This window comes from Pseudomonas sp. B19125 (assembly GCF_044218855.1).
Classification (GTDB): Bacteria; Pseudomonadota; Gammaproteobacteria; order Pseudomonadales; family Pseudomonadaceae; genus Aquipseudomonas; species Aquipseudomonas edaphica.
Genome location: NZ_CP162589.1, coordinates 1,849,373 through 1,960,243 on the forward strand (window position 1 = coordinate 1,849,373; position 110,871 = coordinate 1,960,243).

The 110,871-nt window shown below is 58.9% G+C and carries 111 protein-coding genes, 4 tRNA genes, 3 pseudogenes and 1 riboswitch (1 of these 119 running past the window's edge); of the genes and pseudogenes, 63 read left to right on the forward strand and 55 right to left on the reverse strand.

Features of this window, described 5'->3' with window-relative positions:
• The first annotated feature begins 51 nt into the window (after window positions 1-51).
• Window positions 52-519, forward strand: coding sequence for a PA2169 family four-helix-bundle protein (locus tag AB4P96_RS08435; RefSeq protein ID WP_017139192.1), 468 nt, complete (start codon window positions 52-54; stop codon window positions 517-519).
• A 165-nt stretch (window positions 520-684) separates the two neighbouring features.
• On the opposite strand, the gene AB4P96_RS08440 is transcribed toward AB4P96_RS08435, so the two are convergent.
• Window positions 685-1,155, reverse strand: a complete 471-nt coding sequence (locus AB4P96_RS08440) for a MaoC family dehydratase (RefSeq protein WP_003175719.1) — start codon at window positions 1,153-1,155, stop codon at window positions 685-687.
• Window positions 1,156-1,213: 58 nt separating this feature from the next.
• On the reverse strand, window positions 1,214-2,158 hold the full coding sequence (locus AB4P96_RS08445; RefSeq protein ID WP_099550453.1) for an alpha/beta hydrolase: 945 nt from the start codon (window positions 2,156-2,158) through the stop codon (window positions 1,214-1,216).
• Window positions 2,159-2,368: 210 nt separating this feature from the next.
• On the opposite strand from AB4P96_RS08445, the gene fadD2 reads away from it, so the two are divergent.
• Complete coding sequence (fadD2, locus tag AB4P96_RS08450; RefSeq protein ID WP_017139194.1) at window positions 2,369-4,057, forward strand: long-chain-fatty-acid--CoA ligase FadD2; 1,689 nt, start codon at window positions 2,369-2,371, stop codon at window positions 4,055-4,057.
• A 383-nt stretch (window positions 4,058-4,440) separates the two neighbouring features.
• The gene (gene fadD1 / locus AB4P96_RS08455; RefSeq protein WP_170039766.1) at window positions 4,441-6,132 is read left to right on the forward strand and encodes a long-chain-fatty-acid--CoA ligase FadD1; all 1,692 of its coding nucleotides are present in this window, start codon (window positions 4,441-4,443) and stop codon (window positions 6,130-6,132) included.
• Window positions 6,133-6,296: 164 nt separating this feature from the next.
• On the opposite strand, the gene AB4P96_RS08460 is transcribed toward fadD1, so the two are convergent.
• On the reverse strand, window positions 6,297-6,674 hold the full coding sequence (locus tag AB4P96_RS08460) for a hypothetical protein (protein ID WP_017139196.1): 378 nt from the start codon (window positions 6,672-6,674) through the stop codon (window positions 6,297-6,299).
• 199 nt (window positions 6,675-6,873) lie between these two features.
• On the opposite strand from AB4P96_RS08460, the gene AB4P96_RS08465 reads away from it, so the two are divergent.
• The 3 genes from AB4P96_RS08465 to def all read left to right on the forward strand — a co-directional run bounded on the left by AB4P96_RS08465 (window position 6,874) and on the right by def (window position 8,732).
• Window positions 6,874-7,059, forward strand: a complete 186-nt coding sequence (locus AB4P96_RS08465; RefSeq protein ID WP_017139197.1) for a CsbD family protein — start codon at window positions 6,874-6,876, stop codon at window positions 7,057-7,059.
• A 179-nt stretch (window positions 7,060-7,238) separates the two neighbouring features.
• Window positions 7,239-8,189 carry a YihY/virulence factor BrkB family protein gene (locus AB4P96_RS08470; protein ID WP_017139198.1) on the forward strand — a complete coding sequence of 317 codons (951 nt, stop codon included), beginning with the start codon at window positions 7,239-7,241 and terminating at the stop codon, window positions 8,187-8,189.
• Between the two features lie 3 nt (window positions 8,190-8,192).
• The gene (gene def / locus AB4P96_RS08475) at window positions 8,193-8,732 is read left to right on the forward strand and encodes a peptide deformylase (protein ID WP_017139199.1); all 540 of its coding nucleotides are present in this window, start codon (window positions 8,193-8,195) and stop codon (window positions 8,730-8,732) included.
• 167 nt (window positions 8,733-8,899) lie between these two features.
• On the opposite strand, the gene AB4P96_RS08480 is transcribed toward def, so the two are convergent.
• Together AB4P96_RS08480 and AB4P96_RS08485 are read right to left on the reverse strand one after the other, a co-directional pair.
• Entirely contained in the window at window positions 8,900-9,718 is an 819-nt protein-coding gene (locus AB4P96_RS08480; RefSeq protein ID WP_017139200.1) for a class I SAM-dependent methyltransferase, read from the reverse strand.
• 59 nt (window positions 9,719-9,777) lie between these two features.
• A complete protein-coding gene (locus AB4P96_RS08485) occupies window positions 9,778-10,215 on the reverse strand; it encodes a GNAT family N-acetyltransferase (protein WP_017139201.1) in 438 nt (145 codons plus the stop codon).
• Window positions 10,216-10,516: 301 nt separating this feature from the next.
• Between AB4P96_RS08485 and AB4P96_RS08490 the strand changes: the two genes are divergently transcribed.
• The 5 genes from AB4P96_RS08490 (at window position 10,517) to AB4P96_RS08510 (ending at window position 15,126) form a co-directional block, all read left to right on the forward strand.
• Entirely contained in the window at window positions 10,517-11,446 is a 930-nt protein-coding gene (locus AB4P96_RS08490; RefSeq protein ID WP_395600670.1) for a fatty acid desaturase, read from the forward strand.
• Between the two features lie 9 nt (window positions 11,447-11,455).
• The gene (locus tag AB4P96_RS08495; RefSeq protein ID WP_395600671.1) at window positions 11,456-12,247 is read left to right on the forward strand and encodes a phosphate/phosphite/phosphonate ABC transporter substrate-binding protein; all 792 of its coding nucleotides are present in this window, start codon (window positions 11,456-11,458) and stop codon (window positions 12,245-12,247) included.
• Between the two features lie 122 nt (window positions 12,248-12,369).
• Window positions 12,370-12,915 carry a sigma-70 family RNA polymerase sigma factor gene (locus AB4P96_RS08500; RefSeq protein ID WP_017139205.1) on the forward strand — a complete coding sequence of 182 codons (546 nt, stop codon included), beginning with the start codon at window positions 12,370-12,372 and terminating at the stop codon, window positions 12,913-12,915.
• A gap of 133 nt (window positions 12,916-13,048) precedes the next feature.
• Entirely contained in the window at window positions 13,049-14,062 is a 1,014-nt protein-coding gene (locus AB4P96_RS08505; RefSeq protein WP_395600672.1) for an ABC transporter substrate-binding protein, read from the forward strand.
• A 128-nt stretch (window positions 14,063-14,190) separates the two neighbouring features.
• Window positions 14,191-15,126, forward strand: coding sequence for an aliphatic sulfonate ABC transporter substrate-binding protein (locus AB4P96_RS08510; RefSeq protein ID WP_017139207.1), 936 nt, complete (start codon window positions 14,191-14,193; stop codon window positions 15,124-15,126).
• A 114-nt stretch (window positions 15,127-15,240) separates the two neighbouring features.
• Here AB4P96_RS08510 and gstA read toward each other — a convergent pair whose 3' ends face one another.
• Complete coding sequence (gstA, locus tag AB4P96_RS08515) at window positions 15,241-15,843, reverse strand: glutathione transferase GstA (RefSeq protein ID WP_017139208.1); 603 nt, start codon at window positions 15,841-15,843, stop codon at window positions 15,241-15,243.
• Between the two features lie 96 nt (window positions 15,844-15,939).
• Here gstA and AB4P96_RS08520 point away from each other — a divergent pair, with 96 nt between their 5' ends.
• The 3 genes and pseudogenes from AB4P96_RS08520 to AB4P96_RS08530 form a co-directional block, all read left to right on the forward strand.
• Window positions 15,940-16,809 (forward strand): LysR family transcriptional regulator, encoded by an 870-nt coding sequence (locus AB4P96_RS08520; RefSeq protein WP_395600673.1) that lies wholly within the window; start codon window positions 15,940-15,942, stop codon window positions 16,807-16,809.
• Between the two features lie 272 nt (window positions 16,810-17,081).
• Window positions 17,082-17,705 (forward strand): annotated as a pseudogene (locus AB4P96_RS08525) (PAS domain-containing protein); the annotation flags it as partial.
• 171 nt (window positions 17,706-17,876) lie between these two features.
• A pseudogene (locus AB4P96_RS08530) lies at window positions 17,877-18,296 on the forward strand (methyl-accepting chemotaxis protein); the annotation flags it as partial.
• A 134-nt stretch (window positions 18,297-18,430) separates the two neighbouring features.
• Here AB4P96_RS08530 and AB4P96_RS08535 read toward each other — a convergent pair.
• The 6 genes from AB4P96_RS08535 to AB4P96_RS08560 all read right to left on the reverse strand — a co-directional run bounded on the left by AB4P96_RS08535 (window position 18,431) and on the right by AB4P96_RS08560 (window position 23,788).
• Window positions 18,431-18,940 carry a hypothetical protein gene (locus AB4P96_RS08535; protein ID WP_017139210.1) on the reverse strand — a complete coding sequence of 170 codons (510 nt, stop codon included), beginning with the start codon at window positions 18,938-18,940 and terminating at the stop codon, window positions 18,431-18,433.
• A 133-nt stretch (window positions 18,941-19,073) separates the two neighbouring features.
• Window positions 19,074-20,483, reverse strand: coding sequence for an MFS transporter (locus AB4P96_RS08540; RefSeq protein WP_017139211.1), 1,410 nt, complete (start codon window positions 20,481-20,483; stop codon window positions 19,074-19,076).
• A 9-nt stretch (window positions 20,484-20,492) separates the two neighbouring features.
• Window positions 20,493-21,230 carry an NAD(P)-dependent oxidoreductase gene (locus tag AB4P96_RS08545; RefSeq protein ID WP_017139212.1) on the reverse strand — a complete coding sequence of 246 codons (738 nt, stop codon included), beginning with the start codon at window positions 21,228-21,230 and terminating at the stop codon, window positions 20,493-20,495.
• 14 nt (window positions 21,231-21,244) lie between these two features.
• A complete protein-coding gene (locus AB4P96_RS08550) occupies window positions 21,245-21,877 on the reverse strand; it encodes a glutathione S-transferase family protein (protein WP_017139213.1) in 633 nt (210 codons plus the stop codon).
• 189 nt (window positions 21,878-22,066) lie between these two features.
• Complete coding sequence (locus AB4P96_RS08555) at window positions 22,067-22,300, reverse strand: DUF6124 family protein (RefSeq protein WP_017139214.1); 234 nt, start codon at window positions 22,298-22,300, stop codon at window positions 22,067-22,069.
• Window positions 22,301-22,756: 456 nt separating this feature from the next.
• Window positions 22,757-23,788: a LacI family DNA-binding transcriptional regulator gene (locus AB4P96_RS08560; protein WP_026013854.1), complete on the reverse strand. Its 1,032-nt coding sequence runs from the start codon at window positions 23,786-23,788 to the stop codon at window positions 22,757-22,759.
• A 211-nt stretch (window positions 23,789-23,999) separates the two neighbouring features.
• Here AB4P96_RS08560 and AB4P96_RS08565 point away from each other — a divergent pair, with 211 nt between their 5' ends.
• A complete protein-coding gene (locus tag AB4P96_RS08565) occupies window positions 24,000-24,533 on the forward strand; it encodes a gluconokinase (protein ID WP_169985094.1) in 534 nt (177 codons plus the stop codon).
• An 84-nt stretch (window positions 24,534-24,617) separates the two neighbouring features.
• The gene (locus tag AB4P96_RS08570) at window positions 24,618-25,970 is read left to right on the forward strand and encodes a GntP family permease (protein WP_056859617.1); all 1,353 of its coding nucleotides are present in this window, start codon (window positions 24,618-24,620) and stop codon (window positions 25,968-25,970) included.
• A 139-nt stretch (window positions 25,971-26,109) separates the two neighbouring features.
• On the opposite strand, the gene alaC is transcribed toward AB4P96_RS08570, so the two are convergent.
• Entirely contained in the window at window positions 26,110-27,309 is a 1,200-nt protein-coding gene (gene alaC / locus AB4P96_RS08575) for an alanine transaminase (protein WP_017135427.1), read from the reverse strand.
• A gap of 195 nt (window positions 27,310-27,504) precedes the next feature.
• On the opposite strand from alaC, the gene AB4P96_RS08580 reads away from it, so the two are divergent.
• Entirely contained in the window at window positions 27,505-27,987 is a 483-nt protein-coding gene (locus tag AB4P96_RS08580; protein ID WP_017135428.1) for a GyrI-like domain-containing protein, read from the forward strand.
• 43 nt (window positions 27,988-28,030) lie between these two features.
• Here the strand turns inward: AB4P96_RS08580 and AB4P96_RS08585 are convergent, their stop codons facing one another.
• From AB4P96_RS08585 to AB4P96_RS08600, 4 genes are read right to left on the reverse strand one after another with little or no spacing between them, the layout of a single operon-like run.
• Window positions 28,031-28,636 (reverse strand): pyridoxamine 5'-phosphate oxidase family protein, encoded by a 606-nt coding sequence (locus AB4P96_RS08585; protein ID WP_017135429.1) that lies wholly within the window; start codon window positions 28,634-28,636, stop codon window positions 28,031-28,033.
• 36 nt (window positions 28,637-28,672) lie between these two features.
• Complete coding sequence (locus tag AB4P96_RS08590) at window positions 28,673-29,881, reverse strand: type II toxin-antitoxin system HipA family toxin (protein ID WP_026013559.1); 1,209 nt, start codon at window positions 29,879-29,881, stop codon at window positions 28,673-28,675.
• Entirely contained in the window at window positions 29,874-30,128 is a 255-nt protein-coding gene (locus AB4P96_RS08595; RefSeq protein ID WP_017135431.1) for a helix-turn-helix domain-containing protein, read from the reverse strand. The genes AB4P96_RS08590 and AB4P96_RS08595 overlap by 8 nt, the downstream gene beginning before the upstream one ends.
• Window positions 30,129-30,170: 42 nt before the next feature.
• Window positions 30,171-30,689 carry a GNAT family N-acetyltransferase gene (locus AB4P96_RS08600; protein ID WP_395600674.1) on the reverse strand — a complete coding sequence of 173 codons (519 nt, stop codon included), beginning with the start codon at window positions 30,687-30,689 and terminating at the stop codon, window positions 30,171-30,173.
• Between the two features lie 148 nt (window positions 30,690-30,837).
• On the opposite strand from AB4P96_RS08600, the gene AB4P96_RS08605 reads away from it, so the two are divergent.
• From AB4P96_RS08605 to AB4P96_RS08620, 4 genes are read left to right on the forward strand one after another with little or no spacing between them, the layout of a single operon-like run.
• Window positions 30,838-31,257 carry a nuclear transport factor 2 family protein gene (locus tag AB4P96_RS08605; RefSeq protein WP_099550465.1) on the forward strand — a complete coding sequence of 140 codons (420 nt, stop codon included), beginning with the start codon at window positions 30,838-30,840 and terminating at the stop codon, window positions 31,255-31,257.
• A 42-nt stretch (window positions 31,258-31,299) separates the two neighbouring features.
• Window positions 31,300-31,644, forward strand: a complete 345-nt coding sequence (locus AB4P96_RS08610) for a YciI family protein (protein WP_017135434.1) — start codon at window positions 31,300-31,302, stop codon at window positions 31,642-31,644.
• A gap of 36 nt (window positions 31,645-31,680) precedes the next feature.
• Window positions 31,681-32,157: an SRPBCC family protein gene (locus AB4P96_RS08615; protein WP_395600675.1), complete on the forward strand. Its 477-nt coding sequence runs from the start codon at window positions 31,681-31,683 to the stop codon at window positions 32,155-32,157.
• Window positions 32,154-33,377 (forward strand): RNA polymerase sigma factor, encoded by a 1,224-nt coding sequence (locus tag AB4P96_RS08620; protein WP_395600676.1) that lies wholly within the window; start codon window positions 32,154-32,156, stop codon window positions 33,375-33,377. Before AB4P96_RS08615 ends, AB4P96_RS08620 begins: the two co-directional genes overlap by 4 nt.
• 36 nt (window positions 33,378-33,413) lie before the next feature.
• Here AB4P96_RS08620 and AB4P96_RS08625 read toward each other — a convergent pair whose 3' ends face one another.
• Window positions 33,414-34,268 (reverse strand): LysR family transcriptional regulator, encoded by an 855-nt coding sequence (locus AB4P96_RS08625; protein ID WP_099550467.1) that lies wholly within the window; start codon window positions 34,266-34,268, stop codon window positions 33,414-33,416.
• 88 nt (window positions 34,269-34,356) lie between these two features.
• Between AB4P96_RS08625 and AB4P96_RS08630 the strand changes: the two genes are divergently transcribed.
• On the forward strand, window positions 34,357-34,797 hold the full coding sequence (locus AB4P96_RS08630; RefSeq protein ID WP_017137890.1) for a multidrug/biocide efflux PACE transporter: 441 nt from the start codon (window positions 34,357-34,359) through the stop codon (window positions 34,795-34,797).
• Here AB4P96_RS08630 and AB4P96_RS08635 read toward each other — a convergent pair.
• Both AB4P96_RS08635 and AB4P96_RS08640 read right to left on the reverse strand, forming a co-directional pair.
• Window positions 34,784-35,689, reverse strand: a complete 906-nt coding sequence (locus AB4P96_RS08635; protein WP_395600677.1) for a LysR family transcriptional regulator — start codon at window positions 35,687-35,689, stop codon at window positions 34,784-34,786. The genes AB4P96_RS08630 and AB4P96_RS08635 overlap by 14 nt on opposite strands.
• Before the next feature lie 50 nt (window positions 35,690-35,739).
• Window positions 35,740-36,498 carry an SDR family NAD(P)-dependent oxidoreductase gene (locus AB4P96_RS08640; protein WP_170039784.1) on the reverse strand — a complete coding sequence of 253 codons (759 nt, stop codon included), beginning with the start codon at window positions 36,496-36,498 and terminating at the stop codon, window positions 35,740-35,742.
• A gap of 106 nt (window positions 36,499-36,604) precedes the next feature.
• On the opposite strand from AB4P96_RS08640, the gene AB4P96_RS08645 reads away from it, so the two are divergent.
• Window positions 36,605-37,501, forward strand: coding sequence for a LysR family transcriptional regulator (locus tag AB4P96_RS08645; protein WP_017137887.1), 897 nt, complete (start codon window positions 36,605-36,607; stop codon window positions 37,499-37,501).
• Here AB4P96_RS08645 and AB4P96_RS08650 read toward each other — a convergent pair.
• Window positions 37,498-38,415, reverse strand: a complete 918-nt coding sequence (locus AB4P96_RS08650; protein ID WP_017137886.1) for a LysR family transcriptional regulator — start codon at window positions 38,413-38,415, stop codon at window positions 37,498-37,500. The two genes, AB4P96_RS08645 and AB4P96_RS08650, sit on opposite strands and share 4 nt — an antisense overlap.
• Window positions 38,416-38,757: 342 nt before the next feature.
• On the opposite strand from AB4P96_RS08650, the gene AB4P96_RS08655 reads away from it, so the two are divergent.
• The 3 genes from AB4P96_RS08655 (at window position 38,758) to AB4P96_RS08665 (ending at window position 41,436) form a co-directional block, all read left to right on the forward strand.
• Window positions 38,758-39,516 carry a 5-oxoprolinase subunit PxpA gene (locus AB4P96_RS08655; protein WP_017137885.1) on the forward strand — a complete coding sequence of 253 codons (759 nt, stop codon included), beginning with the start codon at window positions 38,758-38,760 and terminating at the stop codon, window positions 39,514-39,516.
• 70 nt (window positions 39,517-39,586) lie between these two features.
• On the forward strand, window positions 39,587-40,465 hold the full coding sequence (locus AB4P96_RS08660; RefSeq protein ID WP_017137884.1) for an allophanate hydrolase subunit 1: 879 nt from the start codon (window positions 39,587-39,589) through the stop codon (window positions 40,463-40,465).
• The gene (locus AB4P96_RS08665; protein ID WP_017137883.1) at window positions 40,462-41,436 is read left to right on the forward strand and encodes a biotin-dependent carboxyltransferase family protein; all 975 of its coding nucleotides are present in this window, start codon (window positions 40,462-40,464) and stop codon (window positions 41,434-41,436) included. Before AB4P96_RS08660 ends, AB4P96_RS08665 begins: the two co-directional genes overlap by 4 nt.
• 123 nt (window positions 41,437-41,559) lie before the next feature.
• Here AB4P96_RS08665 and AB4P96_RS08670 read toward each other — a convergent pair whose 3' ends face one another.
• The 4 genes from AB4P96_RS08670 to AB4P96_RS08685 all read right to left on the reverse strand — a co-directional run bounded on the left by AB4P96_RS08670 (window position 41,560) and on the right by AB4P96_RS08685 (window position 46,426).
• Entirely contained in the window at window positions 41,560-43,176 is a 1,617-nt protein-coding gene (locus tag AB4P96_RS08670) for an inorganic phosphate transporter (protein ID WP_017137882.1), read from the reverse strand.
• Window positions 43,177-43,645: 469 nt separating this feature from the next.
• Window positions 43,646-44,668 carry a transporter gene (locus AB4P96_RS08675; protein ID WP_017137881.1) on the reverse strand — a complete coding sequence of 341 codons (1,023 nt, stop codon included), beginning with the start codon at window positions 44,666-44,668 and terminating at the stop codon, window positions 43,646-43,648.
• 228 nt (window positions 44,669-44,896) lie between these two features.
• Window positions 44,897-45,202, reverse strand: a complete 306-nt coding sequence (locus tag AB4P96_RS08680; RefSeq protein WP_017137880.1) for a PepSY domain-containing protein — start codon at window positions 45,200-45,202, stop codon at window positions 44,897-44,899.
• 96 nt (window positions 45,203-45,298) lie between these two features.
• Window positions 45,299-46,426, reverse strand: coding sequence for a glycerophosphodiester phosphodiesterase (locus AB4P96_RS08685; protein ID WP_017137879.1), 1,128 nt, complete (start codon window positions 46,424-46,426; stop codon window positions 45,299-45,301).
• Window positions 46,427-46,658: 232 nt separating this feature from the next.
• On the opposite strand from AB4P96_RS08685, the gene AB4P96_RS08690 reads away from it, so the two are divergent.
• A complete protein-coding gene (locus AB4P96_RS08690; protein ID WP_176991469.1) occupies window positions 46,659-47,024 on the forward strand; it encodes a DUF2025 family protein in 366 nt (121 codons plus the stop codon).
• Window positions 47,025-47,188: 164 nt separating this feature from the next.
• On the opposite strand, the gene AB4P96_RS08695 is transcribed toward AB4P96_RS08690, so the two are convergent.
• Both AB4P96_RS08695 and AB4P96_RS08700 read right to left on the reverse strand, forming a co-directional pair.
• Window positions 47,189-47,509 (reverse strand): antibiotic biosynthesis monooxygenase family protein, encoded by a 321-nt coding sequence (locus tag AB4P96_RS08695; protein ID WP_395600678.1) that lies wholly within the window; start codon window positions 47,507-47,509, stop codon window positions 47,189-47,191.
• A complete protein-coding gene (locus AB4P96_RS08700; RefSeq protein ID WP_395600679.1) occupies window positions 47,506-48,213 on the reverse strand; it encodes a CTP synthase in 708 nt (235 codons plus the stop codon). The genes AB4P96_RS08695 and AB4P96_RS08700 overlap by 4 nt, the downstream gene beginning before the upstream one ends.
• 80 nt (window positions 48,214-48,293) lie before the next feature.
• Between AB4P96_RS08700 and AB4P96_RS08705 the strand changes: the two genes are divergently transcribed.
• A complete protein-coding gene (locus AB4P96_RS08705) occupies window positions 48,294-49,172 on the forward strand; it encodes a LysR family transcriptional regulator (protein WP_017137875.1) in 879 nt (292 codons plus the stop codon).
• Between the two features lie 204 nt (window positions 49,173-49,376).
• Here the strand turns inward: AB4P96_RS08705 and AB4P96_RS08710 are convergent, their stop codons facing one another.
• The 5 genes and pseudogenes from AB4P96_RS08710 to AB4P96_RS08730 all read right to left on the reverse strand — a co-directional run bounded on the left by AB4P96_RS08710 (window position 49,377) and on the right by AB4P96_RS08730 (window position 53,432).
• Window positions 49,377-49,895, reverse strand: coding sequence for a DUF1003 domain-containing protein (locus AB4P96_RS08710; RefSeq protein WP_099550475.1), 519 nt, complete (start codon window positions 49,893-49,895; stop codon window positions 49,377-49,379).
• 78 nt (window positions 49,896-49,973) lie between these two features.
• Entirely contained in the window at window positions 49,974-50,408 is a 435-nt protein-coding gene (locus AB4P96_RS08715; RefSeq protein ID WP_395600972.1) for a methyl-accepting chemotaxis protein, read from the reverse strand.
• Between the two features lie 114 nt (window positions 50,409-50,522).
• Window positions 50,523-51,332 (reverse strand): annotated as a pseudogene (locus AB4P96_RS08720) (PAS domain-containing protein); the annotation flags it as partial.
• Between the two features lie 224 nt (window positions 51,333-51,556).
• Window positions 51,557-52,615 (reverse strand): diguanylate cyclase, encoded by a 1,059-nt coding sequence (locus AB4P96_RS08725; RefSeq protein ID WP_017137872.1) that lies wholly within the window; start codon window positions 52,613-52,615, stop codon window positions 51,557-51,559.
• 190 nt (window positions 52,616-52,805) lie between these two features.
• Complete coding sequence (locus tag AB4P96_RS08730; protein ID WP_017137871.1) at window positions 52,806-53,432, reverse strand: TetR/AcrR family transcriptional regulator; 627 nt, start codon at window positions 53,430-53,432, stop codon at window positions 52,806-52,808.
• A 140-nt stretch (window positions 53,433-53,572) separates the two neighbouring features.
• Between AB4P96_RS08730 and AB4P96_RS08735 the strand changes: the two genes are divergently transcribed.
• The 4 genes from AB4P96_RS08735 (at window position 53,573) to AB4P96_RS08750 (ending at window position 57,735) form a co-directional block, all read left to right on the forward strand.
• Window positions 53,573-54,631 (forward strand): MBL fold metallo-hydrolase, encoded by a 1,059-nt coding sequence (locus AB4P96_RS08735; RefSeq protein ID WP_017137870.1) that lies wholly within the window; start codon window positions 53,573-53,575, stop codon window positions 54,629-54,631.
• A 194-nt stretch (window positions 54,632-54,825) separates the two neighbouring features.
• On the forward strand, window positions 54,826-55,479 hold the full coding sequence (locus AB4P96_RS08740; protein ID WP_240792738.1) for a hypothetical protein: 654 nt from the start codon (window positions 54,826-54,828) through the stop codon (window positions 55,477-55,479).
• 125 nt (window positions 55,480-55,604) lie between these two features.
• The gene (locus AB4P96_RS08745; RefSeq protein ID WP_170039802.1) at window positions 55,605-57,119 is read left to right on the forward strand and encodes an amidase family protein; all 1,515 of its coding nucleotides are present in this window, start codon (window positions 55,605-55,607) and stop codon (window positions 57,117-57,119) included.
• A 58-nt stretch (window positions 57,120-57,177) separates the two neighbouring features.
• A complete protein-coding gene (locus tag AB4P96_RS08750; RefSeq protein ID WP_099550481.1) occupies window positions 57,178-57,735 on the forward strand; it encodes an AAA family ATPase in 558 nt (185 codons plus the stop codon).
• Here the strand turns inward: AB4P96_RS08750 and AB4P96_RS08755 are convergent.
• Window positions 57,665-58,045 (reverse strand): hypothetical protein, encoded by a 381-nt coding sequence (locus tag AB4P96_RS08755; RefSeq protein ID WP_017137866.1) that lies wholly within the window; start codon window positions 58,043-58,045, stop codon window positions 57,665-57,667. The genes AB4P96_RS08750 and AB4P96_RS08755 overlap by 71 nt on opposite strands.
• Window positions 58,046-58,234: 189 nt before the next feature.
• Here AB4P96_RS08755 and AB4P96_RS08760 point away from each other — a divergent pair, with 189 nt between their 5' ends.
• A complete protein-coding gene (locus tag AB4P96_RS08760; RefSeq protein ID WP_017137865.1) occupies window positions 58,235-58,597 on the forward strand; it encodes a hypothetical protein in 363 nt (120 codons plus the stop codon).
• 43 nt (window positions 58,598-58,640) lie between these two features.
• Window positions 58,641-59,306: a DUF6933 domain-containing protein gene (locus AB4P96_RS08765; RefSeq protein WP_099550482.1), complete on the forward strand. Its 666-nt coding sequence runs from the start codon at window positions 58,641-58,643 to the stop codon at window positions 59,304-59,306.
• Here AB4P96_RS08765 and AB4P96_RS08770 read toward each other — a convergent pair.
• The 6 genes from AB4P96_RS08770 to argH form a co-directional block, all read right to left on the reverse strand.
• Window positions 59,303-60,256 carry a hypothetical protein gene (locus AB4P96_RS08770; RefSeq protein ID WP_176991463.1) on the reverse strand — a complete coding sequence of 318 codons (954 nt, stop codon included), beginning with the start codon at window positions 60,254-60,256 and terminating at the stop codon, window positions 59,303-59,305. The two genes, AB4P96_RS08765 and AB4P96_RS08770, sit on opposite strands and share 4 nt — an antisense overlap.
• Window positions 60,257-60,350: 94 nt before the next feature.
• Window positions 60,351-61,526 (reverse strand): MFS transporter, encoded by a 1,176-nt coding sequence (locus tag AB4P96_RS08775; RefSeq protein ID WP_099550484.1) that lies wholly within the window; start codon window positions 61,524-61,526, stop codon window positions 60,351-60,353.
• A gap of 203 nt (window positions 61,527-61,729) precedes the next feature.
• Window positions 61,730-62,551, reverse strand: coding sequence for an ABC transporter substrate-binding protein (locus tag AB4P96_RS08780; protein ID WP_395600680.1), 822 nt, complete (start codon window positions 62,549-62,551; stop codon window positions 61,730-61,732).
• Window positions 62,552-62,576: 25 nt separating this feature from the next.
• The gene (locus AB4P96_RS08785; protein WP_017134648.1) at window positions 62,577-63,341 is read right to left on the reverse strand and encodes an amino acid ABC transporter ATP-binding protein; all 765 of its coding nucleotides are present in this window, start codon (window positions 63,339-63,341) and stop codon (window positions 62,577-62,579) included.
• A gap of 24 nt (window positions 63,342-63,365) precedes the next feature.
• On the reverse strand, window positions 63,366-64,244 hold the full coding sequence (locus AB4P96_RS08790) for an amino acid ABC transporter permease (RefSeq protein WP_105695533.1): 879 nt from the start codon (window positions 64,242-64,244) through the stop codon (window positions 63,366-63,368).
• A 158-nt stretch (window positions 64,245-64,402) separates the two neighbouring features.
• Window positions 64,403-65,830, reverse strand: coding sequence for an argininosuccinate lyase (argH, locus tag AB4P96_RS08795; protein ID WP_395600681.1), 1,428 nt, complete (start codon window positions 65,828-65,830; stop codon window positions 64,403-64,405).
• Between the two features lie 193 nt (window positions 65,831-66,023).
• Between argH and AB4P96_RS08800 the strand changes: the two genes are divergently transcribed.
• The 3 genes from AB4P96_RS08800 to vapC all read left to right on the forward strand — a co-directional run bounded on the left by AB4P96_RS08800 (window position 66,024) and on the right by vapC (window position 67,897).
• Complete coding sequence (locus AB4P96_RS08800) at window positions 66,024-66,983, forward strand: LysR family transcriptional regulator (RefSeq protein ID WP_176991460.1); 960 nt, start codon at window positions 66,024-66,026, stop codon at window positions 66,981-66,983.
• A gap of 285 nt (window positions 66,984-67,268) precedes the next feature.
• Window positions 67,269-67,499, forward strand: a complete 231-nt coding sequence (gene vapB / locus AB4P96_RS08805; protein ID WP_017134652.1) for a type II toxin-antitoxin system VapB family antitoxin — start codon at window positions 67,269-67,271, stop codon at window positions 67,497-67,499.
• Entirely contained in the window at window positions 67,499-67,897 is a 399-nt protein-coding gene (vapC, locus tag AB4P96_RS08810; protein WP_017134653.1) for a tRNA(fMet)-specific endonuclease VapC, read from the forward strand. Before vapB ends, vapC begins: the two co-directional genes overlap by 1 nt.
• Window positions 67,898-68,023: 126 nt before the next feature.
• On the opposite strand, the gene AB4P96_RS08815 is transcribed toward vapC, so the two are convergent.
• The 5 genes from AB4P96_RS08815 to AB4P96_RS08835 form a co-directional block, all read right to left on the reverse strand.
• Window positions 68,024-68,668: an HAD-IB family hydrolase gene (locus tag AB4P96_RS08815; protein WP_099550488.1), complete on the reverse strand. Its 645-nt coding sequence runs from the start codon at window positions 68,666-68,668 to the stop codon at window positions 68,024-68,026.
• Between the two features lie 72 nt (window positions 68,669-68,740).
• On the reverse strand, window positions 68,741-69,454 hold the full coding sequence (locus AB4P96_RS08820; protein WP_176991459.1) for an HNH endonuclease signature motif containing protein: 714 nt from the start codon (window positions 69,452-69,454) through the stop codon (window positions 68,741-68,743).
• A gap of 99 nt (window positions 69,455-69,553) precedes the next feature.
• Window positions 69,554-70,090 carry a Bro-N domain-containing protein gene (locus tag AB4P96_RS08825; RefSeq protein WP_017134656.1) on the reverse strand — a complete coding sequence of 179 codons (537 nt, stop codon included), beginning with the start codon at window positions 70,088-70,090 and terminating at the stop codon, window positions 69,554-69,556.
• Window positions 70,091-70,448: 358 nt separating this feature from the next.
• Window positions 70,449-71,699 (reverse strand): ribonucleotide-diphosphate reductase subunit beta, encoded by a 1,251-nt coding sequence (locus AB4P96_RS08830; RefSeq protein ID WP_395600682.1) that lies wholly within the window; start codon window positions 71,697-71,699, stop codon window positions 70,449-70,451.
• A 578-nt stretch (window positions 71,700-72,277) separates the two neighbouring features.
• Window positions 72,278-72,547, reverse strand: coding sequence for a DUF2790 domain-containing protein (locus AB4P96_RS08835; RefSeq protein WP_017138434.1), 270 nt, complete (start codon window positions 72,545-72,547; stop codon window positions 72,278-72,280).
• A gap of 397 nt (window positions 72,548-72,944) precedes the next feature.
• Here AB4P96_RS08835 and acs point away from each other — a divergent pair, with 397 nt between their 5' ends.
• The 7 genes from acs (at window position 72,945) to AB4P96_RS08870 (ending at window position 81,064) form a co-directional block, all read left to right on the forward strand.
• Complete coding sequence (gene acs / locus AB4P96_RS08840) at window positions 72,945-74,900, forward strand: acetate--CoA ligase (RefSeq protein ID WP_056861684.1); 1,956 nt, start codon at window positions 72,945-72,947, stop codon at window positions 74,898-74,900.
• Between the two features lie 769 nt (window positions 74,901-75,669).
• Complete coding sequence (locus tag AB4P96_RS08845) at window positions 75,670-76,455, forward strand: ABC transporter substrate-binding protein (RefSeq protein ID WP_065929365.1); 786 nt, start codon at window positions 75,670-75,672, stop codon at window positions 76,453-76,455.
• A 92-nt stretch (window positions 76,456-76,547) separates the two neighbouring features.
• A complete protein-coding gene (locus AB4P96_RS08850; protein ID WP_017138431.1) occupies window positions 76,548-77,237 on the forward strand; it encodes an ABC transporter permease in 690 nt (229 codons plus the stop codon).
• Window positions 77,234-77,932, forward strand: coding sequence for an ABC transporter permease (locus AB4P96_RS08855; RefSeq protein WP_017138430.1), 699 nt, complete (start codon window positions 77,234-77,236; stop codon window positions 77,930-77,932). The genes AB4P96_RS08850 and AB4P96_RS08855 overlap by 4 nt, the downstream gene beginning before the upstream one ends.
• A gap of 1 nt (window position 77,933) precedes the next feature.
• Window positions 77,934-79,046 (forward strand): succinylglutamate desuccinylase/aspartoacylase family protein, encoded by a 1,113-nt coding sequence (locus AB4P96_RS08860; protein WP_099548199.1) that lies wholly within the window; start codon window positions 77,934-77,936, stop codon window positions 79,044-79,046.
• Window positions 79,047-79,073: 27 nt separating this feature from the next.
• Entirely contained in the window at window positions 79,074-79,838 is a 765-nt protein-coding gene (locus tag AB4P96_RS08865) for an ABC transporter ATP-binding protein (RefSeq protein ID WP_003214336.1), read from the forward strand.
• A gap of 245 nt (window positions 79,839-80,083) precedes the next feature.
• Window positions 80,084-81,064 carry a GlxA family transcriptional regulator gene (locus tag AB4P96_RS08870; protein WP_017138427.1) on the forward strand — a complete coding sequence of 327 codons (981 nt, stop codon included), beginning with the start codon at window positions 80,084-80,086 and terminating at the stop codon, window positions 81,062-81,064.
• 7 nt (window positions 81,065-81,071) lie between these two features.
• Here AB4P96_RS08870 and AB4P96_RS08875 read toward each other — a convergent pair whose 3' ends face one another.
• Window positions 81,072-86,108: a dermonecrotic toxin domain-containing protein gene (locus tag AB4P96_RS08875; RefSeq protein WP_395600683.1), complete on the reverse strand. Its 5,037-nt coding sequence runs from the start codon at window positions 86,106-86,108 to the stop codon at window positions 81,072-81,074.
• A 299-nt stretch (window positions 86,109-86,407) separates the two neighbouring features.
• Between AB4P96_RS08875 and AB4P96_RS08880 the strand changes: the two genes are divergently transcribed.
• The 7 genes from AB4P96_RS08880 (at window position 86,408) to astE (ending at window position 94,295) form a co-directional block, all read left to right on the forward strand.
• A complete protein-coding gene (locus tag AB4P96_RS08880; RefSeq protein ID WP_236446677.1) occupies window positions 86,408-87,628 on the forward strand; it encodes an aspartate aminotransferase family protein in 1,221 nt (406 codons plus the stop codon).
• Window positions 87,629-87,874: 246 nt separating this feature from the next.
• A complete protein-coding gene (aruF, locus tag AB4P96_RS08885) occupies window positions 87,875-88,894 on the forward strand; it encodes an arginine/ornithine succinyltransferase subunit alpha (RefSeq protein ID WP_017138424.1) in 1,020 nt (339 codons plus the stop codon).
• Between the two features lie 49 nt (window positions 88,895-88,943).
• Window positions 88,944-89,969 (forward strand): arginine N-succinyltransferase, encoded by a 1,026-nt coding sequence (gene astA / locus AB4P96_RS08890; RefSeq protein WP_017138423.1) that lies wholly within the window; start codon window positions 88,944-88,946, stop codon window positions 89,967-89,969.
• The gene (gene astD / locus AB4P96_RS08895) at window positions 89,966-91,435 is read left to right on the forward strand and encodes a succinylglutamate-semialdehyde dehydrogenase (protein ID WP_169985270.1); all 1,470 of its coding nucleotides are present in this window, start codon (window positions 89,966-89,968) and stop codon (window positions 91,433-91,435) included. The genes astA and astD overlap by 4 nt, the downstream gene beginning before the upstream one ends.
• A gap of 169 nt (window positions 91,436-91,604) precedes the next feature.
• Window positions 91,605-92,951 (forward strand): N-succinylarginine dihydrolase, encoded by a 1,347-nt coding sequence (gene astB / locus AB4P96_RS08900; RefSeq protein ID WP_017138421.1) that lies wholly within the window; start codon window positions 91,605-91,607, stop codon window positions 92,949-92,951.
• 37 nt (window positions 92,952-92,988) lie between these two features.
• A complete protein-coding gene (locus AB4P96_RS08905; RefSeq protein WP_003214319.1) occupies window positions 92,989-93,279 on the forward strand; it encodes a hypothetical protein in 291 nt (96 codons plus the stop codon).
• 11 nt (window positions 93,280-93,290) lie between these two features.
• The gene (astE, locus tag AB4P96_RS08910) at window positions 93,291-94,295 is read left to right on the forward strand and encodes a succinylglutamate desuccinylase (protein WP_177034901.1); all 1,005 of its coding nucleotides are present in this window, start codon (window positions 93,291-93,293) and stop codon (window positions 94,293-94,295) included.
• Window positions 94,296-94,461: 166 nt separating this feature from the next.
• Here astE and AB4P96_RS08915 read toward each other — a convergent pair whose 3' ends face one another.
• Window positions 94,462-94,971, reverse strand: a complete 510-nt coding sequence (locus AB4P96_RS08915; RefSeq protein ID WP_003233516.1) for a 6,7-dimethyl-8-ribityllumazine synthase — start codon at window positions 94,969-94,971, stop codon at window positions 94,462-94,464.
• A gap of 114 nt (window positions 94,972-95,085) precedes the next feature.
• Window positions 95,086-95,255: riboswitch (FMN riboswitch) on the reverse strand.
• A gap of 182 nt (window positions 95,256-95,437) precedes the next feature.
• Between AB4P96_RS08915 and ltaE the strand changes: the two genes are divergently transcribed.
• The 8 genes from ltaE to mgtE all read left to right on the forward strand — a co-directional run bounded on the left by ltaE (window position 95,438) and on the right by mgtE (window position 103,178).
• The gene (ltaE, locus tag AB4P96_RS08920; protein WP_138450940.1) at window positions 95,438-96,442 is read left to right on the forward strand and encodes a low-specificity L-threonine aldolase; all 1,005 of its coding nucleotides are present in this window, start codon (window positions 95,438-95,440) and stop codon (window positions 96,440-96,442) included.
• 146 nt (window positions 96,443-96,588) lie between these two features.
• A complete protein-coding gene (alaS, locus tag AB4P96_RS08925) occupies window positions 96,589-99,207 on the forward strand; it encodes an alanine--tRNA ligase (RefSeq protein ID WP_138450939.1) in 2,619 nt (872 codons plus the stop codon).
• Window positions 99,208-99,304: 97 nt separating this feature from the next.
• Window positions 99,305-100,546, forward strand: a complete 1,242-nt coding sequence (locus tag AB4P96_RS08930; protein ID WP_017138417.1) for an aspartate kinase — start codon at window positions 99,305-99,307, stop codon at window positions 100,544-100,546.
• 174 nt (window positions 100,547-100,720) lie between these two features.
• Entirely contained in the window at window positions 100,721-100,909 is a 189-nt protein-coding gene (csrA, locus tag AB4P96_RS08935) for a carbon storage regulator CsrA (RefSeq protein ID WP_003175645.1), read from the forward strand.
• Between the two features lie 62 nt (window positions 100,910-100,971).
• Window positions 100,972-101,062, forward strand: a tRNA-Ser gene (locus AB4P96_RS08940).
• A gap of 108 nt (window positions 101,063-101,170) precedes the next feature.
• A tRNA-Arg gene (locus AB4P96_RS08945) sits at window positions 101,171-101,247 on the forward strand.
• Window positions 101,248-101,319: 72 nt separating this feature from the next.
• Window positions 101,320-101,396: transfer RNA gene (locus tag AB4P96_RS08950), tRNA-Arg, on the forward strand.
• Between the two features lie 339 nt (window positions 101,397-101,735).
• Window positions 101,736-103,178, forward strand: coding sequence for a magnesium transporter (gene mgtE / locus AB4P96_RS08955; RefSeq protein WP_017138415.1), 1,443 nt, complete (start codon window positions 101,736-101,738; stop codon window positions 103,176-103,178).
• A 123-nt stretch (window positions 103,179-103,301) separates the two neighbouring features.
• Here mgtE and AB4P96_RS08960 read toward each other — a convergent pair whose 3' ends face one another.
• The 3 genes from AB4P96_RS08960 to AB4P96_RS08970 form a co-directional block, all read right to left on the reverse strand.
• Window positions 103,302-103,628 (reverse strand): Arc family DNA-binding protein, encoded by a 327-nt coding sequence (locus AB4P96_RS08960; protein ID WP_003193592.1) that lies wholly within the window; start codon window positions 103,626-103,628, stop codon window positions 103,302-103,304.
• 392 nt (window positions 103,629-104,020) lie between these two features.
• Window positions 104,021-104,200, reverse strand: a complete 180-nt coding sequence (locus AB4P96_RS08965) for a PA3371 family protein (protein WP_017138414.1) — start codon at window positions 104,198-104,200, stop codon at window positions 104,021-104,023.
• A gap of 11 nt (window positions 104,201-104,211) precedes the next feature.
• Window positions 104,212-104,439, reverse strand: a complete 228-nt coding sequence (locus AB4P96_RS08970; RefSeq protein ID WP_099548206.1) for a hypothetical protein — start codon at window positions 104,437-104,439, stop codon at window positions 104,212-104,214.
• 324 nt (window positions 104,440-104,763) lie between these two features.
• Between AB4P96_RS08970 and AB4P96_RS08975 the strand changes: the two genes are divergently transcribed.
• Both AB4P96_RS08975 and AB4P96_RS08980 read left to right on the forward strand, forming a co-directional pair.
• Window positions 104,764-104,840, forward strand: a tRNA-Arg gene (locus AB4P96_RS08975).
• Between the two features lie 190 nt (window positions 104,841-105,030).
• Window positions 105,031-105,663: a hypothetical protein gene (locus tag AB4P96_RS08980; RefSeq protein WP_395600684.1), complete on the forward strand. Its 633-nt coding sequence runs from the start codon at window positions 105,031-105,033 to the stop codon at window positions 105,661-105,663.
• An 82-nt stretch (window positions 105,664-105,745) separates the two neighbouring features.
• Here AB4P96_RS08980 and AB4P96_RS08985 read toward each other — a convergent pair whose 3' ends face one another.
• The gene (locus AB4P96_RS08985) at window positions 105,746-106,357 is read right to left on the reverse strand and encodes a recombinase family protein (protein WP_395600685.1); all 612 of its coding nucleotides are present in this window, start codon (window positions 106,355-106,357) and stop codon (window positions 105,746-105,748) included.
• Window positions 106,358-106,550: 193 nt separating this feature from the next.
• Here AB4P96_RS08985 and AB4P96_RS08990 point away from each other — a divergent pair, with 193 nt between their 5' ends.
• Together AB4P96_RS08990 and AB4P96_RS08995 are read left to right on the forward strand one after the other, a co-directional pair.
• A complete protein-coding gene (locus AB4P96_RS08990) occupies window positions 106,551-107,858 on the forward strand; it encodes an AAA family ATPase (RefSeq protein WP_395600686.1) in 1,308 nt (435 codons plus the stop codon).
• An 11-nt stretch (window positions 107,859-107,869) separates the two neighbouring features.
• Window positions 107,870-108,754, forward strand: coding sequence for a DUF4435 domain-containing protein (locus AB4P96_RS08995; protein WP_395600687.1), 885 nt, complete (start codon window positions 107,870-107,872; stop codon window positions 108,752-108,754).
• Between the two features lie 20 nt (window positions 108,755-108,774).
• On the opposite strand, the gene AB4P96_RS09000 is transcribed toward AB4P96_RS08995, so the two are convergent.
• The 5 genes from AB4P96_RS09000 to AB4P96_RS09020 all read right to left on the reverse strand — a co-directional run.
• Window positions 108,775-109,353, reverse strand: coding sequence for a tail assembly protein (locus tag AB4P96_RS09000; RefSeq protein WP_395600688.1), 579 nt, complete (start codon window positions 109,351-109,353; stop codon window positions 108,775-108,777).
• Window positions 109,354-109,361: 8 nt separating this feature from the next.
• Window positions 109,362-109,706, reverse strand: a complete 345-nt coding sequence (locus AB4P96_RS09005; RefSeq protein ID WP_395600689.1) for a hypothetical protein — start codon at window positions 109,704-109,706, stop codon at window positions 109,362-109,364.
• Window positions 109,707-109,775: 69 nt separating this feature from the next.
• Window positions 109,776-110,609, reverse strand: a complete 834-nt coding sequence (locus AB4P96_RS09010; RefSeq protein WP_395600690.1) for a hypothetical protein — start codon at window positions 110,607-110,609, stop codon at window positions 109,776-109,778.
• Entirely contained in the window at window positions 110,606-110,824 is a 219-nt protein-coding gene (locus AB4P96_RS09015; protein WP_395600691.1) for a hypothetical protein, read from the reverse strand. The genes AB4P96_RS09010 and AB4P96_RS09015 overlap by 4 nt, the downstream gene beginning before the upstream one ends.
• Window positions 110,811-110,871: the final stretch of a hypothetical protein gene (locus tag AB4P96_RS09020; RefSeq protein WP_098467248.1), read on the reverse strand. Its footprint extends 371 nt past the window's final position; the window shows 61 of its 432 coding nt (coding positions 372-432); the start codon falls outside the window, past its right edge; the stop codon is at window positions 110,811-110,813. The genes AB4P96_RS09015 and AB4P96_RS09020 overlap by 14 nt, the downstream gene beginning before the upstream one ends.

A 110,871-nucleotide genomic window follows, 5' to 3' on the forward strand; every position in this document is an offset into this window, starting at 1 on the left:
GGGCGCTGCAATCATTAAGACAACCTTCTAACCTGCACAAGGAATTGAAAAATGACTGACATCAACAAAGAATCGATCTCCGTACTCAACGACCTGATCGAAACCAGCAAAGACGGCCAGAAAGGCTTCGCGACTTGTGCTGAAGACATCAAGCATCCTGAGCTCAAGGCGCTGTTCCAGAAACGCTCCGCCGATTGCGCCACTGCCGCAGCCGAGCTGCAAACCGCCGTGCGTGCCCTGGGTGGCGATCCGGAAGAATCCGGTTCGGTTGCCGGCGCTCTGCACCGTGGCTGGGTCGACGTGAAGTCGCTGGTCACCGGTAAAGATGAAGAGGCAGTACTGAACGAAGCCGAGCGCGGTGAAGACCACGCCCTGAAGGCTTACAAGGAAGCGATCGAGAAAATCAACAAGCACAACCTGCTGGGTATTCGTGACCTGGTTGAGCGTCAGTTCCACGGCGCACAACGTAACCACGACCAGGTGAAAGCCCTGCGTAACCAGGCTCGCGCTAACTCGTAAGCACATTGCTGTAATTGCTTATGCTGTAACTGCCTATGCTGTAACTGAATGTGGGAGCTGGCTTGCCTGCGATAGCATCACCCCGGTGTAACTGATACGCCGAGGTGTGTGTATCGCAGGCTAGCCAGCTCCCACATTTGCTTTGTATTGATTTCGAGATTTCTATCAGCCAATGCTGATCGGCGGCAGCTCAGTCAACGTAACAACCTGTTGCTTGCGCGGCGCAAGAATTTCAGCCTCACCGTCCACCACCAGCTCATCGCGCTGGTTGAAGACGCGCGTGGCGATGCGCACACGAAACTTGGGCAACTTCTCCAGGATCTCCAGGCGCACGGTCAAGGTGTCGCCGATTTTTACCGGCTTCTGGAAGCTCATCTGCTGGCCGATGTAGATAGTGCCCGGCCCAGGCAGCTCGCACGCTACCGCTGCACTGATCAACGCGCCGCTGAACATGCCGTGGGCGATACGCTCCTTGAACATGGTCGCCTTGGCGTACTCGGCATCCAGGTGCACCGGGTTGTGGTCGCCGGACATCGCCGCGAACAGCTGGATATCGCGCTCTTCGACGGTCTTGCTGTAGCTGGCGGTCTGGCCGACTTCGAGGGCTTCGTATGGGGTGTTGGTAACCTGGGTCATCTAAAGGTGCATCCTGTGGCTAATCGGTAATTTAATAGATTGATTTTAAAGGAAAAAGTTATTCGCAGCGCGCCGGCCTGCGTAACGTCAAGGCCTGGTCGAGCCACTTCAGAACATCCGCTGTCACGTCATCGCGGTTGGTTTCGTTGAACACTTCATGACGCGCCTGCGGGTAGATATTCAATTGCAGGTTCTGGCAACCAGCCTCACGCAGGGCATGGGCCAGGCTTTTGAGACGTTTGCCTTCACTTACCGGATCACATTCGCCGCCCATTATCATAATTGGCAGGCCCGGATCGATCTGTGCGAGGTTGGACGCTTTGCTGATTTGCTGCAAGCCGCCGAGCAAGTCGATCCACAACTGGTTGGTGCAGCGAAAGCCGCACAGCGGGTCATTGATGTACTTGTCCACCTCCAGCGGGTCGCGGCTTAGCCAGTCAAACGCGGTGCGGTTGGGCTTGAATGCCTTGTTGAATGAGCCGAACGACAAAAAGTCGATCAATGCACTGCGCCCGCGCAGGCCTTGGCGTGCGCGCTCCAGTCGGGCAATGACGCCGGCGGCGCGGTACAGCGCCACCGGCTGGTAATTCGAACCGCTGAGAATCGCCCCATTCAGGCTCGCGCTATGGTGCAGCAGGTACGCCTGGGCGATATAGCTGCCCATGCTGTGGCCCAGCAAGATGATCGGCAGGCCCGGCTGCTGCTGGCCGATGTGCTGGTTGAGGCTGGCGAGGTCGCCCACCACTTTATTCCAGCCATCCTTTTCGGCGTACAGGCCCAGCGTGCCTTCATCGGCGGTGCGGCCATGGCCACGCTGGTCCGGCGCGTACAGGCCGTAGCCGGCTGCGCACAGCGCTTCGGCCAGGCGTGCATAGCGCCCGCTGTGTTCGGCCATGCCGTGGGACAGCATGATCATGGCCTTGGCGGGCCCGTCCGGCAGCCATTGATTGACGTACAGGCGGCTGCGGTCATTCGCGGTCAGCCAGAAGGTGCTGTGATTCATAGCGCTTCCTTTGCTCAGGGTCGTTGCAGTGTATAGCTCATCTGGCCGGGGCTGGTGTATCTGCCTACACGTTAGGGGCAAGATTCATACAATAAATGACACAGTTGCGCGTATTTGCCTGTTTGGCCATAGCTGCTAACGTCCCCAAAGCTCCGCTTTTTATACCAATGAGAAAGCGGCCGGACACACTCAGGTACGAGGACAAGAATAATGCAACCTGATTTCTGGAATGACAAACGCGCGGCGGGCGTTCCCAATGATATCGACCTCACTACCTACAAATCGGTGATCGAAGTCTTTGAACGCTCCTGCAAGGCCTTTGCCGACCGTCCGGCGTTCAGCAACATGGGCATCACCCTGACCTACGCCGAGCTTGAGCGCCAGAGTGCCGCGTTCGCCGGCTACCTGCAAAACCACACCGACCTCAAGCCTGGCGAGCGCATCGCGGTGCAGATGCCCAACGTGCTGCATTACCCGATTGCGGTGTTCGGCGCGCTGCGCGCCGGGTTGATCGTGGTCAACACCAACCCGCTGTACACCCCGCGTGAGATGCGCCACCAGTTCAAGGATGCCGGCGTGCGTGCGCTGGTCTATCTCAATTTGTTCGGTTCGCGGGTGCAGGACGTGTGCACCGACACCGAGATCGACTACCTGATCGAAGCCAGGATGGGCGACTTCATGCCCGCCGCCAAAGGCTGGCTGGTCAACACCGTGGTCGACAAGGTCAAGAAAATGGTCCCGGCCTACAGCCTGCCACGTGCGGTGTCGTTCAAGCGCGCCTTGCGCATGGGCGCGGGCCAGGCGGTGGTTCGCCACCCGGTGACGCTGGATGATATCGCCGTGCTGCAATACACCGGCGGCACCACCGGCCTGGCCAAGGGCGCGATGCTCACCCACGGCAACCTGGTGGCGAATATGCAGCAGGCGCGGGCGTGCATGTCCCAGGTCACCGATGACGGCCAGCCGCTGGTGAAAGAAGGGCAGGAGGTGATGATTGCGCCGCTGCCGCTGTACCACATCTATGCTTTTACCGCGAACTGCATGTGCATGATGGTGACCGGCAACCACAACGTGCTGATCACCAACCCGCGTGACATCGGCGGGTTTATCAAGGAGCTGAAAAAGTGGCGGTTCTCCTGCTTGCTCGGGTTGAACACGCTGTTCGTGGCGCTCATGGATCACCCCGACTTCAAGACCCTGGATTTCTCCCATCTCAAGATCACCAATTCGGGTGGCACTGCGCTGGTCAAGGCCACCGCCGAGCGCTGGAAGGCTCTCACCGGTTGCTCCATCGGCGAAGGTTACGGCCTCACCGAAACCTCGCCGGTGGCCAGTACCAACCCCTACGGCAGCCAGTCGCGGCTGGGCACCGTGGGCATTCCGGTGCCGGGCACGGCGATGAAAGTGATTGATGATGAAGGCCGCGAGCTGCCCCTGGGCGAGCGCGGCGAGCTGTGCATCAAAGGCCCGCAGGTGATGAAGGGTTACTGGCAGCAACCCGTGGCCACCGCCGAGACCCTGGACGCCGAAGGTTGGCTCAAAACCGGTGATATTGCGGTGATCGACACCGATGGTTTTGTCAGCATCGTCGATCGCAAGAAAGACCTGATCATCGTCTCGGGCTTCAATGTGTACCCCAACGAGATCGAAGACGTGGTGATGGCGCATCCAGCAGTGGCCAACTGCGCGGTGATCGGCGTACCGGACGAACGCACCGGCGAGGCGGTGAAGCTGTTTGTGGTGGCGCGCGCCCAAGGTGTGAGCGTTGATGAGTTGAAGGCGTACTGCAAGACCAACTTCACCGGGTACAAGGTGCCCAAGCACATTGTGTTGCGTGAGTCGTTGCCGATGACGCCGGTGGGCAAGATTTTGCGCAGGGAGCTGCGCGACATCGCCTGATGTGAAATGCAATAAAAAATGTGGGAGCTGGCTTGCCTGCGATAGCCATGTATCAGTCACCCGATTTATCGACTGATTCACCGCTATCGCAGGCAAGCCAGCTCCCACATTGCTGTTTATCGCTCCGTAAAGCCCATTCCAGAGCGATTTCCTGGCTTATAGAATCTTTGCTCTAAAAATGACCATTAGATATTCTTGAGTCATGTTTATGACTGTAGGGCCTTCTTTTGGCTCTAGGCGGCCCTTGGCAAAGCTGCTACTCTCGGCGCGCTTTGTGACTTCTCGGCCTGCTTGAAAGCGCCAGATTCACCTAAAAAAACATACACCAATAATAATCGCATCAAATGCGATGATGAATTCGCGTCGCTGAGGAGTGGGCTTCCATGAACGAAGACTTTTGGAAGGATAAGTACCCCGCCGGGATTGCTGCAGACATCAATCCAGACGAGTATCAGAATATTCAGGCGGTACTGAAACAGTCCTGCCAGCGCTTCGCCGACAAACCGGCTTTCAGCAACCTGGGCAAGACCATCACCTACGGTGAACTCTACGAATTGTCCGGCGCCTTCGCCGCCTACCTGCAACAGCATACCGATTTGAAGCCCGGCGATCGAATCGCCGTGCAACTGCCCAACGTCCTGCAATACCCGGTGGCCGTGTTCGGTGCCATCCGTGCCGGGCTGATCGTGGTCAACACCAACCCGCTGTACACCGCGCGGGAAATGGAACACCAATTCAATGATTCCGGGGCCAAGGCCCTGGTCTGCCTGGCAAACATGGCGCACCTGGCTGAAAAAGTCGTGCCCAAGACTGCCGTCAAGCACGTGATCGTCACCGAAGTCGCTGACTTGCTGTCGCCGTTCAAGCGCCTGCTGATCAACAGCGTCATCAAGTACGTGAAGAAAATGGTCCCGGCCTATCACTTGCCCAAGGCGATCAAGTTCAACGACGTGCTGGCCAAGGGGCACGGCCAACCGGTTAACGACGCCAGCCCCGCCAGCGGCGATGTGGCTGTGCTGCAATACACCGGTGGCACCACCGGCGTGGCCAAGGGCGCGATGCTCACCCACCGCAACCTTGTCGCCAACATGTTGCAGTGCAAGGCGCTGATGGGCTCCAACCTCAACGAAGGCTGCGAGATCCTGATCACACCGCTGCCGCTGTACCACATCTATGCGTTCACCTTTCATTGCATGGCGATGATGCTGATCGGCAACCACAACATCCTGATCAGCAACCCGCGCGACCTGCCGGCGATGGTCAAGGAACTGTCGAAGTGGAAGTTCAGCGGCTTTGTCGGCTTGAACACGCTGTTCGTGGCGCTGTGCAATAACGAGGCGTTCCGCAAGCTGGACTTCTCCGCACTCAAAGTGACCTTGTCGGGCGGCATGGCCCTGCAACTGGCTGCGGCTGAGCGCTGGAAAGCCGTGACCGGCTGTGGCATCTGTGAAGGTTACGGCATGACCGAAACCAGCCCGGTGGCCACCGTCAACCCGATCCAGCATATTCAGATCGGCACCATCGGCATTCCGGTGCCTTCCACCCTGTGCAAAGTCATCGCCGACGATGGCACCGAGTTGGCGCTGGGCGAAACCGGCGAGCTGTGTGTGAAAGGCCCGCAGGTGATGAAGGGCTACTGGTTGCGCGACGACTCCACCGCCGAAATGCTCGACAACGAAGGCTGGTTGAAGACCGGTGACATCGCGATCATCCAGCAAGACGGCTACATCCGCATTGTCGACCGCAAGAAAGACATGATTCTGGTCTCCGGTTTCAACGTCTACCCCAACGAACTGGAAGACGTGCTGACAAGCCTGCCGGGCGTGCTGCAATGTGCGGCCATCGGTGTGCCGGATGAAAAATCCGGTGAGCACATCAAGATCTTTATTGTGGTCAAGCCAGGGGCGACCCTGACCAAGGACCAGGTGATGGAACACATGCGCGCCAACGTCACCGGCTATAAGGTGCCCAGGGCCGTGGAGTTCCGTGATGCATTGCCGACCACCAACGTGGGCAAGATCCTGCGCCGTGAGTTGCGCGATGAAGAGCTGAAGAAGCTGGGCCTTAAAAAGTAACCGATAAAAAACCCCGCTGATGCGGGGTTTTTTTTGGCCCGAACTGGAATGCAGTCCAATGTGGGAGCTGGCTTGCCTGCGATAGCGGTGGATCAGCTAGCCCAACTGTGACGGGTATACCGCCATCACAGGCAAGCCAGCTCCCACATTGTTTTACCGCGTTCTTACAAGGCGAACTGCGCGAAGCCCACGCCAGCACCTGCCGGGCGCACATCCTTCAAGAACGAATCCTTATCCGCGCTCAGCTCCAGGGTAATCTCCGGCTTGCGCTTGCCCGCGTTGCGCACCACCAACCCTTCGATGTGTTCGCGCAGGAACGCCGTCGGCACCTTCAGGTGCAGCAACTGGTCAGTCTCGGCGTTGTGCATCAACAAGTGAACCCACTCGTACTGGCCCACACCAATGCGCACCAGCGGCAGGTCGAACCACCAGATGTTGCGTTTGCTGTCCAGGTCGGTGAAGTGGCAGTTGTTGACGCCGAGTACTGCACCGCCCAGTTCCTGGTTTCTGCGGGCGATGGCCTGTGCTTTATTGAGTTTCATAACCTTCCTACGGGATCTGTTATTCAGCGTTATAGCCTGAATGTGCCGGGCATTCTCGTGGGTTGGCGGCAAAACATAAAGCCAAACCTGTCGCCGGCGATGAAATGCGCGCTGAAAATAATTGAAACTCTGCCGAACGGCCTCGGGTCAATCTTTAGGTAATGACCAAAACCCTTGATTGTTCTTTCGGAGAAATACCATGAGCAGCACATCGGATAAGGCAAAAGGTTTGAAAGATGAACTTGTCGGCAACATCAAGCAAGGTGTCGGCAAAGTCACCGGCAATGACAAGCTGCACGCTGAAGGCGTTTTGCAGGAGAAGAAAGGTCAGGTCGAAAAAGCCGTCGGCGACACCAAAGATGCGGTAAAAAAAGCCGTCAAGTAACACTGAATCGCCGGCTGGATTCATGCAGCCCGACGGCCATCTACGGATGGCCGTTTTTATGTGAAGCGTGCAACTAAAGTTTGGAAATTGTTTCAAAGTCGCCAAATGGGCTACTTTGATGTAGAAAACGGCCCCTGAGTCGCCCACGACCTCACCCTTTTGCGGCGAAAGGAGACGCTATGATTTTTCCGGTACTAGACGGCCTCAAGCTCCACAAAGTGCTGCTGCGCACCGTCAAGGAATTCGTCGATGACGAAATGCCCACCTACGCCTCGGCACTGGCCTACCAGATGCTGTTCTCGCTGTTTCCCTTCCTGCTGTTCCTCATTGCCCTGATCGGCTTCCTGCACCTGCCGGACTTTTTCACCTGGCTGCGCATGCAGTCGGAACTGGTGTTGCCGCCCCAGGCGCTGGAGCAGGTCAACCCGGTGATCGACCAGTTGCAGCAGTCCAAGGGCGGTTTGCTCTCGGTGGGTATCGTGATCGCGCTGTGGACCGCCTCGGCCGGCGTGCGCCTGATGATGAGCGCGATGAACGCCGCCTATGACGTGGTCGAAGGCCGGCCGATCTGGAAGCGCTTCCCGCTGTCGATTTTCTACACTGTCGGCATCGCCGGCATGTTGCTCGCTGCTGCCGCACTGATGGTGCTCGGCCCGCAAGTCATGGAATGGCTCGCCGGGCAGATCGGCATGCAGGAATTCGTGGTCACCTTATGGACCATCCTGCGCTGGCCCTTGATCGTGATTTTGCTGATGTTCGCCGTGGCCCTCATGTACTACGTGATGCCCGATGTTGAGCAAAAATTCCGCTTTATCACCCCAGGCTCAGTGCTGGCCGTGGTGGTGTGGATCATCGCCTCGCTGGGCTTTGGTTATTACGTCAAAACCTTTGCTGACTACAACGCGATGTATGGCAGTATCGGTGCGATCATCGTCCTGCTTCTGTACTTCTATATTTCCGCCGCTGTGTTGTTGCTCGGCGCGGAGATGAATGCCGTGATCGAGCACATGTCGGCCGAAGGCAAGGACCCAGGTGAAAAGGAATTTGATGAAGACAGCCACACGAATGAAAAACAGCACGTCTCAGGCCTGGGCCGGGACCACTCCAAGCCCACTACCGATGAAGTCTGATCGATGATCCGTGAAATCCTGAAAATGGGCGACGAGCGCCTGCTGCGCATCGCGCCACCGGTTCCGCCGGAAATGTTCGACAGCCCTGAGCTGTGGCAGTTGATTGATGACATGTTCCAGACCATGGAGCACGTCGGCGGTGTCGGCCTGGCCGCGCCGCAGATTGGTGTGGACCTGCAGCTTGTTATCTTTGGTTTCGAGGCCAGCGAACGCTACCCGGATGCGCCGCCGGTGCCGCAGACCATCCTGATCAACCCGCTGATCACGCCGCTCAGCCCGGTGCTCGAAGAAGGTTACGAAGGTTGCCTGTCGGTGCCCGGCCTGCGTGGCGCGGTGGATCGTTACCAGCAGATTCGCTACGAGGGTTTCGATCCCAAGGGCGAGCCGATCGTGCGCGTTGCCGACGGCTTCCATGCGCGGGTGGTGCAGCATGAATGCGATCACCTGATCGGCCGGTTATACCCCTCGCGGATTACCGACTTCAGCAAATTCGGGTTTATCGAAGTGATGTTCCCGGATATGGATCCAAACGCTGACGAGTAACCCTCAGGCACACTGAGATAAAAATGTGGGAGCTGAGCTTGTGTGGGAGCTGGCTTGCCTGCGATAGCATCGCCTCGGTGACACTGATAAACCGAGGTGCCTGCATCGCAGGCAAGCCAGCTCCCACACAAGCCAGCTCCCACATTTGGAATGCATTCCAAACAGAGTTATCGGGCGGGTTTAACGAACCGCAACGTCATCCGATCCGACTCGCCAATCGCCAGATACCTGGCCTTATCCTGCTCCCCATACCGCAACGACGGCGGCAATGTCCACACGCCGCCCGGGTAGTCCTTGGTGTCCTTGGGGTTGGCATTCACCTCGCTCTGCCCGGCCAGCTTGAACCCGGCGTCCGTCGCCAGCTTCACCACTTGCGCCGTGGTCAGGTAGCCGCTGTCCTTGATCGCTTCCAGGTCCGCGCCGTCTTTGGCCCGGTGATCTTCCACGCCCAGCACACCGCCTGGTTTGAGCACGGTGTAGAACGCGCTGAAGGTCGCTGGCGCGGTGCCTGCGTCTACCCAGTTATGCACATTGCGAAAGGTCAGCACGGCGTCCACCGAAGCTGGTTTGCCGAGCACCGGGGCCTTGGGGTTGAACTCGACGACTTCGGCCTTGGCATAGCGCGCAGGGTCGGCGGCGAATTTGTTTTTCAGGTTCTGTTCGGACGTCGCAGCATAAGCACTGCTGCTGGCAGCTTGCACGGCGGCGATGTAATGCCCGTGGTCCTTGAGCAGCGGCGCGAGAATTTCGCTGAACCAACCGCCACCCGGGGTGATTTCGATCACGCTCTGTGTGGCGCTCAGGCCGAAGAACTCCAGGGTTTGCTGCGGGTGGCGGTAACCGTCACGCGCGCTATTGGCCGGGTCGCGCCAACTGCCGGCCAGCACGCTGGCGTATTGCTCGGCGGTAATCGGCGCATTCGCTGCCTGGCTTAAAGCCGGAGCGAGGAGGGCGGTAAGAGACAGCGCTGCAAGCGTGGTTTTCATGATCATCCTGTAAGGGGCCACTGTGCTGTCGAGGCTAGCACGGGCCTTGCACGGGCCGATCACACATTATCCGCAGTGGACCTCACTAAAAGGTCTAAGCCCATGGCGATCATTGGCTTGTTGCGTTTGTAGCGCGCCAGGCGCTCACCCAGCGATTGGGGCAGGGTGGTTTCCTGGGTGAAACCCATACGTTGATAGAGCCCTTCCAGCTGCGGATGACACAGCAACCACACCGTGCCTTCCACATCGGCCACTGCCGCAGCAATCAACCGCGCCGCCAGCCCGTGGCCGCGATAGGCCGGGTCAACAAACACGCCGGTCAGCCATTGCCCTCCCACCACAGGCGTAAGGCACAACCCGGCGACAATCTCGCTGTCACGCGCCACCCACAAGCGGCCGCCCTTGAGGGCCTTCATCGGCGAATTATGGCGGCGGTAAAACTTGTTCAGCAGCGGCCACAGTGGCTCTGCCAGCAGTTGGATGTGCAGTTCGGGCATGGTGTTTGAGCAACGTAATCAAGGGCCGCCGATTATAAGCGCCTTCTGCCGGGCAATAGGTGGTATACCCAGTGTTACATCCCCTTCACGTGGAGCATGCATCATGGCCAAAGGTATGGATTCAAAGAAAGCCGCGAAGAAAAAGCCGGCAAAGACCGCCGATGAAAAACGCGCCGACAAAAAAGCCAAAAAGACTGAAACCGGCCTGTTCGGTCACTGAGTTACAAGCTTAGAACCAAACGATCTGCAAGATTTTTGCGCCTCACTGCACAGAGCAGGAAACACCTGCTCTGAGCTACCGATGGCCAACTACCTTGATCTGACCCAACGCCGGGAAATCGAAGCCCTGGCACGCAGTTTTACCGCAGTCACCGAATGGCCGACCTGGCTGTTGCTGATCGGCGTATATACCGGCTGGTTCGCCGTGATCCTCGCCAGCCACTGGCTGGGCCTGTGGCTGAGCACGGTGTTGCTGATCCCGTTGGTGACACTCTGGCTGTCGGTGCAACACGAATTGCTGCATGGCCATCCCACCCGTTCGCCCCTGATCAACAAACTGCTCGGCTACGCGCCGTTTGCCGTGTGGTATCCCTACACGCTGTACCGCGACAGTCACCTGTTGCACCATAACGACGAAGACCTGACCCTGCCGGGCATCGACCCGGAAAGCCGCTACCTCAATCAACACCAGTGGGATAACAGCTCGTTGCTCAAGCGCGGCGTTCACTGGCTGACCAAAACCCTACTGGGGCGTTTTCTGCTGGCATCGCCGCTGGCCATCGCCCGATTGGCGCGTCATCAACTCCGATGCCTGCCCCAGGTGTGGCCAATGTGGCTGGCCCACGGCGGCGTGACAATCCTGATGCTCGGCGTTATCGCCCACTCCAGCGCCATCCCGGTATGGCATTACCTGCTGCTGGTGACCGCGCCAGCCTTGTCCCTGGCGTCGATCCGTTCCTACTATGAACACCGCCCACACGCGCAGCCGGAACAGCGTACGGTGCTCAACGAAGCGTCATGGCCGTGGACCTGGCTGTTCCTCAATAACAACCTGCACCTGGTGCACCACGACTTGCCCAAGTTGCCCTGGTATCTGCTGCCCACGGTCTACCGGGCGCGACGTGAACAATGGGTCGCGCGCAGTGGCGGCTTTCTGGTGCAGGGTTATGGCCAGTTGATCAGCCGCCACGGCCTCAAGGCCATCGACAGCCCAAGGCACCCTTTTGCGTGAGAGACGACCATGAGTGACCACTACGCCGAGCTGCGGATGTACGTCGCGCCCGCAGCGGTGCAACAGGCCAACCAAGCGTGGCTGACGCGTATTTTTGAGCGCCTGAACCTGACGCGCCGTAACGCTGACCACCTCGACCTGCACGGCCTGTGGCTCGCGCCCGAGCTGCTGGTGACGCAAACCTGTGGCTACCCGCTGATGACCCAACTGCGCGGCAAAGTGCGCGTGATCGGCCGCCCGCGCTATGAGCTGGCCCACAGCAGCCAGGGCGAACATTGCAGCCTGCTGCTGACCCGCGAGGACAGCTCGCTTAACGAACTGGCGGACTTCTACGACAGTCGCGGCGTGATCAACGGCCACGACTCCAACAGCGGCATGAACCTGCTGCGTGAACGCCTGGCCCCGCTGCAACGCGACGGCCGTTTCTTCGCCAGCGTCGGCATCAGCGGCGCCCACCGCGAAAGCCTGCGCTGGCTGCGCGAAGGCCGCGCCGACCTTGCCGCCGTCGACAGCGTGACCTACGACTACCTCGCCCGTTTCGCCCCCGAAGAAGTGGCGGGGCTGCGCACCGTCACCCGCAGCGCACCGAGCCCGACCTTGCCCTTTATCGGCCCGCTGCACTTGAGCGATGAGCAAGCGGCGCACATTCGTGAGGTGATGAATCAGGCGTTGCAGGATTTACCGCACGTGGTCGCAACCCTGGGCATCCAGGCAGTTCTGCCTGCCAGCGAAGACGACTATCAAGTCCTGCTGAACTATCAACAAGCCGCCGCTACTGCCGGCTACCCGCACCTACGCTGATCGTGCGAACAATCGGTTATATAAGAATGAATTTTAAATATTATTAAAGAATAAGCGGCCTTGCTAGGATCGCTCCACCGGAACACCGGACATAACGCGCAACCTTCTCAGATGGAGCCACTATGTCCGGCGCCGACACTTCTCACAGCGATTACGTGGGCGGATTGTTCCGCAGTCATTACGACTGGCTGTGCAGCCGTTTGCACCGCCACCTCGATTCCCGCGCACACGCCGAAGACATCGCCGCCGACACCTTCGTCCAACTGCTGAGTTCGCCCGGCGTGCTGCCGATTCGTCAGCCCCGCGCCTTGCTCACCACCATCGCTCAGCGTTTGATGTACCAACTGTGGCGTCGCCGTGACCTGGAACGCGCTTATCTCGGCGCCCTGGACAACGACGAAACCTGCAACGCACCGTCGCCTGAAGACCTCGCGCAAATGCTCGAAGCCCTGCAGGCCCTCGACCAATTGCTCGACGGCTTGCCGGCCAAGGTCAGGGCGACCTTTTTGCTTTCGCAGCTCAATGGCCTGACGTATCCCGAGATCGCCGCCAAACTGGGGATTTCCCAACGCTCGGTCAGCGGCTACATGGCCCGCGCCCTCAACCGTTGCCTGCGCCAGACGCCCGGCCAGCCATACAGCTACACGCGGCTCAGTTATGACTTTTAAACAACTTGAGTGGCACACCGATCCAGTGTGGGAGCTGGCTTGCCTGCGATAGCGATGTTGAAGCCACCATTGCCATCGCAGGCAAGCCAGCTCCCACCGTTGATCTCCTGTGTTCCGGAAAATGAGGTTCTGCATGAAAACAATTAAAAACCTGCTCGGTGGCTCGCTGCTGGCTCTCGCTGTCCTGACGCAGCCAACCCAGGCCGCCGAGGCCATCAAACCCATCCACTTCGGCGACATCACCTGGGAAAGCGGCAGCCTGATCACCGAAGTGCTGCGCCTGATCGTCGAGAAAGGTTACGGCCTGCCCACCGACACCTTGCCAGGCAGCACCGTGAGCCTGGAAGCCGCCCTGGCCAAGGACGACATTCAGGTGATCGGCGAAGAATGGGCCGGGCGCAGTCCGGCGTGGGTCAAGGCCGAGGCCGAAGGCAAAGTGTTCGGCCTGGGCGACACGGTCAAAGGTGCCACCGAAGGCTGGTGGGTGCCTGAATACGTGATCAAGGGTGAGGCCGAACGCGGCATCAAACCGCTGGCGCCGCAGCTTAAGTCAGTGGCTGACCTGGCGCGCTACAAGGACGTATTTCGCGACCCTGAAGACCCGAGCAAAGGCCGCTTCCTCAACAGCCCCACCGGCTGGACCTCGGAAATCGTCAATAGCCAGAAGCTCAAGGCCTATGGCCTGACCGATACCTTCGTCAACTTCCGCACCGGTTCCGGCGCGGCGCTGGATGCTGAAGTGGCCTCCTCGATCCGCCGTGGCAAACCGGTGTTGTTCTACTACTGGTCGCCGACGCCACTGCTGGGCCGCTTCAAGCTGATCAAGCTCGAAGAACCGCCTTTCAACGGCGACGCCTGGAAAACCCTGGCCGACGCCAACAACCCGCACCCCATTGGCACCCGTTCGATGCCTGCACACTTGGCGATTGGTGTGTCGGCGCCGTTCAAGGCGCAGTACCCACAGTTAGTCACCTTCTTTGAAAAAGTCGACCTGCCGATCGACCTGCTCAACGGCATCCTTGCGCAAATGAGCGAGAAACGTGAACAGCCGCGCCAGGTCGCGCTGGCGTTCCTCAAAGAGCAGCCGCAAGTGTGGCAGCAATGGGTGCCTGCGGATGTCGCGGCCAAGGTCAAAGCTGGCCTGTAGCTGATCGTTCCCACGCTCCGCGTGGGAATGCATCCCGTGACGCTCTGCGTCACGATTTTAGAGCGGGGCGCGGAGCGTCCCTGGCGGCATTCCCACGCAGAGCGTGGGAACGATCGGAGGTAACAATGATGGTTAAGTTTTTCAGTGTGGTTCTGGCTTCACTTGTGTTTTCGGCAGCGGTGTCTGCGGCCGAACCGTCCACCTTGCGCATCGGCTACCAGAAAAGCTCGGTGAGCATGGTACTGGCCCGTGAGCACAAACTGTTCGAAGAGGCGCTGCCCGGCACCCAGGTGCAGTGGACTGAATTCCTCGGCGGCCCGCCACTGATCGAAGCGCTGAACGCCGGCAGCCTGGACATTGGCAATATCGGCGACATCCCGCCGATCTTCGCCCAGGCCGCCGGCATCGACTTGCAGTACTTCGCTGTCGAGCCCAATGAAGGCAAAACCGAAGCGGTGCTGGTGCCCACAGCCAGCAGCATCCAAAGCGTGGCCGAACTCAAGGGCAAGCGCGTGGCGCTGCTCAAGGGCTCCAGCGCACACAACCTGTTCCTCAAAAGCCTGCTGCGCGCGGGCTTGCAGTGGAAGGATGTGAATGTGGTGTACCTGTCGCCGTCCGACGGCCGCGCAGCGTTTGAACAAGGCAAAGTCGACGCCTGGGTGGTGTGGGACCCTTACTACTCGGCGGCCGTGGTCGATGGCTCCGCCCGCGTATTGGGCGACGGCCAGGGCCTTAACCCGGCGGGCAGTTTCTTTGTGGTCAACAGCCCGTTTGCCAAACAGTACCCGCACGCCGTCGCCACCATCATCAAGACGCTCGGCAAGGCCCAGCGCCTGTCCCTGGACCAGCCCGAAGAAAGCATCGCCTTGATGGCCAAGACCCTGGGCCTGCAACCGGCGGTGGTCAAAAGCTACTTCGAACACCGCTCGCCGGAGCCGATTCGCCCGTTGCAGGCCATCGACATCGCCAACCAGCAACGCACTGCCGACCTGTTCTTCGCCAACGGCCTGATCCCGAAAAAGGTCGATGTGCAGCAAATAGTCTTCAAGGCTCTAAACCAATGAACATCAACTGTGGGAGCTGGCTTGCCTGCGATAGCGCTGGCCCAGACAGCACATCATTGCCTGACACACAGTCATCGCAGGCAAGCCAGCTCCCACAGTGGATTGCATTTCAGGTCATGGATTTTCAGCGGCCAGTGCCGCAGTCACGGCAGGCCGTGCGCCAACGCGTTGCATAAACGCCGTCAACGCCGGCCACGGCTGCAGATCAATGTCATGAACCGCCGCCCAGCGCAGCAGCACAAACAAATACGCATCCGCTACCGAGTACTGCTCGCCCAGCAAATAATCCTGACGCTCCAGCGTCTGCACCAGAAACTCAAAGCGCTTGAACAACTTGGCCACAAACGTGGCTCGCACTTCGCCTTGGATCGCCGGGTTGAAGAAAATCCCCAGCCCGCCGTGAATCTCGCTGGCGATGAAATTCAGCCATTCCTGCAAACGCACACGCTCCCAACTGCCATTGGCCGGGGCCAACTGGGCGGCGGGTTTCAGGTCGGCCAGGTATTGCAGGATCGCACTGGCTTCGGTCAGCACCTGGCCGTTATCCAGTTGCAGCGCCGCCACATAGCCCTTGGGGTTTATTTGCAGGAAGTCTGCGCCATCGGCAGTGGTTTTGGCCTTGTTATCGACCCGTACCAAGTCGAACGGCAGCGCCAATTCGCGCAGCACGATATGGGGGGCGAGGGAACAGGCATTCGGGGAGAAATACAATTTCATGTGGGGCTACTCGGTTGAATTTGCGCCAGTCTCGCGGGCATGGCACCGTGGGTAAAATTAAACCTTCAGACCCCACCCATAAGGACAGCTACTGCCATGATGAACCTGATGCACTGGCGCTTGCTGGTGGCCGTGGCCGATCAAGGCAGCATTACGGCGGCTGCCGAGCAAGTGGGCATGACCCAGTCCGCCGCCAGCCAGGCCATGGCCAACATGGAGGCGACTTTGGGTGCGCAATTGTTCACGCGCGAGCCGCGCAAGACCTTGCCCACCGCGCTCGGGTTGAGTGTGATCGAACAAGCGCGCGTGATGATGGGGGCGTTGCAGGCGATTCGTACAACGGTCGACGACGCTCGGCCGCTGCTGCGTGGGAGTATTCGCATCGCCAGTTTCCCGATGGTGATGGCGACTTTTCTGACGCCGCTGCTGCAGCGTTTTCGTCAGATGAACCCCGGTATTGAAGTGACCACGCTGGATGTCACGGACAGCGAAGTGCTCACCTTGCTTGACGCCGGCCTGATCGACCTGGGCGTGGTGCTCAACCCCAGGCCCGAGCGCAACGCCAGCGTATTGGGGCGAGATTGCTGGATGGCCGTGTTGCCGACCGATCATCCCTTGGCGCAGCGCCCGGCCAACGCCAGCGTGTCGTTTGAGGCGCTGCTGGAGCAACCCTTTGTACTTGCCACCGGCGGTTGCACCGCCAGTGCCCGCAGCTTGGCGGGCGCTGCGGGGCTTACCCTGCGCGATATTCGCGTGGAAGTACGCGAGTGGAACAGCGCCTACAGCCTGGTACGCGAAGGCGTCGGCGTCACGCTGGTACCTGAAATGGCCTTGCCGGTAAAGCGCAATGGCTTGCGCGTGATGCCGCTGACCGTCCCGCTGTATCGCGAATTTGCCTTGGTCGGCTCGCCCGCCCGGCCGCCTTCAGCCGCGGCAAGCGCATTGTTAAAAATGCTGGCTGACTAGTGGCCTTGCATAGCGCCAAGCCCTGTCTATGCTCACCCAGAACCGTTGATGACGTTTGGCATATAAAGCGTTTCGGATGGTTATTTCCCCATGAAGGTTAGCCAGCACTATCCAAAAAATGAATGGAATGCGCCTTTCAGGCGCCGGGAATCAAGGGTGATCTGACCATGTTCAACCGCCATCACAAATCCGACCTGCAAGAAATCGAACGTTTCTCCTGTGCCCTCACCGAAGCCAACGCCAAACTCGCCGCCATCAGCCGTTCCATGGCAATGATCGAGTTCGACCGCAACGGCATCATCCTCGATGCCAACGACAACTTCTGCACAGCCATGGGCTACAAGGTGGAGGAAATTCGCGGCAAGCATCACCGCATTTTTTGCGAGGATGCCTACACCCACACCGAGGCCTACACCAAGCTATGGCGTGACCTGGCGCGGGGCGAAGCACTCAGCGGCACCTTTATGCGCCTGAACAAGCGTGGCGAAGAAGTGTGGCTCGAAGCCAGTTATATGCCGGTGCTCGACAGCAACAACCAGGTGCAGAGCGTGATCAAAGTGGCTTCGGATATTTCGGCGCGGGTCCACCATGAACATGAGAACCAGAGCCTGATCGACGCCATCAGCCGTTCAATGGCGGTGATCGAGTTCACGCCCCAGGGCCAGATTCTCAACGCCAACGACAATTTCCTGCGCACCGTGCAGTACTCACGCGAAGAAATCATCGGCCAGCACCACAGCATGTTCTGCCACCGTGCCGAGGTTGAATTGCCGGCCTACAAGGCGTTCTGGGCCTCGCTCAACCGTGGGGAATATCATTCCCATCGCTTCGAGCGTAAGAACAAATACGGCAAGACCCTGTTTCTGGAAGCGTCCTACAACCCGATTTTCGACACCAACGGGCGCCTGTACAAAGTGGTGAAATTCGCCAGTGACATCACCGACCAGGTCACCACCCTGCGCACCGCCGCCGATTCGGCGCATGCCACCTCGGTACAAAATGATGCCTGTGCGCGCAAAGGTTCGGAGGTGGTGCAGCAAACCGTGCAGATCATTGAAGAGATTTCCAACGACTTGAATCAGGCGGCCCAGAGTATCGATGCGGTGAGCAAGCAATCGGACATCATCGGCTCCATCGTGCAGACCATCCGCAGCATTGCCGAGCAGACCAATATGCTCGCGCTTAACGCAGCCATTGAAGCGGCGCGGGCGGGTGAGCATGGGCGTGGTTTTGCGGTGGTGGCCGATGAAGTGCGCAGCCTTGCCGCACGCACCAGTCAGGCGACAGTGGAGATTGTGGATGTAGTGCGCAAGAACCACGACCTGTCGCTGAGTGCGGTGTCGAGCATGCAGTCGAGCCTGAGCCGTACGGGGCTGGGTGTGGAATTGGCGAATGAAGCGGGGCAGGTGATCCTGGAGATTCAGGAAGGCTCGCGGCATGTGGTGGATGCGATCAGCCAGTTCAACTCAACGTTGCAACTGCAGTAAGGCTGGGGGCTCAAGATCGTTCCCACGCTCCGCGTGGGAATGCCTCACTGGACGCTCCGCGTCCGCTCTTGGGACGCGGAGCGTCCTTGGCTGCGGAGCGTGGGAACGATCATCACGATCATCAGCGGTGTCGGTCAGATCGCGGCCAGGGTTTCTTTAACCGCCTGCGCCGGATCAGTGGCCTTCGCCGCTACCTGCTGATCTTGCTGCTGCTTCACGCGTTCAGCCACTTGCTTGGCAATCGCGTCCTGTTTTTCCTGCGGCATTGCTTGCACTTGCGCCTCGGTCAAACCCTGTTCCTTGAGCAACTGCTCGCGGATGCGTTCGGCGGGGGATTTGTTCATGTAGTCGGTGAAGTCGGCGCGTGCGGTGCTGGTGCTCGAACCGGCTGCCGGCACATCCGTCGATGCGGTAGGGGCGGCGGTGGTGGCTTGCAGCTGCACTCGGGTCTTGGCGAAGGCTTCGTCGATGCGGTCGTTGGCTTTGTCCAGGTCCTTCTGCGCGGCCGGCACGGTCACACTTTGCTGCGCCGCTTGCAGGGCACCACTGTAAAGCGTGCTGGCGGCAGCGTTGGCCGGGTCCATGTCGGGACGCTTGAGCTGTTGCACGGTCGATACGGCTTGGGCGTTGTTATTAACCAGCATGATCGGTCACCTGTGGAAATGTTCGGTGCGACAGCTGGAGCAAATAGCATGCCGAGTGCACCACCCCCGGTTTTGTTGGGGATGGCGCGGGCGTCGCGGCAATCATTGTCCCGCAGGCGGCCAACTGTTGCCGTCAGTGCGCAATATTCTCCAACGCCAAATTGCGCGTGCGCGGCCCGAACCAACTGATGGTGATCATCACAATCAACATGCTGCTGGCAATAAACGCCAGCACGCCCGGCGTGCCCAGGTGCTCCAGGATAAAACCGATCAACAAGCTGCTGAACACTGTGGACAAGCGGCTGAACGAATAGCAGAACCCCACCGCCCGTGCGCGGATATTGGTCGGGAACAACTCGCTCTGGTACGAGTGATAACTGAAGCTCAGCCAGGCGTTGCAGAAGGTGATCATCACCCCGCAGATCACCAGCCCCACCGCCGTGGTTTGCAGGGCGAACAGGCTGCCGAAGATCATTGCGCCCATGGCTGAGCCGACAATCTGCCATTTGTTTTCAAAGCGATTGGCCACTTTTACAAACAGCAACGGCCCCAGCGGGTAGGCGAGGGTGATGATAAAGGCGTACATCAGGCTGTGGGTCACGCTCACGCCCTGGCCCGACAGCAACGCCGGCAACCAATTGCCGAAGCCGAAAAAGCCGATGGCCTGGAACACGTGAAACACAATCAGCATCAGTGCGCGACGCCGGTACGGCGGTTGCCAGATATCGGCAAAGCGGCCGCTGCCTTGCACGCCGACGGCCTGCGGTTCAGGTTCATCCAGCGGTTTGCCGTGATCCTTTTGGCAGCGCGCCTCCAGGTTGTCCATGATCTGCCCGGCTTCATCAAAGCGACCTTTTTGCGCCAGCCAGCGCGGTGATTCCGGCAGGCGCTTGCGCAGTTGCCAGATAAACAGCGCAAACACTGCACTGCTGAGCACCACCCAGCGCCAGCCGGACACCCCGAATGGCGCCTGGGGCACCAGCCACCACGACATCAATGCTACCGCCGGCACCGACAGAAACTGGATGAAAAACGCAAAGGCGAACGCTGAACTGCGCATGCGCTTGGGCACCAGTTCCGACAGGTAGGCGTCGATGGTTACCAGCTCGATCCCCAGGCCAATGCCCACCAGAAAACGCATGCCGATAATGCCCAGCGCCGAGGTTTGAATGCCCATCAACACCGTGGCGACCGTGTACCAGATCAACGCAAAGGTAAAGATCGCCCGGCGCCCGAAACGGTCGGCGATAGGGCTGAGCAGGCTGGCACCGAGGAACAGGCCCAGGAAGGTCGCCGAGGCGAACGCGGCCTGGTCCGAGAAGCCAAACACGCCCTCGCTGCCGGTGTGGAATATCCCATCGCTGATCAAACCGGGGCTGATATAGGCGGTCTGGAACAGGTCATACAGCTCAAAAAAACCACCGATCGACAGCAGCGCCACCAGGCGCCAGACGGTGGCGACGGCGGGCAGGCGGTCAATGCGCGCGCTGATGTGGGCAGCACGGATCGGGTCGATGCCGTCGGCGGTGGAGAGTGCAGGCATGGGCAGAACTCAATAAGTAATCGGGATTTCAAATGCTTGGAATGCATCATCGACCGGATGGTAACCCAACACCCGCGTGGTTTCGCTCAGGTCCAGGCGCTTGAAACGGTTATTGGAAATGCCATGGGCGATCAGGTGCTTCACGCCCTCGGCCTCCACCGAGCGTTGCAGCAATTGCACCGCGTCCCGTGGGCTGAGCCAGGCGCTGAGGTCGCGGGCGTTGTTGAGGTCGTGGGTTTCGGGGAACTCAAAGGCGCCGATGCGCAGGGCAATGGTCGACAGTGGCGTCTTGGCTGCGTAGTAGCCGCACAACGCCTCGCCGTAGCATTTGCTCACGCCATACAGGTTGGCGGGCATTACCTGCATGCCGGGCGTGATCTGCCGGTCTACCGGGTAGCCTTCGATGGTTTGTGCGCTGCTGGCGAATACCAAACGCTTCACGCCGGCGGCCACGGCGGCTTCGAACAGGTAAGTCGTAGCAAGGATATTGTTCGGTAGCAACTCGTCGAACGAAGCGCTGGCGTGGGGGATGCCCGACAGGTGCACGACCACGTCGATGCCATCAAGCAGCGCAGCCAGGCTGGCTTTGTCGCTGAGGTCGGCGTGGACGAATCGGTGCTCGCCCAGGTCGAACGCCGGCGCGATGCGGTCCGTGAGGGTGAAGCGGTAGCGGTCTTTCGAGGCTTCGAAAAATGTCTTGCCGATTCTGCCGCAGGCGCCGGTAAGCAGTACGTTGAGTCCTTTCACAGTGAGTCCTTGTTTTAGTGATGGCCGTCGAGGGCGAAGGTCTTGAAGCCCTGGCGTTGGCTCAGGCGTTGGTAATACGCCGCAATGGCAGGGTAGGGCGGGCGCTGCATGGGCGTGTTCTGCCAACGGTGCACCGAGAGGCCGATCAGGATATCGGCGAGGGTGAATTCATCTCCGGCCACATAGGCGCCGGTTTTGGCCAGCTGTTGTTCCAGCAGGCCCATCTTGTCATTCCACACCTGCACGGCGGCGGCAATCTGCGCCGCGTCGAGGTTGTCGGGGTTATTGCGCACCAGCGCGGTGAAGGCATCGCCCCAGGCGCGGTTGAGTTCCACGGCTTGCCAGTCCACCCATTGCTCGACCCGCGCACGTGGCGCGGGTTCGGCGGGTAGCAGGTCGGTGCGTTGGTAGAGGCCGATCAGGTAGCGGCAGATGGTATTGGACTCCCACAACACGCCGTGGTCGTCGATCAGCACCGGCACCTGGGCGTTGGGGTTCAGGGCCAGGAATTCGGCTGACTGGGTGGGCTTGAAGCCGATGCCCCAGTCTTCACGTACGTAGTCGATGCCCAGTTCCTGGCAGGTCCAGAGCACTTTGCGCACGTTGATGGAGGACGTGCGGCCGAGGATTTTCAGTGAGTGTCCCATGGTGCTTCCCTGACGATGGCGAGCGGTCAATCTAGCAGGGGCAGGACTTTACGGCGATATCTTAAGTGGGCACGGACAACATGTGGGAGCTGGCTTGCCTGCGATAGCGGTGTGTCAGGCAATGATGTGCCGACAGGTCTACCGCCATCGCAGGCAAGCCAGCTCACACAGGGTTAACCGAGTTAGGCTTTAGGTGCGTGGTGTTTGCTGGTCCATGGCTTTGCCGACCATCAAGACTGATAACTCGCTCAGTTGATGAATGGCGAGTGCCACGTCGCGGTGTTTGCCGGTGAGGTCATTGGACAGGTCGAGCAACAAGGTGCTGACGGAGCACACGGTTTCGTAGCTGTTGATCAGTAGGGATTCGATGGGTATGTCGGGTGTGAGAGTGAAGAGCGTAGTTGGGGGATTGACGCTTTGCATGGTTGAAGTACCTGGTTTGTGCCACACCCGCATCGCTACTAAACAAGTTGGGTGGCAGCTGTGCGCAGGTTAGTAGACCGGTAATCCCACACAAACCCGGCGCGCCCGAAGGCGCCCTACGCACAGCCGCCATAATTGGCTTGTGCATATTGTGTTGGGAAGTTCGGGCTACTAAACCCGATCACCGAGAAATTCAGTGACCGATCAACCTTAGAGACCACCCCCCAAGCGCACAAGCCGGCGGATTCTGACGTAAGCGTAGGCAACCGGGCAAGGCGCTTACGGCAATGTCAGCCGCGTCCTACAGCCTTCCTACATCTCAAGCGAGCACGGTAAAAAAATGTGGGAGCTGGCTTGCCTGCGATAGCGGTGTGTCAGGCAACGATGTGCCGACAGGTCTACCGCCATCGCAGGCAAGCCAGCTCCCACAGTTTGATTGTGTTTGGGCTTTGAAAGTTACGTGCTTTCGCGCACCTGCAACTCAAACCCCATGTCCACCACCGGCTTGGCAATCTTGTTGCCTGCCATGATCGTCAACAAATGCTCCGCCGAGCGCCGCCCGATCGCTTCCCGTGGCGTGCTGATGCTGCTCAAACGCGGCACCATAAAAGACGATGCCGGCAAGTCGTTGAAGCCCAGCACCGCCACGCGCTCCGGGACGTTGATGCCGTGTCGCATGGCCTCCAGCAGTGCACCCTGGGCCAGGTCGTCGTTACCGAAGAAAATCGCATCCACGTCCGGATGCGCCGCCAGCAGCTGCAAAAACAACTCACCACCCAAGCCCACGGAGGAGGGGCGTGGCGTCAGCAGTTCCAGCGCCGGGTCGTACATACCCGCCTGCTGCAGGGCACGGCGGAACCCTTCACCGCGCAGCAATGTGCGCTGGTCCAACTGCGCGCCGATATACGCCAGGCGCTTGCGCCCACGGGAGAGCAAATGCGCTGCGGCTGTTTCGCCTGCGCTCAATTGCGAAAACCCCACGCAATTCACGCCCGCGTTCGGGTCCAGATCCATCATGTACACACAGGGCACATTGCTGGCCTCGACCATCCGTCGTGCGCTTTCGGTGCGATCAAACCCGGTCAGCAGCAAACCGCGTGGCTGGTAGGCCATGTAGTTGCGCAGCAGGTTTTCTTCTTCATCACGCGAATAGTGCGAGTTGCCGATCAGTACTTCAAAGCCCTTGGGCCGCAGCACTGCGTGGATGGCTTCGAGGGTTTCGATAAACAACAGGTTGGACAGCGACGGCACGATGACCACCACCGAATGGCTTTGCGCCGAGGCCAGGGCGCGAGCGGCGGGGTTGACGACGTAGTTGAGTTCGGCAGCGGCCCGTTGCACTTTTTCCACCAGCTCGGTAGCAACCGTGCTGACGCCACGCAGTGCGCGGGAGGCGGTAATGGGGCTGACACCCGCCAGGCGGGCCACTTCATTGAGGGTCGGGCGACCGGTGGTGCGCAATTTTTTATCGTTCTTGGAGGTCATCAGGCTGTTGCCAAACAAAAATCGAGGCACTAAGGTAGCGCTGTCTCCAAATGGCTGCAAATTATTGAACGTTGGGTTGCCTGATCCTGTTCAAACAGTTGGAGAGGATGCACGCGTCACTCCATAAAAATGACAAGTCGGCGCGGGAAAAGCCTGTTTTTGCACTAGCCTTACAGCGTGCAAAGGTAGCGCTATCTGCGTCCTGAGGTGTTTCATGAGTCAACCTGTTACCGCCCTGGTCATCATGGGTGTTTCCGGCTGTGGCAAGTCCAGCGTCAGCGAAGCCCTGTGCCGCCTGAACGGCGCCACCGCCATTGAAGGCGACAGCTTTCACCCTGCCGCCAATATCGAAAAGATGAGCGCCGGCCACCCCCTCAACGACGACGACCGCGCCGGCTGGCTCGATATCCTCTGCGATGAACTGCGCCGCTCGCTCAAAGCGGGCGAGCATCCGGTGCTCACCTGCTCAGCCCTCAAAAAGAAATACCGTGACCACCTGCGCGAAGCCGCGCCGGGCCTGGGGTTTGTGTTCCTGGAGCTGACCCGCGCCGTGGCCGCTGACCGCGTGTCCCACCGCCCCGGCCATTTCATGCCGGCAAGCCTGATCGATAGCCAGTTCGCCACCCTCGAATCGCCCGTGGGCGAGCCGCTGACCCTGGCGCTCAATGCCAGCGAAGACAGCGTTGAGGACTTGGCCAAGCAAACCAATGCCTGGTGGCTGCAACACGGCTTTGAACCTACTCATTAATTTTTTGCCGGAAAAGGTAGCGCTACCCCCGGCGAAAGATTCAATACCCGCTTTAATAACAACAACAAACAGGAGAGACCCCCCATGTTTGGCATGTCCCACGAGTCCTACCTGCTGCTAGACGCAGTGGTCACAATCATCGGGTTGATCGTTCTGATCACCCAATTCAAGGTGCACCCGTTCATTGCACTGATCATCGCGGCCGGCTTTCTCGGCCTGACCTCGGGCATGCCTGTGGACAAGATCATCAAGGCATTCCAGGACGGTTTTGGCGGTGTGCTTGGTTTTGTCGGCATTATCCTCGCGCTGGGCACCATGCTCGGCAAGATGATGGCTGAGTCCGGCGGCGCCGATCAGATCGCACAGACACTGATCCGTGCCTTCGGCAAAGACAAAGTCCAGTGGGCGATGATGTTCGCTGCGTTCCTGGTGGGCATCCCGCTGTTCTTCGAGATCGGTTTTGTACTGCTGATCCCGCTGGTATTTATCGTCGCGCGCCGCACCGGCGTGTCGCTGATCAAGATCGGCATCCCGCTGCTCGCCGGCCTGTCGGCGGTACACGGCCTGGTGCCACCGCACCCTGGCCCGCTGCTGGCCATTGGCGTGTTTGGCGCAGACATCGGCAAGACCATCCTGTACGGCCTGATCGTCGCACTGCCGACCGCCATTATTGCCGGGCCGATTTTCGGCACGTTTATCGCCAAGTACATTCCGGGCAACCCGTCCCAGGAACTGGTCGACCAACTGGCCCGCGAGCCAGAGTCAAAAAGCCTGCCGAGCTTCAGCATCACCCTGATCACCGTGCTGCTGCCGGTGTTCCTGATGCTGCTCAAAACCTTCGCCGACGTCGCGCTGCCGGACGGCCATGCCATCCGCAACTGGATGGACATGATCGGTCACCCGATCACTGCGCTGCTGCTGGCGTTGCTGCTGTCGCTGTACACCTTTGGCCATCGCCAGGGCATTCACTCCAAGCAAATCCTCAAGCTGCTCGACGCCAGCCTCGCGCCGACCGCTGCGATCATCCTGATCATCGGCGCCGGTGGTGGTTTCAAGCAGATGCTGGTGACCAGCGGCGTGGGCGACGTGATCGGCCACATGGCGGTGAACGCGCAGATCAACCCGATTTTGCTGGCGTGGCTGGTGGCGGCGGTGATTCGTGTGGCCACAGGCTCCGCGACGGTCGCGACCATTACCGGCGCAGGCATTGTGGTGCCGGTGGTCGGGATGATTCCAGGCGTTAACCGTGAGCTGCTGGTGTTGGCGACGGGGGCGGGGTCGTTGGTGTTGTCTCACGTCAACGATGCGGGGTTCTGGCTGGTGAAGCAGTACTTCAATATGACCGTGGTCGAGACGTTCAAGACCTGGACGGCGATGGAGACCATTCTGTCGGTGGTGGCGCTGATCTTTATCATGTTGCTGTCGTTGGTGGTGTAACAGGCGCACCACAAAACCTATGTGGTAACCCAATCAAATGTGGGAGCTGGCTTGCCTGCGATGGCGGTGTTGGATTTACCATCGCCATCGCAGGCAAGCCAGCTCCCACATTGATTCGGTTTCTTCAGGTCGTTCAGGATCAGGCTTTATCCGCCCGGAACATCCCGCGAATCCCGCGTACCGCCTGGCGAATCCGGTCCTGGTTCTCGATCAGCGCAAAGCGCACATGATCATCCCCGTACTCACCAAAGCCGATACCCGGCGACACGCACACCTTCGCCTCCAGCAGCAGTTTCTTGGCAAATTCCAGCGAACCCATGGCGGCATACTGCTCGGGGATTTTTGCCCAGACGTACATCGACGCCTTCGGATTCTCGACCATCCAACCCAGCTCATGCAGGCCTTTGACCAGCACGTTACGGCGCTGGCGATACTGCTCGGCAATGTCCTTCACGCACTGCTGATCACCTTCCAGCGCCGCAATCGCGGCCACTTGCAGCGGGGTGAAGGTGCCGTAGTCGTGGTAGCTCTTGATCCGCGCCAGGGCGTTGACCAGTTCCGGGTTACCGACCATAAAGCCGATGCGCCAGCCGGCCATGTTGTAACTCTTGGACAGGGTGAAAAACTCCACCGCAATGTCCTTGGCGCCCGGCACTTGCATGATCGACGGCGCTTTCCAGCCGTCGTAGACGATGTCGGCGTAGGCCAGGTCGTGGACAACAAGCACGTCGTACTGCTTGGCCAGGGCGATCACACGTTCAAAGAAGTCCAGTTCCACGCACTGCGCGGTGGGGTTGGACGGGAAGCCCAGAATCATCATTTTCGGCTTGGGGATCGAGCCACGAATCGCCCGTTCCAGCTCGGCGAAGAAGTCCACGCCCGGCACCAGCGGCACCGAACGCACCTGGGCGCCGGCAATCACGGCACCGTAGATGTGAATCGGGTAGCTGGGGTTGGGCACCAGCACGGTGTCGCCCTGGTCGAGGGTGGCCAGCATCAAATGCGCCAGGCCTTCCTTGGAACCGATGGTCACGATGGCTTCGGTTTCCGGGTCGATATCCACTTCGTAGCGGTCTTTATACCAGCGCGAAATCGCCCGGCGCAGCCGCGGAATGCCTTTGGAAGTGGAGTAGCCGTGGGTATCTTCACGCTGGGCGACGGTGACCATTTTTTCCACGATGTGGGGAGGCGTGGCGCCGTCAGGGTTACCCATGCTCAAGTCGATGATGTCTTCGCCGCGCCGACGCGCAGCCATCTTCAGCTCGGCAGTGATATTAAAAACGTAAGGGGGGAGTCGATCTATGCGCGCAAAGCGGCGCGGCGAACCTTGGTCTGCCATTGTTGCCTCGAGGTACGTAAGCGCCCGGAACCGTCCGAGCGACGTCGGCCACTGCGGTGGCCTGCGGGGCAGACAATACGGTCGATGATGGCCAGTTGTCCAGATGTGTAGGAAAAATTTCTACTTGGAGTGAAGCCTGGATATGCCCCTATACTCGATGCGGGTTTGTTCCCTCATAAGAAGGAGACTGTTCGTATGGATCAGCAGACAAAACAACCGTTAGAGCCACGCATGGAAGCCGGTAAAGCCTTGGTAATCGCCGGGGTACAAGGGCGTTATTCAAAGGCCACAGTGGGTGATATCCCAAAGCTGTGGGAATTGTTCGACACTTGCATCAAAGACATTAAAAAGCGCGTCGGTGGCGTGACCTATGGTGTGTGCCATAACCCCCACCATGGCGAGTTCGACTACATGGCCGGGGTTGAAGTCCCGACTAAAAGCGACGTGCCGAGCAACTTCGAGTTCATCGAAATTGCGCCGCTCAACTATGCCGTGTTCCCACATTACGGGCCGGTGCAGGCACTTGAGCAAACCTACGAACGCATCATGTTCGAGTGGTTGCCGCACTCGGGCTACAAGGTGATGGGCGCGGATTTCGAACGCTACAGCGCCGATTTCGACGCGCGCAAGGGTACGGGGACGGTGGAGATCTGGCTGCCGGTTGGCGAAAAGGGCTGACGGCGGTGCTGTCAGCGCCGGCAAGCCGGCGCCGACAGACGTATCAATACAGCGTGTTTTTGACCCGCTCCGGCATCTCTCGGTCATAGGCCTCGGCATCAAACTGCCCAGCATTGAGCCGCTTGTGAAACGCTCCGGCCGACGGCAGTGCCGAGCGGTCCAAGTGCTTCTCGGGGTTCCAGCAATCCGAGCGCACAAAGGCTTTGGAGCAGTGGAAATACGCGGCCTCCACCTGCACCAGAATCACCGAACGCGCCGGTTTGCCATTCACCGCAAAACTCTCCAGCAGCTCGGGCTCGATGGAAATCTGTGCGCGGCCGTTCACGCGCAACGTTTCGCCAACCCCCGGGATGATGAACAGTAAGGCAATGCGTGGGTCTTGCAGCAGATTGCGCAGGGTGTCGAGCCGGTTATTGCCCGGCCGGTCCGGGATCGCCAAGGTGCGCTCATCCACAATCCGCACAAACCCCGGCACATCACCACGTGGCGAGCCATCAATGCCGTCCGGCCCGGATGAACTCACCACCACCAGGGGCGACGCCCGCACCATGGCCTGGTAGTCCTCGTTGAGAAACGCGATCTCCTTGCGCACCGCCCGCTCGTGGGGGAGGCCGTAGAGGGTTTCGAGTTGTTCGAGGGTTGTCAGCATGTTCACCACCTTGTCCTTGGATGAGTACAGAAGCGTTCAGCCACCGAAGCTCTGCTGGTAGCTCTGGGCGGATTGTCGAATGGCTTTTGCAACGTCAGGCGCTAACCGACAGTATTCGTCTTCGCGCTTGAGCACGACCTCAAGGGTTTGAAGCAGCGCCTGAATACGCGCCTGAGGTTCTGCAATTTCGCAGGTTCTTGCAAACTCAAGGATGCCCAAGCGTGAGGCAAACATTGATTTGTTGCCGGACAGATCCAGCGCAAGTGTGTCTTCAGGTATATAGGCGGTGGTATTCACGATGTCGTAAGCCGGGGCCAGGCGCGCGTCAAATTTAATCGGGTCACTGTAGAGCACACCGAAGTTTTTCAGGTGAGCATCGCCATTTCCCACGATGCAACTCAAAGCCACGCTATCGAACAATTGGTCCAACGAGCTGCGTTGGTTTTCTGGTGAGCAAAACGCGCGTACAGCCTTGGCGATGGCGGCATAGCTCTTGGTGTATTTCTGTTCGGCAGACAGGCCCATCAGTGTGGTCATGTCTTCGAAACCCAGCGGGTTGAGCTGCGCGTCGCGATCAAAGCGCCGCATGATGAATAGCTTATGGTTCTGCGACAGATAAAACGGCGGCACGGGCAGGCCTGCATCCCGCGCAATGGACATGCACAGGTATTCATTGATGGCCAAGCCCGGAAACTCATCGCGCCCGCTTTTGATAATCAGGTCGTTGGTTTTTGAGGTGAATTTTTGCTCGGGAGTTTGAGGTTTTTCTGGCACCAGCACTTTGGGCTGCACGCCAGAAATGCCCGCTCGCAGAATGTAACGGTCCACCAAGTCGGCGAACAGGTCTTCTGCTCCATCCCACGCGAGAATTTCTGCCAGGTTCTCTCCGTTTGCGGGCGGACCGTTGCGTTGGATCAATTCGTTTATCTGATCGGAAATCACGAAAACCCGGCCAATCGGTGCACTGCTACCTGATAAGGCCAGTAACAGCATCGGGTCCACTTTTACCGTTTTAGCCAGACGGTTACGCAATTGCTCCAGTACGTAGCCTTCGGGCAAATTCATTTGAAAGATTGGATGCAATTCGCGGCGGCGATATTCTTCTGCACGCACGGGCATGGTAAGGCTGATGGCGCTTTGGGCCTGTGCCTTAGCGTCGTAGCGAAACAGGTAATCATCAGCGCCCACCAAGACGCTGCCGCTGTCGCCCTGAGGCGTATGAACGCTAAGAGCGGGGCTATTCATTGAACAAGTCCTCTAACTCTTCAAGTGTCGGCAGAGTCACTGGCACTAATTTGACCTCACTGCCCAGGGCGGCAATCACGCGAGCATAGGCATTCATGGAAACAGAGAGGCTGCCCTTCTCGATTTCGATCAGTTTTTGCCGGGTAACGCCCGCAAGTTTCGCCAGGTCCGCTTGTGTATAGCCACGGTTGAGGCGCATGGAGCGAACTTGTTGGCCTAAGCGTTGGGTGATAATAGAAGTGTCCATGTCACGTATTCATTACTTTTGATTATTTAAGTCATATATACGTTACATTTTTAAGCTGTCAATGCCATCCCGACCAAACACCCAACTCAACCTGCGCTCATACCCAACCCGCCCCTTATACGCCTCCCCGCTGTCCACCCACCCAGCCGCCAGATACAACCCCATCGCCGCCACATTGTCGGTGTCCACCGACAACTCCAGCGCCCTGATCTGCGGCCACGCCTGCAGGGCCGCCGCCGGCAATGCCTGCAAACACGCTTTGCCAAACCCGCGCCCTTGCTGGTGCCGGTCCACCTGTAACGCGTGCAGCGTGGCGCTGTGTTCATCGGCCCAATGGGGCAGGCAGGGTGGGCGTTTGAGCAGCAGGAAGGCCACGGGCGTTTCGTCGGCCAGTAGCGCAAAGCCTTTGATTGCGCCGGGCTTGGGGTTGACCAGCAGGCTGTTGAGCGCGCAGTAGATATCGCCGGAATACGCCAGTTGCTCGGGGTGCACTTGCAGGGTGTCGAGGTGCTGTTTTTGCACAAGGCTCAGCGTCTCATAGGCGACGAGGCGGGTTTCCATCGGGGGCGCATCCGAAATCCTACAAAGAGGCGTGGATTCTAGCGGGTTTGGCGTAGGCGAAATTATTTTTCAGTGGCGTGTCGATTTCATTCAAGGCCATTCGACAAGGGGTGTCCTTTGTGATTTTCCAACCCCCAGGAGTATCGCCATGAGCACTGCAATCACCACCCTGATCGAGCAATGGAAACAAGCCGTACTTGATCGTGATATCGACAAAATTGTCAGCTATTACGCCGACGATATCGTCTCGTTCGACGCCGTCACTGCGCTGCAATTCAAGGGCAAGGCCGCCTACCGCGCCCATTGGGATGAATGCATGAAGCATTGCCCTGGGCCGGGCATTTTCGAATTTCATGAGCTGCATATCGTTGAGGCGCCCGACAGCGCGTTTGCCCACTGGCTGGCCCACTGCGGCGGCGCCGGGCCGGATGGCGTGGTGAAGGCGTGCTGGATGCGCGTGACTGCCGGCTACCAGCGCATCAACGGGCAGTGGAAGGTGGTGCATGAGCACTGGTCGGCGCCCTTCGACATGGAAAGCGGCACGGCATTGTTCGACCTGAAACCTTGACCGCCACGAACTATAGTCAGTAGTCCGAAAACGGAGACCGCCATGAAATACCTCTGCCTGATCTACAGCAACGAAGAGGTGTTGCACACCTCGCCCGACAGCCCGGCGGACCCGGAGTGTTTTGCCTACGCCGAGGCCATCCAGGCCAGCGGCCGAATGCTCGCCGCCGAGCCGTTGGAGTCGGTGAGCACCGCCACCACCGTGCGCATGCGCAATGGCAAGCTGTCGATCACCGACGGGCCGTTTGCCGAAACCAAGGAACAGCTCGCCGGGTTTTACCTGATCGAGGCCAAAGACCTGAACGAAGCGATCCAGGTGGCGGGCGGCATACCGGCAGCCCGGGTCGGCAGTGTGGAAGTGCGCCCCGTGCGTGAATTGAATCTCTGAACACAACAACCACAAGATTTTAAGGAGGTTTACCCCATGAATACCCAACCTGCTGAATTTGAACTGTCCATCAGCCGTTTGATCGACGCACCGCCAAGCAAGGTATTTCGCGCCTGGACCACGCCCGAGCTGTTACAGCAATGGTGGGGGCCACACGGCATGACCACGCCGGAGTGCGAAATGAACCTGTGGGTCGGTGGTCTGTTTCGTACCTTGATGCGCGCGCCGGATGGCGCCGAATACCCGACCTCCGGCGTATTCCTGGAAATCAAGGCGCCGAACCGGCTGGTGTTTACCGATGCCTTTGCGCCGGGCTGGGTACCGTCGGGCAAGCCGTTCATGACCGCCGAAGTGATCTTCGAAGAGGTCGACGGCAAGACCCAGTACACCGCCCGCGCCATGCATTGGAGCGAAGCTGACAAGCAGGCCCACGAAGCCATGGGTTTCCATGACGGCTGGGGCCAGAGCCTCGACCGCCTGGTGGCTTTGGTGACCCAGGGCATGCCCGATTGACCCCCCAGGTCGAGGCGATTTACCGCAGCGAATCACGCCGCGTACTGGCGACGCTGATTCGCCTGCTGGGTGATTTCGACTTGGCTGAAGAGGCGCTGCACGAGGCGTTTTTTATTGCGCTGCAGCGCTGGCCGCAAGACGGCGTTCCGGATAACCCACGGGCCTGGCTGGTCTCCACCGGCCGCTTCAAAGCCATCGACCGCCTGCGCCGACAGGCACGTTTTACCCCGTTACTGCAGGAGCAGGCCGACGCGCTGGAAGCGGCTGACTGGAGTGAGGAAGACGTGGAAGACGACCGCCTGCGCCTGATCTTCACCTGCTGCCACCCGGCGTTGGCACCCGACGCCCAGGCGGCGTTGACCTTGCGTGAGATCTGCGACCTCACCACCGAAGAAATCGCCCGCGCCTTTCTGGCCACGCCCACCACCATCGCCCAGCGCATCGTGCGCGCCAAGGGCAAGATCCGCGAAGCAAAAATCCCCTACCAGGTGCCTACCCTGGACGCGTTGCCCGAGCGTCTGGACAGCGTGCTGCGCGTGGTTTACCTGGTGTTCAACGAAGGCTATTCGGCGTCCATGGGCGCCGACCTCACCCGCGAAGACCTGACCCGCGAAGCCATTCGTTTGGGGCGTTTGCTGCTGGAGTTGCTGCCAGAGCCGGAGGTCATGGGCTTGCTGGCGCTGATGCTGCTGCATGAGTCGCGCCGAGCAACGCGCACCTCGGCCGACGGTGAGTTGGTGTTATTGCATGAACAGAACCGCGCAGTGTGGGACGCCTCCTTGATTGCTGAAGGCTGCGCACTGGTGGAGCAGGCGTTGAACACACGGCGTTTTGGCCCGTATTGCCTGCAGGCGGCGATCGCGGCGGTGCATGCCGAAGCGCCCCAGGCAGAGGACACGGACTGGCTGCAGATTGTCGGGCTTTACGATGTGTTGTTGCGCGAAGTGCCGTCGCCGGTGATCGAGCTGAACCGCGCTGTGGCGGTGGCGATGGGGCAGGGGCCATTGGCGGGGTTGCAGTTGGTGGAGGGCATCTTGCAGCGTGGGGAGTTGCGCGATTATCACCTGGCGCATTCGGCGCGCGGGGAGTTTTGTCGGCAGTTGGGGCGGGTGGAAGAGGCTCGGGAAGCCTATGAAAAAGCGCTCTCACTCACCCAGCAAACCCCAGAAAAACGCTTCCTCGAACGCCGCCTCGCCGAACTCAAACTTCCCTTACAATGAAAATCAAAACTGTGGGAGCTCAGTGTCTGGCCAGGATCACTCCAGCATCTTGCCCAGCAACCAACTCCCCGCCGGCCCCGGTGGGTGGTGCCTTGACCAGAGCGCATCCACCGCCACCGAGCGCGGCCAACTGCGCGCCTTGAGTTCGACCAAGTGGTCGCCACCAAAACGCTCCACCAACCAACGCGGAATCGGTGCCCAGCCAAACCCCAGCTGTGCCATCTCCATCAACATCAAGTAACTGGGCGCTGACCAAACCCGCCCGCTGGGGCGGGTTTCAGTCGGGTTGATGATGCTGGCCAGGCGCAATTCGCGGTGTTGCTGCAAGGTCTGCGCCGGGATGTTCTTCAGCTTGGCCAGCGGGTGCGTGGGCGCCGCGAACAGGGCAATTTCGGTACGTTCTTCGACCGGCGCGCCGGTCAGGTCGGGCGGGTAAGTGTCTTGTTTTTCGATAAACGCAATCTGCGCCCGGCCGCTTTGCACCAGTGCGATCAGGTCTTCGCATTCGGCGATCAGGCATTCCAGCTCAAGGTCCGGGTGGCGCTGTTCAAAGGCCTTGAGGGCGATTTCAAAGCGGTCGGACTGGTAAGTATCGGACATGGCGATGGTCAGCTTGGGTTCCAAACCCTGTGACAACTGGCTCGCTGCCAACTCCAGGCGGCTGCTGGCCTCCAGCACCTGCTCGGCGCGTTGCAATAACACATGGCCGGCTGGCGTAAGCGTCGGCTTGCGGCTGCTGCGATCAAACAGCACCACATCCAGATCAATCTCCAGGCTCGCCACCGCCGCGCTGACGGTGGACTGGCTTTTACCCAGCTTGCGCGCCGCCGCCGAAAACGAGCCTTGGGTAGCCGCCTGCACAAACGCCTGCAGCACTTCATTGGAGGCCATGACTATCGCCTTTATCGATGGTTATTAGTTATGAAGTATCGAGTCAAAGGGTAATCATGGCAACCATCGTCACTCAAGGAGCCGGGTCATGAACCCTACCAAGTCGATTACTGAACGTGTTTGCCAGGCCATTGGTTTTGAAGGGCTGGCCTTATTGATCTGTACGCCGCTGCTGGTCTGGATCACCGGCCGGCCGGCCCTGGAAATGGGCGCGGTGACCCTGGGCATCAGCCTGTTGGCACTGAGCTGGAACGTCATTTTCAACAGCCTGTTCGACCGTCTCAAAGCCCGCCTGCAACTGACCAGCGGCGGCTGGACCCGCGTGGTGCATGCGCTGTTGTTCGAAGGCGGCCTGATCATCCTGGCGGTGCCATTGATTGCCGCGTTGATGAAGATCAGCCTGCTGGAAGCCTTCATCCTCGACATCGGCGTGCTGTTGTTCTTCCTGCCGTACACCTACGTGTACCACTGGGGTTATGACGTGCTGCGGGAAAAAATCGTACAGTCCCGTGTACCTAGCCAAGCTTGAGCGAAGCGACAAACTCCAGAAATGCCCGCACCTTGGCGGCGGGCAAGTGCCGCGACGGGTAATAGGCGTACAACGGGAAACGCTCGTCCGGCCAGTCGGGGAACAGCTCCACCAGGCTGCCGGCCTGGATCGCCGAGTCCAGGCCGAGGTCGAGCATCTGCGCCACGGCATGCCCGTGTTCACACACGCTGTATAAGGTGCTGGCGTCGTTGACCACCAAGCGGCCGCTGGTGCGCACAATCACTTGCTCGCCGGGCCGGTGGAATTCCCAGGCAAACGGGCGACCGGTTTGCGAGTCGCGAAAATCCAGGCACATGTGCCCGGTTTCCAGGTCTTGCGGGATCGCTGGTCGGCCGTATTGTTCAAGGTAAGTGGGAGAGGCCACGGTGAGCACGCGCACTTCCATCAGTTTGCGGGCGATCAGCGAGGAGGACTGTGGGATGCCGAAGCGAATGGCCAAGTCAAAGCCGTCGGCCACCAGGTCGCCGAGTTGGTCACGGGTGTGCAGGTCGAGTTGCAGTTGCGGGTATTGGCGAATGAAGTCGCCGAGTACAGGGCCAAGTACCAGCCGCGAAAAATACGGGTCGATGTTCACCCGCAAACGCCCGCGCACGGTGAGGGCGCTGTCGGCCGCCGAATGGGCGGCCTCCTCCAGCCCGGCCAACAGCGGGGCGATTTGCTGGTAGAAACGTCGCCCTTCGTCGGTCAATTGCACCGAGCGGGTGGTGCGGTCGAACAGGCGAATGCCGAGGCGTTTTTCCAGGCGGGAAATCGCCCGGCTGACCCCCGAAGGCGTCATCTCCAGGCTGTTGGCGGCGCGGGCAAAGCTGCCGCTGTCGACTACGGCGGCCAATACGCCCATGCCGCCGGCCAAGCCTGGATCAAAACTCATCGGTGATTGCCCGTCAGTGATCTGAAGGCATTGATGCTAGCGCAGAATGCTTACAGAAACATGCCGCCCGACGCTTCGATACGCTGCCCGGTGATCCAGTTGCTGCCATCGGCCAGCAGGCTCGAAATTGCACCGCCAATATCGTCCGGCAAACCGGCACGGCCCAGGGCGGTGTTGTCGGCCACCATCGCATTCACCTGTGGGTTATCGCGCACTGCGCCGCCGCTGAAGTCGGTGGCAATCGCGCCGGGTGCCAGGGTGTTGACGGTGATGCCACGCGGGCCGAGTTCTTTGGCCTGATAACGCGACAGCACTTCCACGGCGCCTTTCATCGACGCATAGGCGGCGTAGCCCGGCAGGCTGAACCGCGCCAGGCCGCTGGAGATGTTGATGATGCGCCCGCCATCGCTGATCAGCGGCAGCAGTTTTTGGGTGAGGAAAAACGGCGCCTTGAAGTGAATGGCCACCAGTTTGTCGAACTGCTCTTCGGTGGTTTCGGCAAAGCTTGCGTGAGCGCCGATGCCCGCGTTGTTGATCAGGAAATTAAAATGTTGCTGGGCGAAAACGTCTTTGAGCACCGTAGCGATTTGCCCGACAAAAGCATCGAAGCTGCCGCTCTGGCTGACGTCCAGTTGCAGCATGGCGGCGCGGCCGCCCAGTGCTTCAACCTGTGCCACCACCGCTTGGGCCTCAGTGGCGGCGCTGTGGTAGGTGCCGATGATATCCACGCCTTGTGCGGCAAGGTGCAAAGCGGCGCTTTTGCCAAGGCCACGGCTGGCGCCGGTGATGAGTGCGATTTTACGAGTCATGCGGTAGTCCTCATGGGTGATCAGTGGGACTGAGTGTATTTGTCCGCCTATAACGTGATAAACAGGCTGATATCGGAATCACTGGCCGGATAAGGCGAACAATCCCATGAACAAACTTGAGCTGTTGCGCACCTTCGTGCGCGTCACCGAGCTGTCGAGTTTTACCCAGGCCGGCGAGAGCCTGGGCCTGCCACGCTCCACTGTGTCCGAGCATGTGCAGGCGCTGGAAGCATTGCTGGGTGCGCGTCTGTTGCAGCGCACCACGCGCACTGTGCAAGCCACCCAGGACGGCCGCGTGTTGTATGAGCGCAGCAAGGATTTGCTCGCGCACATGGAAGAGCTCGAAGGCCTGTTTCGCCAGGACGAAGCGCAATTGGCCGGGCGCATTCGGGTGGATATGCCCAACGCCATGGCGCGCGGCCTGGTGATGCCGCAGCTGCCGTCGTTCATGGCGCGCCACCCGTTGGTGGAGATGGAAATCAGCAGTTCGGATCGCCAGGTCGACGTGATTGCTGAAGGCTTTGATTGCGTGGTGCGCGTGGGCGCGCAGCCCGATCAAAGCGTGGTTGCGCGCAAGGTGTGCAGCATGCCGATGGTCAACTGCGTAAGCCCCGCCTACCTGCAACGTTATGGCGTGCCCGAAACCATTGCCGATCTGGCGCAGCATCAACTGGTGCATTACGTGCGCCCGCTCGGTGCGCGCTCGGCCGGGTTTGAATACCTGCTGGGTAACAAGGTGCAGCGCGTGGCCATGGCCGGGCGCGTGACCGTCAGCAGCACCGATGCCTACCAGGCGGCGTGTCTTGGCGGCTTGGGGATTATCCAGGTGCCGCTGCTCGGCATTCGCGATTTATTGGCCAGTGGCGAGTTGGTTTCGGTGTTGCCGGACTACCTCGCACCGCCGCTGGACGTCTCCATGCTCTACGCCGGCCAGCGGCATTTGCCGTTGCGGGTGCGGGTGTTCATGGAGTGGCTGGCGGCTACCTTGCAGGCGCGTATTTAACGCCGCGCCGACAACTGTTGCGGTGCCAGGAAGGCGTCGTGGAAGTAATCGCGGAACGCTTGCATCGCCGGGGTAAACGCGCGCTCGCGGTGCCAGGCCAGGCCGACGCTCATGGGCGTGACGGGGTCGGTGACGGTCAGGGTTTCGATGCGCTTGCCTTCCAGCGACCACGGCCGGTGCACCAGGTCTGACAGGATCGCCACGCCGCTGCCATTGGCGACCATGCTGCGCACTGCCTCCACCGAACTGGTGCGCAGCCGCACGTTGGGCGTTTGCCCGGCCTGTTCCCAGTAGCGCATGGCACTGTGCTCGGCTTCGTCGACGGTCAGCAGGATGTAAGGCTCTTGCGCCACATCCGCCAGGCTCACGGCACCGCGCTCGCACAACGGGTGATGGCTGGGCAGCCACAGGCGGCGTTCGGAGTTGAACAGGATTTCCGAGACGATATCCGCGTGAGTCAGGTTGGCGGTGAGCACCACGGCCATGTCGAACTGGCCGTCGAGCAGGCCGTGTTCAATAGCCTGGCGCTCCTGCTCGAAGACGTCGATGGTCACGTCCGGGTGCCAGTGTTGCATGCGTTGCAAGTGATGCGGCAGGAAGTAACCCAACACTGTGTAGCTGGCTGCTACCCGCAATACGCCGCTGGCGCGGTAGTCGGGCAGTGGGCTGTTGAGGGCGTCGTCCACGCTGCGCACGATCACATAGGCGCGGTTGAGAAAATGCCGCCCGGCGTCCGTGAGGTTCATGCCCTGGGCCGAGCGCACGAACAACTGCACGCCGAGCATCGCCTCCAGTTCCTTGATCGCGGTGGTCACCGCCGACTGGGAGATGTTCAGGTGAATGGCGGCCTGGGAAATCTGGCCGATTTCGGCGGTGGCGACGAAGTAGCGCACTTGGCGCAAGGTCAGGGACATGGCTTTCTCCGATCGTTCCCACGCTCTGCGTGGTAACGCCTCTTGTGACGCTTTGGGACGCGGAGCGTCCTGGGCTGCATTCCCACGCGGAGCGTGGGAACGATGTTTGGGGAACGATTTTTGGGCCTCCGATCGTTCCCACGCTCTGCGTGGTAACGCCTCTTGTGACGCTCTGCGTCACGCTTTGGGACGCGGAGCGTCCTGGGCTGCATTCCCACGCGGAGCGTGGGAACGATCTTTGGGTATCTGATTTTCAGAATATGGGTCATCTGATAATAGATCTTCCCAAGGGGTCAAGCCCCAGCCTACTTTCAGTCATCTTCTTTTGGCGGAGCGACCTCGATGCAGGCAGTGGATTTCAATTCGGACATGGGCGAAGGCTTCGGCCCCTGGACCATCGGCGATGGCGTCGACTTTGACCTGATGGCCTACATCAGCTCGGCCAATATCGCCACCGGCTTCCACGCCGGCGACCCCGGCACCATGCGCCGCACCGTCGAACGCGCCAAGCAACTGGGTGTGGGCATCGGCGCGCATCCGGGCTTTCGTGACTTGGTGGGGTTCGGCCGTCGGCACATCAACGCACCGGCCCAGGAACTGGTGGATGACATCCTCTACCAACTCGGCGCGCTGCGCGAAATCGCGCGTGCCCAAGGTTTGACATTGCAACATATCAAGCCCCACGGCGCGCTTTATATGCACCTGGCCCGCGACGAAGAAGCCGCTCGGCTGCTGGTGCAGAACCTGCAAATCATCGAGCCGACGCTGTTGCTGTATTGCATGCCCAACTCGGTGATCTGGCGCGTGGCCAAGGAACTGGGGCAACCGGTGGTGCGCGAGTTTTACGCCGACCGTGAGTACGACCTGAGCGGGTCCATTGTGTTTACCCGCAATGTGCGTGCACTGGACCCTGCAACCGTTGCGGCGCGCGTCCTGCGTGCTTGTCAGACTGGCCGGGTGCGAACCGTAGAAGGCGAAGACCTGTTGATCGAATTCGACTCCATCTGCCTGCACAGCGACACGCCTGGCGCGCTGGAACTGGTGGAAGCCACCCGCGAAGCCCTGGACCAGGCTGGGATTGAAGTCAGATCACCTCAATAAGCACCCCAATAAAAATATCGCAACAGCACTTTTTGCCTGCCTTTCTACAATGATTCCAAGAGGAACAGACATGGCTGAAACCACCCCCATCCGCTACAGCTTCGGCGGTGATGAACACCTGTTTGCCGAGGTCAGCGACAGCATGTCCCTGGAAGCCTTTTTCACAGGCATGGCCGTGACCCGCGCCGTGGAGCGCCTGGCGTTGGAGGGCGTGCTGGATGTGTGCCTGGCCAATGCATCGTTCCAGATTCGCTTCGACCCCGACCGTATCGCGCCGCATGTGCTGCTCGACGCGGTGCAAAGTGCCGAAGCCCAGGCGGTGGCCGAACGCACCTTGCACACGCGCATCATCGAAATCCCGGTGCTCTACAACGACCCCTGGACCCACGAAACCCTGATGCGCTTTCGCGACCGCCACCAAGACCCCAGCGGCACCGATCTGGAATACGCCGCACGCATCAACGGCCTGGCCGATGTGGACGCGTTTATCGCCGCCCACAGTGGCGCGCCGTGGTTTGTGTCGATGGTCGGGTTTGTTGCGGGCTTGCCGTTCATGTTCCAGATGGTCGAGCGCGAGCGGCAATTGCAGGTGCCCAAGTACCTGCGCCCGCGCACCGACACGCCCAAACTGACCCTCGGCCATGGCGGCTGTTTCGGTTGCATTTACTCAGTGCGCGGCGCGGGTGGTTACCAGATGTTTGGCGTAACCCCGGCGCCGATCTACGACCCGGCGCAGCAGTTGGCGTACCTCAAGGAACACATGGTGTTTTTCCGCCCGGGTGACATCGTGCAGTTCAAACCGATGGACCGCGACGCCTACGATTTGGCGGTGGCCGAAGTGGAGGCAGGGCGTTTTGATTTGCGTATCCGCCCGGTGGAATTTTCCCTCGATGCGTTTCTCGCCGACCCCATCGGCTACCCGAAAACCCTGCAGGAGGCGCTGGCATGATCAAGGTCCTCAAACCCGGCCTCGCCACTTCTGTGCAAGACCTTGGCCGTGAAGGTTATTACCACTTGGGCATTCCGCCTTCGGGCGCTCTGGACCAGTACGCATTGAGTGCGGCCAACCACTTGGTCGGCAACCCAGCCGGTGCGGCGGGCCTGGAGTGCACACTGATCGGCCCTGAACTGGAGTTTCGCCAGGACGCATTGGTGGCGCTCAGTGGTGCGCTGATGTCGCCGCGCCTGGATGGTGAAGTGGTGCATCAGGACACCGCCTTTCAGGTCCGCGCCGGGCAAGTGCTGCGCTTTGAGTTTCCCAAGGCCGGCGCGCGCACGTACCTGGCGGTGGCCGGTGGCATCAACGTGCCGCGGGTGCTCGGCAGCCGCTCGACGTACACCCTTGGTGCGCTCGGTGGGTTTGAAGGGCGGCGCTTGCAGGAAGGCGATGAGCTGCCGATCGGCGAGGCCAGTGGAACAGGCCGCGCGGGCAATAGCTTACCGATGGCCTTGCGCCGTTCGGTCGGTGGCGACGTGACCCTGCGCGTGGTGCCAGGGCTGTATTACGAGCGCCTGACGGATGCGGCAAAAAGCAGTTTTTTTGCTGAGCCGTGGACGGTGGGCTCCGAGGCGGATCGCATCGGCTATCGCTTCAAGGGCGGCAGCGCCTTGAGTTTTCAACCACGCGAACAACCGTTTGGTGCTGGCTCGGACCCCTCGAATATCGTCGACAGTTGCTACCCGATCGGTTCGATCCAGGTGCCGGCGGGGTTGGAGCCGATTGTGCTGCACCGCGATGCGGTGTCGGGTGGCGGCTACGCGATGATCGGCACAGTGATCAGTGCCGACCTGGACTTGATCGGGCAGATGCAGCCGAACCAGCGGGCGGGGTTTGTGGCGGTGACACTGGAGGAAGCACTGGAGGCGCGGCGAATCTACAAAAAGCGCTTGAAGGCCATGGCTGGATTGTTCAATCACTGACACACCCTAAAACCCATGTGGGAACAGGTTTGTGTGGGAGCTGGCTTGCCTGCGATGCAAGCGCCTCGGTCTGTCAGTTGAACCGAGGTGATGCCATCGCAGGCAAGCCAGCTCCCACCGAGGTCAGAACAGTTTGGTGAACAGCCAGTACAGGCTGCCCGACAGCAAAATCGCCGCCGGCAAGGTCAGCACCCAGGCCATCAGCAGATTGCGGATGGTCTTCATCTGCAAGCCACCGCCATTGGCCACCATGGTGCCTGCCACACCCGACGACAACACATGGGTCGTCGACACCGGTAGCCCGAACATATCCGCCGCACCGATGGTCAGCATGGCCACCGTCTCGGCCGAGGCGCCTTGGGCGTAAGTCAGGTGCGTCTTGCCGATTTTTTCGCCCACCGTGACCACGATGCGTTTCCAGCCGACCATGGTGCCCAGCCCGAGCGCGATGGCCACGGCGATCTTCACCCACAGCGGGATAAAGCGTGTGGACGCGTCGATCTGGTCTTTGAACAGTTTCAGCTTGCCTTGGGTGTCGGCGTCGAAGTTGCCGACCTTGCCCTTGTCCATCAAACGAATGGTTTCACTGGTCAGGTACATGTCGTTGCGCACGTTGCCGACGGCTTCAGCGGGGACTTTGGCCAGGGAGCCGTAGCCTTTTACTTCGTCACCAATCTGGCCGGCGAGGGCGGCGAGGGCCGGCACCAGTTCCGGGGTGGCTTCCTTGGTGCGCACATAGGTCGAGAGAATCGGCCGTGGGTCGCCCGGTAATACTTGCGGTGCGCTTTTCACCAGTGCCACTTGGGTCACTTCAGCCACCGCAGCAAACTGCAAGGACTGCTCGGCGGGCATGGTGCGGTTCAGCGCGTACGCCATCGGCAGCGTCCCCACCAGGATCAGCATGATCAGGCCCATGCCTTTTTGCCCGTCGTTGGAGCCGTGGGCGAACGACACACCAGTGCAGGTGGCGATCAACGCACCGCGAATCCACCATGGTGGCGGGGTGTCGCCCTTGGGGGCCTTGTACAGCGAGCGGTTTTTGACAAAGGCGCGCAGCGCCAGCAACAGCAGGGCGGCAAACGCAAAACCGATCAGCGGCGACAGCAGCAGGGCATAACCGATCTTGGTGGCTTGGCTCCAATCCACACCGCTGGTGCCATCACGCCCGTGCATCAGGGCGTTGGCGACGCCGACGCCGATGATCGAGCCGATCAGGGTGTGCGATGACGAGGCTGGCAAGCCCAGCCACCAAGTGCCGAGGTTCCACAGGATCGCCGCGATCAGCAGCGCAAAAATCATGGCGAAGCCAGCCGAGGAACCGACCTGCAAAATCAGCTCGACCGGCAGCAAGGCGATGATGCCGAACGCCACCGCACCGCTGGACAGCAGCACGCCGAGGAAGTTGAAAAAGCCCGACCATACCACCGCAAAGTGCGGCGGCAACGAGTTGGTGTAGATCACCGTCGCCACGGCGTTGGCGGTGTCGTGGAAACCATTGACGAACTCAAAGCCCAGGGCAATCAACAGCGCCACGCCCAGCAGCAGGAACGGCGTCCAGGTGGTGACCACGGTGCCCAGTTCGGTCATGTCGTGCATCAGGCTGTAGGCGGTAAACAACAAGCCCATGGCGAGCACGGCGAAGAAAATGATCACCGTGAGCAGGCCGGGTTTTGTATCCAGCCGGGGTTTGGGGTCTGCGTGTGTGGCGGTGTTGGAAGCGGTCAGGGAAGGGGTGGCCATGCCGGAGCATCCAGTGTGGGGAGGATGGTCTTGATGATCATTGCAGAATGTTACAGAGATGCTGCGGTAGGTCAGTGTTTAAGGAATTGAGCCTACCGTTGATCTATAAAACCGCGCCAAGCTAATGTCAGAGTGCAATCAATGTGGGAGCTGGCTTGCCTGCGATAGCCATAGGCATCTACACAACCGGTTAACACGAAGTCTGTGGCAGGTGGGTTGTTGTGGCGAGCAGGCTTGTCCTGCGTTGGGCTGCGGAGCGGCCCCAGTAAGGGCAGCGCAATTTTCCTGAAAGTACTCAGTGTTTGGGTTTGGGGCCGCTTCGCAGCCCAACGCAGGACAAGCCTGCTCGCCACAGGAGAATGTGGTGGCCTTCAAAAGGCTGCGATAGCGGTGCATCAGGCAATGAACAGTTGGCTGGTAGATAGCCATCGCAGGCAAGCCAGCTCCCACAATTTGACTGTATTGCAATTCAATAGTCTTTGCGCTTACGGAACGCCCAGCGCCCGGCAATCAAGGTAAACGTCGCCACCAGCGCCACCAGGATCCAGAACCCTTCCGGGTCGGTGGAAAGCGGCACGCCGCCCACGTTCATGCCAAAAAAACCGGCGATGATATTGATCGGCAGCGCCAGCACCGTCACCACGGTGAGGGTAAACAGCGTGCGGTTGCTTTGTTCGTTGAGGTTGGCGGCGATTTCTTCCTGCAACAGCTTGATGCGTTCGCCCAGGGCCGTGAGGTCGTTGATGATCAGCGCAAACTCCTCGGTGGATTTGCGCAACTCCTTCACGTCTTCCTTTTGCAGCCACTGCGGCGGGCGGTTGAGCAGGCGCAGGAGCGAGCCCGGCTCCAGTGCCAGCAGACGTTGCAGGCGCACCAGCACCCGGCGTGCGGCACCCAGTTCGGCGCGGTTGGTGGACAGGCGCGAGGACAGTAACTGGTCTTCGATATGGTCGACGCTGATACTGGTTTTACGCACGATCTGCGTGAGCACCTCACCCTGGTCGCGCAACAGATGCACCAGCAGTTCCAGGGGCGAACGAAAGCGTTCACCGGCCTTCACCGACGAGCGCAATTTATCCACCGAGTGCAGCGGTTGCAGGCGTGCACTCACCAGCAAACGGCTGCGGGCGCAGACCCACAGCGTGGAGATATCCGACGAAACCATGCTGCTGAAGTTGAACACCACGTCGTTGACCACTGCGAGCAAGGCCGAGTCGACGTGTTCGATACGCGTGGAGCGCGAGCCTTCGTGCAGGGCTTCGAAAAACTCGTCGGGCAATGACAGGTTGGCCTGCATCCAGCGCTCGCAGGCGGCGTGGGCCAGGTTCAGGTGCAGCCACAGGAATTCTTCCGGGTCTTGCGGCGCTTTTAGCGCGGCCAGCGCGGTCGCTGAATCAATTTGCTCGCCCTTTTCACCGGGCCGAAAACGAAAACCGTAAAGCAAGCCAAACAGATCGGGATCCTGGTGGCTGTGGTCGATGCTGTGGTTCATGGAGGCTCGCAGAGAAAGCGCCTGTAGGACGTTTCACAGGTTCGCGTGGGCGAATCATTGCAAGGCGGGATGACGATTTTGTGACAGTTTGAAAACTCGCTCAGCGGGTTTCCAGGCGCAGGCCTGCGCTTTGTCGGTGTAATTTGATCAACCCTCCGTGATGGCTGGCGAGCAGGCATAAAAAAACCGCGCCACTTTAAACGTGGCGCGGTTTTTTTAAACGATGACTCAGGTGTCCAGTTTGTCTTCCAGCACGGCGCCGGTCTTGGCGTCGAGCTTCACTTCAAACCGTTTGCCGGCGGTGTCGGTGAGGTCAACTTCGTAGACCAGTACACCATTTTTGTGGTCCAGCTCGGTGTCAGTGATGCTGGCACCGGCGTGTTTGGCCACGGCGGCGGCGTTGAGTTTTTCGAACGGCATCACGGCGCCGGACTTGAGCAAACCTTCAATGTGGTCCGGGCGAACATCCGCCTGGGCCAACCCGGCAGTCAGGGTCAAGGCGGTAGCGGCGAACAGGGCGGTCAGGGTTTTCATGGTGTGTGTCCTTCTTCGGTGAGCTGTTTAAGTGGCGCCAGATTAACCAGCGCAACTTAATTCATCCTTAATGGCGCAATGACACCCACCAATTACTCAGTAGCCGTTGTCCTTGAGCAGGTCCTGCACGCTCGACGAAGGCCAGCGCTTGTAGAACTTCAGCAGTTCGGCGGCGCGGTTGGTGAAGATGCCGTCAACGCCGGCTTTCATGACTTTTTCGAAGTCCACGGGCTCATCGACGGTGTAGACGTGCACCAGCAGGCCTTTGTCGTGGGTCAGCTTGTTCATCTCAGGCTTCACCAGGTCGGTGTAGCTCTGGTCGCCGTGGTTGGTCAGCTCGGCCGAAGGGCCGGTGCCGATGGCGCCGAGGCTCTTGGCTTCGTCCACCCACTTTTCGAACTCGGCGGCGTCTTTTGGCTCTTGCTTGGCGTAGTAGGCGGCCTTGGTGGTTTCGCCGGACTCAGCGAAGGTTTGTGCCGATTTAGGCTCGATGCTGCCTGGGCCAACCCACAACAGCAGGATTTTCGGGGTGTTGGGCATTTCTTTCTGCAGCTCTTTCAAGCTGTCTTTTTCAAACGTCTGCAGCACCACGCGGCCTTTGCCCTGGCCCACGCCGGTGTTGCTCTTGCCCAGCTTGGAACCGGCGGAGCTCAACCAGCCTTTATCCAGCAGCTTGTTTTTCAGGTCGGCTTCGATGCCCGGGAACTGCTTGGGCTCCTTGGTCTCGATGTACAGGCCTGGTTTGTGCTGCGGGTTGCCTTCGGCGATCTTGATGATCTCGTCCAGGCTCTGGATTTTCAGGCCAACAAACGCCGGGCGGGCACGGTCCGGGTAAGCGGCGTTGAACCAGCTGCCGGCGTCCAGGGTGCGCAGTTCGGCCCAGGTGAACTCGTTGGCCGGAGCGTCTTTGCGCTCGGGGAACTTGGTGGCCACGTCGGTGGTGCGTTGCAGGTTGTTGTCGTGCAGGGCGAACAGTACGCCGTCTTTACTGCGCTGCAGGTCCATTTCCAGGTAGTCGGCACCCAGGTCGCGGGCGAGCTTGTAGGACGCCGCGGTGGATTCGGGGGCGTCGTAGGATGCGCCACGGTGAGCAATGACAGCCGGGTACGGAATGCCTTCGTTTGTCGCCAATTCAGCCGGGCTGATCGGGTCGGCAGCCTGTGCCTGACCAAGGCCGAGCATCAGAGCGAGCAGCAGGGCGCTCTTGGTAAACGTGACAGGCATATGCGAAGTCCTTTCGTGGAGGTAACTTTGAGAAGGCGTCCTTTTTAACAATTGATTGCGAAAGGCGCTATCACCAAACCGACATTAAGGTACTCACGAGGCATTTTTGTGGGTTTTTTTGTGCTGTGTTGCAGTATTCTTGGCCAAAGCTGCCCCGTTAGAGGGCAGTAATTTCTGCCACGCGTGTAAACCATCTTTCCAGTCCCTGTGGGACTTTTCAGTGAGGTTTACCATGCGCATCACTTCCGAGCTTATCTGCCAGGCCGCCGACCAACTCCAGGGTTTTGTCGGCCTGAACCGTAAAACCGGCTACTACATCGTGCGTTTCAGCGAAGACGCCTTCGGCATGGACGTGGCCGATGACGGCATCATCCCCACTGCCGAATTTGTCTGGCTGCCGGCCGCCGACCACACCATGACCCTGTCGCGCGAACGCCTGCAGTTGCTGCTGGACCAGAATATCGATGACCGTATCAACATCACCGAGCCGTTGCGCGTGTATATGCGCCGGGTGGAGATCCCGCAGATCAGTGCGTTGCGCAGTTTGGTGAGTCAGGTCCAGGCAAGTGGAGAGCAACCTGTGGGGCTTGCTCGCTAAGGCGGCCTCCTGCTCGATCACCATTGTCCTGAGACACTTCGGTCTAATTGTGGGAGCTGGCTTGCCTGCGATGCAGACACCTTGGTGTATCAGGCACACAGAGTTGATGCTATCGCAGGCAAGCCAGCTCCCACAGGTTTTTGCAGGGGGCTTGAGGCTGTGTTTCAACGCTCGAAGCTGTAAGCCCGCTCCACCTTGCACACGCGGGTGTGAAACGTCGAATACCAATTGGCGCGGCCTTGCTCGCGCACTTGGCTGTGTTCGGTTTGTTGCTTCCAGGCCAAAATCGCTGCTTCGCTTTCCCAGTAGGAAACGGTGATGCCCAAGCCGTCTTCCCGCGCCGACTCAACACCCAGAAACCCCGGTTGTTCGCGCGCCAGTTCCAACATACGGTTGGCGGCCTGGCTATAACCTTGATCGCCTTCGGTACGCAACGAGCTGAAAATCACGGCGTAATAGGGCGGGGCGTGTGTGGTGGCGATCATACCGATTGCGCCTGGCAGGCTTTGAGCAGGGCAACCGCCAGTGGCGGCGTAATTCCTTTAAGTGCCGCGCGTTCGGGCTGAAACAGGGTGGCGACGAAAAACGGATGGCCCAGCAGTTCGACGGCACGCAGATCGCCCGCCGAATCGTGGCCGCTGGGGATCAGGTCGCCCTCGAGTAATGCCTGGGCGAACTCGGGGTTGATGCCGTAGCTGCAACGGTAGCCTTCCTCCGTTTCCAGGCTGGCGTAAGCCTCGGCGATACGCGTGTAGGGCGCCAGGCGGATGCTGCCGGTGGCTTCGACCAAGGAACACGCAAGCGGCGTGATAACCGCGCGCCTGGCCTCGGGCGCCAGTTCGCCATGCTCCGCATCCGCCCAGCCCAGTACGTTGCGGGCATATTCAATGACCGCGTGTTGAAAACCACCGCAGGTGCCCAGGAATGGGCGTTTTTGCTCGCGGGCAAAACGAATCGCCCGCAGTGCGCCGTCGACATCACGGTAGGGGCTGGCGGGCACGCACCAGAAGCCGTCGAAAGCATGCAGTTCGGTGGCCGGGGTGATCGAGTCGGTCTCCAGCCAGTGCAACTGCACGTTCAGGCCCAAGGCGTCGGCAGCCTGTTGCAGCGCCACGGGGATGGCCTGGTGGGCCGTTACGTCGGGGTTGTAATCACCGATCAGGGCGAGGTGCAGAGGGGTGGTTTTCATTGTGTACTTCCCATGGCTTGTGGTGTCCTGAGGCGCACTATAGATTGGCGCTCACGCAATCAAAATTGGCGTTTGCCCACATGCTCCATGCAGCCACGCACTATCAGCTCGATTACCCGGACCTGTCGCTGATTCTCGCGCTGGTGCGTGGCGGCACCTTGGCGCGGGCGGCGGCGCTGCTGCGGGTGGATGTGTCCACGGTGTTCCGTGCCGTGCGACGGCTGGAGACGGCCCTGGGCCAGACCCTGTTCGAAAAAAGCCGTGCCGGCTACCTGCCCACCAGTTTGGCCAGCCACCTGGCGCAGCAGGCCGAACAGGCCGAGCAAGCGCTGGAAGCGGCGCGCATCGGGGTGGAGCAGGGTGGTGAAGTAATCAGCGGCACCGTGCGCCTGACCTGCACCGACTCGGTGCTACAGGGGTTGCTGCTACCGGCGCTGGCGCAGTTCATGCCGGCCTACCCGGCGTTGATCCTGGAGTTGAGCACGTCCAATGATTTTGCCAACCTCAGCCGCCGCGACGCGGACATTGCGCTGCGCCTGACCAAGACGCCGCCGGAGCATCTGGTTGGCCGCCGACTGGGCACCGTGGCCTATCAGGTGTGCGCGAGCGCGGGTTATGCCCGCCAAAACCAGGGGCGTGAGTTGGCCGAGCTGGCGTGGATCGCGCCGGATGACTTCTTGCCCGATCACTCCACCGTAGCCTGGCGGCGTGAACACTTGCCGGGTGTGCGTCCCAGTTATCGCTGTAACAGCATGTTATCCGTGGCCGAACTGGTACGCGCAGGGCTGGGCGTGGCGGCGCTGCCGGACTTTCTGTTGGAGGACGGTTTGCAACCACTCGGCCCCGCGCTGGCGGGGCGTGATACGGCGCTATGGCTGCTGACACGCCCGGACTGCCGGGCACTGCGCTCGGTGGTGACCTTGTTTGATGAGTTGGGGCGGCATATTCGGCTGCCTTGAGCATTGTGGCGAACGGGCTTGTTGTGGCGAGCGGGCTTGCCCCGCGTTGGGGCGCGCAGCGGCCCCAAAACCAGACGCCGCGGTTTTTGCTTTAAGTACCGCATCGACTTTACTGGGGCTGCTGCGCAGCCCAACGCGGGGCAAGCCCGCTCGCCACAACAAGCCCGCTTGCCAGCCCCAGGAGAGTTCCTCTGGGTAAACGTCTCAGGGTTTTCGCACAAACTGCTCATGCATTTCGCACGTCAACGTCTCGATACGCTCGGTCAGTTGCTTGGTCATTTCCGTCAGCCGGGTGTTCTGCTCCAGCAACTCCAGTAACTGTTTGGTGGTTTGCGCGGCCTGGGCCTGGCGTTCGGTATTGGCAATGGCCAGGGCTTCGCGGTGTTGCGCATCGGCGTCGGACTGGGCTTTGTCGCGGGCGGCCTGGCGTGTCTGGGCCAGCAGGATCAGCGGCGCGGCGTAAGCCGACTGCAGGCTGAACGCCAGGTTGAGCAGGATGAACGGGTACACGTCAAAATGCGTGACGCCGGTGATGTTCAGCACCACCCACACCACCACGATCGCGGTTTGCGCGCCGAGAAAGGTCGGCGTGCCAAAGAAGCGTGCGAAGGCTTCGGCCTTGAGGGCAAAGGTGTCGTTGCCAAAGGTCGGCGCCAGATGGGCGTGGCCGCGGTGGAAGCGCAGGTGATCGACAGGTACGGCGTCTGGCTTGTCGGGGGTCATGGCGGGCTCGAATCCTAAGCGTTAAGACAAGCTAGCACTATAGACCGCGCCCCCCGACACACACACATGAAGAACCGGTCAGGTGTTGCCGCGCTCGTTGGCGAACGCGCTCACCGCTTGCACCGCCTCGGTGGTGCCTTCGCGAATCTGCAGGATCACCGTGCCTGCGCGGTTGGCCAGGTCGACCCCCAGCGCCGCGCGGTCGCGGGTGCTGTCCATGCTCTCGATGGCTTGGCGGGTCTCGTCCTGGATCATCGCGATCATGCTGGAGATTTCCGCCGTCGAGCCGCTGGTGCGGGCTGCCAGTTGCCGCACTTCGTCAGCCACCACGGCAAAACCACGGCCTTGCTCACCCGCGCGTGCCGCCTCGATGGCGGCGTTGAGGGCCAGCAGGTTGGTCTGGTCGGCGATCCCGCGAATGGTGTTGACGATGGCGGTGATCTGCTGCGAACGCTCACCCAGCTTGGCGATCAGTTGCGAGGAGGTGTCGATGTCTGCAGCGATTTCGCGCATGCCGCTGGCGGTTTGCTGAATCACGTCGGCGCCTTTTTCGGCCACATCCCGGGTATTCAGGGAAATATGGTAAGCCTGGGCCGCGCTGGCGGCGTCGGCTGCGTGCTGTTGCACCCTGGCGGTGACGTCAGAGGCGAACTTGACCACTTTGCACAGGCGCCCGCTGGCGTCGTACACCGGGTTGTAGTTGGCTTCGAGCCACAGGGTCTGGCCGTGTTTATCAACGCGCTCGAACTGGCCGTTGAACAGTTCGCCCTGGTTCAAGCGTTTCCAGAACTCGGTATACGCCGCGCTGTTGGCCAGCTCCGGTGTGCAGAACATGCGGTGATGTTTGCCCTGGATCTGCGCCAGGCTGTAGCCCATGCGCTGCAGAAAATTGTCATTGGCGGTGATGATGGTGCCGTCGAGGTTGAATTCGATCACTGCCATGGCACGGTCGATGGCGCCCAGCTTGGCGTTGGCTTCGCTTTCGGCCTGCAGGCGCGGGGTGACATCCATGGCGTACTTCACCACTTTGATCACTTGGCCCGTGTCATCGCGCACCGGGTTATAGCTCGCTTCCAACCATACTGACTGGCCATTGCCGGCCAGCCGCTCAAAGGTGCCGGACTGGAATTGGCCATTGCGCAAGTGCGTCCACAACTGGTTGTACTCGGCGCTGCGGGCGAACGCGGGTGTGCAGAACATCCGGTGTGACTGGCCCAGGATCTGCTCGGCGCGGTAGCCCATGGTCTTGAGGAAGTTGTCATTGGCACGCAGCACGCTGCCTTGCAGGTCAAACTCGATAACGGCCATGGAGCGCTCAATCGCGTCGAGAAGGCTGGCCTGCTGGGCATTGGTGTATTGCAGGGTACTGATGGTTTTTTTATGGGCGTTAAATAGCATGTTCGAGAGCTCGGGGAAGCACGCGTCAGAGGTATCCATGAATAGGCGCCTGACCCCGTATGGCCCTGGGCCTTACGGTTGACTTGCTCATTGTCAGCTTCCTGGTGCTGACAGAGGGGGCGGAACAAGGGGTTCAGAGTGATCAGCCTGCCAAGAAGTTCGCCGTTAGGGCAGGACCATTTTTGGGCAGGCGACCAGTGGCGGCATTATGCTATCGCTGCGAGGCGCGGGCGGAAGATTCAGACGAGGTGTTATCGGACAACTCAAGCGGAATGGGCGACCACGTAATCGCTGACATTAACCCGGTTACGCCCGGTTTCCTTGGCTGTGTACAGTGCACGGTCCGCCGCGTTGAGCCACATCGCGGCATCGCTGAACAGTGGCTGGAAGTCGGCCAGGCCAATGCTCAGGCTCACGCGCAACTCCGGGATCTGGGCATTACGATAGTTGCCGAATGTTTCGCGCATGCGTTCCATGACTTTTGCGGCTTCTTCCAGCGGCATTTGCGGCAAAATCACACAGAACTCATCGCCGCCATAGCGGCCGGCCAAGTCGTTTTCCCGCAGGTGCAGGCGCAACTCTTGGCTGAGTTGGCGCAACACCGCATCACCGACGATATGGCCGTAGGTGTCATTGATCTGCTTGAAGTGGTCGATGTCGATCAGCGCGATAGTGGCGTGGCTGCTTTGCTGCTGGCACTTATGGAACTTGAGGTTCAACAGGTCTTTCCACGAGCCATGGTTGAGCAGGCCGGTGAGGCTGTCGATACGGCTCAGGGCGCTGAGGGCGCGTTTGTGTTCCGAGAGCTTGATCGCCAGTTGGTAGCAGACCATACCGATGGCCATCGGGTAGAGCGTCAGCATCGGCAGGCAGGTGTAGACCTGGCTGAGGCTGACATTGGGGTTGAACTTGACCCCGAACAAACCCCACGCCACCGCGGTACCTGCCGCTTGCGCCAGCAGCCCGCGCAGAAACAGGCGTTTGCCGCCGGCCGCGACATTGTTCATGGTCATCATCGACAGCACGGTCACGGCCGTCAGGGGCGTGAACTGGGTGGCGGCGGCCCAGAAACCACCGAACAACGAGTCATAGAGCAGGTTGCGCTGTTCAGCCTGATAGGGAAACTGCGAACGGGTCGAGAGTTGATACGCCACATGCGCCCAGGCATAGCCATTGAACAGCAGGAACGCCCACACCCAGCCCGGCATCGCCAGGGGGTAAAGGGCGCCGGCCACACTGATACAACCGATACCCAGGCCGATGATCCTTGGCTTGTAGATACGTCTGGCAAATGAAAGCCCTTTGCCTCGTCTGTTTTCCATAGTGTTCCGGGTCAGCTCTGTTTTGCGGGTACGACAACGTGCGTCAGCGGGTAGAACCGTTGATCGGATATTAACGGTGAATATTGTCAGTTATTCGCGTGGGAATAATCAGTGTCCTTCCAGGCCATTTGCGCAGCACAGCGTGGGAATACGCCAAAAGCGACCTGGAATGTCGCGTCTGTAACAGGGTTTACTGCGGCCTTGGTGTGCGCACTTCGTAACCGGCCAGGAACAGGTCGATGGCTGACTCGATCACGCTGGCCTGGCAGGCGGCGTCGAGCACAGGTTGGCCCAGGGTGATCTGCGGCCAGAACGCGAATGCCTTGAGCAGGCTTTGTATCTGGTGGGCGGCGAAGGCGGGGTCGGTGCAGGACAGCCGGCCGTCTTCCTGCGCGGCGCGCACCCACTGGGTGAAGCCTTCTTCGCGCTTGCTCAGGCGGTTGACCATGTCTTGTGCGCGTTCCGGCGAATGGATGGTGGCGGCAATCGCGACACGGGCCAGGTCGAGGAAGTTGGCGTCCGACATCATCAGCATCTTGGCCTCCAGTAGCCCGCGCAATTGCTCGCGCAGCGGGCGGTCGCTGGCGTAGCTCACGTCCAGTTGGGCAACGCTGCTGGCCCACAACTGGTGGAGGATTTCGGCAAACAACTCTTCCTTGCTGGGGAAGTGGTTGTACACCGTGCGCTTGGAAACGCCGGCGGTGGCGGCGATTTTGTCCATGCTGGTGACCTCGAACCCATTCGCGCGGAACTCGGTAATAGCGGCTGCCACAATGGCTTCGCGTTTACGATCGGTGAGGCGCAGAGGTGCAGTCATGGTCGGCTCTAAGGCTCTAAAAGGAAATTACACTCGGTAGTTTACTTGCTCAGGGTTTTGTTGCAATCTAGAAACTACACTGTGCAGTGTAGTTAGTCTTCGCAGTGTCTTTTATGAGCCGACCCCGGAGTCACTCTGCAATGGCCACGATTTCAACCCGTCTCGACCCCGCGCCGGCTGCGCCAAAGACCGCCGAGCAAGCGCCAGGGCAATTCAGCAACGATGCTCCAGTGCAGCACGGTGGTTTTGGCAAAACCTTGCGCATTTTCTGGAACATGCTGTTCAACAAACCACGCAGCACACGCCCGGTAGGCAAGATCCCGGTGCAACCGCTGACGCGTGAGCAGTTGTTGGCAGCACCCGATCACAGTGTGTTTCGCCTGGGGCATTCCACTGTGCTGCTGAAAATGCGCGGCAAGTTCTGGGTCACTGACCCGGTATTTGCCGAACGTGCCTCGCCTTTCAGTTGGGCTGGGCCAAAGCGCTTTCATCAGCCGCCGATCAGCCTTCAAGAGTTACCACCTCTGGAAGCGGTGATTCTTTCCCACAATCACTACGACCATCTTGACCGCAACGCGGTGATCCAACTGGCCGACAAGACCCGCTATTTTCTTGCGCCGCTGGGCGTGGGCGACACGCTGGTCAAGTGGGGTGTGGATGCCAGCAAAGTCCGGCAACTGGATTGGTGGGCAGGTACCGAAGTCGAGGGCATCCGGTTTATCGCAACTCCGGCCCAGCATTTTTCCGGGCGTGGCCTGTTTGATGGCAACCAGACCTTGTGGTGTTCCTGGGTGATGATCGACGGCGCGCGGCGGATCTTTTTCAGCGGCGACACCGGTTATTTCGACGGCTTCACACGCATCGGCGAACAATACGGCCCGTTTGATCTGACGCTGATGGAAACAGGTGCTTACAACGTCGACTGGCCCCATGTGCATATGCAGCCTGAGCAAACCCTGCAAGCACACATCGACCTCAAAGGCCGTTGGCTGCTACCGATCCACAACGGCACTTTCGACCTGGCCTTCCACGCCTGGCACGAACCGTTCGATCGCATCATGGCCCTGGCCTGGGAGCGCAACGTGGCGATTACCACGCCGGCGATGGGGCAGGCGTTCAGCCTTAGCCAGCCGGAGCGCGGGCATGCGTGGTGGCTGGAGGTGGAAACTCAAGGTGTAAAAGAACACGCAGCGGGTTGAAACGTTGCCGCCTGGAAAAAGGATTTTCAGGGTGTTTCAGGACTGCGACAAACGCCAGATGAGAGTGCGATGATCCCGCGCAATCAATTGTCGGAGGTCGGGTTTTGATGGAAAAAAACTGTAGGGAGCATTGGCGATCAGGGATGCCGTGTCGCCCAGGGCTTTCCTTGCCTGTGACGGAGGAGGCGGGCAGCGTGGAGCCCGCGGCCGAGTCCGTTCATGCTAAACCCGAGAATCTGAGCCGCGCAGGTATCGTCTTCGGCGCGGCGCAAGTGGTTGGCGCGGCGCCCATTCCTGGCTACAACGCGCCGGCCCTACCGGCAAGACCTGCGCGGGATCCCGCGTTATCACTCGCAGCTTTAAGCGGTATCGACCCTACTGGGCCGGTCATGGTGGAAGTCCCCCTGGTACTGAACAACACCAGCTTCACCGCTTCACAGATGCTATCGGGTTGGCGTATCGGGTTCGCTGACCGCTATGTGCAAGGCGGTCATCGCGAGGCCGTCGAACACAGCGAAGCCTTGTGTGCAGCCTTCGACCTTCTGCGCCAGGCCGGTGCGCACTTGGTGCCAGTGGACGCGCGTCGTGAAGACAGCAGCCTGCAATTTTCCCTGCAAAGCAATGAAATCGACGACCTCATGACCGCGCATCGCCTGGATGCGCTGGTTTCTGGCAGCGAGAGCGTCGCGTTTCATCGTGCCTGCATCAGCGGCTATCCGTCGCTTTGCGAACCGTTGGGAGATGGGGCGAAACTGTGGTTTTACGGCGCACAATGGTCGCGTGATGCATTGCCGCTGTTGTTGCATGCCTATCGCCAGGTCAGCGCCTGCGCGTCAAAGAACTCGTAACAACTACAGGAAGTGCTGAACCCTCCTACGATGTGAGCAGAGACTGCCTGAGGGTCTTTAACACCTGGGGTTTTTAGAATGGCGGACTTGATCCCGCATGAATTCTGAACTCAGGAGAGACCTTTATGACGGTTGCTTACGGCATCTATTCGATGATCCGCCAGGCTGCGCAAACCTTGCCGGCGCAGACCTCGCCTGTAGTAGAAACACCAATGGCTGCAAAGCCCGTGGCGCCAGAGACTGCATACGCAAGCGTTCGCGAGCTGGGCGAACAAATGGCTCGGCCGCACGGGCTTACGGCGGTTGATCTGGTGAACTTCCTGCAAGAGCGTATCCGCACGCTGGACCCTCAACTGTGCTCCGTCATCGAACTCAACCCTGAGGCACTCGAGGTCGCGCGCGAACTGGACCGTGAACGCGCCAGTGGCAAGGTGCGTGGCCCGTTGCATGGCGTACCCATTTTGCTCAAGGACACCATCGAAACGACTGGCATGCAAACCAGTGCAGGTGCGTTTGGTCTTGTGGGGGCGGCTGCCGGCAAGAATGCTGCTCTTGTCGATTACCTCATCCAGCAAGGGGTGGTGATCCTGGGTAAAACCAACATGAGCGAACTGGCTGGCTTTCGCGGTGGCCCCGATGGCTGGAGTAGCCGGGGAGGGCAAACCCTTAACCCTCACCGTGCGGGTGCCGACGTCGGTGGCTCCAGTTCGGGGTCTGCCGCAGCGATAGCGGCCGGGCTGGCACCCCTGGCGGTCGGTGCAGAAACCAATGGTTCGATCATCGTACCGGCGGCGCTCAATGGTGTGGTGGGGCTCAAACCCAGCGTTGGCTTGTTGGATCGCAACGGGATTATTCCCGCCAGCCGCCGACAAGACACACCCGGCCCCATGGCTCGCTCGGTGTATGACGTTGCGTTGATGCTCAATGCCATGTCCGGCAGTGACCCTGGCGATCCCGAAAGCCTGGGCGCCCCTCAAGGCATCGACTACACCAAACTGCTGGTGCCAGGCGCCTTGAAGGGCAAGCGTATCGGTTATCCCGCGACCTTTACGTTCAACGGTGAAAGTTTGCCGGTGGACAACAGCCCGCAATTTAGCAAGACACTGCAAGTACTTCGTGAGCAAGGCGCTACGTTGTTACCGATCAACCTGCGGCTGGCAGATGCTTCACGCTACGACGAACTGTTGCTCTCGGATGTAAGGGAAGAACTGAATGCCTACTTGGCCAAGCGTCCGGGCCTGCCGGTCACATCATTGGCCGAGTTGATAACATTCAATGAAACCCGTGATGGTACTGAGACGGATCACCAATCTGTACTCAAGAAGGTCAACGCAGCCACTCTCACACCGCAGCAACGCAAAACGCTGTGGGACGCGCTTATCCAGGATTTTCGCAGCAGCGTGGATGACCCGATCAAGGAGAAAAACCTGCATGCCATAGTGTCGGACTACGATACCAACAGTTACTTCGGGGTTGCCGCAGCAGGTTACCCAGGGGTCACCGTACCTTCTGGGACGAGTGAGGACGGCCTGCCTACCAGTGCCTACTTCTTCGGTACTCGCTGGTCGGAACCCACCTTGCTGGCAGTGGCTTATGGGTACGAGCAGGCGGCCCAAGCCGGTGTAAAACCCGAGCTTTAAATGACGCGCTGCGTGCTGCAAATCTCGCGTATTACACTCAAAGCCATGGAGAGCAAGCATGGCCTACAAAATACACATTATCGGCGCTGCAGGTGCCGGTACCTCGACCTTGGGCCAGGCTTTGGCCAAACGCTTGGGCGTCGCCTATTTCGACTCTGACTATTTCTACTGGCAACAAACGTCAGAGCCTTTCACGGTCGCCCGGCCCAAGGATGAACGCATCCGCCTGTTGCAGGAACAGAGTGCCGGCCTTGAGGGCTGGGTACTGTCCGGCTCACTGTGCGGTTGGGGCGATGCGATGATCCCGCAGTTCACCCATGTAGTCTTCCTGCGGTTGGACCCACATGTGCGCCTGCACCGCTTGCAACTGCGCGAAGTGCAACGCTACGGCGAACAGATCCTGGAGGGCGGCAGCCGCCACGCCAACAGCATCGCATTCCTGGCCTGGGCCGCCCGTTACGACGGCGGCAACCACAGCCTACGCAGCCTGCGTCGGCATGAAAGCTGGTTGAAACCGCTGACCTGCCCGGTGCTTCGGTTGGACTCTACGCACCATTCGGCTGAGGCGTTGGTGAGTCATTTGATGCCGCTGCTGAGCCCATCAACCGCGAGATGAGGCCAGGTGCCGCGAGCTCGGCAGGGGCGGCTGCAAACTTGCGTGCGCTCATCCCCCAGCCCGGGGCAAACCCTGGAAAAAACACCAGGCCTTCAGCCTCCAGCCGGAACGCGAGGGCTAACCGAGCTTCATCCTCCACCTCACCCAGGCTTTCAAAACGCTGAACCACCTCCACCGCCAGCCCGGCCTGGCGGGCCAGGTCTTCACGGCTCCAGCCCAGCATCACACGGGCCTGTGCGCTGTGTTTGGCGGTGAATTGGTGCAGGACGATCTGCTGTTCTACGAAAGAGCTCATTGCCAGAGAGGACATGGGGTTTCTCCAGGTTCGACGGGGGAAGGCAAACTATACTGTGTTTTTGTACAGTTGTTTGCGCCGTTCATCAACTGGATTTTTTATCGGGGGTTCACTTGCCCTATCCAGAAGGACAGTGGACGTTGCAAAGCTCGCACGCCGATAGCAAGATCTGCGGACCGATTGAGCTGACGAGAGAACGACGCTATGTCTATTTCCGAAAGTGATTGGAAGAAATTCAAAGGCTTGAGGGCATTGGCCCTTGATCGGTTTTGCCTCGGTGTCCTGGCGGATGCCAGGACTATCAGTGAGCACGGTGCCTTGTCCGCTCACGCCCGGTACGGAATGCTGTATGGCGTGATTCATGCCCGCAACAAGGATATGGCCGATATGTTCGACTATTACAGTCGCTCATCAACCTATCCGTGCTTGGCATTGATGGTGCACCATGACCTGTTGACCGACGCCGAGTTGGCAATACTCAGCGAAGAAACGCTTGATGCCATCAGCTATGCCGTCAGGCAGCCTTATGAACTTGAGTGGGTTGAGGAGCAATTGCCCGGCGAGTAAATAGGGCACACTTGGCGTTGATCACTTTGCGCAGGAACACAGTGTGCTGACATTTAATTGCTCACAAGCCGGCAGCGACTTTTTCAGCCGTATTCACAAGGGTAAGAAAATTACCCCAGTTGAAAAACCACCGATACCGAGCGCCGAGGGTCTTGCGCTGCACACAGACCCTAACCAGTGGCTGGTCCATGCGGCAATAGTTAAGCGTAAGCATGTGCTGGTGGCGACGCATTTGAAGACGCGCTATAGCATGCTGTTCTTCGATATGAAAAAGGCCGATGACGCGGGTTTTGTGAAGACATTTGCCCATCGCTGGATCGATGGCGTGATGAATGTAGCGCTGAAGTGTGGCGTGCTGGACATACTCTCGCCGTCCGTTTGTGATCCGCTGCTGAGCGGCTTGGGGAGCACTTATTGCTTGTACCAGCGCAGCGACCGCAGCAGCCAGGGCCAAATCAATGAAATCCTGCGCGTGTTTAAATGGGACGCTGAAGGTTTCGACTTTGTGAAGCAGCCGTGGAGTGCGAGACGCTATGACGAAGCCATCAATCGTACACCCAGAACCATTCCCGGGATAAAGGGCTATGGTTGGCCAGAGGAAGAAATGCTGATTCACTGGCTGACAGCATTTGGCGGGATAGACGCGGCCACCGCCCGAGCTGCACGCGAACAATACCGGCAAGCTCAGCGATCACGCGCCCTTGCCTAATGCTCCTGCATTCCCGGTGCCTCACGAATGATCAAGTGGTCCAGGTTCTCGATATTGGCGCTGAACACCCCGAATGTCTGCTCGGGGTTCTTCTTGCTCGGCACCTGTTTGAGCTCCGGCGTCACGCCGTAAAAGAAGCAATACAAGGCCCGTTCGCTACTCGCTGCCGCCTTGATCTGCTCCAGGAACGCCGTGCGCTTGCGGTAGTTCTCGATGAGTTTTTTGCTCAGGTAGACATTCACTGAATAAGGCTTTTTGTCGAGCCACACCTTTTTTTCGAAGTCGATGCGAAAGCTGCTGGTGTAATCCTTGATCGCTTTGATCTTGCCCCAGTAAATCAGGCCTTTGTTGTCTTGCAGGTATTCGATTTTCTTGAAAAACGTCCAGTAATTCGCGGAGTGTTCGCCAACCTTCAGCGGCATGGACTTGAGCTTGTCCTTGTCGTCGATATTGGACACATAGCACTCGACCGGGTGTGCGAAGACGCTGGTTTTGTCTGGGGTTGTGTCACTGGTGACGCGGGATGAGCGGGTACTTGTCGAAGGCGCCTTCGCTGAATCTTGTGGGACGCTTCCCTCGCTGCCGACAAGCGCAGTGTTGCGCGGGTACTGACGCCGGGTCAGTACAAATTCCGATGGGAAATTGTCTTCGCGCTCGTCGTCACTTTCACCGGTTGCCGTCTTATGCGTGCTGGCATAGCGACAGCCGTCGATATGCCGGGTGCTGGTCTTGTTCTTGAAGTGGGGCGTGCGCTGATAATTGACGTTTTTCGCGTTGAACGTGCTCAGCGTATTGCCCGTTTCGAATGCTGCGCGGCATTCATCGTTGGGGCACAGGAAGCTGTCCTTATCGGAGTCGAAGTCGGCGGTTTCGTCGAAATTCAGGTCTCGAACGTCGTAGATCGACAGCTTGTCGTCGAGACTCAGGCTGTAGGCCGTGTCGAATTTCATGGGGCTCGGGTCCGTGAGATGAATAGCTGGATACTACGCAAATACCAGAGATTACGGAGAGCAAAATGAGGGAGCTGGCTTGCCAGCTCCCACCTTAGATAAGCGGTGTGCCAGCTACACGGCGGCCGCTCAAGAAACACAAAGTGCCGCCCATCGCAGTCAATGCGCCCAACGCATAGAACATGCTGGTCGGCGCAGCGTTGATCAGCAAATAGCCGCAAATAACCGGGCTCATCGCTCCGCCAAACGCCGCCAGGTTTTGTGCGCCGTAATAACTGCCGCGCAATGCGTCGGGGGCGATGGTGTCGATAAACAGGAATTCCGACGGGTAAATGATCATCTCGCCCAAGGTAAACACGAACATTGCCAGGCACCACGTGAGCAGACTGTGAGCCTGGCTGAAACCGACCAGCCCGGCAATGAACAGCAACGTGCCCAGCACGATCCAGTAGCGCAACTGTTCGCGCTTGAGAAACCGGCCAATCTGGTACTGCATCACAATCACGGTGATGGCGTTGCAGGCCAGCACTGCCGACAGAATCTTCAGCGCCTCGGCGGGTTTGTAGGCCACCAGCAAAAACTGCGACAGATACAGGGTGTAGCGCCCGTGGACAATGGTGCTCAACAGGCTGCCACTGGTGAACAGGATCAGCGTGCGGTCGCTGCGCAACGTGCGCAGGGTGCTGAGGAAGCTCAAGGGTCTGTGGCTGTCATCGCGCTGGGTCGGTGGGATGCCGATCATCAGGAACAGGCTGCCAAACGCAATGGCGCTGGCGATCAAGAACGGCGCCAGTTGCATATGCCCGGCAATCACTACACCGATCATCGGCCCAGTGGCGTAGCCAACATTGGTCAGGGTGTAACGCAGGGAAAACACCTTGGCGCGATCACCCACCGGCAGGTTCTCGCTGATGATGGCTTTGGAGCCGATCAGGAACAGCGCCGAGGCGGCTTCGGTAATGACCAGGGTCAGGGTGGTGAGATAGAGGTTGCTGGCGAACGTCAGCAATAGAAAACCGATGGAGCTGGAGAGCATGGCCAGGATCAGCAGCTTGCGCTTTTCCAGGCGGTCGATGATGTAGCCGCCATACAGGCCCAGCAACGTGGCGATAAACACGGCAATGCCCATCAACAGGCCGATGTCCTGCTGGTTGAGGCCCAGTCGGGTACTCAAGAGCAAGGCCAGCAATGGGCTGGTCATGGCGCGGCTGACCACGATGGTCACCGAGCAGATCATCAGGCGGCGAATTACCAGGGAATAGGTGGCCACGGTGGGGGCGAGCGTCCTTGTTATTGCTTCAAGACAACACAGATCTACGGTGAAAACAGCTCAACAGTGAACACAGAGCCAATGTGAATACAGAGTTAATGTGGGAGCTGGCTTGCCTGCGATAGCGGTGGGTCAGCTTGAATATTTCTTACTGGCCCACCGCTATCGCAGGCAAGCCAGCTCCCACATTCTAGATCGTGTATTTACTGGCCCGCATTGATGGAGATTTTTTCCACCGCACCCTGCTCCAGATCCCACTTCTTGAGGATCTTGCCGTAGGTGCCATCATCCACCATGCCCTGCAGCGCTTCACTGATCGCCGTCACCAGCTCAGTGTTGCTCTTCTCAATCCCCAGCCCCGTGAACTGCTTGGAAATCGCCAGGCCCACCGGCTTGTACTTACCCTTGTCCAGCGCCATCAGATAAGGAATGGTCTCGCTGCCCTGCATCGCCGCATCCAGACGGTTCTGCTGCAACTGCGCGCGCGCATCTGCCGAGCCTTCGGTGCCGATCACCACAATGGCTGGCTTACCGGCCGCTTCGCAGTTTTCCTTGCTCCATGCGGCAATCTCCGACGGCCAGGTGGTACGGCGGCTGGTGCCGACTTTTTTACCGCACAGGTCAGTCAATGCCTGAAGGTCTTCACGCTTGGCCAGGGTGTACAGCTGCGGGCCACTGGTGAAGTAGTCGATGAAGGTCACGGCCTTTTGGCGTTCGGCGGTGTCGCTCATGCCCGACAGCACAATGTCGACGCGCTTGGTGGTCAGGCCGCTGAGCATCTGCTCGAAGCCGGTTTCCTGCCATTTGATCTTCACACCCAGGCGCTCAGCCAGGGCATTGCCCAGGTCAAAGTCCAGGCCGGTGAGTTTATTGGTGGCGGTGTCCTTGAAATCCATCGGCGGGTAGTTCGGCACGATGGCCGCGCTGATCTCGCCTTTTTCCTTGATTGCTGCCGGCAATGCCGCCAATACACAGGTGGAGGCCATCAGGCCTGCGAGCAACGTGGGGATAAACAATTTTTTCATGGGGGCGTTCTCGTTAGTTTTTTAGTTAAGTGCGAACGGCAGAAATAAAGCTTTGGGTACGCGGGTTTTGTGGGCTTATTAGAATTTCTTCGGGGCTGCCGGCTTCCACAATCTGGCCAGCATCCATAAACACCATGCGGTTGGAGACTTCGCGGGCGAAGCCCAACTCATGGGTGACCACGATCATGGTCATGCCGGTGGTGGCCAAATCACGCATCACCGACAGCACTTCTCCCACAAGCTCTGGGTCGAGGGCTGACGTGGGTTCGTCAAACAGCATCAACTTGGGGCGCATCGCCAAGGCGCGAGCAATAGCCACACGTTGTTGCTGACCGCCGGACAATTCCACCGGGTATGCATTGCGCTTGTCCGCCAGACCCACGCGTGCCAGCAATTCCAGCGCGTCTTCGATGGCTTCCTTGGGCGAGCGCTTGAGCACCTGCACCGGGCCTTCGATGATGTTCTGCAACACGGTCATATGCGGGAACAAATTGAAGCGCTGAAACACCATGCCGGTGGCCAGGCGCTGGCGGGCAATCTGCGATTCATTCATCTCATGCAGCTTGTTGCCGACCACCCGGTAACCGACCAACTCACCGTCGACCCACAGGCCGCCCTTGTCGATTTTTTCCAGCTGGTTGACGCAACGCAGCAGCGTACTTTTACCCGAGCCGGACGGGCCGATGATGCACATCACTTCGCCTTGCTCGACCTCGATATTGATGTCGCGCAGCGCGTGATACTGGTCGTAATACTTGTTCAGGTTGACGGCCTTGACGATGCTTCTCATGGGGCAAATCTCCTCAACCCAAACTTACGAACGCTTGCCGGCGCCGCGGGCAAAACGACGCTCGAGGCGGCTTTGACCAAATGAAAGAACAGTCACCACCGCCAGGTACCAGATACCGGCCACAATCAGCAGCTCCATGACCCGCGCGTTGGCGTAGTAGATGTTTTGCGCGTTGTGCAGCAGCTCCGAGTACTGGATCACGCTGGCCAGGCTGGTCATTTTCACCATGCTGATGAACTCGTTGCCCACAGGCGGAATGATCACCCGCATGGCCTGCGGCAGAATCACCCTACGCAATGCTTGCAGGCTCGGCATACCGATAGACTTGGCGGCTTCGTACTGGCCGGTGTCGACCGAGAGCAAACCGGCACGCACCACTTCGGCGGTGTAGGCGCCCTGGTTGATGCTCAGGCCGAGCAGGGCGGCCACGAACGGCGTCATCAGGTCGACGGTGTCGATGCTGAACACGCCGGGAATCGCGATCACCGGGAAAATCAGCGCCAGGTTGAACCACAGCAGCAGCTGCAAAATCAGCGGCGTACCGCGGAACAGCCAGGTGTAAGTGATGGCCACATAACGCAGGATCGGGTTGGCCGACATGCGCATGATCGCTGTGATCACCCCGATCACCACACCCAGCGCCATCGCCAAAATCGACATGACAATGGTATTCACCAGCCCCCAGAGGATGGCCTCAGACGTGAGGAACTGGCCGATGTAGGACCATTCGATCTGGCCATTGGCAAATGCGCGCAACAGCGCGGCCAGGGCGATCACGATCAACGTGGCAAAAAACATCCGCCCGTAATACCGCCGCGGCACATGCTCGTACTGGGTAATATCGAACTGGTTCTCGGACAACTTGCGCTCGGCTTCCAAGCGCTCCGCCGGGGTTTGGTTCATGGTGCTACTCCAAAAAATATAGGTGTTGCACGATCGTTCCCACGCTCTGCGTGGGAATGCATCCCGTGACGCTCCGCGTCACCATTGCGCGGAATTGGAGCCATGCAACGGGACGCGGAGCGTCCTGGGCGGCATTCCCACGCAGAGCGTGGGAACGATCAGATTCGGAATCCGGTGTAACTCTCAGCCCATTTTTGCTGAGCCGCCAACGCCAGCTTCAACCGCCCAATCTGCTCCCGAACCCGCTCCGGCGCCGTGCCACCCCAGCCACTGCGCGCCGCAATCGCGGCCTCCAGGGTCAGGCACTCACGCACTTCAGGCAGCAGCCGCGCATCCACCTGCGCCAACATCGCCGGCGAGGCTTCCCACAACTCAATCTCCTGTTGCTCACAGGCCTGCACCAACGCGCCGGTAATCTCATGCGCCTCTTTAAATGGCACGCCACGGGTGGCCAACCAATCCGCCACCTCGGTCGCCAAGGTGAAGCCCATCGGCGCTTGCCTGCGCAGCTCCTCGACCTGCACCTTCATGGTCGCCACCATCCCGGCCATCGCCGGCAGCACCAGCAGCAAGGTGTCGACGCTGTCCAACACACTGTGTTTGTCTTCACTCAAATCGCGGTTGTACGACAGCGGCAAGGATTTAAGCGTCGACATCAACCCGGTCAGGTTGCCAATCAAACGCCCAGCCTTGCCCCGCGCCAGTTCGGCAATGTCCGGGTTCTTTTTCTGCGGCATGATCGAGCTGCCGGTGGCGTAGGCATCGTCCAGCACCACCCAGTGAAACTGGCGCGACGACCACAGGCAAAACTCCTCCGACAGCCGCGAAATATTCACCCCGAGCATGCCCGCCACAAACAGAAACTCCGCCACATGGTCACGGCTGGCGACAGCATCAATGGAGTTTTCGCACGGCCCGGTGTAGCCCATTTCCTTGGCCGAATGCTCCGGCTGGCGTGCAATGGCAGAACCGGCCATCGCCGCCGCACCCAACGGCGACAACGCCGTACGCGCATCCCAATCCACCAACCGTTGCACATCACGCAACATCGACTGGGCGTGGGCCAACAAGTGATGGGCAAACACAATCGGTTGCGCCTGCTGCAAATGGGTGAACCCTGGGCAAATGCTTTCGATGTGTTGCTCGGCCTGCGCCACCAACGCCTGCTGCAAACTCAACACCTCGGTGGTGATGGTGCGCGCATGGTCGCGCAGGAAAAGGCGCAGGTCATTGGCGGTCTGATCGTTACGCGAACGCCCGGCGCGCAACTTGCCGCCCAAGGCGCCCAGGCGCTCGGTCAATACGCGTTCGATAAAGGTGTGTACGTCCTCGTCATCCAGGGTTGGATGCAGGCGCCCGGCGGCGAAATCGTCACCGATACGGTCCAGGGCTTCCAGCGTGCGCAGGGTTTCCGACTCATCCAGCAAACCGGCGCGCTGCAATTCACGGGCATGGGCACGGGAGCCGGCCAGGTCGTAGGGCGTCAGGCGGAAATAGCGCTCGGGGCAGCGGGACAACGCCGCCAAGGCAGCAGACGGACCGGTCTTGAAACGAGCGCCCCAAAGGCGATCGGTGGGCTGGGACATCGGTATTCCTCACGCTTGTTTTTAGAAGAGTCGGAGGCAGTAAAAAGAAGATTTCAACTAGACTGAACCAGCGTCTGACGCGCCGTATTCAAGGTTGCCAAAGGCGGATGTTTATGTTCATTATCGCCGCCTGGCTATGTTCAAGGATTGGGTTGAAGCCTGTTGAATATGGCACTTGAGGTCAACGCGTATTATGGAAACCCCACTTTCCACTTCTGGAAACATACCGCCCAAACCCGGTACACGACCGCCCCTGCAACTGAGCGGGCTGGACTTCAAATTGCTGCGCGTGTTCATGGCCGTGGTCGAAGCCGGTGGCTTCAGCGCCGCGCAAAACGAGCTGAATGTGGGCCTGGCGGCCATCAGCAAACAGATCTCCGACCTCGAAATTCGCATCGGCATGCGCCTGTGCACACGGGGCCGCGAAGGGTTCGGCCTGACCGAAGAAGGCAAGTTGGTGTATCAAGCGTCCATCGAGTTATTTACCTCGGTAGACAGTTTTCGCGACAAGCTTAGTTCGGCGCAAAACGAGCTGATTGGTGACCTTAGTGTCGGTGTAATTGATAACACCGTCTCCGACGTTAATTCGCCGCTAATTACCGCGTTAGGGAAACTACACAGCGAATCGCCAAAAATTAGATTGCGCCTACATGCCTCGCAACTCGACGAAGTTGAACGCGGCGTGGTGGAGGGGCGGCTGATCGTCGGTATCGTGCCGGTGTACCAGCGCCGTGAAGAATTCGACTACTTCCCCCTCTACGAAGAAAAAGCCCACGCCTACTGCGCCGTAGGACACCCGCTGTTCAACGCGAGCGACATCACCCCAGACGTGCTGCGCCAATACGAAGTGGTCAACCACCGGTACGCGATCCATCGCGACAAAGCCAACTTCGTCACCTACGACAGCCAGTCCGCCTCGGCCTCACAGGTGGAAGCCGTCGCCATCCTGATCCTCACCGGCCGCTTCTTAGGCTTCCTGCCGGAACACTACGCCGCGCCATTGGTCAGGGAGGGGCGCCTGCGCGCACTGTGCCCGGAACAGGTTTACCTGAGCACGGCATTCAACCTTATCCTGCGCCACAACGCGCCGAGAAGCCCGATGGTGAAAGCCTTTGCAACGGCGCTGGGCGTGGACCTGAAGACGCCGGCCTAAGCGTCAACAAAGCTCAAATGTGGGAGCTCTCGAGCCCCAGCGAGGCAGCGATGGGATCGCCTCGGTCAACCTGCCGACCCCACCTACCTGCATCACCTCTCAGTAAGCCATTAACGTTTTTGGCGCGAAGAGTGAATTTTTTATCAAATTCAAATGCTCTTTGGTGTTTTCGTGAATGCAGGGTATGACCAGCGGTTCGACCCGTAACGAAATGTATATCCCGTTGACATATCCAGGCTGTGGTGTAGCGTTGCGATATTAAACGATCACTAGAGGTAGGCCATCATGGACCAAGGTTCTGTATTCCAAAGCAACCGCAGCCAAGCGGTACGTTTGCCAAAAGCTGCTGCCATGCCGGACGATGTAAAGCGCGTAGATGTTATCTCTATCGGAAGAGCCAGAATCATCACCCCAGCCGGTGAGTCATGGGACAGCTGGTTTGATGGCGAGGGGGTCACGCCTGACTTCATGACCGACCGCGAGCAACCAGCGGAACAAGAGCGGGAATCTTTTTAATGCTCAAGTTCATGCTAGATACCAACATTTGCATCTTCACCATCAAAAACAAACCCCAACAGGTGCGTGAAACCTTCAAAAGGCACCATGGCCAACTGGGTATTAGTACAGTGACCCTGATGGAGTTGATTTACGGTGCTGAAAAATCAGCTAACCCGGAGCGAAACCTCGCCGACGTAGAAGGGTTTGCTGCGCGCCTGGAGGTTTTAAAATACGACCAAGACGCCGCGATACATACTGGGCAGCTTCGCGCAGAGCTGGCTAGAGCGGGTACTCCGATAGGTCCCTATGACCAGATGATCGCCGGGCATGCCCGTTCGCAGGGTCTGATTTTGGTCACGAATAATCGACGCGAGTTCGACCGCGTGCCAGGATTGCGGGTAGAAGATTGGGTGTGAGCTGACCTCTTGGCACCCATGCTAAGTGCGTCCAGCCTGACGCCGATCAATCTGTGGGAGCTCTCGAGCCCCAGCGAGGCAGCGATAGGATCGCCTCGGTCCACCCGCCGACCCCACCCACCCGCATCACCGCTGCAACTTGGCGCGCTTCTTCTTCGAATGAAAATGCCGAAAATGCGCATCCTGCGCCGCCGCCAACAACTCCCGATCCCCACGCGTATCGCCCCAGGCCCGTAGCCGATACTCGCCCAAATCCCCATACACCGCCTCAAGCCGCAGCACCTTGTTCTCACAGCGGCAATTATTCCCCGTGAGCTTGCCCGTCAACACGCCGTCGACCACCTCAAGTTCAGTGCCGATCAACTTGATCCCCAGCCGATTCGCAAACGGCTGCAACACCAACGCCGGCGACGCCGAACACAGCGTCACCACCGCCCCGGACTTCACCTCATCTTCCACCGACTGCAAGCCCTTGGGGCGCATCAGCTTGGTCCAATACCGCTGGCAATACGCCTCAGCCTGCTGCTGCACCCACGCCTTCTCCACGCCCGTCATAAAGGTGCGGATCAACTGCGCCTTCAACTCATCCCGGCTGATCTGCTGCAGCAAAAAGCGCAACCCAGGCACGGCGAGTTTGACCATCCGGCCGTAAAACTCGCCGGGGCCAAAGGCGAATTTGAGGAAGGGCACGAAACTGTCGTGGTGGGTGAGGGTGCCGTCGAAGTCAAAGACGGAGAGTACTTTGGCGTCGATGGGGCCGGCTTCGAGCATGTCTGGGTTCACGGGTTGGCCTCGGTCCTATCTAGTGTTTTTTGAGCGTTCATCAGGTGTGACCACTGGAGTTTACTCCCGTGCCAATCTTCCGACTTTGGAGTAAAGCTCCTCAGTGAAAGCCTCCCGGTCACTCGACCGGTGACAACGCTGATGGCAATTGGGGCACAAGGCTACAGCATTGGTCGTGCGATCCGAACCCTTCTGGGCGAGGTGCTTGACGTGATGTACTTCAAGAAATGGCTGGCCATCAATTCCGGCGAATGGCGCTGGCAAATCGCAGCCTTCGCAGACCCCATTCGCAAACTGTCGAACCAGCTTACGCACATGCTCGGCGCGTGCGTAAGAAAGACTGACAGTAAACAACTGCCGTGGATTCAGAATGCCTTGTGGCTCGATTACAAGGAAAGGCTTCGAAAAAATGGGGCGCTCGTCGGGCAGTGGCTTATCTACGGCTGCCAGACCAAGCTCAGCGTGCAGGCCAGGTTTTGTTGCTAGCACCTTGCGAATACGCTCACTCACTCCGGCACCGATGTTTTTCGCAGGCATATAGCCAGTGATACGTTGCAAACCCAGCTGTTCAAATACCGCAGAGATATTCTGCATGCGATATTCAATTGACGAAGCGCTGCGCAGGTTGAGTGGCCCCTCTCGCAGTAACCGGTTCTCATCTGATTTTTTAAAGGCTTGACCACTTCGTTCAAGGGTCCACATTTTCAGATAGGCATCGACGGACGCTTCAAGCTCCTGGTCGCTCCATCCGGTATTACTTTTTTTCGTATCCATACAGCCGCCGAGGGTAGAAAACCCTCGGACGATACTGAGTAGCCATTATTGCGTCTACGAAATTTCCTACGAGTCGGTGGGACTTGCCGTTCGTTTGCGTCAGTACATTCGCTGCTTTATTCGGAAAACTTGGGTGAGCTTTCGCCACCATGGAGTCTTTATGGTCTCCCTCCGGTACGTCCGGTTAACCAGTAGATACGGCATATCCCGAAGCCTTATCCAGCCTTCATCTTGCCAATGCAGCAGGTTCAACGACATCTCCGGCCAATCCAACATGCTCAACAACGGTCGTTCCACCGTTCGTGGCTGACGCTCGTCCCTCAACATTGGAACCACTTCATGAGTGAGCCAACTACGCAGCAGGCGGTTTCCGGGTGTGTAGTGATAGACCAACAGCGCGTAAGCACCGGATTCGCTGATCATCAGCATTTCTTCGGGCTGACCGTGGAACAGCAGTTTTAGAGTTCTTCGTTGGTCTTCATCGAGCTTGCGAGTCGTGCGCTCGTCTAAGAACCACCCCATCAAACGTCCAAGGTCACGCGCACAGAACCACGCTTGGTTTTCTAGAAGGAGGGCATGTAATTGAAGATTATGACGAGTAAAAACTAAGGCGATTGAAAGCTCGGATGTGAGCATACCTTCAGCGTTAGGCAAGTTGAGTAGATATTGGCTAGACACTTCCTATGACCTCTACGTGATTTACAGAAGGGTGGGAACCCAACGTAGAGAGCGGGTTTTAAAAAACTCCAACTTGCTTGGCCTCGATACAGTATTCATTCCGCATGATTAGCCATGCGATTTTTTGACTGTGTGAGTGAGGCTAGCAGCTACGTTGGGCGTTTCTTAGGCACCGGTAGACGAGACTATTCAGCATCGAAATTCGTATCAACCTTTCTATGGATGATTTTGGTGTAAGACGGCTCCTATACAGATCAAGGGGGCATAAAAAAGCCCTGAATAATTCAGGGCTTCTTAATGTTGCTTGGCTTAGGAATCAATCCCAGCTCAACGCGCCGCCGGTTTGATACTCGATCACGCGGGTTTCGAAGAAATTCTTCTCTTTCTTCAAGTCCATGATCTCACTCATCCACGGGAACGGGTTGGTGGTGCCTGGATACTCTTCTTTCAAGCCAATCTGCGACAGACGACGGTTAGCAATAAACTTCAGATAATCCTCCATCATCGCCGCATTCATCCCCAACACCCCACGCGGCATGGTATCTCGCGCATATTCAATCTCCAGCTGCGTCCCCTGCAAAATCATCTGGGTCGCTTCTTCCTTCATTTCAGAATCCCACAAATGCGGGTTTTCGATTTTGATCTGGTTGATCACATCGATACCGAAGTTTAGGTGCATCGACTCGTCACGCAGGATGTACTGGAACTGTTCTGCCACGCCGGTCATTTTGTTGCGGCGGCCCATGGACAGGATCTGGGTGAAGCCGCAGTAAAAGAAGATGCCTTCCAGGACGCAGTAGTAGGCGACCAGGTTGCGCAGCAGTTCTTTGTCGGTTTCGACGGTGCCGGTTTCGAACTTCGGATCGGAGATCGAACGGGTGTATTTGAGGCCCCAGGCGGCTTTTTTAGCGACCGATGGAATCTCGTGGTACATGTTGAAGATCTCGCCTTCATCCATGGCCAGGGATTCGATGCAGTACTGGTAGGCGTGGGTGTGGATCGCTTCTTCGAAGGCCTGGCGCAGGATGTACTGGCGGCACTCCGGGTTGGTGATCAGGCGGTACACGGCCAGTACCAGGTTGTTGGCGACCAACGAATCAGCAGTGGAGAAGAAGCCGAGGTTGCGCATGACGATGCGGCGCTCGTCGTCGGTGAGGCCTTCGGGGTTTTTCCACAGGGCGATGTCGGCGGTCATGTTGACCTCTTGCGGCATCCAGTGGTTGGCGCAGCCGTCGAGGTACTTTTGCCAGGCCCAGTCGTACTTGAAGGGCACGAGTTGGTTGAGGTCGGCGCGGCAGTTGATCATGCGCTTTTCGTCAACGGCGACGCGGGCGGCGGAGCCTTCCAGCTCGGCGAGGCCTTCGGCGACGTCGAGTTTGTCCAGGGCGGCCTTGGCGCGCACGATGGCGGCGGAGTCGTTGGCGGTGACGGCGCGGGCTTCGATGGCGGCGGCGGCGCCGGCACCGTCGAGGCGGTCCATGTTGGCTTCGGTGGCGTGGCCGGCGTTGGCGCCTTTAGCGGCTACTTCGCCTTCTTCTTCTTTGTCGAATTCGTCCCAGCTCAGCATGACGTGTCGTCTCCTGCGTGAGGGCTCAAAGGTGCCCGTGTGAAACCGGATGGTTGGGTGTTCACACGGCCCAGAGGCCGCGGTGGATCTTAAGGAATCGTTTGTTGCAACAGCTCGCGCAGGCAATTAAACGGAATAAGGGTTACGGGTTCTGCTTGAGGCTTGAGGTGCGCAGCGACAGGTGCGTGCTTGCGCGAAGGCCTCAGGTCTGGCTCTTCATCCCGGTGTAAAGGGATATTGCAGGCCCGATTTACCCGCGCATTATAGGGAAAAAATCGGCTTTGTGTTGCGGCCGATGGTCACGATGGAGGGCCAAAATGCTGTGGTTTTCGGCCAGAGCGTGTGTTTGCAAGGCTTTGCTGGGGTAGGAATTTTTTGACGGGCGGTGGGATAGTTTTTGTAGGGCTGTGGGAGGGGGAATTGAGGAGGGCTGTAGGGGGGGTGTTTGGCTGAGATCGCCATCGCAGGCAAGCCAGCTCCCACATTGGGGTGGCGGTGGGCCAGAGGGCGGTTCTTGGCCGCAAGAACGATTTCTTGCGGCGACCAAGATCCGGGTTTAAATCTTACTGAAAAAGTTATTACCCGTTAGAGCAACCATTGCCCATCACTTGATAATTAAGAATATGACGCTGACCTTGCGAGTCTTCATATTCCATTTGTACCGGTACAACGTTGCAGACATCAGGGATGTTGCTCATGGACAATACTTTGGCCACATCCAAGTGTGTGCTGTAGGTGTAATCTTCAACAATCGGGGCGTTCTGGCCGGCCAGCTCGGTCGGGGCCTCATCGGCCAGGGCGGCGGTGGCGCACAAGCTGCTGAGGGCCATAACTACGAGAGCTTTCATTACTGTATTTACCTTCTTCAGGGCGAAAGGGGTCACGGGGCCCTTATGAGGCCGCGTGTGTAACTTAAGAGTTGGGAAGTTCGGATTAACGTTGCCTTCGTGGGGGCTGTTACGGTGTTAATCACGTTGCCTTGTTGGCGGAGTTGATTTTAGGCCTGTGGCTTATATTCATATACCCGTGCTTTTGATAAACACTATTGGCGGTTTTTGTAACAATCCCGTGGTAAAGGTTTTTTCATCAGGCGCCAAAGCCGCGCAGGCCGTGGGCCAGAGCCCTGAAAGGGCATAGCAGGGCATTTTGTAGGGGCTTGTTACTACCATCGTCGAATGGTTCTATGGGGGCGCCCCGGCTACAACAGGGCATACAAAAACAACTATTGTCACCGAGGTAAGAAAGATGAGTGCGGCTTCCCTGTACCCCGTTCGCCCCGAAGTAGCAGCCAACACGCTGACCGACGAGGCGACCTACAAGGCCATGTACCAGCAGTCGGTGGTCAACCCCGATGGCTTCTGGCGCGAGCAAGCCAAGCGCCTTGACTGGGTCAAGCCTTTTACTGCGGTCAAGCAGACCTCTTTCGACGACCACCATGTCGACATCAAATGGTTTGCCGACGGCACCCTCAACGTTTCCTACAACTGCCTGGACCGCCACCTCGCCGAGCGTGGTGATCAGGCTGCGATCATCTGGGAGGGCGATGACCCTTCCGAAAGCCGCACCATCACCTACCGCGAGCTGCATGAAGAAGTCTGCAAGTTCGCCAACGCCCTGCGCGGCCAGGATGTACACCGCGGCGACGTGGTGACTATCTATATGCCGATGATCCCCGAAGCCGTGGTCGCCATGTTGGCCTGTACCCGCATCGGTGCGATTCACTCCGTGGTGTTTGGCGGTTTTTCGCCGGAAGCCCTGGCCGGTCGCATTATCGACTGTAAGTCGAAGGTGGTGATCACTGCCGACGAAGGCATCCGCGCCGGTAAGAAAATTCCGCTGAAGGCCAACGTCGACGACGCGCTGACCAACCCGGAAACCAGCAGCATCCAGAAAGTCATCGTGTGCAAGCGCACCAATGGCAACATCAAGTGGAACCAGCATCGCGACATCTGGTACGAAGACCTGATGAAAGTGGCGGGCACTGTGTGTGCGCCTAAGGAGATGGGCGCCGAAGAAGCGCTGTTCATCCTTTACACCTCTGGCTCCACCGGCAAGCCTAAAGGCGTGCAGCACACCACTGGCGGCTACTTGCTGTACGCGGCCCTGACCCACGAGCGTGTGTTCGACTACCGCCCAGGCGAAATCTATTGGTGCACCGCCGACGTCGGTTGGGTCACCGGTCACACTTATATCGTCTATGGCCCGCTGGCCAATGGTGCGACCACGCTGTTGTTTGAAGGTGTGCCGAACTACCCGGATATCACGCGGGTCGGCAAGATCGTTGACAAGCACAAGGTCAATATCCTCTACACCGCGCCGACCGCGATCCGCGCGATGATGGCTTCAGGCACTGCTGCCTGCGAAGGTGTGGACGGCAGCAGCCTGCGTCTGCTCGGGTCGGTGGGTGAGCCGATCAACCCGGAAGCCTGGGATTGGTACTACAAGAATGTCGGCCAATCCCGTTGCCCGATTGTCGATACCTGGTGGCAGACCGAAACCGGCGCCACCTTGATGAGCCCGCTGCCGGGTGCCCACGCGCTCAAGCCGGGTTCGGCGGCGCGCCCGTTCTTTGGTGTGGTGCCGGCGCTGGTGGACAACCTCGGTAACATCATCGAGGGCGCTGCCGAAGGCAACCTGGTGATCCTCGATTCATGGCCGGGCCAGGCGCGCACGCTGTATGGCGACCATGACCGTTTTGTCGACACTTACTTCAAGACCTTCCGTGGCATGTACTTCACCGGCGACGGTGCGCGCCGCGATGAAGACGGCTACTGGTGGATCACCGGGCGGGTGGACGACGTGTTGAACGTCTCCGGCCACCGTATGGGCACCGCCGAGATTGAAAGCGCTATGGTTGCGCACCCGAAAGTTGCTGAAGCGGCGGTGGTGGGTGTACCGCATGACATCAAGGGGCAGGGCATCTATGTGTATGTCACGCTCAAGAATGGCGAAGAACCTAACGAAGCGCTGCGCCTGGAACTGAAAAACTGGGTGCGCAAAGAGATCGGACCGATTGCCTCGCCGGATGTGATCCAGTGGGCGCCGGGCTTGCCGAAGACGCGTTCGGGGAAAATCATGCGCCGGATTCTGCGCAAGATTGCTACGGCTGAGTATGACGGGTTGGGGGATATCTCCACCCTGGCTGACCCAGGTGTGGTGGCGCATTTGATTGAGACGCACAAGACCATGAACGTCGCGTAAGGCGGGCTGGGTAGGATAAAGCCCCATTCGGCGTGAGCCGGGTGGGGCTTTTTTGTGGGGTTTGATTTCGATAGCACTGGCGAAACCGGATCACTGTGGGAGCTGGCTTGCCCGCGATGAGGGCGTATCAGGCACAGGTGGGTTAGCTGACAGGCCGCTATCGCAGGCAAGCCAGCTCCCACATTTGGAATGTGTTTCATGGCCGGAGTCTGATCGTTCCCACGCTCCGCGTCTGCTCTTGAGGCGTGACGCAGAGCGTCACAGGATGCATCCCCACGCGGAGCGTGGGAACGATCTGTGTGTAGGCCAATAAATATCGGTTTCTTTCGTAGGAGGTTTCTGAATGTTACCGTCCAGCCTAAATGTGTAACCCCACGCCCAATCCTGAGGCAATGTGCTACGCCTGCGCCCCGAAAACCCGCGTTTTAGACACCCTCAGAAATAAGATTAAACGCCAGACTTGCCGTGCTAGAAGGGTTTGCGAATAATAGGCCCGCAATTTGCAGCATCAACAGGTTTAATATCTTTTGTCTCTGCATAAAATCCAGAGGCTGTCAATGTGCTGGAACCGCTTTCTCGGTGCTTCTGTAAATTGTTGTCGCATTGAGGAAATATCGGCTTCCGGCCTGTCGTTAGAATGCCGATCACTCGCTCGTCGTCTCCTGTATCAATTCAGGGTAGGACGCAGCACCGCTATTCGGTTTCACTTAAGTCGCATCGTGGGCCACGGCTCATTCTGCTTTTTGCCCTATACCGATGGAGTCCCAAGATGAAGAAACTTGTGCTGTTGGGCGCCCTGGCGCTGTCCGTGCTGTCCATGCAGGCCTTCGCTGATGAAAAGCCCCTGAAGATTGGTATCGAAGCGGCTTACCCTCCGTTTGCCTCGAAGGCGCCGGATGGCAGCATCGTTGGTTTTGACTACGACATCGGTAACGCGCTGTGCGCAGAGATGAAGGTCAAGTGCGTATGGGTCGAGCAAGAATTCGACGGCCTGATCCCTGCGCTCAAAGTGCGCAAGATCGATGCGATCCTGTCGTCCATGTCCATCACTGAAGACCGCAAGAAGTCTGTGGACTTCACCAACCGCTACTACCTGAGCCCAGCGCAGCTGGTGATGAAGGAAGGCACCACCGTCAGCGACAGCCTGGATGAACTCAAAGGCAAGAAAATCGGCGTGCAACGCGGTTCGATCCACGATCGTTTCGCCAAGGAAGTCCTGGCCCCTAAAGGCGTCACGGTTGTGCCTTACAGCTCGCAGAACGAAATCTACCTGGACGTGGAAGCCGGTCGCCTTGATGGCACCGTGGCTGACGCTACCCTGCTGCAAGACGGCTTCCTGAAAACCCCGGCCGGTAAAGGCTACGCGTTCGTGGGCCCACAGTTCACCGACGCCAAGTACTTCGGTGACGGCATCGGTATCGCTGTGCGTAAAGGCGACAAGGCCGACCTGGACAAGATCAACGCTGCGATTGCCGCGATCCGTGCCAACGGCGAATACAAGAAAATCCAGGACAAGTACTTCGACTTCGATATTTACGGCGCTGACCCTAAGTAACTCGTCGCAGCTGTCTGTCCTAAATGGCGCAAGCAACAGAAGATTCTGAAGTTTGCGCCATTTTTTCATCCCCCTTTTCGAGGACCTGAATCATGTTGAACGGCTACGGGGCTGTCATCCTCGATGGCGCATGGTTGACGCTTCAGCTCGCCTTGTCGTCCATGGCCTTGGCCATTGTTCTGGGTCTGATCGGGGTCGCGTTACGCCTGTCGCCGGTGCGCTGGTTGGCTTGGCTGGGTGACTTGTACTCCACGGTGATCCGCGGGATCCCCGACCTGGTGCTGATTCTGCTGATTTTCTACGGCGGCCAGGACTTGTTAAACCGCGTCGCGCCGATGCTCGGCTATGACGACTATATCGACTTGAACCCCTTGGCCGCCGGTATCGGCACCCTGGGTTTCATCTTTGGCGCCTACCTCTCGGAAACCTTCCGTGGCGCCTTCATGGCCATTCCCAAGGGCCAGGCCGAGGCCGGCCTTGCGTATGGCATGAGCAGTTTCCAGGTGTTTTTCCGGGTGATGGTGCCGCAGATGATCCGGCTGGCGATCCCTGGTTTCACCAACAACTGGCTGGTACTCACCAAGGCCACCGCGCTGATCTCGGTGGTGGGCCTGCAAGACATGATGTTCAAGGCCAAGCAGGCGGCAGACGCCACCCGTGAGCCTTTTACCTTCTTCCTCGCAGTGGCGGCGATGTACCTGGTGATCACCAGCGTGTCGTTGCTGGCCCTGCGTTATCTTGAGAAGCGCTACTCGGTAGGCGTAAGGGCGGCTGATCTATGATCTTCGACTACAACGTCATCTGGGAAGCCATGCCGCTGTACCTTGGCGGCCTGGTAACCACCCTGAAACTGTTGGCCATCTCGCTGTTCTTTGGCCTGCTCGCCGCCTTGCCGCTGGGCTTGATGCGCGTGTCCAAGCAGCCGGTCATCAACGGTGCGGCCTGGCTCTACACCTACGTGATCCGCGGCACGCCGATGCTGGTGCAGCTGTTTTTGATCTACTACGGCCTGGCGCAATTCGAAGCCGTGCGCGAAAGCTTCCTGTGGCCGCTGCTGTCGAGCGCCACGTTCTGCGCATGCCTGGCGTTTGCGATCAACACCAGCGCCTACACCGCCGAAATCATCGCCGGTAGCCTCAAGGCCACGCCGAACGGGGAGATCGAGGCGGCCAAGGCCATGGGCATGTCGCGCTACAAGCTGTACCGCCGCATCCTGCTGCCGTCGGCCCTGCGCCGCGCGCTGCCGCAGTACAGCAACGAAGTGATCATGATGCTGCAGACCACCAGTCTGGCGTCCATCGTCACCTTGATCGACATCACCGGTGCTGCACGCACCGTGAACGCCCAGTATTACTTGCCGTTCGAAGCTTATATCACCGCCGGCGTGTTCTACCTGTGCCTGACCTTTATCCTGGTGCGCCTGTTCAAGTTGGCCGAAGGCCGCTGGCTGAGCTACCTGGCTCCACGGAAGCATTGATATGGAACGTATCGATCACCTGTTGCCCTGGGGCCACCTGGGCTGCGAGCGCCAACTGAGCGTGTTTCGTTTTGGCAGTGGCGAGCGCAAGGCCTATATCCAGGCCAGCCTGCACGCCGACGAATTGCCGGGGATGCGCGCCGCGTGGGAGCTGAAAAAGCGCCTCACCGAACTGGAACAGCAAGGCGCCCTCAACGGGGTGATCGAGCTGGTGCCGGTGGCCAACCCGATGGGCTTGGGCCAATTGCTGCAAGGCAGCCACCAGGGGCGTTTCGAGGTGGGTAGCGGCAAGAATTTCAACCGTGATTTCGTCGAGCTGAGCGCGCCGGTTGCCGAGTTGCTCAAGGGCAAGCTAGGCGATGACCCGCACGCGAATGTGCGCATGATCCGCCAGGCGATGACCGACGCACTCAATGCATTGCCCGCGCCGAGCAGCCAGCTGCAAGGCATGCAGCGCATCTTGCTGAGCCACGCCTGCACCGCCGATATCGTCCTGGACCTGCATTGCGACGCCGAAGCCGCGTTGCACATGTATGCGTTGCCCCAGCACTGGCCGCAGTGGCGCTCGTTGTCGGCGCACCTGGGTGTGAAAGTCGGCCTGCTGGCGGAAGACTCCGGCGGCAGTTCGTTTGATGAAGCCTGCTCGCTGCCGTGGTTGCGTCTGTCACAGGCGTTCCCCGAAGCACAGGTTCCGCTGGCGTGCCTGGCGACTACCCTGGAATTGGGCGGCCAGGCCGACACCGGCCGTGATGAAGCGATTTTCCACGCCGAAGGCATCCTCGCGTTCCTCGCCGAGCAAGGCTTGATCACCGGCCAATGGCCGGCGCCGCAGTACGACGCGTGCGAAGGCTTGCCCTTCGAAGGTACCGAGTTGCTGTTTGCGCCCCATGCCGGTGTGATCAGTTACCTGCGTAAAGCCGGTGACCGGGTAGAGGCGGGCGATGAGATTTTTGAAGTGATTGACCCTCTGACCGACCGCGTCAGCATTGTTTGCGCGGGGACGTCCGGGGTGTTGTTTGCCGTTGAACGGCTACGTTATGCCCAAGCGGGTTTCTGGCTGGCCAAGGTGGCGGGGCGCGAAGCGCTGCGCCACGGGCGCTTGCTCAACGACTGACCACCTGTTTTTGTGAGAACCGACCGCATGTACAAACTTGAAGTCCAAGACCTGCATAAACGCTATGGCAGTCATGAAGTGCTCAAAGGCGTGTCCCTGGCCGCCGCGGCCGGTGATGTGATCAGCATCATCGGTTCCAGTGGTTCGGGCAAAAGTACCTTTTTGCGCTGCATCAACCTGCTGGAGCAACCCCACGCCGGCAAGATTCTGCTCAATAACGAAGAGCTGAAACTGGTGGCCAACAAGGACGGCGCCATGAAGGCCGCCGACCCGAAACAGCTGCAGCGCATGCGTTCGCGCCTGTCCATGGTGTTCCAGCATTTCAACCTGTGGTCGCACATGACTGCGCTTGAAAACGTGATGGAAGCGCCGGTGCACGTGCTGGGCATGTCGAAAAAAGACGCGCGTGAAAAGGCCGAGCACTACCTGGCCAAAGTTGGTGTGGGCCATCGTAAGGATGCGTTCCCCGGCCACATGTCCGGCGGCGAGCAGCAGCGCGTGGCGATTGCCCGTGCCCTGGCGATGGAGCCGGAGGTGATGCTGTTCGACGAACCGACCTCGGCCCTCGACCCGGAACTGGTCGGCGAAGTGCTCAAGGTGATGCAGGACCTGGCCCAGGAAGGCCGCACCATGGTGGTGGTGACCCACGAAATGGGCTTTGCCCGTGAAGTCTCGAACCAGTTGGTGTTTTTGCACAAAGGCATCGTCGAAGAACGTGGCAACCCGCGTGAAGTACTGGTGAACCCGCAGTCCGAGCGGTTGCAGCAGTTTCTTTCCGGTAGCTTGAAATAATCAAGACTGCTTTTGTGCACTCAAATAGTGCATATTTCGCAGCCTTGAGGTCGCCTCGTTCCCTGTGGGAGCTGGCTTGCCTGCGATAGCGATATATCAGTAACCAGTGTGGCAACTGACCCACCGCCATCGCAGGCAAGCCAGCTCCCACATTGGATCTCCATATGTTTTGAGATTTGTGTTCGTTTACCGGCTAGCATTGGCCCTTGTCTTCATTACTGTTACTCGCTTCGGATAGCCCCTAAATGACCGCCCATAAAATTGGTTTCCTGATTTGGCCCAGCACAAAAGCACTCACGCTTGCGCTGGCTGAGGAGGCTTTGCGCGTTGCTCAACGGGTGCATCCGGACGTGGTGTACGAACTGTCGTTCTTGCAGGCCGAGCCGCGCACCGAAGGTGCCTGGCAATTACCGGGCGAACCGTGGGCCGGCAAGCTTGAAGGCTTTCAGAAGCTGTTCCTGCTGGCGGACGAACCACCTACCGTCATTGCGTCCCAACTCAGTACTGCACTCAAGCAGTTGGTGCGCGCCGGGTGCGTGATCGGCGGGTTGTCGGCCGGTGTGTATCCCTTGGCTCAGTTGGGTCTGCTCGACGGCTACCGCGCCGCCGTGCACTGGCGCTGGCAGGACGACTTCGCCGAGCGCTTCCCCAAGGTGATCGCCACCAGCCATCTGTTTGACTGGGACCGCGACCGCCTGACCGCCTGCGGCGGCATGTCGGTACTCGACCTGTTGCTGGCGGTGTTGGCCCGTGATCACGGCGCCGAACTGGCCGGTGCGGTCTCCGAAGAACTGGTGGTGGAGCGCATTCGCGAAGGCGGCGAGCGCCAGCGCATCCCACTGCAAAACCGCCTGGGTTCCAGCCATCCGAAGCTGACCCAGGCCGTGCTGCTGATGGAAGCCAATATCGAAGAGCCGCTGACCACCGACGAAATCGCCCAGCATGTGTGCGTGTCACGACGACAACTCGAGCGGATCTTCAAGCAATACCTCAACCGCGTTCCCAGCCAGTATTACCTGGAACTGCGCCTGAACAAGGCCCGCCAGATGCTGATGCAAACCAGCAAGTCGATCATCCAGATCGGCCTGTCGTGCGGCTTCTCCTCGGGGCCGCACTTCTCCAGCGCTTACCGCAACTTCTTTGGCGCCACCCCGCGTGAAGACCGTAACCAGCGGCGTAGCAGCAGCCCGTTTGAATTGTCGTCGGTGCCGTCCGAGCGCGGTTGAGTGGCCTTTATTGTTCGGTTTCTTCTTCTGATACGTCGGTTGACGACGTTGGGCTTAGTTGCGCGCGCTGCCTGACCTCCGGGATGCCAAAGTCCACTCCGGTGCGATTGTAATACGGCACCAGCAGGGTGATCGTTTCAGGCGAGAGCGTGTTGCCGCCAAGAACGAAACCATCGGCCCTGTCCGGCGCCACCTCAAGCAGGTCAGTGGGAAGTTCGGTTATCCGGTTGTTTCTCAGGTCCAGTTGATCGAGGGATGGCAGGTTGAACGTCCCGTTGGGTACCTCGGTCAGGCCGGCATTTTCGATGATCAGGGTGGATAACCCGGACATCTTGCTGACGTCGGGCGTGATTCCCAGGGGGTTACCACTGAGGTCCAGGTACTCAAGGTTTTGCAGGTCGCTCAAGGCGTCGGCGCTGGTTGCGGTCAACCGCATACGGCTATGGGACAGGATCAGTGTCTTGAGCTTGGTCAGCTTGAACACATCGGCGGGAATGTCCGGCAGGGCATAACGATGAATATGCAGGGTTTCCAGGTTGGGAAAACGCACAAGAAAGCCTTCGGGAATTGAGGTGGCTTGCTCTGCGCTCAACTCCAGTTTCGACACATGTTTAAAGTCCATATTCAGCACCGGTAAATCGCCGAGTAAAGGCAGTTTCAGCGCCATTTCATGATCGGTGGTCGGCGGCTCCTGGCTTGAATCCAGACCGGTCTCCCGTCGCCAGCTTTCCTCCAGCAAGGCCTTGAGCTGGTGGCGAAGCAGTTGCTGTTGCGCTCGTACGCCTTCGTCCATGGGCGTGTCTATGAACGGGTACCGTTCAGGTATATCCAATGCCCACTCCTGCAAGTCTGTTTGCAGTCGCTCGTAGTCGGTTTTCAAGCGCAGGAGTGCGGGCATTGAGTCATTCAGCTCACCGGGCAACCTGAAGATAAAGTTATTCGCCTCGTCGTCAGTGAAGGTGGGGTAAAGCTCATGAACCAAGCGACGCTCGAATGGGTTGGCGTCTGCGCCGAAGTGTTCGCCGGTTCTCTGGCAGTAACGTTTGATCTTTTCCAGGGTGGCGCGTGAAAGGGGGTTGCCCGACAAATCAAACGCTCTAGCCCGTTCGGCGGGCAGGCTGAACAGCGCGTCGGGTAGCCTGCTCAGGTAGTTGCCGCTGAGGTCGGCGCTCGTGAGCTGAGGGCGATTGATCAGGTGTTCGGGGAATAGCGAAATATGCGTCTGGCTAAGGTTCAGCGTCTGCAACTCAGGCATTTGCCCAAGGTTGGGAGAAAGTGACAGCTGGTAGTTGCGGGAAAGGTCCAGGCTTCTCAATTGGCTCAAAGTGGCAAGCTGTGCACGGCTTTGTGTGGTCAGGTTAAGGTTGCAATTGCTCAGCGTCAGCCGATTGAGCTGGGTGCGCGCCATGACTTCGGGAGGCAGTATGTTGAGTGCTATGTCGCTGATATCCAGCGTGCGCAGGTTGGGGAAGTGGGCCAAAAAGGCGGGTACGCCTTGGGTGGTGGGATAACCCTTCAATCTCAGGTTGCAGATGTGGTCGAAGTTGGCACTGATGGTGGGCAGTTCGCTTTGCAAGGGGGCGTCGAGGTGCAATTGGCGGCCAAGAGAAAACTCGCTGTCCTCCGGGGTCTCGTGCCGCCAGGCACGGAGCAATTGGTGGGTCCAGATCCAGCGATTAAGTTTCTCTTCGGCAACGGTTGAGGAGAAAAGCGGTACTTCGGTGTTGAGGAAGGTTTGAGAGAGGTTGGAGCGCCAGGTCGCCAGGTCGGTTTCCAGTCGTGAAAATTCAGCCTTCAAATAATGAAGCGTCTGTAAGGGCGAGCCAGGGTGGCTTCGCATGGCGTTCAGTACATAGTCCACTTCTGCTGGGGCGAGGCGGGGATACAGTTCGTGTACTAACAGCGCCTCAAGGTTATTTGTGTTGCCAGGGGCACTCGCGTCGTAACCCTCCATGCCGCCGGGCAAGCGCATCAGCTTAGGGTCGTAAAAGGGCTTGCGCACCGGCGCAGTTGCCAGCAGCTCCCCCAGCGGCTCACGGGCCAGCGCGTACTGGCGCAAGGTCTGTTTCAGCAGTGGGCCTTGGCCAATGTGGATACCCAGCGCGTCGCGTTGCGCGTCGGGCAGTGCCTGGAGCACGGCGGTATAGAGGTCGGTTTCGCCGAACAGGGTGCCCTTGCCGTCTTCGGGAACGTAATCGCCATCAATGGCGCGCACCAAGGTGCGTTGGATCGGTGCCTGCAGCAGGCCGATGGTGTCCCGTACCGTACCGGTGCGGCTGAAGTCGCGCACTTCAAGGCGTACCTGCGGCGACCACCCCGGCAGCTTTTCCAGGGAATGCAGCGCGAGTTGTTCTGTGTCGTTGCTTTCCAGGGCATCCATGTACAACCCTTCATACGCTCGACTGATCCTGACCTGATGCGCAGCCCAGCGTGCGCGCTCCACCAGATGGGGTGGCAGACTACCGTGATCCATGGCCAGCAGGTCTTGGCCGCTGGCGCCGAACAGCACCTCGTGCGCCGCACTGGTGGGCAGGCCGGGCGCACTGTCGATGATTTTTTGCAGGCGCGGGTCATCGGTGGTTTCCAGCCCTCGGTAGCGGGAGTCAAACAATGAAGCGCGCTTGGCCTGGGCTTGGCGTGCCAGCTGTTTACGCAGTTTGGCCGCGCGCACGTGCAGTTGGGTGGCGGGGGTGCCGAATTCTTCCTCAAGCAGGATTTTGCGTTCTGATTCGTCCAGGGTTTCCAGCAGCGTTTTGAGAAAATCACCATTTTTCATCTGGGCTTCATGTATCTGAGCCACCGCCGAGTTTTCCTGGCCTTTATGCTCCCAGACGGTCTCACCTTTCGCGTTGAGAAAGCGCAAGGTCTTGGACTCGGGCCACAGGCCGGTCTGACTCAACAGCCAAAGCTGGGTTTGCGGGTCGGCTTTTTGATACTGCGCAGGGTCGTCACTGTTCATCTGGTCGATAAAGTCTTGCAGTTGCTGATCAATGGCGACGCGCTTGAGGGTGTCGGCCAATAGTGGAGGCGGTGGTTGGCGGTCCATATGCAGCTTGCGCAGGGCGGCATCGTCGGCGCCGCTGATGCGATGCGCCCATTCCAGGCGCGTCTCACTGAGTGTGTCAGCCGGTGGGCCGAGTCGACGCAGCAAGGTGCTGCGATCCCAGGTCAGCGGGCGATCTGTTGCTGTCAGCCAGGCGCCCTTGCCGTTGCTGATGATTTGCGGGCGGTAAGCGTGCGCGCGGGTAGAGTGGGCAAGGAAAGTGTTACCCAATTTCTTCTTGATGGAGAAGTGTTGTCCATTGAGTGTCAGGATCTGTTTATCCGCATGGGCATATAGCCCTTCGTGATTGGGGCGTGACTCGGGCGGTAGTTGAATGTCATGGGTGTAGGGCGCCAGGTCGGGCTTCCACAGGCGGGTCTTGCCGTCAGTTGTGACCGGGGTGAGCCGCTCAAAAAAGCGCCACAGTTCGTTGGGCAGTGCCTGTCGCAGCAAACCTTCGGCAATCGGTGCGCCGACTGCGAACATACCCAGTTGCACCATTTGCTCGAGGATCGACATCAGGTGCCCGAAGGCTTCACGCTTGAGGCCCTCAGCCCAATCGATGATGCCCTCGAATACGTCGTCGAGCAGTTGGTAAGCGGTGTAGCCCAGCATCAGCGCGCCCAGTGGTGGAAGGAAAGGGGTCACGATGAAGGCGGCGACTTCGAGAATGGCGTTAGCGACCTTCTGCACAATGTCCCAGCGTTGCCAGCGTGCCTTGCTGTCGGCGTCTGCGGTGGAGATGGCGGTTACCCGAGCGTCATTGAGCAGCTTGTCGAGCTTGGTCTCGTACAGGTGTTCGTAAAGATCACCGGTGATTTTCGTTGCATAGAACTGCAGGTTCGGGTTGACCACCGGTTCGTCGCGCCAGGCGGGGCGTGAGTCGCCGGGCTGCGGCGAGTGCCAGACGACTTTGGATAGCCGGCTGTTGAGGTCTGCAAAGAAGTAGCCGCGGTATTCTTGGTTGACGAAGCGGCTGAAAAACGCCTGGTAGTCGGCGTCGCGCAGCTTGTCGGCCAGGTCGCGCATGAATGCTGTGCCGTCGGGGTAATACTTGAGGGGCGCCAGTGGGTCGCCGGGAATGTACGCCACTATGGGGACTGCGCTTCGGTGCTGCTCCAGGTCGGCGGCGAACAGCACTATGCCGGTCAGCGGTGAGCCCATCAGGCTCAGGTCGTGGTTGAGCAGTACCTTGCCCTGGAGTGTCAAGCCTCTGAGGCCGTCGAGCTGCGCCTGGAGTGTGCGCAGCGTCGATTCGCTCGCGTCTTTTTTCAGGCGCGCCATGTGCACGCAGGTTTGCGCCTCGGCTTTGAGATTGGCGATTACCTTGCTGCGCAGCGATGCCTGCAGCGTGGCGTTCTGGAAGCCGAAAAAGCCTTTGAGGTAGCGTTGGTACTGCGCGCCGATGTCCAGCTCGCGGCACAGTCCGACGAATTGCGCGATGCTGATTTTTTCGGTCACAGCGGGCAGGGTGTCGAATTGCCCAGCGGCTGAGGGTTGGGTGATGAAGGTGGAGTCGGTGGTGTAAGCGGCTTTTTCGCCTTCGGCGGCGTCGAAATTGTGCAGCGCTGCGTCCACCAGCGACACGGTCCAGGCCTTGACGCCTCCCAAGTCCACAGGGAACAGCGGAACCGTCACGGGGGCGTAGAGGCGCAGGTAAGTGGCGGTGACATCCAGCTCAATGCCAAAGCGGGAAGTAAGACCCTGTTGCAGCAAGGGTGCCGCGAACGCTTGGGGCGCTTGCAGCGCTGCCAGGGCGGTGTCGAGCTGGTTTTGCGTGGCCCAGCTCTCGGCCATGGCTTGCTGGAGGGGGGCTTGTTGCTGGCGGCGGGTGTCGGCCTGCCAATCGGCAAACTCAAGCCGGGTGTTTTTCAAAGTCTCGCGCCGCGCGCTTGAGGCGTTGCCCAGCCATTGCGGCAGGCGGGTGTGAGCCCCGGCGGGCACCCTGCTGGCGGTGAGTGTCAGGTGTTGGGTGAGCGTGGTTTGAGTCAGGGGAGGCACGTGGCTGATCCTTCAGTGGGTTGAGTCACCGTCATCACAGCAAGTCTGATTGGCGTACAGGGGGCAGATAGTTAATACAACCTTCGAAATCAGCGGGCGATGCCCCTGCCTCTCAAACGATGCAACGTTTAAACTGCGCCATTGCGACGCTATTTGTCGCATTGGCGTAAACCCGCCAAAAACGCGGGTTGGCGCTATAAGAAGTTGTCGCTTGGCGGCAAGGCCGCGCTGAAAACTGTCCTTACAATCCCTGCATCGCCCGCCAGTTCCAGGCAGGCGTTCCTCTTCAGGAGACTCCGATGTCCGTTGAGCAAGCCCCGGTGCAACGTGCCGATTTCGACCAAGTGATGGTGCCCAACTACGCACCTGCCGCCTTCATTCCCGTGCGTGGCGCAGGTTCGCGCGTTTGGGACCAGGCCGGTCGCGAGCTGATCGACTTTGCCGGCGGCATCGCGGTTAACGTATTGGGCCATGCCCACCCGGCGCTGGTCGGTGCACTGACCGAACAGGCCAACAAGCTGTGGCACGTCTCCAACGTGTTCACCAATGAGCCGGCGTTGCGCCTGGCCCATAAGCTGATCGACGCCACCTTTGCCGAACGCGTGTTCTTCTGCAACTCCGGCGCCGAGGCCAACGAGGCCGCATTCAAGCTGGCCCGTCGCGTTGCGTTCGACCGTTTCGGCACCGAGAAGTACGAGATCATCGCCGCGTTGAACAGCTTCCACGGCCGTACTCTGTTCACCGTCAACGTCGGTGGCCAGTCCAAGTACTCCGATGGGTTCGGGCCTAAAATCACCGGCATTACCCACGTGCCTTATAACGACCTGGACGCGCTCAAAGCGGCCGTGTCGGATAAAACTTGCGCCGTGGTGCTGGAGCCGATCCAGGGCGAAGGCGGCGTATTGCCAGCCGAACTGGCTTACCTGCAAGGCGCCCGCGAACTGTGCGACGCCAATAATGCGCTGCTGGTGTTCGACGAAGTGCAAACCGGCATGGGCCGCAGCGGCCACCTGTTCGCCTACCAGCATTACGGCGTGACGCCGGACATCCTCACCAGCGCCAAGAGCCTGGGCGGTGGTTTCCCGATCGCAGCCATGCTGACCCGTGAAGACCTGGCCAAGCACCTGGTGGTCGGCACCCACGGCACTACTTACGGCGGCAACCCGCTGGCCTGTGCGGTCGCCGAGGCGGTGATCGACGTGATCAACACCCCAGAAGTACTGGCCGGTGTGAACGCCAAGCACGACCTGTTCAAGGCGCGTCTTACGCAGATCGGCAAGCAATACGGGATCTTCACCGAAGTGCGCGGCATGGGCCTGCTGATTGGTTGCGTGCTGAGCGACGCGTTCAAAGGCCGTGCCAAGGACGTGTTCAACGCGGCCGAAAAAGAAAACCTGATGATCCTGCAAGCCGGCCCGGACGTGGTGCGTTTCGCCCCAAGCCTGGTGGTGGAAGACGCGGATATCAACGAAGGCCTGGACCGCTTCGAACGTGCTGTGAAGACGTTGACGCAAGCTTGATGGACCGCTTGGCGCCTGGTGATCCGGGCGTCGAACAAAAATTCTAAAGGCCGGACCGGATCAAATGTGGGAGCCGCTTGTGTGGCGAGGGAGCTTGCTCCCGCTGGAGTGCGAAGCGCTCCCAAAATCTTGGGGCCGCTACGCAGCCCAGCGGGAGCAAGCTCCCTCGCCACACAAGCCCTCTCTGATTGAAAACCTGTCCGGCATTTTTCCCCCTATGAGTTTTTCGAGTTAAGGAGTGACACCATGCTGGTGATGCGCCCCGCGCAAATGGCTGATCTGGGCGAGGTACAGCGTCTGGCTGCGGACAGCCCGATTGGTGTCACCTCCTTGCCGGACGATGTGGAACGCCTGAGCGATAAAATCGCTGCCAGCGAAGCGTCTTTCGCGGCCGAGGTGAGTTTCAACGGTGAAGAAAGCTATTTCTTCGTGCTCGAAGACACTGAGACCGGCAAGCTCGCCGGCTGCTCGGCCATCGTCGCGTCGGCCGGTTACTCCGAACCGTTCTACAGCTTTCGTAACGAGACCTTCGTGCACGCTTCCCGCGAGCTGAAGATCCACAACAAGATCCACGTGCTTTCCCAGTGCCACGACCTCACCGGCAACAGCCTGCTCACCAGTTTCTACGTGCAGCCTGCGCTGGTTGGTTCGCCGTGGTCGGAACTCAATTCCCGTGGCCGCTTGCTGTTCGTCGCCAGCCACCCCGAGCGCTTTGCCGACTCGGTGGTGACCGAGATTGTCGGCTACAGCGACGAGAACGGTGATTCGCCGTTCTGGGACGCCATCGGTCGCAACTTCTTCGACCTCAACTATGCCGCCGCCGAGCGCCTGTGCGGGCTTAAAAGCCGCACCTTCCTCGCCGAGCTGATGCCGCATTACCCGATCTACGTGCCGCTGTTGCCGGACGAAGCCCAGGAAGCCATGGGCCAGGTGCACCCGCGTGCGCAAATCACCTTCGACATCCTCATGCGCGAAGGTTTTGAGACCGACCACTACATCGACATCTTCGACGGCGGCCCAACGTTGCACGCACGGGTTTCGGGCATTCGCTCGATCGCCCAGAGCCGCGTGGTGCCGGTAAAAATCGGCGAGATGGTCAAAGGTGTCGGCCGCCAGTACCTGGTGAGCAACGCGCAGTTGCAGGATTACCGCGCGGTGATGCTGGAACTGGACTACGCGCCCGGCAAGCCGGTGACCCTGGACCTGGAAGCGGCTGAAGCCCTGGGCGTTGGCGAAGGCGCAAGTGTGCGTCTGGTAGCGGTTTAAAAAGAGAGTTTCGCGGGTGGCTGCAAAGCGGCCCGTCTGAGGAGATAGCATGATCGTTCGTCCCGTACGCAGCAGCGATTTACCGGCCCTGATTGATCTGGCGCGCAGCACCGGCACCGGCCTCACCACCTTGCCGGCCAACGAGGAGCGCCTGACCCATCGAGTTGGCTGGGCGGAAAAAACCTTTCGCGGTGAAGCCGGGCGGGGTGATGCCGACTACCTGTTCGTGCTGGAAAACGACGAAGGCCGTGTGGTGGGCATTTCTGCCATTGCCGGTGCCGTCGGCCTGCGTGAGCCTTGGTACAACTTCCGGGTCGGCCTCACGGTCAGCGCTTCCCAGGAGCTGAACATTTACCGCGAGATTCCGACGCTGTTCCTGGCTAACGACCTTACCGGCAATTCCGAGTTGTGCTCGTTGTTCCTGCACGCCGATTACCGCACCGGCCTCAACGGCCGCATGCTGGCCAAGGCGCGCCTGCTGTTTATCGCCGAGTTCCCGCAGCTGTTCGGCAACAAGATCATTGCCGAGATGCGTGGCGTGTCCAACGACGCCGGGCGCTCACCGTTCTGGGAAAGCCTGGGCCGGCACTTCTTCAAGATGGAGTTCAGCCAGGCCGATTACCTCACCGGCGTGGGCAACAAGGCGTTTATCGCCGAGCTGATGCCGAAGTTTCCGCTGTACAGCTGCTTCTTGTCTGAAGACGCGCGTAATGTGATCGGCAAGGTCCACCCGGACACCGAGCCTGCATTGAGCATGCTCAAGAGTGAGGGCTTCAGCTACCAGGGTTATGTCGATATCTTCGACGCCGGCCCGGCGGTGGAATGTGAAACCAGCAAAATCCGTGCGGTGCGCGACAGCCAGTCGCTGGTGTTGGCCATCGGCACGCCGGGGGACGACGCTACGCCGTTCCTGATCCATAACCGCAAGCGCGAGGAGTGCCGCATTACTGCCGCTCCGGCCCGGCTGGCGGCAGGCACGTTGGTGGTCGATCCGCAAACCGCCAAACGCCTGCAACTGGTGGTGGGTGATCAAGTGCGCGCTGTTGCGCTGTCTGCTGCTCGGGAGTCGAAATAATGAATTCGCTGTATATCGCAGGTAGCTGGCTGGCCGGCCAGGGTGAGCTGTTTGAGTCGCGCAACCCGGTGACCCAGCAGGTGCTGTGGACTGGTAATGGCGCCACTGCCGAGCAGGTCGAGTCGGCCGTGCAGGCGGCGCGTCAGGCATTTCCAGGCTGGGCCCGCCGCCCGCTGGAAGAACGCATCAGCGTGCTGGAAACCTTTGCCGCTGCGCTGAAAACGCGCGCCGATGAAATCGCCCGTTGCATCGGCGAGGAAACCGGCAAGCCGCTGTGGGAATCGGCCACCGAAGTCACCAGCATGGCCAACAAGATTGCCATCTCGGTGCAAAGCTACCGCGAACGTACCGGCGAAAAGAGCGGCCCGTTGGGCGACGCCACGGCCGTATTGCGCCACAAGCCCCACGGTGTGGTGGCGGTGTTCGGCCCGTACAACTTCCCGGGCCATTTGCCGAACGGGCATATCGTCCCGGCATTGCTGGCGGGTAACACGGTGTTGTTCAAACCGAGCGAACTGACCCCCAAAGTCGCCGAGCTGACCGTGCAATGCTGGGTTGAAGCCGGTTTGCCGGCGGGCGTGTTGAACCTGCTGCAAGGTGCGCGGGAAACCGGTATCGCCCTGGCGGCCAACCCTGGCATTGACGGGTTGTTCTTCACTGGCTCCAGCCGCACCGGCAACCATCTGCACCAGCAGTTCTCCGGGCGCCCGGACAAGATCCTGGCCCTGGAAATGGGTGGCAACAACCCATTGGTGGTCGATGAAGTGGCCGATGTGGATGCGGCGGTCTACACCATTATTCAGTCGGCATTCATTTCGGCTGGCCAGCGCTGCACGTGCGCCCGGCGTTTGCTGGTGCCCGAAGGCGCCTGGGGCGATGCCTTGCTGGCGCGTCTGGTGGCGGTCAGTGCGACGATTGAAGTCGGTGCATTCGACCAGCAGCCGGCACCGTTCATGGGGTCGGTGATTTCCCTCGGCGCGGCCAAAGCCTTGATGGATGCCCAGGAGTGGATGCTGGCCAATGGCGCGGTGGCGCTGTTGGAAATGACTCAGCCGCAGGCTCAGGCCGCCTTGCTGACCCCAGGCATCATTGATGTAACCGGCGTGACCGAGCGTGAGGATGAAGAGCTGTTCGGCCCATTGCTGCAAGTGATCCGCTACGCTGATTTTGCCGGGGCGATTGCCGAGGCCAACAACACTCAATATGGTCTGGCTGCGGGTCTGTTGTCGGATTCCGAAGCGCGCTACCAGCAGTTCTGGCTGGAAAGCCGCGCCGGTATCGTCAACTGGAACAAACAGCTGACCGGCGCTGCCAGTACTGCGCCGTTCGGTGGTGTGGGCGCCTCGGGCAACCACCGCGCCAGTGCGTATTACGCGGCGGATTATTGCGCGTACCCGGTGGCGTCGCTGGAAACCCCGAGTTTGGTATTGCCAGCGACACTGACGCCAGGGGTAACGCTGATCTAAATGTGGGTGCGGGCTTGTGTGGGAGCTGGCTTGCCTGCGATGCAGGCGCCTCGGTTTTTCAGTAAAACCGAGGTGATGCCATCGCAGGCAAGCCAGCTCCCACACAAGGTCAGTGGTGTGTTCAAGTAACTTGATGCCTATAAAAACAGATGTTCGTGGAGCCTCGCCGATGAAATCCTGTGAAGTCAATTTTGACGGTCTAGTGGGGCCGACCCATAACTACGGCGGTTTGTCCTATGGCAACGTCGCGTCCCAGAGCAACAGCCAGCAGTCTTCGAACCCCAAGGTTGCGGCGTTGCAGGGCCTGCAGAAAATGAAAGCCCTGATGGACATGGGCTTTGTGCAAGGCGTGCTGGCGCCGCAAGAGCGCCCGGATGTGGCCGCCTTGCGCAGCCTCGGTTTCAGCGGCACTGACGCCCAAGTGATCCAGCAGGCCGCCAAGCAGGCGATGCCATTGCTGGTGGCCAGCTGCTCGGCGTCGAGCATGTGGGTGGCCAACGCCGCCACGGTCAGCCCGAGCGCCGATACGGCGGATGGCCGCGTGCACTTCACCGCCGCCAACCTCAACTGCAAATACCACCGCAGCATCGAGCACCCGACCACCAGCCGTGTGCTGGGGGCGATGTTTGCCGACCAGAAGCACTTCGCCCATCACGCCGCGTTGCCGGCGGTGGCGCAGTTCGGCGATGAGGGCGCCGCCAACCACACGCGTTTTTGCCGTGACTACGGCGAGGCCGGGGTTGAGTTTTTCGTGTTCGGGCGCAGTGCGTTCGACACCCGTTACCCGGCGCCGCAAAAATACCCGGCGCGCCAGACCCTCGAAGCCTCCCAGGCAGTTGCACGCCTGCACGGCTTGAAAGATGACGGCGTGGTGTACGGCCAGCAGAACCCGGCGGTAATCGATGCCGGTGTGTTCCACAATGACGTGATCGCGGTGGGCAACGGCGAGGTGTTGTTCTACCACGAGGACGCGTTCCTCAATACCGAGCAGATGCTCGCCGAACTGCAAGGCAAGTTGGGCAAGCTGGGTGGCAACTTCCAGTCGGTGTGTGTGCCACGCGCCGAGGTCAGCGTCGAGGACGCGGTGCGTTCCTACCTGTTCAACAGCCAGTTGCTGACCCGCGCCGACGGCTCGATGCTGCTGATCGTGCCGGAAGAATGCCGCGCCAACGAGCGCGTCTGGCAGTACCTGCAAGGCCTGACGGCCTCCGGTGGGCTGATCCGCGAAGTCAAGGTCTTCGACCTCAAGCAAAGCATGCAGAACGGCGGTGGCCCGGCGTGCCTGCGCTTGCGCGTGGCCTTGAATGAATCGGAACTGGCGGCGGTGAACCCAGGCGTTATCATGACCGCGCCGTTGTACGAAACGCTGACCCAATGGGTCGACAAGCACTACCGCGACAGCCTGCGTGAAAGCGACCTGGCTGACCCGCAATTGCTGCTTGAGTGCCGGACGGCACTGGATGAACTGACGCAAATCCTTAAACTGGGCTCGGTTTATCCTTTCCAGATCAATTAAATCTGCCTCTTTTTACACCCTATGCTGAGAACAATTTATGACCACCGACACCCTCAAACTGATCCTTGAAGACACCGACGGCACCCAGCTGGAAACCTCCTGCACCCGCGTCGCCGTGGTGTGGCAGGGCAAGGAAATCTGGATCCAGCACGACGGCCGTGGCCAACTGCTGATCGGCGTGGACGTGGAAGAAGGTGACGCTGAATACGCCAACCTGCTGATGCGCCCACTGGCCACCAACCTGATGAGCCTGCAATTGGAAATGGAACCGGCCGACGTTGAAGGTGATGACGACGATCACGTTCACGGTCCTGGCTGCAACCACTAAGGAAGCTGCTTATGCTCGCCCTCGGCAAACTGCTTGAACTGACCCTCGCCGGTCGCGAACCGGCGCAAAAAATTCAACTGACTGTCGACGGCGTGCAGATGCGCTGGCTCAGCGAAGGCGCGCTTGAAGTGCGCCCTCCGCAGGCCTTGGACAACGGCGGCGACCTGCTGTTGTCGTCCGGCATCCATGGCAACGAAACCGCGCCGATCGAATTGCTCGACCGCCTGTTGCATGGCATTGCCCGTGGGGAGATCAAACCCCGCAATCGTATTCTGTTCCTGTTCGGCAACCCCGAGGCCATGCGCCGCGGCGAGCGTTACCTTGAGCTGGACGTCAACCGGCTGTTCAACGGCCGTCACGAACAAAACATCGGCCCGGAGGCCATGCGCGCCGCCGAGCTTGAGCAACTGGCTCGCAGCTTCTTCAGCCTGCCGGGCCGTTCGCGCCTGCATTACGACCTGCACACGGCCATTCGCGGCTCGAAGATCGAGCAGTTCGCGCTGTACCCGTTCAAGAACGGGCGCCAGCATTCGCGCCATGAGCTGGCGCGCCTGAACGCTGCCGGTATGCAGGCGGTGTTGTTGCAGAACAAAACCTCGATCACGTTCACCGCGTTCACCTACGAGCAACTCGACGCCGAAGCCTTCACCCTGGAATTGGGCAAGGCCCGACCGTTCGGGCAGAACCAGGGCGTGGATGTGTCACGCCTGGAGACACGGTTGAAGCAGATCATCGAAGGTGATGAGCCCGAAACCGAGAGCCTCGATGGCCTGCAATTGTTTGCCGTCTCTCGCGAAGTGATCAAGCACAGTGATGCCTTCCTGCTGCACCTGCCGGCGGATGTAGAAAACTTTTCGCCATTGGCCAAGGGCTACCTGTTGGCCGAAGACGTGGCCAAGACCCGCTGGGTGATCGAGGAGGAGGGCGCGCGCATCATCTTCCCGAACCCGAAGGTCAAGAATGGTTTGCGGGCGGGGATATTGATCGTGCCGACCACGGATGCTGGCCTGATATAGGTCCCAAGACAGCCGCGATCAAATGTGGGAGCTGGCTCGCCTGCGATGGCGGCGGCACAGGCAACAGTGATGTTGACTGACCTGCCGCTATCGCAGGCAAGCCAGCTCCCACACAAGCAAGCGCCCACAAAAAACCCGGCTCTGAGGCCGGGTTTTTTGGTGTTGCTTAGACCGCTACAGCACGCGGCTCGCTGCGACGGATCGCACGCACCTTGTGCAGCGTGTCGGCGCACGTGCGCGCGGCTTCCTGGCCCTTGTGTACGAAGTGCTCGTAGAAGAAGGTGTGGTGCTCGCTGCCCGCGTGGAAGTGATGCGGGGTCAGGGATACGGAGAACACTGGCACTTCGGTTTCCAGCTGCACCTGCATCAGGCCACTGACCACCGATTGGGCGACGAATTCGTGGCGGTAGATGCCACCGTCCACCACCAATGCCGCGGCGACGATGCCGGCGTAACGGCCGGTCTTGGCCAGCAGCTTGGCGTGCAGGGGCATTTCGAAGGCGCCGCCGACTTCGAAGAAATCGATGTCCGATTCCTGGTAGCCCTGGGCGATCATTTCGGCGAGGAAGCCTTTGCGCGATTGGTCGACAATATCCTTGTGCCAGCAGGCCTGGATAAATGCGACGCGCTCGCCGTGGTGGTTTTTGCTTTTGCTGTCGATTGCGGTGGGTTGCATGTTCTGACTCCTGTTTAAGAAAAAAACAGGGCGTTATGAATCGAATGGGATTTCAAGGGTACGAACAGCGGCATCATGCAGGCATGAGTTCAGCGCGCGGCCCTTGGGTGCCAATCCCGTTCTCTCTTCATCCGGACTATGACCGTCGGCCCCGGGATCACACCGGGTCTGCTGACCTTGTCGCCGTCCTGCGTGAGCAGTTCGAGGCGCCAAGCGCTCGCGGGCTATGCACATTGCGTGCAATTACCGCCGGTGGGGAATTACACCCCGCCCTGAGAACGTTGCCGCCAGAACCCTGGCGGCGGAGAGTTTTTAACATGCTTTTTCAGAAACTGCACGATCGCCGTATCGATAACCTATATCGGTTTGTTTGGTTGGTATTCGATTGAATGCACGTGGGGCTTGATATTGCGTGGCTTTGCCCGCAGTAATCGTCAATACGACAACCCTATTCAGAGGCCCCCGGATGACCGTCATAGACCTGCGCAGCGACACCGTGACCCAACCCACCGCCGGCATGCTCAACGCGATGGCCACTGCCGTCAGCGGTGATGACGTCTACGGCGAAGACCCGAGCGTCAACCATCTGGAAGCCGAACTGGCCAAGCGCCTGGGCTTTGCCGCTGCGTTGTTTGTGCCGACGGGCACCATGAGCAACCTGCTTGCCTTGATGGCCCACTGTGAGCGTGGCGAGGAATACATCGTCGGCCAGCAGGCCCACACCTACAAATACGAAGGCGGTGGCGCGGCGGTGCTCGGCTCGATCCAGCCGCAGCCGCTGGAGGTGCAAGCCGACGGTTCGCTGGACCTGGACCACGTACTGGCGGCGATCAAGCCCGATGATTTCCACTTCGCCCGCACCCGCCTGTTGGCGTTGGAAAACACCATGCAGGGCAAAGTGCTGCCGCTGGCGTACCTGGCGAAAGCGCGGGCGTTTACCCGTGAACATGGCCTGGCCTTGCACTTGGACGGCGCGCGACTCTACAACGCGGCGGTGAAGCTCGGTGTGGATGCGCGGGAGATTGCCCAGCATTTCGACTCGGTGTCGGTGTGCCTGTCCAAAGGCCTCGGCGCGCCGATCGGCTCGGTGCTGTGCGGCTCCACCGCGCTGATCGCCAAGGCGCGGCGCCTGCGCAAGATGGTCGGTGGCGGCATGCGCCAGGCCGGCTCGCTGGCGGCGGCGGGCTTGTATGCCCTGGATCATCAGGTGCAGCGCTTGGCGGATGACCACGCCAACGCCCAATGGCTGGGCGATGCACTGCGCGACGCAGGCTTTGAAGTGGAGCCGGTGCAAACCAACATGGTGTACGTGCAGATTGGCGATCAGGCCCAGGCGCTGAAGGCCTTTGCCGCCGAACGCGGGATCAAGTTGAGCGCCGCGCCGCGTCTGCGCATGGTCACTCACCTGGATGTCAGCCGAGTGCAGATGGAGCAGGTGGTGCAGACATTTGTCGAGTTTTCCCGAAAATGATCGTGCAGACCGTCTAATTGACTGTTTCTATCGCATAAACACGCTGTACCACCGGCAAAGGGCCGATATAATGCGGCCCTTTGCCGTCGCTCCGTCTGATGATGTTGCGCACTGGCCTTTGGCCGCAGACTCCGTGGAAGAACCTAATGAAAAGCGCAGAAATCCGTGAAGCCTTCCTTCGCTTCTTCGAAGAGCAAGGCCACACCCGTGTAGCCTCCAGCTCCTTGATCCCAGGCAATGACCCAACCCTGCTGTTCACCAACGCGGGGATGAACCAGTTCAAGGACTGCTTCCTGGGCCAGGAAAAGCGCGCTTACACCCGCGCCACCAGCAGCCAGAAGTGCGTACGCGCCGGCGGCAAGAACAGCGACCTGGAAAACGTTGGCTATACCGCTCGCCACCACACCTTCTTCGAGATGCTGGGTAACTTCAGCTTCGGCGACTATTTCAAGAAAGATGCGATTACCTTCGCCTGGACCTTCCTGACCGGCGTGTTGAAGCTGCCCAAGGAAAAGCTCTGGGTCACGGTCTACGCGACCGACGACGAAGCCTATGACATCTGGACCCAGCAAATCGGTGTGCCCGTCGAGCGCATGATTCGCATCGGCGACAACAAGGGCGCGCCTTACGCGTCCGACAACTTCTGGACCATGGGCGATACCGGCCCGTGCGGCCCGTGCACCGAGATTTTCTATGATCACGGCGCCGACATCTGGGGCGGCCCACCGGGCTCGCCGGAAGAAGACGGCGACCGTTACATCGAGATCTGGAACAACGTCTTCATGCAGTTCAACCGCACCGCCGATGGCGTGTTGCATCCGCTGCCGGCGCCGTCGGTGGACACCGGCATGGGCCTGGAGCGGATCAGTGCGGTGATGCAGCACGTGCATTCCAACTACGAAATCGACCTGTTCACCAACCTGCTGAGCGCGTCGGCGGCCGCCATTGGCTGCGCCAATGACAACCAGTCTTCGCTCAAGGTGGTGTCGGACCACATCCGTTCGTGCGGCTTCCTGATCGCCGACGGTGTGCTGCCGTCCAACGAAGGCCGCGGCTATGTGCTGCGCCGCATCATCCGTCGCGCCTGCCGTCACGGTAACAAGCTGGGCGCCACCGGCAGCTTCTTCTACAAGATCGTGGCCGCGCTGGTCGCCGAGATGGGCGATGCCTTCCCGGAACTCAAGCAGCAGCAGGCCAACATCGAGCGCGTGCTCAAGGCTGAAGAAGAGCAGTTCTCCAAGACCCTGGAGCACGGCCTGAAGATCCTCGAGCAGGACCTGGCTGAACTCAAAGGCACCGTGGTGCCGGGCGATGTAGTGTTCAAGTTGTATGACACCTACGGTTTCCCGATGGACCTGACCGCCGACATCGCCCGTGAGCGCGAGCTGACCATCGATGAGGCGGGTTTTGAGCGTGAGATGGAAGCCCAGCGCGTGCGTGCCCGTTCCGCCAGCTCCTTTGGCCTGGACTACAACACCCTGGTCAAGGTTGACGTGCCCACCGAGTTCACCGGTTACGCGGCGACCGTTGGCGCGGCCAAGATCGTGGCCATCTACAAAGATGGCAAGTCGGTCGACGTATTGAGCGAAGGCGACGAAGCGGTGGTGGTCCTGGACCAGACACCGTTCTACGCCGAATCCGGTGGCCAGGTGGGTGACTGTGGTTTCCTGAGCTCGACCTCCGGGCGTTTTGAAGTGCGTGACACCACCAAGACCGGCGGCGCGTTCCTGCACCACGGTGTGCTGGTGTTGGGCAACCTGACGGTCGGTGCGCCGGTCGACACTCAAGTCGATGCCGACGTGCGGCATGCAACTGCTTTGAACCATTCTGCCACTCACTTGCTGCACGCTGCGTTGCGCCAAGTGCTGGGTGAGCATGTGCAGCAGAAGGGTTCGTTGGTCGATAGCCAGCGCCTGCGTTTCGACTTCAGCCACTTTGAAGCGATCAAGCCTGAGCAGATCAAGGCGCTGGAAGATATCGTCAACGCCGAGATTCGCAAGAATACCCCGGTTGAAACCGAAGAAACCGACATTGAAACCGCCAAGAAGAAAGGCGCCATGGCGCTGTTTGGCGAGAAGTACGGCGACGAAGTGCGCGTACTGAGCATGGGCGGCAGCTTCTCGGTGGAACTGTGTGGCGGTATCCACGCTAACCGTACGGGCGATATCGGCCTGTTGAAAATCATCAGCGAAGGCGGCGTGGCCTCTGGTGTACGGCGTATTGAAGCGGTCACCGGTGCTGCCGCCCTGGCTTACCTCAATGCGGCTGAAGAACAACTCAAGGAAGCGGCCGGCCTGGTCAAGGGCAGCCGCGACAACCTGATCGACAAGCTGTCGGCCGTGCTGGAGCGCAACCGCGCACTGGAAAAACAGCTGGAGCAGTTGCAAGCCAAGGCGGCGAGCGCAGCGGGCGACGATCTGTCGGCCTCCGCGCTGGACGTCAAGGGTGTGAAAGTACTGGCTGTGCGCCTGGACGGCCAGGACGGCAAGGCGCTGTTGGCCTTGGTCGATCAGTTGAAGAACAAGCTCGGCCGCGCAGTGATCCTGCTCGGCGGTGTCCATGAGGAAAAGGTCGTTCTGGTTGCCGGTGTAACCAAAGACCTGACTGGCCAACTCAAGGCCGGTGATTTGATGAAGCAAGCCGCTGCGGCAGTGGGCGGGAAGGGCGGTGGTCGTCCGGACATGGCGCAAGGCGGTGGTGTAGACGCAGGCTCCCTGGACGCGGCCCTGGCCCTGACCGTGCCGTTTGTCGAGGCCGGCATTTAAGGCACTGTTAATGAGCCCATGGTCTAGTCATGGGCTCGTTTGGGTGCTGGACGATTTGTTTATTGGGCGCCCCTTTACGGGCTGAGGCGGCTTAGAAATGGCTTTGATCGTACAGAAATTTGGAGGCACCTCGGTCGGCTCTGTCGAAAGAATCGAGCAGGTCGCCGACAAGGTTAAGAAATTCCGCGACGCCGGCGATGACCTAGTGGTGGTGCTGTCGGCCATGAGCGGCGAAACCAATCGCCTGATCGATCTGGCCAAGGCAATCAGTGGTGACCAACAGCCGCTGCCGCGTGAGCTGGATGTGATCGTGTCCACCGGTGAGCAGGTAACCATTGCCTTGCTGGCCATGGCACTGAACAAGCGTGGTGTGCCGGCTGTGTCCTACACGGGCAGCCAGGTGCGCATCCTCACCGACAGCGCGCATACCAAGGCCCGCATCCTGCAGATCGATGATCAGAAAATCCGCACAGATCTGAAAGCCGGCCGCGTGGTAGTTGTAGCTGGCTTCCAGGGTGTGGACGAGCAGGGCAACATCACGACCCTCGGGCGTGGCGGTTCGGATACCACCGGTGTGGCACTGGCAGCGGCGCTCAAGGCCGATGAATGCCAGATCTATACTGATGTGGACGGCGTGTACACCACCGACCCGCGTGTGGTGTCCGTGGCCCAGCGCTTGGACAAGATCACCTTTGAAGAGATGCTGGAAATGGCCAGCCTCGGTTCCAAGGTGTTGCAGATCCGCGCGGTGGAGTTCGCCGGCAAGTACAACGTTCCGCTGCGCGTATTGCACAGCTTCAAAGAGGGTCCGGGCACCCTCATTACTATTGATGAAGAGGAATCCATGGAACAGCCGATCATTTCCGGCATCGCTTTCAACCGCGATGAAGCCAAGCTGACGATCCGTGGCGTGCCAGACACCCCGGGCGTGGCGTTCAAGATCCTCGGCCCTATCAGTGGCGCGAACATTGAAGTCGACATGATCGTGCAGAACGTTTCGCACGATAACACCACCGATTTCACCTTCACTGTGCACCGCAACGAGTACGATGCTGCCGAGCGTATCCTGCAGAACACCGCGAGCGAGATTGGCGCCCGTGAAGTGGTCGGGGATACCAAGATTGCCAAGGTGTCGATCGTGGGCGTGGGCATGCGTTCCCATGCCGGCGTTGCCAGCCGCATGTTCGAGGCGTTGGCCAAGGAAAGCATCAACATCCAGATGATCTCCACCTCGGAAATCAAAGTCTCGGTGGTGATCGAAGAGAAGTACCTGGAGCTGGCAGTGCGCGCACTGCACACCGCTTTTGAGCTGGACGCTCCGGCCCGACCGGGCGAGTGATGCGATACCAGGAAGGCGCGGTATACCGCGCCTTTCATTTTTTGTGGAGCGCATGGTCTTTTGCGTGCGCTCGACAATACTTAGGTCGTTAGGGCTATGGCCATCAGGTTGTAGGTCGAACGCCTTTTTTTTGCAGACTGTTGTTCCTGAACTGAAATGCGTGAGGTGAAAGCTATGCTGATTCTGACTCGTCGGTGCGCAGAAAGCCTGATTATCGGTGATGGCGAAATCACCGTGACCGTGCTCGGCGTCAAAGGCAATCAAGTACGTATCGGGGTTAACGCTCCGAAAGAGGTAGCTGTCCACCGCGAGGAAATCTACCTGCGGATCAAGAAAGAGAAGGACGAAGAACCAAGCCTTTAATTTTTATCGTTTTTTATGTTTGCAAACGGGGATGAACGTGGTTAATATACGCCCCGTGTTGCGGAGAGCTGGCCGAGTGGCCGAAGGCGCTCCCCTGCTAAGGGAGTACACCTCAAAAGGGTGTCGGGGGTTCGAATCCCCCGTTCTCCGCCATTATTTGCTTAGTACGTTGCAATCTGGTTTTTTCGCTAAGTTGTTGAAATTAAACGAAAAAATAGCTTTACATAGAGATTGAACGGCCTATAATGCGCGGCAACAAATGCACTCGTAGCTCAGCTGGATAGAGTACTCGGCTACGAACCGAGCGGTCACAGGTTCGAATCCTGTCGAGTGCACCATTTAAGAGTCAGTTGCAGCAATGCAGGTGACTTGGCTTCAACCAGTTGTGATCTGGTCTAAAAACACAATCTGCACTCGTAGCTCAGCTGGATAGAGTACTCGGCTACGAACCGAGCGGTCACAGGTTCGAATCCTGTCGAGTGCACCATACAAACAAAAAGCCCGCCTAGTGCGGGCTTTTTGCCGTCTGGGGTTTGTGTAGGATTTCAACTCTTTCTCCTGTCTCATGTGTTTTCCTTTCGGGCTGTGTCGTCGCAGTTCATAGATGCAGCCAATGCTCAGCTTTGGCTCGCAAGCGCTTGTTCTTTCCAGTTTTTTAACGTTTAAAGCGCGCGCAGCGTGTATCATTGCGCCCGTCAGCCCCGCCGGGGCTTGTGGAATACCTCCATGGACTTACCCAGTAGTTGCTCAGTACCCCGTTTTACCAATCATGAATTGACTGATTGATCCTTCCGGCGTGCCCCGCTGCTGGGAGTGGAGTTCGCCTATGACCGAAGTAGAAGTAAAGAAAACACAAGACAGCCTGCAGGATCGCCTGGCTCAAGTCATCGAGCTGCTGCAGCGTCAGCGCGTGGTCGAAGACCTCACGCACCGCCAGGAAGGTCCGCACCACGACCGCGTCGAAAACCTGGTTCACCGGCAAAACCTCGTTGAGCTGCAACGCAAGCTCGATGATCTGCACTCCGCCGACGTCGCTTATATTCTTGAAGCCTTGCCACTCGATGATCGACTGACCCTGTGGCAGTTGGTCAAGGCTGACCGCGACGGCGACATCCTCCTTGAAGTATCCGACTCGGTCCGTGAAACCCTGATCGCCGACATGGACGATCACGAGCTCCTGGCCGCTGCCAAGGAGATGGACGCCGACGAACTGGCTGACCTGGCGCCTGAGCTGCCGCGTGATGTTGTCCATGAGTTGATGGAGGCCCTCGACAGCCAGCAGCGTGAGCGTGTGCGCTCCGCGTTGTCTTATGACGAGGATCAGGTCGGCGCATTGATGGACTTCGAGATGGTCACCATCCGCGAAGACGTCAGCCTGGAAGTGGTCTTGCGTTACCTGCGTCGGCTCAAAGAGCTGCCGGGCCATACTGACAAACTGTTCGTGGTCGACTACGAAGGCATTCTCAAGGGCGTGTTGCCGATCAAGCGCCTGCTGGTCAATGATCCGGAAAAGAAAGTAGCGGATCTGATGGCCAGCGATACGGTGAGTTTTCACCCGGATGAAGACGCCTACGAGGCTGCCCAGGCATTTGAGCGTTATGACTTGATCTCGGCGCCTGTGGTCGACAAGAACGGCAAGCTGATTGGCCGTTTGACCATCGATGAAATGGTCGACCTGATTCGTGAAGAGAGTGAAACCGAAGTCCTCAACATGGCGGGTCTGCGTGAAGAGGAAGATATTTTTGCGTCAGTCTGGCGCTCCCTGCATAACCGTTGGGCGTGGCTTGCGATCAACCTGATCACGGCGTTCATCGCTTCGCGCGTGATCGGGTTGTTCGAAGGTTCCATCGAGAAGCTTGTCGCCCTCGCGGCGCTGATGCCGATCGTGGCAGGTATTGGGGGTAACTCCGGTAACCAGACCATCACCATGATTGTGCGTGCCATGGCACTGGACCAGGTGAGTACGGCCAACTCCTCGCGCCTGTTGCGCAAAGAATTGGCTGTGGGCCTGATCAATGGCTTGGTGTGGGGCGGGGTCATCGGCGTGGTGGCTTACTTGCTGTATGGCAGTTGGTCGCTGGGCGTGGTGATGACGGCTGCCATGACCCTCAACCTGCTGTTGGCGGCGTTGATGGGCGTGTTGATCCCCATGACACTGGCACGCCTGGGGCGCGACCCGGCCATGGGTGCCAGTGTGATGATCACGGCCATGACCGACAGCGGTGGCTTCTTCATCTTCCTGGGCCTGGCGACGATCTTTCTGCTCTGATCCCCTGTGGGGGCGGGCTTGCTAGCAAATGCAAGCTCGCTCCCACACAAGCCCTCTGCGGTGCCCTCAAATTTCACGCAAAAAAAAGCCAGCATAGCGCTGGCTTCGGCTTTCAGTTGCAGATCAATTGGCTTCTGCGGCCGCCTCAACGTCGTGCGCGATAAGCGAGACGAGAGCATTTTGCTGGCGGTGGGAGAGCTGACGAAAACGCTGCAGCAGTTCGCGTTCGTGCAGTGACAGCTCAGGGCTGTCCAGGCGCATGCTCAACTCTTCGCCCAACGCACCTTCCTGAATAAGGCTCTGCTCCAGGCGCGCGATGATTTCGGAGTTCATGCTGCGGTGATGATTGCGAGCCACCTCGGCAATGCGTTCCCGCATTCCGTCTGGCAGACGTACGACGAACTTGTCAGCCGTACGGCTGGAATAAATTGCCTGTTTCAATGGGCGCATATATTTAACCGGTTAGTTCAGGGGAGCGGTTTTTGGAATTGGCCGCAAGATGAGTGTTAAGACAAGGCTCACGACCAAAGTTCAACCCGAATTGCAAAGAGGCCGCATCATGCCTCAGATTTGACATTTCCTTGGCGTCAATTCTGTGACAAATATTGAACTGACTAAAGGCTTAATGCCAGCACTCATTTGCATTTTTGCGGACTGGTTGGAAAACTTTTCAACGCGTCATTCCTCAGGGGAACTTCCCGTAAGTCCAGGCTCGCGCAGGGATTGAGGCCGCATATCCTAAAGCAAAGTGGCCTTTTGCCCTTATCTTTAAGACTAGTGGCAATTTGCCGATTTGCTAGGGTGGGGCGACATAAGGTCGAGGGAGGGAGGTGGCGCAGAGATTACCGCAAAACGGGGTCGAATTTGATTTTTCGGCCCATGAAAAGCGTCAGCACAAGCAGGCTCGTGAACACGCCGGCTGCGACCATTGCAGCAGTTTGTCCATCTTCAGAGGTGGCGCCCAGGCCCAGGAGGCCAGTGGCGACAGTCAGGCACAAAAACAGCCAGGCGGATTTGCTCATGAATGGCGTCCTTAGAAAACCCAATGTTCGGATGCCGGTGCAGTCTGGGTGCCTTGGGTCAGGCGTACCGGCGATTGCGCGTTGGGCGTCATCACCGCCAATTGCGGGCGTTGTTGCAGATGGTGCGGCACGGCCTGGCTAAGTTGCGCAGGATCATTACTGCCGGTGGATTGGAAATGAAACATCACCAGTGCAGCCAAGGCTATGGTGTTGAGGGCTAACAGAAGGGCACTGTTCATGGTCATGTTCTCCGCTAAACGCCGTGGCTGGATGGGTTTGTAGGAGAAGTATTGCAGGTCCCGTGCCAATCTATTATTTCATTAAAATCAATGACTTGAGTCTACTTTAAAGTGGCGTCGGGTTGCAATTTGCAATGATGGCATTTTGGGGTAGTGCATTTTGCACGACGGCATCCAGGCCCCGTGGCTGCGGGGCAACGCGGGCCTCGGTCGAAAAGGATCGGCCTACACTCAAAAAGCCCACGGACGACATGACAAAACCCACCTTGGCCGTTAACATGCACGCCGTCCGTCGCTGTGCCCCGTGCCCGATGGCTGTCATTTGTCCCAGTAGCTCAATTGGATAGAGCATCCCCCTCCTAAGGGGAAGGTTGGCCGTTCGAACCGGCCCTGGGACACCATATAATTCAATACCTCCAGCCAATGTATGTAGTTCTTGCACAGTCTCATGGGTGCATGATGGGTGCATACGCAATAATTTACACTGAAAAAGCCGCAACAAAATCAGTTGAGGGCTGGGTGTACGTGGAGGTATGAAGAGCGGGGTGATAATTCTGCCACCATGAAAAAGTCGACAACAGGGAAGCAGTGATGCGAATTCTATTTTTTGCGATGTGCTGTTTGTTGATCACCGCCTGTTCAAGTAACCCAACAGCACTCTTTGAAGAGCAAGTCAAAAACAGCACCACGCCGTTAGCACGGACCCCCTCTGAGGCCATGCACAACGCGCAAGCTGTGCCCATGCCGATCAACCCAGGATGGCGGCCACCCCAGTGGAAGATCACCGCTGCGGAACCGCGCATCCTGATTAGCGGGGTACCGTCGAACTATCGATTATTCAGCGTCGTGTTGACAAAGGACAAACCCTTTCATATTGACGTTAACTCCTGGTGCGTCAACGGGTGCCTGGGGTTCAGCAAGTACGCCCTGAACCCTTATTTGATCTTGATGGACGCCAAAGGCAACGTGCAGGCTGAAGGTTTTGGCAAGGCGACTGGCATAGTGGGAGTCATCAGCCAAGTGTTGAAGGGCACGGTGACAACCAGCGGCACTTACTACCTGATAGTCGCGGCGGATAACCGTGCGCCTGGGGAAACCATTGTCATCGACAACGTGCTGCTGATTGGGGCAGCGGCGAGCCCAATCACCCCGTTGCGGATTGGAATGGGTAGTTATCCGTTTGGGTCGGTTGGGCCGTTGTTGAATACGGAAGAGACGCCTTGAGGCTGTGAGGCAAGAGAGCGAACACGCCCGCTGCTAATACTGAAATAAAATCAGTGCTGGAAGAGGTGGAGAAAGTGCCGGGTTAAGCCCTATCTCTGATTCGTAATACTGTCGTAGTCGAGCAGTTAGCATGACGTGCTGTGGCACGTACACCAAGGCCGGCTCCGAGCAGTTCGGTCACCCGCTTATGCAGGTCAATGTCGACGGGGCGGCCTTGATACTTGCCGGCGGCCTTGGCCTTCTCGATGCCTTGAGCCTGGCGCTCGCGCCGCTGCTCGTAATCCTTGCGCGCGATCGCGGCCATCATCTCCACCAGCATTGAGTTGATTGCTCCCAGCATCCGCCCGGTGAACTCATCGCCCTTGGTGTCCTGCATTCCCTGGTGGCTGGTCGGCAGGTCAAGCGTGACGATGCGCAGGCCCTTGGAGTCGATCGCAGCCTTCAGCTTTTGCCAATCCTCCACCGGTAAGCGGGAGAGGCGGTCTATCGACTCCACCAGCAACACGTCACCCTTGCGGGCATCCTTGAGCAGGCGCATTAGCTCAGGCCGGTCGGCTGTGGCGCCGCTGGCGTTCTCCAGGTACACGCTTGCAATGACCTTGTTGTGGTCGCTGGCGAACTGCTCGAGCGAAGCCCGGGCACGGCCGGCGTCTTGTTCTTCGGTGGAGGCTCGGAGGTATGCGCGGATGAACATGATGGGTGCCTGTATCAGTTAGGGCGTTCTACTAATACTGTTGCACTATGGGTGTTACTTATCAAGCGAAAAGCCCGAAAAAGGCAAAATAAGCCTGTATCTGGATAGGCATACCCTGATGGCTATTTGCTTTTATCTGAGATTCCGGTAATTTAATTCAGGTCCGTTTTGCATAATTTCATGGAAGATTTTAATGATTATTAAAAGTTTCAAAGCTTCAAAAGTTCATGAATACTATGATTTTAATTTTGATTTTTCTAAAGAGCTTAACTTTCTGGTTGGTATTAACGGTACCGGAAAGACAAGTGCGTTGAAATTGATGCAGGCAGCTCTGTCTATCGACTTGTCTGTTCTTCTGTCGACGTCTTTCAAATATCTAGAAATCCAGGTTGTTGATGGGTTGAAAACGTTCAATCTCTCGATTTCGTCTTCTCTCGAAAAAATGACGTTTTTACTGAACGGGGTTGAGTTTGTTTTCGAGCGAATTGAGATGTTTCGTGTGAGCCAAGGAAGTGTTTCTGCAGCAATGCAGGAGTATATAGAAAACAACCGATTAGAGTTGATAAAGCGAGCTGGTCCAATATTGCAGCAGTTTATTTTTGCTGGAAGGCCTATGTTCTTGGGGCTGGAACGACGCATGGGGCGTTTTGATGATGATGATCGGCACCACGAAGTGTGGTCGAAGGACGGTCATCGTAGGATGATAAAGTTGCCTCCTAAGGAAACCTTAGAAGGGCTTGAGAACTGCCAGCGTCTAGTGGAAAAGGCATATATGAACTATCGGCGTGCAAGTGATGGGCGCGTTGATAGGCTTTCCAATGTGATTATTGAGTCAACTTTCGAATATATTGAGTTTGATCCTGCAATGATTGAGGATCCAAGTAAGAATCCTTATGTTGAACTTTACTCGTTGCAGCAAAGGAAAAGTGAGGTTGAGAAGTTTGTTAGAGATCTAGGCGGGTCTGATAAGGTAGTAGCTCAAATTGATAGTTTCTTTTCCAAGCTGTCAGGGATCGTAGGGGACAATAAAGGTCATAAAGATGCTTGGAGCTTTGAATGGTTTTTGAATATGGCTCAAATTCAAAGAATTAGGAAGATTCTTGCTGAAATGGATCGTCAGAAAAAATTTGCAGAGCGGTTCTACGCGCCTATTAAAGAGTTTTGCGAAACAATGAATAGTTTCTTGCGTAGCTCGAGAAAGGAACTAACAGTTGACTCGGTTGGCAAGATAAAAATTTTTCAGGGTGGGAAAACTGTCGATCTTCTCAGCCTCTCATCTGGAGAGAAACAGCTGTTAATTCTCATGGCGCACGCTAGGTTTGGTTCTGTAAGAGGGAGAACCTTCATCGTCGATGAACCCGAATTATCTCTTCATATGAGATGGCAAGAAATGCTAGTAGAAGCATTGATTGCAGGCAATCAGGATAATCAGTTTATTTTCGCTACTCACTCACCAGAAATAGTGGGTTATCACACTGATAAATGTATTAGCGTAGGTTGATGGAGTAACCCATGTTAGAACGTAGTTCTGCAGCAAAATTTGCCATCTCAATTTTCTATGAGAACTTCAATGATTTTGATGTGTACATTGAAGATACAGCGCCGGGATATGCAAAAATCTTTTCTTCTATTTTATCCCGTGCAATGGACGGCGGAGTCACACTTGAGAAGGTTTTCCCGTTAGGTGATAGAAATGTAGTCATATCCACAGCTCGGAAGCGACTACAAAGTCAAAGCAATCGGCGTGCAGTTTTTATTGTGGATGGCGACTTATATTTACTGGCCGGTGAGCGCGAAGAATTGCCCGAAAATTTGGTAGTCTTACCAAGGTACTGCATCGAAAATTTCTTATTTGATGAGGAGGTTTTGGTAAGCATTATGGATGAAGAACATTGCTCGCTCACTGCTGAAGTTTTGGCCCGGCAACTGGACTATTCGGGATGGTTAAGCAGGTCTCGAGAGGCGTTAACATTAATTTTTCGTGCGTTCGCTGTTGCGCATAAACTGCATGCCGAAATACCCACCGTATCCCGGGGATATAAATCAATATGTTTGAATGGTTCAGGTGAGTTGAGCCTTGATAAAGCCTTAGTAATTGAAAAAGAAATTATAGATGCGTTGATATCTGATAAGGGGTTGCTCGCAGTTAATGAGGCAATATCTTTCGTTGACTCAAAAATTAATCGCGACGAGTGTTTTGTGACAACCTACGTTTCCGCAAAAGATTTTGTACTTCCATTAATGTTGGTGCGTATGAGAGCTCTGCTTGATAGTAACTCCAAAAATGTAAGTTTAAAAATCAGAATGTCTAACAAATGTTCGATTGGCCCATTTGATGGCGTAGTGCAGTCAATGAAGAAGATATTAACCGCTCAAAAGCACCAAGTGGCAATATGAATTTTTGAGCGGCCTTGATATTAAATCTGGTCTTCGGCGTAGATCGCGGCACTGATGATCGCGCCACCCCAGCGGCGACGGCCGATGCAAAGAGGCACAGGCAAGCCCGACGCCACGGTATTTTTCGCACTACCAAAAGCATAACCAGGAGTGTTCTCGGGCGCGGCGCTGGACTTCAAACCCTGAGCTTGCGGGCTCAGCATCTGAATCACGCCGCCGGCGGCCAAAGCGATGCCCGGCGCAAGAGTTGCACCATTTGTGAAAGGGCTCATAACGATCAGTACAGCCCCAATGATCGTCTGCAAGATGCCAGCCCGCTTACTGCCTACGATTACGGGAGCGATGATGATGCCGCCCTCGCCTTGGTAGTTGAGCTCGCTCTCCCCGATATTTTTCTTGCCTCGAAAAACGGCGAACACCAGCCCGCGCGACCTGGCGTTTGAGATGAATCGCTCAAGACCTGGAATCTGCACGCACAGCGCTTTCAAGGCTTCCGCTGGCGTGCGCACGGCAAGGTCGTAGGACCTGCCGAACTGCCGGAGTTGTCCGTAGAGTTTGATGGTGGTCATAGGGGAGTTATCGAATGCGGTAGCGGCCATGTGGCCTCCTATACGGTGATCGAAGGGGCAGGTAGCCCAAGGCGAATGGCGAGCACTGCGCGCGACATACGCGCCTGATCGATGGTCAATTGCTCCTGGCGCGGGTCGTAGTTCCACACCCGGTTGTAGATCGCATCGCTGGCCCGGGCGCCTTGGAATGTACCCCTCAGCAGGTCGGCCGAAACCCTGGCCTCTTCCTCGGTGAAGAAGGGACCGTCGACTGTCACCTGTCGGCCACCACTGACGTGCTGGACCTCCCACACCGTGTAGCCGGCGTCCGGCCCCTGGATCAGTTCGTAGGGTTTGAATTTCTGCGTTTTGCACGCCTCGGTAAAGCGCTCTTGAAACGTCATGTCTTCTTACTCAAAGAATCAGCCGGCTGATCGGCGCTACCAATACTTGCGTAGCGCACGGATGATCAGTTAGGCCGCTTCGGATTGATCAGGGGTCGCTTTTGCAGAGGTGCGAGTGGGCATTTTCGCCAGCCATTCGCGAAGTGTTTCGGAGCCCTCACAGCCCGATCGCCACTTCTCAAATCGGCCGGTGTACCCATTCGAATTGGCAACCATGCCGCTCAGTGCGACACCGGCATTGGAGGCTGTGGCCAGCACGTCATCGTAGATCGCTAGCATCTGCTTGAGCCCTTCAATGTCTTCGGCGCGCGACGCGGCAATGCCTGCGCGCGAAAGGCTGTCAGCCGCCTCTGGCGATAACCCGGAGAGCATTGGGTTTGCCCTGAGCACCGCCTCTACAACGTCGGGGTGACTGCCTGCGCGCGCTTCAGCTACTAGGCGCTGACGCTCCTCCGGCTTGAGGCCTCGCACGATGGCTCGCAGCTCCTGATCAGCCAGGAAACCAACGACGTCCGAGCTAGCGCGCGGCGTGACCGCTGCGAAGCCGCTGGCCACTGTCTGGGCCAACGTGAGCATATCTTTTGCTGCCTTCTCCATCGCCGGCATCAGGGCGGGAATGATTCCATCAATCTGCTCCTTGCCCTTGCGCTCAATGGCAGCGGCGTTGAGGTCCTTGTTCTCGCGAATCGAGAGAATTTCTTCTCCGAGGTCCTTGAACGCCTCCAGGGACAATCCCTGCAAATGGCGGACAGACTTCAGCAGGCCACCGGCCTGCCAAGTGCCTTTGGTGCCATCGGGTCGTTGGATGTTGAATGTTCTTGCCTCTACCTGGGAGTGCTCGTATTCGGAGTAATGGAGGTTGGCCAAGCCAACTTTGAGGACGGATCGTTTGCCGATTTTCATGGAGTTACCTTTTGATTGTCTGGCCGTGGGGCGGCCGGTTTTTGGGCTGAGGATTCGCTCAGGATTTGGAGTAGGGAAACGTTTTCCCGGGCGCCACCGCCGGCTGCTGCTGCGTGCAACTCGTCCATAAGGGCGCTGATCTCTCGCACGTCACGATTGAACTGAGTGAGCCCGGATTGCTGACGCAACTTGGCAACCTGGCTACGAATGTTCATGGCTGGCCTCGATGATCAGTCGGTACTGTTCTGCGACGTGTTTTTTG

Bases quoted from the DNA above. Each gene is read 5' to 3' on its own strand.
- AB4P96_RS08435 (WP_017139192.1), top strand. From the start codon at position 52: ATGACTGACATCAACAAAGAATCGATCTCCGTACTCAACGACCTGATC.
- AB4P96_RS08440 (WP_003175719.1), bottom strand. From the start codon at position 1,155: ATGACCCAGGTTACCAACACCCCATACGAAGCCCTCGAAGTCGGCCAG.
- AB4P96_RS08445 (WP_099550453.1), bottom strand. From the start codon at position 2,158: ATGAATCACAGCACCTTCTGGCTGACCGCGAATGACCGCAGCCGCCTG.
- fadD2 (WP_017139194.1), top strand. From the start codon at position 2,369: ATGCAACCTGATTTCTGGAATGACAAACGCGCGGCGGGCGTTCCCAAT.
- fadD1 (WP_170039766.1), top strand. From the start codon at position 4,441: ATGAACGAAGACTTTTGGAAGGATAAGTACCCCGCCGGGATTGCTGCA.
- AB4P96_RS08460 (WP_017139196.1), bottom strand. From the start codon at position 6,674: ATGAAACTCAATAAAGCACAGGCCATCGCCCGCAGAAACCAGGAACTG.
- AB4P96_RS08465 (WP_017139197.1), top strand. From the start codon at position 6,874: ATGAGCAGCACATCGGATAAGGCAAAAGGTTTGAAAGATGAACTTGTC.
- AB4P96_RS08470 (WP_017139198.1), top strand. From the start codon at position 7,239: ATGATTTTTCCGGTACTAGACGGCCTCAAGCTCCACAAAGTGCTGCTG.
- def (WP_017139199.1), top strand. From the start codon at position 8,193: ATGATCCGTGAAATCCTGAAAATGGGCGACGAGCGCCTGCTGCGCATC.
- AB4P96_RS08480 (WP_017139200.1), bottom strand. From the start codon at position 9,718: ATGAAAACCACGCTTGCAGCGCTGTCTCTTACCGCCCTCCTCGCTCCG.
- AB4P96_RS08485 (WP_017139201.1), bottom strand. From the start codon at position 10,215: ATGCCCGAACTGCACATCCAACTGCTGGCAGAGCCACTGTGGCCGCTG.
- AB4P96_RS08490 (WP_395600670.1), top strand. From the start codon at position 10,517: ATGGCCAACTACCTTGATCTGACCCAACGCCGGGAAATCGAAGCCCTG.
- AB4P96_RS08495 (WP_395600671.1), top strand. From the start codon at position 11,456: ATGAGTGACCACTACGCCGAGCTGCGGATGTACGTCGCGCCCGCAGCG.
- AB4P96_RS08500 (WP_017139205.1), top strand. From the start codon at position 12,370: ATGTCCGGCGCCGACACTTCTCACAGCGATTACGTGGGCGGATTGTTC.
- AB4P96_RS08505 (WP_395600672.1), top strand. From the start codon at position 13,049: ATGAAAACAATTAAAAACCTGCTCGGTGGCTCGCTGCTGGCTCTCGCT.
- AB4P96_RS08510 (WP_017139207.1), top strand. From the start codon at position 14,191: ATGGTTAAGTTTTTCAGTGTGGTTCTGGCTTCACTTGTGTTTTCGGCA.
- gstA (WP_017139208.1), bottom strand. From the start codon at position 15,843: ATGAAATTGTATTTCTCCCCGAATGCCTGTTCCCTCGCCCCCCATATC.
- AB4P96_RS08520 (WP_395600673.1), top strand. From the start codon at position 15,940: ATGATGAACCTGATGCACTGGCGCTTGCTGGTGGCCGTGGCCGATCAA.
- AB4P96_RS08535 (WP_017139210.1), bottom strand. From the start codon at position 18,940: ATGCTGGTTAATAACAACGCCCAAGCCGTATCGACCGTGCAACAGCTC.
- AB4P96_RS08540 (WP_017139211.1), bottom strand. From the start codon at position 20,483: ATGCCTGCACTCTCCACCGCCGACGGCATCGACCCGATCCGTGCTGCC.
- AB4P96_RS08550 (WP_017139213.1), bottom strand. From the start codon at position 21,877: ATGGGACACTCACTGAAAATCCTCGGCCGCACGTCCTCCATCAACGTG.
- AB4P96_RS08555 (WP_017139214.1), bottom strand. From the start codon at position 22,300: ATGCAAAGCGTCAATCCCCCAACTACGCTCTTCACTCTCACACCCGAC.
- AB4P96_RS08565 (WP_169985094.1), top strand. From the start codon at position 24,000: ATGAGTCAACCTGTTACCGCCCTGGTCATCATGGGTGTTTCCGGCTGT.
- AB4P96_RS08570 (WP_056859617.1), top strand. From the start codon at position 24,618: ATGTTTGGCATGTCCCACGAGTCCTACCTGCTGCTAGACGCAGTGGTC.
- alaC (WP_017135427.1), bottom strand. From the start codon at position 27,309: ATGGCAGACCAAGGTTCGCCGCGCCGCTTTGCGCGCATAGATCGACTC.
- AB4P96_RS08580 (WP_017135428.1), top strand. From the start codon at position 27,505: ATGGATCAGCAGACAAAACAACCGTTAGAGCCACGCATGGAAGCCGGT.
- AB4P96_RS08585 (WP_017135429.1), bottom strand. From the start codon at position 28,636: ATGCTGACAACCCTCGAACAACTCGAAACCCTCTACGGCCTCCCCCAC.
- AB4P96_RS08590 (WP_026013559.1), bottom strand. From the start codon at position 29,881: ATGAATAGCCCCGCTCTTAGCGTTCATACGCCTCAGGGCGACAGCGGC.
- AB4P96_RS08595 (WP_017135431.1), bottom strand. From the start codon at position 30,128: ATGGACACTTCTATTATCACCCAACGCTTAGGCCAACAAGTTCGCTCC.
- AB4P96_RS08600 (WP_395600674.1), bottom strand. From the start codon at position 30,689: ATGGAAACCCGCCTCGTCGCCTATGAGACGCTGAGCCTTGTGCAAAAA.
- AB4P96_RS08605 (WP_099550465.1), top strand. From the start codon at position 30,838: ATGAGCACTGCAATCACCACCCTGATCGAGCAATGGAAACAAGCCGTA.
- AB4P96_RS08610 (WP_017135434.1), top strand. From the start codon at position 31,300: ATGAAATACCTCTGCCTGATCTACAGCAACGAAGAGGTGTTGCACACC.
- AB4P96_RS08615 (WP_395600675.1), top strand. From the start codon at position 31,681: ATGAATACCCAACCTGCTGAATTTGAACTGTCCATCAGCCGTTTGATC.
- AB4P96_RS08625 (WP_099550467.1), bottom strand. From the start codon at position 34,268: ATGGCCTCCAATGAAGTGCTGCAGGCGTTTGTGCAGGCGGCTACCCAA.
- AB4P96_RS08630 (WP_017137890.1), top strand. From the start codon at position 34,357: ATGAACCCTACCAAGTCGATTACTGAACGTGTTTGCCAGGCCATTGGT.
- AB4P96_RS08635 (WP_395600677.1), bottom strand. From the start codon at position 35,689: ATGAGTTTTGATCCAGGCTTGGCCGGCGGCATGGGCGTATTGGCCGCC.
- AB4P96_RS08640 (WP_170039784.1), bottom strand. From the start codon at position 36,498: ATGACTCGTAAAATCGCACTCATCACCGGCGCCAGCCGTGGCCTTGGC.
- AB4P96_RS08645 (WP_017137887.1), top strand. From the start codon at position 36,605: ATGAACAAACTTGAGCTGTTGCGCACCTTCGTGCGCGTCACCGAGCTG.
- AB4P96_RS08650 (WP_017137886.1), bottom strand. From the start codon at position 38,415: ATGTCCCTGACCTTGCGCCAAGTGCGCTACTTCGTCGCCACCGCCGAA.
- AB4P96_RS08655 (WP_017137885.1), top strand. From the start codon at position 38,758: ATGCAGGCAGTGGATTTCAATTCGGACATGGGCGAAGGCTTCGGCCCC.
- AB4P96_RS08660 (WP_017137884.1), top strand. From the start codon at position 39,587: ATGGCTGAAACCACCCCCATCCGCTACAGCTTCGGCGGTGATGAACAC.
- AB4P96_RS08665 (WP_017137883.1), top strand. From the start codon at position 40,462: ATGATCAAGGTCCTCAAACCCGGCCTCGCCACTTCTGTGCAAGACCTT.
- AB4P96_RS08670 (WP_017137882.1), bottom strand. From the start codon at position 43,176: ATGGCCACCCCTTCCCTGACCGCTTCCAACACCGCCACACACGCAGAC.
- AB4P96_RS08675 (WP_017137881.1), bottom strand. From the start codon at position 44,668: ATGAACCACAGCATCGACCACAGCCACCAGGATCCCGATCTGTTTGGC.
- AB4P96_RS08680 (WP_017137880.1), bottom strand. From the start codon at position 45,202: ATGAAAACCCTGACCGCCCTGTTCGCCGCTACCGCCTTGACCCTGACT.
- AB4P96_RS08685 (WP_017137879.1), bottom strand. From the start codon at position 46,426: ATGCCTGTCACGTTTACCAAGAGCGCCCTGCTGCTCGCTCTGATGCTC.
- AB4P96_RS08690 (WP_176991469.1), top strand. From the start codon at position 46,659: ATGCGCATCACTTCCGAGCTTATCTGCCAGGCCGCCGACCAACTCCAG.
- AB4P96_RS08695 (WP_395600678.1), bottom strand. From the start codon at position 47,509: ATGATCGCCACCACACACGCCCCGCCCTATTACGCCGTGATTTTCAGC.
- AB4P96_RS08700 (WP_395600679.1), bottom strand. From the start codon at position 48,213: ATGAAAACCACCCCTCTGCACCTCGCCCTGATCGGTGATTACAACCCC.
- AB4P96_RS08705 (WP_017137875.1), top strand. From the start codon at position 48,294: ATGCTCCATGCAGCCACGCACTATCAGCTCGATTACCCGGACCTGTCG.
- AB4P96_RS08710 (WP_099550475.1), bottom strand. From the start codon at position 49,895: ATGACCCCCGACAAGCCAGACGCCGTACCTGTCGATCACCTGCGCTTC.
- AB4P96_RS08715 (WP_395600972.1), bottom strand. From the start codon at position 50,408: ATGCGCGAAATCGCTGCAGACATCGACACCTCCTCGCAACTGATCGCC.
- AB4P96_RS08725 (WP_017137872.1), bottom strand. From the start codon at position 52,615: ATGGAAAACAGACGAGGCAAAGGGCTTTCATTTGCCAGACGTATCTAC.
- AB4P96_RS08730 (WP_017137871.1), bottom strand. From the start codon at position 53,432: ATGACTGCACCTCTGCGCCTCACCGATCGTAAACGCGAAGCCATTGTG.
- AB4P96_RS08735 (WP_017137870.1), top strand. From the start codon at position 53,573: ATGGCCACGATTTCAACCCGTCTCGACCCCGCGCCGGCTGCGCCAAAG.
- AB4P96_RS08745 (WP_170039802.1), top strand. From the start codon at position 55,605: ATGACGGTTGCTTACGGCATCTATTCGATGATCCGCCAGGCTGCGCAA.
- AB4P96_RS08750 (WP_099550481.1), top strand. From the start codon at position 57,178: ATGGCCTACAAAATACACATTATCGGCGCTGCAGGTGCCGGTACCTCG.
- AB4P96_RS08755 (WP_017137866.1), bottom strand. From the start codon at position 58,045: ATGTCCTCTCTGGCAATGAGCTCTTTCGTAGAACAGCAGATCGTCCTG.
- AB4P96_RS08760 (WP_017137865.1), top strand. From the start codon at position 58,235: ATGTCTATTTCCGAAAGTGATTGGAAGAAATTCAAAGGCTTGAGGGCA.
- AB4P96_RS08770 (WP_176991463.1), bottom strand. From the start codon at position 60,256: ATGAAATTCGACACGGCCTACAGCCTGAGTCTCGACGACAAGCTGTCG.
- AB4P96_RS08780 (WP_395600680.1), bottom strand. From the start codon at position 62,551: ATGAAAAAATTGTTTATCCCCACGTTGCTCGCAGGCCTGATGGCCTCC.
- AB4P96_RS08785 (WP_017134648.1), bottom strand. From the start codon at position 63,341: ATGAGAAGCATCGTCAAGGCCGTCAACCTGAACAAGTATTACGACCAG.
- AB4P96_RS08790 (WP_105695533.1), bottom strand. From the start codon at position 64,244: ATGAACCAAACCCCGGCGGAGCGCTTGGAAGCCGAGCGCAAGTTGTCC.
- argH (WP_395600681.1), bottom strand. From the start codon at position 65,830: ATGTCCCAGCCCACCGATCGCCTTTGGGGCGCTCGTTTCAAGACCGGT.
- AB4P96_RS08800 (WP_176991460.1), top strand. From the start codon at position 66,024: ATGGAAACCCCACTTTCCACTTCTGGAAACATACCGCCCAAACCCGGT.
- vapB (WP_017134652.1), top strand. From the start codon at position 67,269: ATGGACCAAGGTTCTGTATTCCAAAGCAACCGCAGCCAAGCGGTACGT.
- vapC (WP_017134653.1), top strand. From the start codon at position 67,499: ATGCTCAAGTTCATGCTAGATACCAACATTTGCATCTTCACCATCAAA.
- AB4P96_RS08815 (WP_099550488.1), bottom strand. From the start codon at position 68,668: ATGCTCGAAGCCGGCCCCATCGACGCCAAAGTACTCTCCGTCTTTGAC.
- AB4P96_RS08820 (WP_176991459.1), bottom strand. From the start codon at position 69,454: ATGGATACGAAAAAAAGTAATACCGGATGGAGCGACCAGGAGCTTGAA.
- AB4P96_RS08825 (WP_017134656.1), bottom strand. From the start codon at position 70,090: ATGCTCACATCCGAGCTTTCAATCGCCTTAGTTTTTACTCGTCATAAT.
- AB4P96_RS08830 (WP_395600682.1), bottom strand. From the start codon at position 71,699: ATGCTGAGCTGGGACGAATTCGACAAAGAAGAAGAAGGCGAAGTAGCC.
- AB4P96_RS08835 (WP_017138434.1), bottom strand. From the start codon at position 72,547: ATGAAAGCTCTCGTAGTTATGGCCCTCAGCAGCTTGTGCGCCACCGCC.
- acs (WP_056861684.1), top strand. From the start codon at position 72,945: ATGAGTGCGGCTTCCCTGTACCCCGTTCGCCCCGAAGTAGCAGCCAAC.
- AB4P96_RS08845 (WP_065929365.1), top strand. From the start codon at position 75,670: ATGAAGAAACTTGTGCTGTTGGGCGCCCTGGCGCTGTCCGTGCTGTCC.
- AB4P96_RS08850 (WP_017138431.1), top strand. From the start codon at position 76,548: ATGTTGAACGGCTACGGGGCTGTCATCCTCGATGGCGCATGGTTGACG.
- AB4P96_RS08855 (WP_017138430.1), top strand. From the start codon at position 77,234: ATGATCTTCGACTACAACGTCATCTGGGAAGCCATGCCGCTGTACCTT.
- AB4P96_RS08860 (WP_099548199.1), top strand. From the start codon at position 77,934: ATGGAACGTATCGATCACCTGTTGCCCTGGGGCCACCTGGGCTGCGAG.
- AB4P96_RS08865 (WP_003214336.1), top strand. From the start codon at position 79,074: ATGTACAAACTTGAAGTCCAAGACCTGCATAAACGCTATGGCAGTCAT.
- AB4P96_RS08870 (WP_017138427.1), top strand. From the start codon at position 80,084: ATGACCGCCCATAAAATTGGTTTCCTGATTTGGCCCAGCACAAAAGCA.
- AB4P96_RS08880 (WP_236446677.1), top strand. From the start codon at position 86,408: ATGTCCGTTGAGCAAGCCCCGGTGCAACGTGCCGATTTCGACCAAGTG.
- aruF (WP_017138424.1), top strand. From the start codon at position 87,875: ATGCTGGTGATGCGCCCCGCGCAAATGGCTGATCTGGGCGAGGTACAG.
- astA (WP_017138423.1), top strand. From the start codon at position 88,944: ATGATCGTTCGTCCCGTACGCAGCAGCGATTTACCGGCCCTGATTGAT.
- astB (WP_017138421.1), top strand. From the start codon at position 91,605: ATGAAATCCTGTGAAGTCAATTTTGACGGTCTAGTGGGGCCGACCCAT.
- AB4P96_RS08905 (WP_003214319.1), top strand. From the start codon at position 92,989: ATGACCACCGACACCCTCAAACTGATCCTTGAAGACACCGACGGCACC.
- astE (WP_177034901.1), top strand. From the start codon at position 93,291: ATGCTCGCCCTCGGCAAACTGCTTGAACTGACCCTCGCCGGTCGCGAA.
- AB4P96_RS08915 (WP_003233516.1), bottom strand. From the start codon at position 94,971: ATGCAACCCACCGCAATCGACAGCAAAAGCAAAAACCACCACGGCGAG.
- ltaE (WP_138450940.1), top strand. From the start codon at position 95,438: ATGACCGTCATAGACCTGCGCAGCGACACCGTGACCCAACCCACCGCC.
- alaS (WP_138450939.1), top strand. From the start codon at position 96,589: ATGAAAAGCGCAGAAATCCGTGAAGCCTTCCTTCGCTTCTTCGAAGAG.
- AB4P96_RS08930 (WP_017138417.1), top strand. From the start codon at position 99,305: ATGGCTTTGATCGTACAGAAATTTGGAGGCACCTCGGTCGGCTCTGTC.
- csrA (WP_003175645.1), top strand. From the start codon at position 100,721: ATGCTGATTCTGACTCGTCGGTGCGCAGAAAGCCTGATTATCGGTGAT.
- mgtE (WP_017138415.1), top strand. From the start codon at position 101,736: ATGACCGAAGTAGAAGTAAAGAAAACACAAGACAGCCTGCAGGATCGC.
- AB4P96_RS08960 (WP_003193592.1), bottom strand. From the start codon at position 103,628: ATGCGCCCATTGAAACAGGCAATTTATTCCAGCCGTACGGCTGACAAG.
- AB4P96_RS08965 (WP_017138414.1), bottom strand. From the start codon at position 104,200: ATGAGCAAATCCGCCTGGCTGTTTTTGTGCCTGACTGTCGCCACTGGC.
- AB4P96_RS08970 (WP_099548206.1), bottom strand. From the start codon at position 104,439: ATGAACAGTGCCCTTCTGTTAGCCCTCAACACCATAGCCTTGGCTGCA.
- AB4P96_RS08980 (WP_395600684.1), top strand. From the start codon at position 105,031: ATGCGAATTCTATTTTTTGCGATGTGCTGTTTGTTGATCACCGCCTGT.
- AB4P96_RS08985 (WP_395600685.1), bottom strand. From the start codon at position 106,357: ATGTTCATCCGCGCATACCTCCGAGCCTCCACCGAAGAACAAGACGCC.
- AB4P96_RS08990 (WP_395600686.1), top strand. From the start codon at position 106,551: ATGATTATTAAAAGTTTCAAAGCTTCAAAAGTTCATGAATACTATGAT.
- AB4P96_RS08995 (WP_395600687.1), top strand. From the start codon at position 107,870: ATGTTAGAACGTAGTTCTGCAGCAAAATTTGCCATCTCAATTTTCTAT.
- AB4P96_RS09000 (WP_395600688.1), bottom strand. From the start codon at position 109,353: ATGGCCGCTACCGCATTCGATAACTCCCCTATGACCACCATCAAACTC.
- AB4P96_RS09005 (WP_395600689.1), bottom strand. From the start codon at position 109,706: ATGACGTTTCAAGAGCGCTTTACCGAGGCGTGCAAAACGCAGAAATTC.
- AB4P96_RS09010 (WP_395600690.1), bottom strand. From the start codon at position 110,609: ATGAAAATCGGCAAACGATCCGTCCTCAAAGTTGGCTTGGCCAACCTC.
- AB4P96_RS09015 (WP_395600691.1), bottom strand. From the start codon at position 110,824: ATGAACATTCGTAGCCAGGTTGCCAAGTTGCGTCAGCAATCCGGGCTC.